Source organism: Thioclava sp. JM3, from assembly GCF_002213185.1.
Taxonomy (GTDB): domain Bacteria; phylum Pseudomonadota; class Alphaproteobacteria; order Rhodobacterales; family Rhodobacteraceae; genus Thioclava; species Thioclava nitratireducens.
Window position 1 is genome coordinate 110,986 of sequence record NZ_NBOB01000002.1, and the last position, 111,470, is coordinate 222,455.

The 111,470-nt window shown below is 65.4% G+C and carries 109 protein-coding genes (2 of these 109 only partly in view); 55 read left to right on the top strand and 54 right to left on the bottom strand.

The window, feature by feature from the left end; genetic code table 11:
• The 3 genes from B6V73_RS03875 to B6V73_RS03885 all read right to left on the bottom strand — a co-directional run.
• A protein-coding gene (locus B6V73_RS03875) for a cytochrome P450 (protein WP_143597864.1) crosses the window boundary here: on the bottom strand, positions 1–1,238 show its 5' portion. The gene continues 157 nt to the left of window position 1, outside the view; only the first 1,238 of its 1,395 coding nucleotides appear in the window; it begins with the start codon at positions 1,236–1,238; the stop codon falls past the left edge of the window.
• A complete protein-coding gene (locus B6V73_RS03880; protein ID WP_075776385.1) occupies positions 1,235–1,504 on the bottom strand; it encodes a hypothetical protein in 270 nt (89 codons plus the stop codon). The genes B6V73_RS03875 and B6V73_RS03880 overlap by 4 nt, the downstream gene beginning before the upstream one ends.
• Before the next feature lie 65 nt (positions 1,505–1,569).
• Positions 1,570–1,767 carry a hypothetical protein gene (locus tag B6V73_RS03885; RefSeq protein WP_075776384.1) on the bottom strand — a complete coding sequence of 66 codons (198 nt, stop codon included), beginning with the start codon at positions 1,765–1,767 and terminating at the stop codon, positions 1,570–1,572.
• A 69-nt stretch (positions 1,768–1,836) separates the two neighbouring features.
• On the opposite strand from B6V73_RS03885, the gene B6V73_RS03890 reads away from it, so the two are divergent.
• On the top strand, positions 1,837–2,334 hold the full coding sequence (locus B6V73_RS03890) for a BON domain-containing protein (protein WP_088724585.1): 498 nt from the start codon (positions 1,837–1,839) through the stop codon (positions 2,332–2,334).
• Positions 2,335–2,420: 86 nt separating this feature from the next.
• Here B6V73_RS03890 and B6V73_RS03895 read toward each other — a convergent pair whose 3' ends face one another.
• Positions 2,421–3,275: an SDR family oxidoreductase gene (locus tag B6V73_RS03895; RefSeq protein ID WP_075776382.1), complete on the bottom strand. Its 855-nt coding sequence runs from the start codon at positions 3,273–3,275 to the stop codon at positions 2,421–2,423.
• Between the two features lie 172 nt (positions 3,276–3,447).
• Here B6V73_RS03895 and B6V73_RS03900 point away from each other — a divergent pair, with 172 nt between their 5' ends.
• The 6 genes from B6V73_RS03900 to B6V73_RS03925 all read left to right on the top strand — a co-directional run bounded on the left by B6V73_RS03900 (position 3,448) and on the right by B6V73_RS03925 (position 9,893).
• Positions 3,448–5,217 carry a thiamine pyrophosphate-requiring protein gene (locus tag B6V73_RS03900; protein WP_075776381.1) on the top strand — a complete coding sequence of 590 codons (1,770 nt, stop codon included), beginning with the start codon at positions 3,448–3,450 and terminating at the stop codon, positions 5,215–5,217.
• Between the two features lies 1 nt (position 5,218).
• Positions 5,219–6,319 (top strand): enolase C-terminal domain-like protein, encoded by a 1,101-nt coding sequence (locus B6V73_RS03905; protein ID WP_088724586.1) that lies wholly within the window; start codon positions 5,219–5,221, stop codon positions 6,317–6,319.
• Positions 6,320–6,386: 67 nt separating this feature from the next.
• Entirely contained in the window at positions 6,387–7,373 is a 987-nt protein-coding gene (locus B6V73_RS03910; RefSeq protein ID WP_075776379.1) for a hypothetical protein, read from the top strand.
• Positions 7,370–7,993 carry a gluconate 2-dehydrogenase subunit 3 family protein gene (locus B6V73_RS03915; RefSeq protein WP_088724587.1) on the top strand — a complete coding sequence of 208 codons (624 nt, stop codon included), beginning with the start codon at positions 7,370–7,372 and terminating at the stop codon, positions 7,991–7,993. Before B6V73_RS03910 ends, B6V73_RS03915 begins: the two co-directional genes overlap by 4 nt.
• Positions 7,990–9,636 carry a GMC family oxidoreductase gene (locus B6V73_RS03920; protein WP_088724588.1) on the top strand — a complete coding sequence of 549 codons (1,647 nt, stop codon included), beginning with the start codon at positions 7,990–7,992 and terminating at the stop codon, positions 9,634–9,636. Before B6V73_RS03915 ends, B6V73_RS03920 begins: the two co-directional genes overlap by 4 nt.
• A gap of 74 nt (positions 9,637–9,710) precedes the next feature.
• Positions 9,711–9,893, top strand: a complete 183-nt coding sequence (locus B6V73_RS03925) for a hypothetical protein (RefSeq protein ID WP_088724589.1) — start codon at positions 9,711–9,713, stop codon at positions 9,891–9,893.
• A 31-nt stretch (positions 9,894–9,924) separates the two neighbouring features.
• Here the strand turns inward: B6V73_RS03925 and csgH are convergent, their stop codons facing one another.
• The 4 genes from csgH to B6V73_RS03945 form a co-directional block, all read right to left on the bottom strand.
• Entirely contained in the window at positions 9,925–10,290 is a 366-nt protein-coding gene (csgH, locus tag B6V73_RS03930) for a curli-like amyloid fiber formation chaperone CsgH (RefSeq protein WP_088724590.1), read from the bottom strand.
• Between the two features lie 182 nt (positions 10,291–10,472).
• A complete protein-coding gene (locus B6V73_RS20935; protein ID WP_088724591.1) occupies positions 10,473–10,709 on the bottom strand; it encodes a LysR family transcriptional regulator in 237 nt (78 codons plus the stop codon).
• Positions 10,706–12,055: an ATP-binding protein gene (locus B6V73_RS03940; RefSeq protein WP_088724592.1), complete on the bottom strand. Its 1,350-nt coding sequence runs from the start codon at positions 12,053–12,055 to the stop codon at positions 10,706–10,708. The genes B6V73_RS20935 and B6V73_RS03940 overlap by 4 nt, the downstream gene beginning before the upstream one ends.
• Entirely contained in the window at positions 12,052–12,711 is a 660-nt protein-coding gene (locus B6V73_RS03945) for a response regulator transcription factor (RefSeq protein WP_075776372.1), read from the bottom strand. Before B6V73_RS03945 ends, B6V73_RS03940 begins: the two co-directional genes overlap by 4 nt.
• Positions 12,712–12,855: 144 nt before the next feature.
• Between B6V73_RS03945 and B6V73_RS03950 the strand changes: the two genes are divergently transcribed.
• From B6V73_RS03950 to B6V73_RS03990, 9 genes are all read left to right on the top strand, one after another.
• A complete protein-coding gene (locus B6V73_RS03950) occupies positions 12,856–13,173 on the top strand; it encodes a PepSY domain-containing protein (RefSeq protein WP_088722029.1) in 318 nt (105 codons plus the stop codon).
• The gene (locus B6V73_RS03955) at positions 13,166–13,843 is read left to right on the top strand and encodes a cytochrome b/b6 domain-containing protein (RefSeq protein WP_088724593.1); all 678 of its coding nucleotides are present in this window, start codon (positions 13,166–13,168) and stop codon (positions 13,841–13,843) included. The genes B6V73_RS03950 and B6V73_RS03955 overlap by 8 nt, the downstream gene beginning before the upstream one ends.
• Positions 13,844–14,018: 175 nt before the next feature.
• Positions 14,019–14,420: a PepSY domain-containing protein gene (locus tag B6V73_RS03960; RefSeq protein ID WP_088724594.1), complete on the top strand. Its 402-nt coding sequence runs from the start codon at positions 14,019–14,021 to the stop codon at positions 14,418–14,420.
• 39 nt (positions 14,421–14,459) lie between these two features.
• On the top strand, positions 14,460–14,930 hold the full coding sequence (locus B6V73_RS03965) for a DUF2271 domain-containing protein (RefSeq protein ID WP_075776368.1): 471 nt from the start codon (positions 14,460–14,462) through the stop codon (positions 14,928–14,930).
• A gap of 11 nt (positions 14,931–14,941) precedes the next feature.
• The gene (locus B6V73_RS03970; RefSeq protein WP_088724595.1) at positions 14,942–17,149 is read left to right on the top strand and encodes a PepSY domain-containing protein; all 2,208 of its coding nucleotides are present in this window, start codon (positions 14,942–14,944) and stop codon (positions 17,147–17,149) included.
• Entirely contained in the window at positions 17,130–18,095 is a 966-nt protein-coding gene (locus B6V73_RS03975; protein WP_088724596.1) for an FAD:protein FMN transferase, read from the top strand. The genes B6V73_RS03970 and B6V73_RS03975 overlap by 20 nt, the downstream gene beginning before the upstream one ends.
• A 270-nt stretch (positions 18,096–18,365) precedes the next feature.
• A complete protein-coding gene (locus tag B6V73_RS03980) occupies positions 18,366–19,139 on the top strand; it encodes a carbon-nitrogen hydrolase family protein (protein WP_088724597.1) in 774 nt (257 codons plus the stop codon).
• Between the two features lie 122 nt (positions 19,140–19,261).
• The gene (locus B6V73_RS03985; RefSeq protein ID WP_088724598.1) at positions 19,262–19,930 is read left to right on the top strand and encodes a cupin domain-containing protein; all 669 of its coding nucleotides are present in this window, start codon (positions 19,262–19,264) and stop codon (positions 19,928–19,930) included.
• A 33-nt stretch (positions 19,931–19,963) separates the two neighbouring features.
• Positions 19,964–21,010 carry an FAD-dependent oxidoreductase gene (locus tag B6V73_RS03990; RefSeq protein WP_088724599.1) on the top strand — a complete coding sequence of 349 codons (1,047 nt, stop codon included), beginning with the start codon at positions 19,964–19,966 and terminating at the stop codon, positions 21,008–21,010.
• Positions 21,011–21,108: 98 nt separating this feature from the next.
• Here B6V73_RS03990 and B6V73_RS03995 read toward each other — a convergent pair whose 3' ends face one another.
• Positions 21,109–22,038 (bottom strand): NADP-dependent oxidoreductase, encoded by a 930-nt coding sequence (locus B6V73_RS03995; RefSeq protein WP_088724600.1) that lies wholly within the window; start codon positions 22,036–22,038, stop codon positions 21,109–21,111.
• 245 nt (positions 22,039–22,283) lie between these two features.
• On the opposite strand from B6V73_RS03995, the gene B6V73_RS04000 reads away from it, so the two are divergent.
• From B6V73_RS04000 to wrbA, 13 genes are all read left to right on the top strand, one after another.
• Complete coding sequence (locus tag B6V73_RS04000; RefSeq protein ID WP_077701132.1) at positions 22,284–23,075, top strand: nitrilase-related carbon-nitrogen hydrolase; 792 nt, start codon at positions 22,284–22,286, stop codon at positions 23,073–23,075.
• Positions 23,075–23,995, top strand: a complete 921-nt coding sequence (locus B6V73_RS04005; RefSeq protein ID WP_088719186.1) for a LysR family transcriptional regulator — start codon at positions 23,075–23,077, stop codon at positions 23,993–23,995. Before B6V73_RS04000 ends, B6V73_RS04005 begins: the two co-directional genes overlap by 1 nt.
• A gap of 95 nt (positions 23,996–24,090) precedes the next feature.
• On the top strand, positions 24,091–25,047 hold the full coding sequence (gene speB, locus B6V73_RS04010; RefSeq protein ID WP_088724601.1) for an agmatinase: 957 nt from the start codon (positions 24,091–24,093) through the stop codon (positions 25,045–25,047).
• A 29-nt stretch (positions 25,048–25,076) separates the two neighbouring features.
• Positions 25,077–26,141 (top strand): extracellular solute-binding protein, encoded by a 1,065-nt coding sequence (locus B6V73_RS04015; RefSeq protein WP_088719184.1) that lies wholly within the window; start codon positions 25,077–25,079, stop codon positions 26,139–26,141.
• Positions 26,142–26,215: 74 nt separating this feature from the next.
• Positions 26,216–27,256: an ABC transporter ATP-binding protein gene (locus tag B6V73_RS04020; RefSeq protein WP_075776358.1), complete on the top strand. Its 1,041-nt coding sequence runs from the start codon at positions 26,216–26,218 to the stop codon at positions 27,254–27,256.
• Entirely contained in the window at positions 27,253–28,107 is an 855-nt protein-coding gene (locus B6V73_RS04025) for an ABC transporter permease (protein WP_088719183.1), read from the top strand. The genes B6V73_RS04020 and B6V73_RS04025 overlap by 4 nt, the downstream gene beginning before the upstream one ends.
• Positions 28,104–28,904 (top strand): ABC transporter permease, encoded by an 801-nt coding sequence (locus tag B6V73_RS04030; RefSeq protein WP_075776356.1) that lies wholly within the window; start codon positions 28,104–28,106, stop codon positions 28,902–28,904. The genes B6V73_RS04025 and B6V73_RS04030 overlap by 4 nt, the downstream gene beginning before the upstream one ends.
• 118 nt (positions 28,905–29,022) lie before the next feature.
• The gene (locus tag B6V73_RS04035; protein ID WP_075776355.1) at positions 29,023–29,316 is read left to right on the top strand and encodes a ribbon-helix-helix domain-containing protein; all 294 of its coding nucleotides are present in this window, start codon (positions 29,023–29,025) and stop codon (positions 29,314–29,316) included.
• Positions 29,317–29,429: 113 nt separating this feature from the next.
• Positions 29,430–29,825, top strand: coding sequence for a VOC family protein (locus tag B6V73_RS04040; RefSeq protein ID WP_075776354.1), 396 nt, complete (start codon positions 29,430–29,432; stop codon positions 29,823–29,825).
• A gap of 36 nt (positions 29,826–29,861) precedes the next feature.
• Positions 29,862–30,386, top strand: coding sequence for a Twin-arginine translocation pathway signal (locus B6V73_RS04045; RefSeq protein ID WP_075776353.1), 525 nt, complete (start codon positions 29,862–29,864; stop codon positions 30,384–30,386).
• Between the two features lie 11 nt (positions 30,387–30,397).
• Positions 30,398–31,969 carry a GMC family oxidoreductase gene (locus B6V73_RS04050; RefSeq protein WP_088719180.1) on the top strand — a complete coding sequence of 524 codons (1,572 nt, stop codon included), beginning with the start codon at positions 30,398–30,400 and terminating at the stop codon, positions 31,967–31,969.
• A gap of 173 nt (positions 31,970–32,142) precedes the next feature.
• On the top strand, positions 32,143–33,051 hold the full coding sequence (locus tag B6V73_RS04055; protein WP_088724602.1) for a pirin family protein: 909 nt from the start codon (positions 32,143–32,145) through the stop codon (positions 33,049–33,051).
• Between the two features lie 44 nt (positions 33,052–33,095).
• Positions 33,096–33,689, top strand: a complete 594-nt coding sequence (wrbA, locus tag B6V73_RS04060; RefSeq protein WP_075776350.1) for an NAD(P)H:quinone oxidoreductase — start codon at positions 33,096–33,098, stop codon at positions 33,687–33,689.
• A gap of 312 nt (positions 33,690–34,001) precedes the next feature.
• Here wrbA and B6V73_RS20695 read toward each other — a convergent pair whose 3' ends face one another.
• The gene (locus tag B6V73_RS20695; protein WP_157771562.1) at positions 34,002–34,148 is read right to left on the bottom strand and encodes a hypothetical protein; all 147 of its coding nucleotides are present in this window, start codon (positions 34,146–34,148) and stop codon (positions 34,002–34,004) included.
• A 378-nt stretch (positions 34,149–34,526) separates the two neighbouring features.
• Between B6V73_RS20695 and B6V73_RS04065 the strand changes: the two genes are divergently transcribed.
• Positions 34,527–34,946, top strand: a complete 420-nt coding sequence (locus tag B6V73_RS04065) for a hypothetical protein (RefSeq protein ID WP_088719177.1) — start codon at positions 34,527–34,529, stop codon at positions 34,944–34,946.
• Positions 34,947–35,110: 164 nt separating this feature from the next.
• Here the strand turns inward: B6V73_RS04065 and B6V73_RS04070 are convergent, their stop codons facing one another.
• The 11 genes from B6V73_RS04070 to gndA all read right to left on the bottom strand — a co-directional run bounded on the left by B6V73_RS04070 (position 35,111) and on the right by gndA (position 43,796).
• Positions 35,111–35,914, bottom strand: coding sequence for a F0F1 ATP synthase subunit gamma (locus tag B6V73_RS04070; protein WP_168174862.1), 804 nt, complete (start codon positions 35,912–35,914; stop codon positions 35,111–35,113).
• Positions 35,911–37,413: a F0F1 ATP synthase subunit alpha gene (locus tag B6V73_RS04075; protein ID WP_088724604.1), complete on the bottom strand. Its 1,503-nt coding sequence runs from the start codon at positions 37,411–37,413 to the stop codon at positions 35,911–35,913. Before B6V73_RS04075 ends, B6V73_RS04070 begins: the two co-directional genes overlap by 4 nt.
• Positions 37,400–38,134: an ATP synthase F0 subunit B gene (locus tag B6V73_RS04080; protein WP_088724605.1), complete on the bottom strand. Its 735-nt coding sequence runs from the start codon at positions 38,132–38,134 to the stop codon at positions 37,400–37,402. Before B6V73_RS04080 ends, B6V73_RS04075 begins: the two co-directional genes overlap by 14 nt.
• A 2-nt stretch (positions 38,135–38,136) precedes the next feature.
• Positions 38,137–38,382 carry a F0F1 ATP synthase subunit C gene (locus tag B6V73_RS04085; protein WP_075776345.1) on the bottom strand — a complete coding sequence of 82 codons (246 nt, stop codon included), beginning with the start codon at positions 38,380–38,382 and terminating at the stop codon, positions 38,137–38,139.
• A 2-nt stretch (positions 38,383–38,384) separates the two neighbouring features.
• Entirely contained in the window at positions 38,385–39,071 is a 687-nt protein-coding gene (locus B6V73_RS04090) for a F0F1 ATP synthase subunit A (protein ID WP_088724606.1), read from the bottom strand.
• The gene (locus B6V73_RS04095; RefSeq protein WP_088724607.1) at positions 39,068–39,340 is read right to left on the bottom strand and encodes a hypothetical protein; all 273 of its coding nucleotides are present in this window, start codon (positions 39,338–39,340) and stop codon (positions 39,068–39,070) included. Before B6V73_RS04095 ends, B6V73_RS04090 begins: the two co-directional genes overlap by 4 nt.
• On the bottom strand, positions 39,337–39,633 hold the full coding sequence (locus B6V73_RS04100) for an AtpZ/AtpI family protein (RefSeq protein ID WP_075776342.1): 297 nt from the start codon (positions 39,631–39,633) through the stop codon (positions 39,337–39,339). The genes B6V73_RS04095 and B6V73_RS04100 overlap by 4 nt, the downstream gene beginning before the upstream one ends.
• Positions 39,630–40,040: a F0F1 ATP synthase subunit epsilon gene (locus B6V73_RS04105; RefSeq protein WP_088724608.1), complete on the bottom strand. Its 411-nt coding sequence runs from the start codon at positions 40,038–40,040 to the stop codon at positions 39,630–39,632. The genes B6V73_RS04100 and B6V73_RS04105 overlap by 4 nt, the downstream gene beginning before the upstream one ends.
• On the bottom strand, positions 40,037–41,428 hold the full coding sequence (gene atpD, locus B6V73_RS04110) for a F0F1 ATP synthase subunit beta (protein ID WP_088724609.1): 1,392 nt from the start codon (positions 41,426–41,428) through the stop codon (positions 40,037–40,039). The genes B6V73_RS04105 and atpD overlap by 4 nt, the downstream gene beginning before the upstream one ends.
• Positions 41,425–42,177, bottom strand: a complete 753-nt coding sequence (locus B6V73_RS04115; RefSeq protein WP_088722010.1) for an SDR family NAD(P)-dependent oxidoreductase — start codon at positions 42,175–42,177, stop codon at positions 41,425–41,427. Before B6V73_RS04115 ends, atpD begins: the two co-directional genes overlap by 4 nt.
• A gap of 209 nt (positions 42,178–42,386) precedes the next feature.
• A complete protein-coding gene (gene gndA, locus B6V73_RS04120) occupies positions 42,387–43,796 on the bottom strand; it encodes an NADP-dependent phosphogluconate dehydrogenase (RefSeq protein ID WP_088724610.1) in 1,410 nt (469 codons plus the stop codon).
• A gap of 278 nt (positions 43,797–44,074) precedes the next feature.
• Between gndA and efeU the strand changes: the two genes are divergently transcribed.
• From efeU to B6V73_RS04135, 3 genes are read left to right on the top strand one after another with little or no spacing between them, the layout of a single operon-like run.
• Entirely contained in the window at positions 44,075–45,619 is a 1,545-nt protein-coding gene (efeU, locus tag B6V73_RS04125) for an iron uptake transporter permease EfeU (RefSeq protein WP_088724611.1), read from the top strand.
• Between the two features lie 38 nt (positions 45,620–45,657).
• A complete protein-coding gene (gene efeO / locus B6V73_RS04130; RefSeq protein WP_206185561.1) occupies positions 45,658–46,857 on the top strand; it encodes an iron uptake system protein EfeO in 1,200 nt (399 codons plus the stop codon).
• Between the two features lie 17 nt (positions 46,858–46,874).
• Positions 46,875–48,131 (top strand): Dyp-type peroxidase, encoded by a 1,257-nt coding sequence (locus B6V73_RS04135; protein WP_088724766.1) that lies wholly within the window; start codon positions 46,875–46,877, stop codon positions 48,129–48,131.
• A 150-nt stretch (positions 48,132–48,281) separates the two neighbouring features.
• Here B6V73_RS04135 and B6V73_RS04140 read toward each other — a convergent pair whose 3' ends face one another.
• From B6V73_RS04140 to glgX, 4 genes are all read right to left on the bottom strand, one after another.
• Positions 48,282–49,394: a sugar phosphate nucleotidyltransferase gene (locus B6V73_RS04140; protein WP_168174863.1), complete on the bottom strand. Its 1,113-nt coding sequence runs from the start codon at positions 49,392–49,394 to the stop codon at positions 48,282–48,284.
• Positions 49,395–49,614: 220 nt separating this feature from the next.
• Entirely contained in the window at positions 49,615–51,891 is a 2,277-nt protein-coding gene (gene treY / locus B6V73_RS04145; protein ID WP_088724613.1) for a malto-oligosyltrehalose synthase, read from the bottom strand.
• Positions 51,891–53,618 carry a malto-oligosyltrehalose trehalohydrolase gene (treZ, locus tag B6V73_RS04150; RefSeq protein ID WP_240504093.1) on the bottom strand — a complete coding sequence of 576 codons (1,728 nt, stop codon included), beginning with the start codon at positions 53,616–53,618 and terminating at the stop codon, positions 51,891–51,893. The genes treY and treZ overlap by 1 nt, the downstream gene beginning before the upstream one ends.
• Positions 53,615–55,690 (bottom strand): glycogen debranching protein GlgX, encoded by a 2,076-nt coding sequence (gene glgX / locus B6V73_RS04155; protein WP_240504094.1) that lies wholly within the window; start codon positions 55,688–55,690, stop codon positions 53,615–53,617. Before glgX ends, treZ begins: the two co-directional genes overlap by 4 nt.
• A 232-nt stretch (positions 55,691–55,922) precedes the next feature.
• Here glgX and B6V73_RS04160 point away from each other — a divergent pair, with 232 nt between their 5' ends.
• Positions 55,923–57,437 (top strand): catalase, encoded by a 1,515-nt coding sequence (locus tag B6V73_RS04160; RefSeq protein WP_088722005.1) that lies wholly within the window; start codon positions 55,923–55,925, stop codon positions 57,435–57,437.
• Between the two features lie 80 nt (positions 57,438–57,517).
• Here the strand turns inward: B6V73_RS04160 and B6V73_RS04165 are convergent, their stop codons facing one another.
• Positions 57,518–57,985, bottom strand: coding sequence for a nucleoside deaminase (locus B6V73_RS04165; protein ID WP_088724614.1), 468 nt, complete (start codon positions 57,983–57,985; stop codon positions 57,518–57,520).
• Positions 57,986–58,512: 527 nt separating this feature from the next.
• Between B6V73_RS04165 and B6V73_RS04170 the strand changes: the two genes are divergently transcribed.
• From B6V73_RS04170 to B6V73_RS04180, 3 genes are all read left to right on the top strand, one after another.
• Complete coding sequence (locus B6V73_RS04170; protein WP_075776331.1) at positions 58,513–59,052, top strand: DUF882 domain-containing protein; 540 nt, start codon at positions 58,513–58,515, stop codon at positions 59,050–59,052.
• Between the two features lie 238 nt (positions 59,053–59,290).
• Positions 59,291–59,764 (top strand): (2Fe-2S)-binding protein, encoded by a 474-nt coding sequence (locus tag B6V73_RS04175; protein WP_088724615.1) that lies wholly within the window; start codon positions 59,291–59,293, stop codon positions 59,762–59,764.
• Positions 59,761–62,025 carry a molybdopterin cofactor-binding domain-containing protein gene (locus tag B6V73_RS04180; protein ID WP_088724616.1) on the top strand — a complete coding sequence of 755 codons (2,265 nt, stop codon included), beginning with the start codon at positions 59,761–59,763 and terminating at the stop codon, positions 62,023–62,025. Before B6V73_RS04175 ends, B6V73_RS04180 begins: the two co-directional genes overlap by 4 nt.
• A 51-nt stretch (positions 62,026–62,076) precedes the next feature.
• On the opposite strand, the gene B6V73_RS04185 is transcribed toward B6V73_RS04180, so the two are convergent.
• Positions 62,077–62,508, bottom strand: coding sequence for a MarR family transcriptional regulator (locus B6V73_RS04185; RefSeq protein WP_075776328.1), 432 nt, complete (start codon positions 62,506–62,508; stop codon positions 62,077–62,079).
• Between the two features lie 109 nt (positions 62,509–62,617).
• Between B6V73_RS04185 and B6V73_RS04190 the strand changes: the two genes are divergently transcribed.
• Positions 62,618–64,501, top strand: coding sequence for an FAD-dependent monooxygenase (locus B6V73_RS04190; RefSeq protein WP_088724617.1), 1,884 nt, complete (start codon positions 62,618–62,620; stop codon positions 64,499–64,501).
• Between the two features lie 7 nt (positions 64,502–64,508).
• Here the strand turns inward: B6V73_RS04190 and B6V73_RS04195 are convergent, their stop codons facing one another.
• A complete protein-coding gene (locus B6V73_RS04195; RefSeq protein ID WP_088724618.1) occupies positions 64,509–65,369 on the bottom strand; it encodes an NAD(P)-dependent oxidoreductase in 861 nt (286 codons plus the stop codon).
• 367 nt (positions 65,370–65,736) lie between these two features.
• On the opposite strand from B6V73_RS04195, the gene B6V73_RS04200 reads away from it, so the two are divergent.
• Complete coding sequence (locus B6V73_RS04200) at positions 65,737–66,654, top strand: Ku protein (RefSeq protein ID WP_075776325.1); 918 nt, start codon at positions 65,737–65,739, stop codon at positions 66,652–66,654.
• A complete protein-coding gene (gene ligD, locus B6V73_RS04205; RefSeq protein ID WP_088724619.1) occupies positions 66,654–69,062 on the top strand; it encodes a DNA ligase D in 2,409 nt (802 codons plus the stop codon). Before B6V73_RS04200 ends, ligD begins: the two co-directional genes overlap by 1 nt.
• Positions 69,063–69,071: 9 nt before the next feature.
• Here the strand turns inward: ligD and B6V73_RS04210 are convergent, their stop codons facing one another.
• Complete coding sequence (locus B6V73_RS04210; RefSeq protein ID WP_346426024.1) at positions 69,072–70,409, bottom strand: ATP-binding protein; 1,338 nt, start codon at positions 70,407–70,409, stop codon at positions 69,072–69,074.
• A complete protein-coding gene (locus B6V73_RS04215) occupies positions 70,382–71,077 on the bottom strand; it encodes a response regulator transcription factor (RefSeq protein ID WP_075776322.1) in 696 nt (231 codons plus the stop codon). Before B6V73_RS04215 ends, B6V73_RS04210 begins: the two co-directional genes overlap by 28 nt.
• Positions 71,078–71,150: 73 nt before the next feature.
• Between B6V73_RS04215 and dsbD the strand changes: the two genes are divergently transcribed.
• Genes dsbD through B6V73_RS04230 form a run of 3 tightly spaced genes read left to right on the top strand, consistent with a single transcriptional unit; the run spans position 71,151 to position 74,448 of the window.
• Complete coding sequence (gene dsbD / locus B6V73_RS04220) at positions 71,151–73,088, top strand: protein-disulfide reductase DsbD (RefSeq protein ID WP_240504095.1); 1,938 nt, start codon at positions 71,151–71,153, stop codon at positions 73,086–73,088.
• The gene (locus tag B6V73_RS04225; protein ID WP_088724621.1) at positions 73,085–73,837 is read left to right on the top strand and encodes a L,D-transpeptidase; all 753 of its coding nucleotides are present in this window, start codon (positions 73,085–73,087) and stop codon (positions 73,835–73,837) included. The genes dsbD and B6V73_RS04225 overlap by 4 nt, the downstream gene beginning before the upstream one ends.
• The gene (locus B6V73_RS04230; protein WP_088724622.1) at positions 73,834–74,448 is read left to right on the top strand and encodes a DsbA family protein; all 615 of its coding nucleotides are present in this window, start codon (positions 73,834–73,836) and stop codon (positions 74,446–74,448) included. Before B6V73_RS04225 ends, B6V73_RS04230 begins: the two co-directional genes overlap by 4 nt.
• Before the next feature lie 97 nt (positions 74,449–74,545).
• Here B6V73_RS04230 and B6V73_RS04235 read toward each other — a convergent pair whose 3' ends face one another.
• From B6V73_RS04235 to B6V73_RS04245, 3 genes are all read right to left on the bottom strand, one after another.
• The gene (locus tag B6V73_RS04235; protein ID WP_088719154.1) at positions 74,546–75,121 is read right to left on the bottom strand and encodes a YSC84-related protein; all 576 of its coding nucleotides are present in this window, start codon (positions 75,119–75,121) and stop codon (positions 74,546–74,548) included.
• Positions 75,122–75,279: 158 nt separating this feature from the next.
• Positions 75,280–76,326 (bottom strand): glycosyltransferase family 4 protein, encoded by a 1,047-nt coding sequence (locus tag B6V73_RS04240; RefSeq protein WP_088724623.1) that lies wholly within the window; start codon positions 76,324–76,326, stop codon positions 75,280–75,282.
• A 227-nt stretch (positions 76,327–76,553) separates the two neighbouring features.
• The gene (locus B6V73_RS04245; RefSeq protein ID WP_075776316.1) at positions 76,554–77,576 is read right to left on the bottom strand and encodes a LacI family DNA-binding transcriptional regulator; all 1,023 of its coding nucleotides are present in this window, start codon (positions 77,574–77,576) and stop codon (positions 76,554–76,556) included.
• A 107-nt stretch (positions 77,577–77,683) separates the two neighbouring features.
• Between B6V73_RS04245 and B6V73_RS04250 the strand changes: the two genes are divergently transcribed.
• From B6V73_RS04250 to B6V73_RS04265, 4 genes are all read left to right on the top strand, one after another.
• A complete protein-coding gene (locus B6V73_RS04250) occupies positions 77,684–78,220 on the top strand; it encodes a gluconokinase (protein ID WP_075776315.1) in 537 nt (178 codons plus the stop codon).
• A 24-nt stretch (positions 78,221–78,244) separates the two neighbouring features.
• A complete protein-coding gene (locus B6V73_RS04255) occupies positions 78,245–79,264 on the top strand; it encodes a TRAP transporter substrate-binding protein (RefSeq protein ID WP_075776314.1) in 1,020 nt (339 codons plus the stop codon).
• A gap of 76 nt (positions 79,265–79,340) precedes the next feature.
• Complete coding sequence (locus tag B6V73_RS04260) at positions 79,341–79,952, top strand: TRAP transporter small permease (protein ID WP_088724624.1); 612 nt, start codon at positions 79,341–79,343, stop codon at positions 79,950–79,952.
• Positions 79,949–81,274 (top strand): TRAP transporter large permease subunit, encoded by a 1,326-nt coding sequence (locus tag B6V73_RS04265; RefSeq protein WP_088724625.1) that lies wholly within the window; start codon positions 79,949–79,951, stop codon positions 81,272–81,274. The genes B6V73_RS04260 and B6V73_RS04265 overlap by 4 nt, the downstream gene beginning before the upstream one ends.
• A gap of 75 nt (positions 81,275–81,349) precedes the next feature.
• On the opposite strand, the gene B6V73_RS04270 is transcribed toward B6V73_RS04265, so the two are convergent.
• Positions 81,350–82,354, bottom strand: a complete 1,005-nt coding sequence (locus B6V73_RS04270) for an LLM class flavin-dependent oxidoreductase (protein WP_088724626.1) — start codon at positions 82,352–82,354, stop codon at positions 81,350–81,352.
• Between the two features lie 151 nt (positions 82,355–82,505).
• Here B6V73_RS04270 and B6V73_RS04275 point away from each other — a divergent pair, with 151 nt between their 5' ends.
• Both B6V73_RS04275 and B6V73_RS04280 read left to right on the top strand, forming a co-directional pair.
• On the top strand, positions 82,506–83,309 hold the full coding sequence (locus B6V73_RS04275; protein WP_088724627.1) for a crotonase/enoyl-CoA hydratase family protein: 804 nt from the start codon (positions 82,506–82,508) through the stop codon (positions 83,307–83,309).
• 59 nt (positions 83,310–83,368) lie between these two features.
• Complete coding sequence (locus B6V73_RS04280) at positions 83,369–83,878, top strand: winged helix DNA-binding protein (RefSeq protein ID WP_088719151.1); 510 nt, start codon at positions 83,369–83,371, stop codon at positions 83,876–83,878.
• 19 nt (positions 83,879–83,897) lie between these two features.
• Here the strand turns inward: B6V73_RS04280 and B6V73_RS04285 are convergent, their stop codons facing one another.
• The 3 genes from B6V73_RS04285 to B6V73_RS04295 all read right to left on the bottom strand — a co-directional run bounded on the left by B6V73_RS04285 (position 83,898) and on the right by B6V73_RS04295 (position 86,705).
• Positions 83,898–85,199 carry a TRAP transporter large permease subunit gene (locus B6V73_RS04285; RefSeq protein WP_075776309.1) on the bottom strand — a complete coding sequence of 434 codons (1,302 nt, stop codon included), beginning with the start codon at positions 85,197–85,199 and terminating at the stop codon, positions 83,898–83,900.
• 3 nt (positions 85,200–85,202) lie between these two features.
• Positions 85,203–85,727 carry a TRAP transporter small permease gene (locus B6V73_RS04290; protein ID WP_088724628.1) on the bottom strand — a complete coding sequence of 175 codons (525 nt, stop codon included), beginning with the start codon at positions 85,725–85,727 and terminating at the stop codon, positions 85,203–85,205.
• An 84-nt stretch (positions 85,728–85,811) separates the two neighbouring features.
• A complete protein-coding gene (locus B6V73_RS04295; protein WP_088724629.1) occupies positions 85,812–86,705 on the bottom strand; it encodes a TRAP transporter substrate-binding protein in 894 nt (297 codons plus the stop codon).
• Between the two features lie 207 nt (positions 86,706–86,912).
• On the opposite strand from B6V73_RS04295, the gene B6V73_RS04300 reads away from it, so the two are divergent.
• Genes B6V73_RS04300 through B6V73_RS04310 form a run of 3 tightly spaced genes read left to right on the top strand, consistent with a single transcriptional unit; the run spans position 86,913 to position 89,465 of the window.
• Positions 86,913–87,683 (top strand): allophanate hydrolase subunit 1, encoded by a 771-nt coding sequence (locus B6V73_RS04300; RefSeq protein ID WP_088724630.1) that lies wholly within the window; start codon positions 86,913–86,915, stop codon positions 87,681–87,683.
• Positions 87,680–88,711, top strand: coding sequence for a biotin-dependent carboxyltransferase family protein (locus B6V73_RS04305; RefSeq protein WP_088724631.1), 1,032 nt, complete (start codon positions 87,680–87,682; stop codon positions 88,709–88,711). The genes B6V73_RS04300 and B6V73_RS04305 overlap by 4 nt, the downstream gene beginning before the upstream one ends.
• On the top strand, positions 88,704–89,465 hold the full coding sequence (locus tag B6V73_RS04310) for a 5-oxoprolinase subunit PxpA (RefSeq protein ID WP_088724632.1): 762 nt from the start codon (positions 88,704–88,706) through the stop codon (positions 89,463–89,465). Before B6V73_RS04305 ends, B6V73_RS04310 begins: the two co-directional genes overlap by 8 nt.
• A gap of 5 nt (positions 89,466–89,470) precedes the next feature.
• On the opposite strand, the gene B6V73_RS04315 is transcribed toward B6V73_RS04310, so the two are convergent.
• The 6 genes from B6V73_RS04315 to B6V73_RS04340 form a co-directional block, all read right to left on the bottom strand.
• Positions 89,471–89,782: a cytochrome C oxidase subunit IV family protein gene (locus B6V73_RS04315; protein WP_075776304.1), complete on the bottom strand. Its 312-nt coding sequence runs from the start codon at positions 89,780–89,782 to the stop codon at positions 89,471–89,473.
• Complete coding sequence (locus tag B6V73_RS04320; protein ID WP_075776303.1) at positions 89,779–90,399, bottom strand: cytochrome c oxidase subunit 3; 621 nt, start codon at positions 90,397–90,399, stop codon at positions 89,779–89,781. Before B6V73_RS04320 ends, B6V73_RS04315 begins: the two co-directional genes overlap by 4 nt.
• Positions 90,396–92,516, bottom strand: a complete 2,121-nt coding sequence (locus tag B6V73_RS04325) for a cbb3-type cytochrome c oxidase subunit I (protein ID WP_088724633.1) — start codon at positions 92,514–92,516, stop codon at positions 90,396–90,398. The genes B6V73_RS04320 and B6V73_RS04325 overlap by 4 nt, the downstream gene beginning before the upstream one ends.
• Entirely contained in the window at positions 92,513–93,373 is an 861-nt protein-coding gene (locus B6V73_RS04330) for a cytochrome ubiquinol oxidase subunit II (RefSeq protein WP_143597866.1), read from the bottom strand. Before B6V73_RS04330 ends, B6V73_RS04325 begins: the two co-directional genes overlap by 4 nt.
• A 197-nt stretch (positions 93,374–93,570) precedes the next feature.
• Complete coding sequence (locus tag B6V73_RS04335) at positions 93,571–94,380, bottom strand: hypothetical protein (protein WP_077701143.1); 810 nt, start codon at positions 94,378–94,380, stop codon at positions 93,571–93,573.
• Positions 94,381–94,413: 33 nt separating this feature from the next.
• Positions 94,414–95,469, bottom strand: coding sequence for an AI-2E family transporter (locus B6V73_RS04340; protein ID WP_088721982.1), 1,056 nt, complete (start codon positions 95,467–95,469; stop codon positions 94,414–94,416).
• A 343-nt stretch (positions 95,470–95,812) separates the two neighbouring features.
• On the opposite strand from B6V73_RS04340, the gene B6V73_RS04345 reads away from it, so the two are divergent.
• Together B6V73_RS04345 and B6V73_RS04350 are read left to right on the top strand one after the other, a co-directional pair.
• On the top strand, positions 95,813–97,264 hold the full coding sequence (locus tag B6V73_RS04345; RefSeq protein WP_088724634.1) for a trehalose-6-phosphate synthase: 1,452 nt from the start codon (positions 95,813–95,815) through the stop codon (positions 97,262–97,264).
• A 1-nt stretch (position 97,265) separates the two neighbouring features.
• On the top strand, positions 97,266–97,772 hold the full coding sequence (locus B6V73_RS04350; protein ID WP_088724635.1) for a hypothetical protein: 507 nt from the start codon (positions 97,266–97,268) through the stop codon (positions 97,770–97,772).
• Between the two features lie 141 nt (positions 97,773–97,913).
• Here B6V73_RS04350 and B6V73_RS04355 read toward each other — a convergent pair whose 3' ends face one another.
• The 11 genes from B6V73_RS04355 to B6V73_RS04405 form a co-directional block, all read right to left on the bottom strand.
• Positions 97,914–98,402 carry a fasciclin domain-containing protein gene (locus B6V73_RS04355; protein ID WP_075776298.1) on the bottom strand — a complete coding sequence of 163 codons (489 nt, stop codon included), beginning with the start codon at positions 98,400–98,402 and terminating at the stop codon, positions 97,914–97,916.
• 143 nt (positions 98,403–98,545) lie between these two features.
• Positions 98,546–99,541 carry a DNA topoisomerase IB gene (locus B6V73_RS04360; protein WP_088724636.1) on the bottom strand — a complete coding sequence of 332 codons (996 nt, stop codon included), beginning with the start codon at positions 99,539–99,541 and terminating at the stop codon, positions 98,546–98,548.
• Between the two features lie 47 nt (positions 99,542–99,588).
• Positions 99,589–100,161 (bottom strand): NTP transferase domain-containing protein, encoded by a 573-nt coding sequence (locus B6V73_RS04365; protein ID WP_088724637.1) that lies wholly within the window; start codon positions 100,159–100,161, stop codon positions 99,589–99,591.
• Between the two features lie 3 nt (positions 100,162–100,164).
• Positions 100,165–101,082, bottom strand: a complete 918-nt coding sequence (locus tag B6V73_RS04370) for an XdhC family protein (protein ID WP_088719139.1) — start codon at positions 101,080–101,082, stop codon at positions 100,165–100,167.
• Entirely contained in the window at positions 101,072–103,267 is a 2,196-nt protein-coding gene (locus tag B6V73_RS04375) for a xanthine dehydrogenase family protein molybdopterin-binding subunit (protein ID WP_088719138.1), read from the bottom strand. The genes B6V73_RS04370 and B6V73_RS04375 overlap by 11 nt, the downstream gene beginning before the upstream one ends.
• Positions 103,264–104,286: a xanthine dehydrogenase family protein subunit M gene (locus B6V73_RS04380; RefSeq protein WP_088724638.1), complete on the bottom strand. Its 1,023-nt coding sequence runs from the start codon at positions 104,284–104,286 to the stop codon at positions 103,264–103,266. The genes B6V73_RS04375 and B6V73_RS04380 overlap by 4 nt, the downstream gene beginning before the upstream one ends.
• Entirely contained in the window at positions 104,283–104,795 is a 513-nt protein-coding gene (locus B6V73_RS04385) for a 2Fe-2S iron-sulfur cluster-binding protein (protein ID WP_088724639.1), read from the bottom strand. The genes B6V73_RS04380 and B6V73_RS04385 overlap by 4 nt, the downstream gene beginning before the upstream one ends.
• Before the next feature lie 207 nt (positions 104,796–105,002).
• Positions 105,003–107,327: a pyrroloquinoline quinone-dependent dehydrogenase gene (locus tag B6V73_RS04390; RefSeq protein WP_088719136.1), complete on the bottom strand. Its 2,325-nt coding sequence runs from the start codon at positions 107,325–107,327 to the stop codon at positions 105,003–105,005.
• Positions 107,324–107,695, bottom strand: coding sequence for a hypothetical protein (locus tag B6V73_RS04395; protein WP_075776291.1), 372 nt, complete (start codon positions 107,693–107,695; stop codon positions 107,324–107,326). Before B6V73_RS04395 ends, B6V73_RS04390 begins: the two co-directional genes overlap by 4 nt.
• Before the next feature lie 225 nt (positions 107,696–107,920).
• Positions 107,921–108,940, bottom strand: a complete 1,020-nt coding sequence (locus B6V73_RS04400; RefSeq protein WP_088724640.1) for an aldo/keto reductase — start codon at positions 108,938–108,940, stop codon at positions 107,921–107,923.
• Positions 108,941–109,083: 143 nt separating this feature from the next.
• A complete protein-coding gene (locus B6V73_RS04405) occupies positions 109,084–110,526 on the bottom strand; it encodes an MFS transporter (protein WP_075776289.1) in 1,443 nt (480 codons plus the stop codon).
• Positions 110,527–110,947: 421 nt separating this feature from the next.
• On the opposite strand from B6V73_RS04405, the gene B6V73_RS04410 reads away from it, so the two are divergent.
• A protein-coding gene (locus B6V73_RS04410; RefSeq protein WP_341865727.1) for a peptide ABC transporter substrate-binding protein crosses the window boundary here: on the top strand, positions 110,948–111,470 show its 5' end (the start). Its footprint extends 1,097 nt past the window's final position; only the first 523 of its 1,620 coding nucleotides appear in the window; the start codon lies at positions 110,948–110,950; its stop codon lies beyond the right edge, outside the window.

The window sequence follows — 111,470 nt, forward strand, 5'->3', positions numbered from 1 at the left end:
GTGAGCCATTCGCCCGGGCAGCGATGATTTTGCAGATAGTCGCCGCCGCCCTGCGGCACGAGCCCCTCGGGTTGGATGTCACGGCCCAGATGGCGTTCGGCGCGGAAGCGTTCCGCGTCCTCCCAAATGTCAGGGTCGTGGTTGGTGCCGTAGAGATCGAGGACCAGCCAATCGCCGGGTTCGAACCGGGCGCCGTGCCAGTCGAACGCCTCGCGCACGCGCCCGCCGATCGCCGGGAAGAACGGGTAGAGCCTGCGCACCTCCTCGGCGATCGCGCGGCAGGTCGGCTCGTCGTCTTCCGCAACGGCCGGGATGGCTGCGCGGTGGGAGTGCAGAGCGTGGGCGGCGAACACGACATAGCGCCCGACCGCCACGATCGGACGCAGTATGTTAAGGAGTTCCTTCACGGCCACGTCTTCGCTCATCCGGCTGCCGTCCAGATCGGTGTGGAAGGCGAGCTTGGCCAAGGTGCTTCCGGCAGGTCCGTCCGCTTCGCGCGTCTGCGAAATCAGGCTGCGCGCCCAACGCTCGCACCGCGCCCGGAGCCAGCGTGCCTGTAGATAGGCAGGCCCGAGCGTGCCGGCCGCGGCGAACATCGTGCTGAGTTCACGCGCGCGCCTGGCAACGTCGTGTTGTGCCGGGTCGATGCCGCACCAGCGCAGCGCCGTTCGCGTCATGATGCCGTCGACGGCATCAGAGAAGTCGATCTCGCAGCCTTGCCAACTGCGGGCCGCAGCCTGCCATTCCTCTGCGAAAATCCGGCGGGCCGCGCGCAGTCGGTCGCGGTCCATGAGGTCCAGAAACATCTGCTTGCGGATGTGATGCGCTTCGTCGTCGAGGCTTTGCACGCTGCCCTTGCCTTGAAGAAGCGGCGCCACGGTGGGCGGCATCGCACCGCGACGCGTCATCCGTCCCGGCTCATAGAAACTGCGTACCGCGTCGCGTCCGCGCAGGAAGGTCACGGGGCGCAGCATCAGCCGGGTTCGGAACGCATCGCTCCCAAGCTGATCGCAACGGCGGGAAATGAACGAATAGCCCTCGCTGAGGAAGGCCCGGGTGCTGTCGATCCCCGAGAGATGGGGAATGGATTGGGAATTCTGCATTTGCCTTGCCTCGCTATGGGCCTGATTGGTTGCTGGTGCTAGGGGCACGACGCCGATGCGGGCTGCGCCAAGCCCGCCGCAGGTGGCATCACGGGCGTCTGCCGTCGTCGTCTGCGCTTCGGCCGGACGGATCACCCATTGCCGCGGCGGTGGCGCCGCGCGAGCGTCGCGATCTGCTGGAACTCCTCGGCAATGCTTAGCGGAAGCGCGTCGGTCGCGTCCGGGTCCGCGCCGGGATCTTCCTGACCGTCATGCATCACTTCGCGTTCGCCGATCCACGCCATGACGGTCTCGCGCGACTCTGCGGGCAGTTCCGACACCAACCGTGCCAGAACGCGGCGTTGCGCGATCAAACGAGCCTCCAGCGTGACCAATGTTTCTTCGAGATAGGTGTTTGGCATCTGGTCGCTCTCTTCGCGGGGTCCCGGCGGGTTGGCGCCGGGACCCCGATTTTGGGTGATTGAAGTCAATAATTCGCGGGCGGATCGCTTGCCGGGAAACTTTCATCCATTTCCTCGTCGACCCGGTCCCAGTTCCGAGGTGGGTTTCGCATCTGCGAGGGACCTGCGGGACGGACGCCCTGTGCCGAGGTGCCGCGCCGTTGGTTGATGAGATACCCCAAGGCACCGAGGGCTGAGGCTGCAAAGAGCAGTCTGGTCAACATGGTAGGCCTCCTTTGGTCAAAGTGAGACCCCCGCGTGGGACCCGTGCAGTGCTCCGCGCGAGGGTCGTCATGCTTACCCGAAAAACGAACCCTGCCAGCCTTTGTTCCATGGCGCGAACCATCGTGAATCTGGCGGAACAAACCGTGCGCGGCTGGCGTGCGCGCAGGAACAAGCGGGATGCTCACTCGTTGATCCGTTCCATAGCCATGGAGGAGATCATGACCGAGAATGGCGATGAAAAAGACGTCCATGTGGTGCGCTCTGACCTTGCGGCGCCGAGCCGACCGGACGGGTATCACGGCGTCGAGCAACCGATCATGCCCGACTTGCCGGAGCAACCCGCGGAGATCCTCCCCGACGACGAACTGGCGTCCGCCGTGCGGAGCGCGCTCGAAGGCGACGGACGGATCGACATGAGCCATGTCCTGATCGCCGCGGAAGAAGGGGTGGTGACGCTCGAAGGCAAGATCGGGCTGGAATTCCAGCGCACGCTCGCAGAAGCGCTTGCACAGGAAGTGCGTGGTGTTCTGCTGGTCCGCAATCAGCTCGGCGTAGGGCCCGCGTGACGTGCTCGGACGCCTGACCGCCGAAAAGTCGAGCGAACGAAAATTCGCGCGGGCCGCAGCTTCTGCTGGCGGCCCGCGTCTTTAAATCAGATCATCGGCATGCCGCCGGTGACGGCCACCGTCGCGCCTGACGTGTAGCTCGAGCGCGGATCGGCAAGCATCACGTAGGCGGAGGCCAGCTCCGCCGGTTGCGCGGGGCGGCCCATGGGCTTGTCCTCGCCGAAATGCGCGACCGAGTCCTCAGGCAGCGTCGAGGGGATCAGTGGTGTCCAGACCGGCCCCGGTGCGACGCAATTCACGCGGATACCGCGCTCTGCCACCATCTGTGCCAGCCCGGTGGTGAAGTTCTGGATCGCACCCTTCGTCGCCGCGTAAGCCAGCAGACCGGGATTGGGTTTGTCCGAGTTGATCGAGGCCGTGTTGATGATCGCGCCGTTCTTCTCCATCACCGGGAGCGCCGCCTTGCACAGGTAGAACATCGAATGAATGTTGGTGCGGAAGGTCGTTTCCCATTCTTCATCGGAGATGTCCTCGATCTCGTCGAAATGCATCTGGTGCGCCGCGTTGTTGACGAGAATGTCGAGACGCCCGAAGGCTTCATGCGTATCACGCACCAATGCGCGACAGTGATCGGCGTCCTGAATGTCGCCGGGCATCACATACGCGCGGCGGCCTGCCTCCTCGACAAGCCGGCGCGTTTCCTCGGCCTCGTCATGCTCTTCGAGATAGGAAATCATCACGTCGGCCCCTTCGCGCGCATAGGCCAGGGCCACGGCGCGACCGATGCCGCTGTCTGCGCCCGTCACAAGGGCGGCCATCCCGTCGAGCCTGCCCGACCCGACATAGCTCTGCTCGCCATGATCGGGGCGCGGGTCCATCTTCTCCGTCGAACCGGGAACGGATTGCGGTTGCTTGGGGAAGGGAGGTTTGGGGTAATTCATTGCCGGGCTCCTTTCTGGATGGGTCTGAACGCACCAACCGGATGCGCGCTGCTATGTTCCTGTGTTTCTTCATGGGGCGCCGCGGCCCTCTCCTCACAGGCTCTTGTGGGAACATCGGCAAGACGCATCCGTTTCCCTAATCCATTCATCACATCTGACAGTGGAGGCAGACATGTCCGACACCGTTGCCGATTTCATTCTTTCTCGCCTCAAGCAGTGGGGCATTACCCGTATCTATGGCTTCCCGGGAGACGGGATCAGCGGGCTCGTCGCAGCGCTTGGACGCGATGACGAGATCGAATTCGTTCAGGCACGCCACGAGGAAAGCGCCGCGTTCATGGCGGCGGCGCATGCGAAATGGACCGGCGAGGTGGGCTGTTGTCTCGCGACCTCCGGCCCCGGCGCGATCCACCTGCTCAACGGTCTCTACGACGCCAAGCTGGACCACCAGCCGGTGCTTGCGATCGTCGGCCAGCAGGGGCGCAACGCGCTTGGCGGCAATTACCAGCAGGAGGTCGACCTGCAATCGCTCTTCAAGGATGTGGCGAGCGAATATGTCCACACGATGATGGCACCGGGACAGGCGCGCCACCTGATCGACAGGGCGCTCCGGATCGCGCAGGCGCGGCGCAGCGTGACCTGCGTGATCGCCCCCAATGACGTGCAGGAGGCTCAGGCGGTCGAAGCGCCGCCCCACGCCCATGGCACCGTCCACAGCGGCGTCGGCTATCAGGCGCCGCGCCTGCTGCCGGCAGACAAGGACCTCGCCGCCGCGGCGGATATCCTGAACGCGGGCGAGAAGGTCGGCATCCTCGTCGGCGCGGGCGCGATCGGCGCAGAGACGCAGATCACCCAGCTTGCCGAAACCCTTGGCGCAGGCGTCGCCAAGGCACTTCTGGGCAAGGCCGCGCTGCCGGACGATCTGCCCTTCGTGACCGGCTCGATCGGGCTTCTGGGCACGCAGGCCTCCGACTGGATGATGCGCGAATGCGACACGCTTCTGATGATCGGCTCGCGCTTCCCATATTCGGAATTCCTGCCCGAGGAAGGGCAGGCCAAGGCGGTGCAGATCGACCTCGACCCGACGATGGTGTCGATGCGCTACCCGATGGACGTGAACCTCGTTGGCGATGCAGCCGACACGGTGGAGGCCCTGTTGCCGCGCCTCAAGCCCAAGACCGACCGGTCGTGGCGTGAGAAGATCGAGAAGAAGACCGCCGAATGGTGGGACGGTGTCGAAAAGCGCGCCAAGGAGAGCGCCGACCCCGTCAATCCCGAACGGCTGTTCTGGGAGGCGTCGTCGCGGCTGCCCGACAACGCGATCCTGTCGGCGGACTCCGGCAGCTCGGCCAACTGGCTGGCGCGTGCGATCAAGATCCGCCGCGGCATGAAGGCCTCGCTTTCGGGGACGCTGGCGACGATGTGCCCGGGCGTGCCCTACGCTGTGGCGGCGAAGTTCTGCTATCCGGACCGCGCGGCTGTGGCCTTCGTGGGTGACGGCGCGATGCAGATGCTGGGCATCACCGACCTGATCACCGTCTCGAAATACTGGCGCGACTGGGCAGACCCGCGGCTGGTGATCTGTGTGCTGGCCAACCAGGACCTCAACCAAGTGACCTGGGAGCTGCGCGCGATGGCCGACAGCCCGCGTGTCGACAAGACGCAGGACGTGCCCGATATCGACATGGCCGCCTATGCGGAGCTGTTGGGCCTCAAAGGGCTGCGGATCGACCGCACCGAGGAGATCGGTCCGGCCTGGGAAGCCGCCTTCGCCGCGGATCGCCCAACCGTGATCCACGCCACCGTCGATCCCGACGTGCCGACGCTGCCGCCCCATATCACGATGGAGCAGGCGAAATCCTTCATGAGCGCGCTCGTCCATGGAGACTCCGAGGCCGGCGGCATCGTGAAGCAGGCGTTCAAGCGCGTCACGGACCGCTGAGATGACCCTCGGCTCCGATCCGCTGATCGAGGCGGTCGACGTCTCCGTCCTGACGATCCCGACCGATGCGCCGGAATCCGACGGGACGCTGGAATGGAGCGAGACCTCGATGGTTCTCGTCTCCATCTCCGCTGGGGGCGAGACCGGCCTTGGCTACAGTTACACGACCCCCGCGACGGCGGGGATCGTGCGCGATACTCTCTTTCCACAAGTGAAAGGGCGCAATGCGCTCGACATCGCGAAGCTCTGGCTGGCGATGGTGCATGCCACGCGCAACATCGGGCGCGATGGTCCCGTCGCGATGGCGATAGCGGCGGTGGACACGGCGCTTTGGGACCTAAAAGGGAAGCTGCTGGGCCAGCCCGTCGCCGCCCTTCTGGGCCGCGCGCGCGACGCGATTCCGGCCTATGGCTCGGGCGGTTTCACCTCCTATGACGACCGGCAGCTGCGCGACCAACTCGAGGGTTGGGCCGCCGAAGGCTTCTCTATGGTGAAGATCAAGGTCGGGCGCGAACCCGATCGCGATCCGCACCGGCTGAAACAGGCGCGCAACGCCATCGGTTCCGACTGTCGGCTGTTCATGGATGCGAATGGTGCCCAGAACCGCAAGGAGGCGCTGGCGTTGGCCGAGCGTGCCCGCGAATTCGGCGTCGAATGGCACGAGGAGCCCGTCTCCTCGGACGATCTCGAAGGGCTGCGCCTGTGCCGCGACCGGGCCCCGGCGGGGATGAATGTCACGGCGGGGGAGTACGGTTTCAATATCGGCTATTTCCGCCACATGCTCGAAGCGGGGGCGGTGGATGTGCTGCAGGCGGATGCCACGCGCTGCGCGGGCATCACCGGCTTCATGGGCGTGGCCGCGCTGAGCGCTGCGCATCAGGTGCCGCTCTCTGCCCATTGCGCTCCCGCGCTGCATCTGCACGCCTGCCTCGCCGCGCTGCCCGCGATCCATCTCGAATGGTTTCACGACCATGTCCGGATCGAGGGGATGCTGTTCGACGGCGCGCCCGAGCCGGAGAAGGGCCAGCTTCGCGACAATGGCGAACCGGGGCTGGGGCTGCGGCTGCGTCCGCGTGAAGCCGAGCGGTTCCGACAGGCCTGAGCGCAGTTCCCGGCGCATCGTCTGACGCCGGGACGAAAGGTTTCGGCAGTAGCAAAGGGAATTCGCAATGACCCATGACAGGATATACGAAGCATTCCGACGCCGCACCCGTCGGCCCGTCGGCGGCATCGGGCTGGGCGCCATCGTCGCAGGCGTGGGCCTCGGTTTCGTCGCCGCCGGGCTGGCCGCGCGCCGCCCGCGTTCCGGCAACCCGGTGAAGCGGTCGCGCAACAAGCGCGAGGCGCTGCGGCTCGGTCGGGACGGGGCCGCGATCATGGGCGCAAGCGTCCTTTTCGACAGCGCGCTGGAACATCTGCGCGGCGATTTCCGCCGCGACGAGATGTATGTCGCCCCGCTGACTGGAGCGACCGCGATGGCAGCCGCCCTGGCGGAGCCGCGGCGCAGCAAGCGCGGCCGGGCGCTCGAGGCGACGCATCTCACCTCCGTCGGGATCGGGATGGCCGGGATGGGGTTCCACCTGCGCAACATCAGTCGCCGGCCCGGCGGGATTTCGTGGAACAACCTGTTCTACGCCGCGCCGCTCGGTGCACCGGGGGCGCTGATCATGAGCGGTCTGTTCGGCATGGTCACCCACCGGATGGCCCAGACTCGCGGCTACGAGCATCTGCACGGGCGCGAACTCGCCTGCCTCACCGCGCTCGCGCTGGTGGCGGAGTCGGGCGAAGTTGCGCTGCTGCATTTCCGCGGCGCGTTCCATGACAAGGCGATGTATCTGCCGGTCACGCTGCCGCCGCTCGCCGCCGCCGGGCTGATGGCGCAGGCGATCTATCCGCATAGGCGCTTCCGGCGCCCGCTTACCCTGCTGCTGCGCGCGGTCGAGGGGCTTGGCTATGTCGGCACAGGCTTTCACGCCTACGGCGTCGCACGCAACTCGGCGGGCTGGCGCAACTGGCGACAGACGACGCTGGCGGGCCCGCCGATGCCCGCGCCAATCAGCTTCGCGGGGCTCGGCAAGACCGGGCGTGCCGCACTCGATCTGCTCGCGGTGGAACAGGATCAGCCGCACCAGACAAAGGAAAGGGCAGCGATATGAGCGAACCGTTTCGTACCCCGTATCCGGGCTATGACGTGCTCGATAAATGGGACAGCCCGTCCTTCGACGATCAGACCCGCGAGGTTCTGCGCGCGCGACGTGATCCGCCGCCGCGCCGCTTCCTCGACCCGGACCAGTTCGCGCTTCTGGAGGCGCTCTGCGCGGTCGTGATCCCGCAGCGCCGCCCCGAGCCCGTGCCCATCGCGCCCTTCATCGACGCGGCGCTGCACGAGGATCGCGGCACCGGCACCCGGTTCGCCACGATGCCGCCCGAGCGCGAGGCATGGCCCCGCGGCATGACGGCGATTGATGCCGAGGCACGCGCGACGTTCGACGGGCTCGGATTTCGCGAGCTCGACCGGCCCGAGCAGGAGCGCCTGCTGCGCGCCATCGATCGCGGCGAATGTCGCGCGCCCGAGACATGGCAGGACATGCCACCGCAGAAATTCTTCCGCGCGCTTTTGCTCAAGCAGATCGTGGAAATCTATTACAGCGCCCCCGCCGGGATGAGCGAGATCGGCTATGGCGGCCCCGCCGCGCCACGCGGCTATGTGCGCCTCAAGGCCGGCCAGATCGACCCGTGGGAGGCGCCCTTCGGAAAATGGGAGGACCAGGCATGACCCAAGACGCGTCTCGCAGCGATCGCCCCCGCGCGGTGAATGGCCACGCCCCGGACGTATTCAAGCGCGAAGGGCAGGTGCCGATGCGCGAATACCCTAAGAACGCGCCGGTCGATTTCGTAATCGTCGGTGCGGGCTGCGGCGGTTCGGTTCTCGCAGCCAAGCTCGCCGAAGCCGGAATGTCGGTGGTGCTGTTCGATGCCGGTCCATTCTTCCAGCCAAAGCGCGACTTCGCATCCGATGAGCGCGAGCAGGACAAGCTCTATTGGCTCGATCCGCGTATCTCCGACGGCGACGATCCGATCGAACTCGGGGCGAACAACTCCGGCCGCGCGGTGGGTGGCTCCTCGGTGCATTTCCAGATGGTGTCGCTCCGCTTCCGTCCGGAATGGTTCAAGTCCCGCTCGAAACTTGGTTACGGCCGCGACTGGCCCGTCGATTGGCGCGAGATGTGGCGCTACTACGACGAGGTGGAGGACGCGCTGAAGATTTCGGGGCCGATCCGCTACCCGTGGGGGCCCGATCGCGGGCGCTACCCCTATCGCGAGCATCAGGTGAACGAGGCCGGTCTGGTTCTGGCGCGCGGGGCCGAGGCGCTTGGCGTCGATTGGGCGCCGACGCCGCTCTGCACCGTCTCCGCGCCACGCGGGAAGTCTCCGCCCTGCGCCTATCGCGGCATGTGCAAGATCGGCTGTTCGGTGAATGCCAAGCAGAGCATGCTGATTACCTATGTCCCCCGCGCGATCAAGGCGGGGGCGGAGGTGCGCGACCTCGCCATGGTTGGCCGCATCGAAACGGGCCCGGACGGGCGCGCCAGTGGCGTCTCCTACCATCGCGACGGGGAATGGCATTTCCAGAAGGCCGCGAACGTGGTGGTGGCCGGCTACTCCATCGAGACGCCGCGGCTGTTGCTGAACTCAGCCAACGCACAGCATCCGCAGGGCTTGGGCAATTCCAACGGCATGGTCGGGCGTAACCTCATGGTGCATGCGAACGACGCTGTCTGGGGCGAGTTCGACGAGGAGATCCGCTGGTACAAGGGCCCGCCCTCGATGGCGACCTGCGAGCACTGGAACTATGCCGATGACGACCCGAGCAAGGATTTCGACGGTGGCTATTCCTTCATGAGCCAAGGCCCGCTGCCCGGCGATTTTGCGGGCACGCTCGTCTCCTCGTCGGGGCTGTTCGGCGACGATCTGCTGAGCAAGATGGGCCGCTACAACCGGATGGCGGGGCTGAAGATGGTGGGAGAGTCGATGCCGTCACCGGACAACCGCGTGACGCTGGCCGACGAGACCGATGCGCTTGGCCTTCCCCGGGCCAAGGTGACCCATTCCTTCTGCGACAATGACAAGCGGCTGCAGGAACATGCACGGGGGTTCATGTCCCGGATGATGCGCGCCGCGGGCGGTCACAACCTGTTCGAAACCCAGAGCACAGCGCATCTGATGGGCGGTTGCCCGATGGGCGACGATCCCGAGACCTCGGTCACCAACGACATGGGCCGCAGCTGGGATGTCGACAATCTGTGGATCTGTGACGGCTCGCTGATGCCCACCGGCGGCGGCGTGAACCCGGCGATGACGATCCTCGCCAATGCCGCGCGGATCGCCGACCGGATCATCGATGCGCGCTTCCATTGAAGACGAAGGGTGGCGCCCCGCACGCGGGCGGGGCGCTGCGAGTTCATAGAAATTACCCGATTTGAGAGGACGCCATGAAGATCAAGGTCGAATATGCGGACGGTCTGAGGGCCGACAAGAACGTCGACCGGTTGCCGAAGGTCGATGACCGCTTCGAGGACGGCCTCGTGGAGAACATCACGGAGTACACCCCCTTGCGAGAAGGCTATGCGGCTTACGTCCGGCTCAAGAAACCTCCCGGAGAACGCTCCGAATAGGTGCGTGTTCGGCGGCTGATCCGCTGCAGGGTCACTCGCCGGATTTCACCGCCGTATCTTCGAACACCCGCCCTTCGTCATCGGTGACGCGCAGGTGAACGGTGAGGTCCGCATTCGCTTCCAACGAGATCTTCGCTGTGGAAAGCGGGCCGGTCGCGTCTCCATCGGATACAGGAACAGAGCCGGCTTGCCGGTTGACGGATCGCCCGTTCGGGCCGCTTTTCATCACCTCGAGGATATATTTACCCGAATGGCCGGGCTCCAGCCGGGAGAAGGTCTCAATCGTGACAAGTCCATTGTCTTTCGAGAGTGAAATCCATGCGCGCCCGGCCCCGTCGGCCAGAGCCTGAAACGGTGCGACAAGTAGAAAGGCGAGGAGATAGGCCTTCAGTTTCATGATGAGCTCCTGTGATCACGGGGCGCGCCGGCCGGTTGAGGTCTCCAGAGTAAAACGAACGTAGTGCCGGCCAAGAACAGCAGCTGGGACCGCACGTCTCTGGCGATCACGTCGCTGGTGCCTTTCTCAGATGATGCAAGACCCTGACATATCGAGAATATCACGTCTGATCGGAGCTGGCTTTACCCCGGACGGTTTATTTCCGTCCCCGCTCGGCCATTCGAATGATCGCGCTCGCTGACGGGAGAGGGCGACGCGCCCAGTTCCTCGGCTACCTTCAAGATGCCGCCCAGCCGGGCGACGGCCACGAAGTGTTTCATCGCCTTGAGGTTGATGTCTTTCAGCGTTTCTTGCGCCTTCGCTAAACGACGATGCCATGCGGCGGTCGTTTGCCCATCCCTGCGGCGTGTGACCGTCACGACGGCTTAACCTCCGTCCCATTCAGAGGGAGCTGCACCCTGACCTCGAGACCCGCGTCGCGACCGCTCGGCGGCGAGGTCAGAGTGAGGGGGCTTTCGATGCGCTCCGCGATCACTGAGACGATGGCGAGGCCCAACCCGCTGCCGTCATTCGTGCTGCCCGCTCGCTCGAACCGCGCAGTCAGGCGCGCCAGCGTCTCCTTGGGGATGACGGGCCCGCCATTCGTCACTGTGAACACGCCCTCCTCGGTCAGCCGTACCGTGACGGGGTCGTCCTGCGCACCGTGCTTCAGGGCGTTCTCGATGAGGTTCCGGCACAGGATGCCGAAGGCGTCGGGATCGAGATCCGAGAGCACGGGCGTCTCCGGTAACTCCAGCGCAATACGCCCGGGATCGAGGCTGCGCGCGAGGTCTTCGACAATCAGGCGGGCGGTCATGCGCAGGTCCGAACTGCGCTCCAGCCGCAACGGCCCGCCTTCCGCCCGGGCGAGCTGCAGCAGTCGTTCCGAGAGCCGCGTTAGACGTTTGAGCGTCGCTTCGATATCGGCGGCGCGTGCCTTTGCGGCTGGATCGGTGGTTTCCGCGCTCAGCCGCTGGGTCTGCGCGATGGCACCAGCAAGCGGTGTGCGCAGTTCATGGGCCGCATTCGAGGCGAAGCTTCGCTCGGCCTCGATCCCCTCGCGCAATCGTCCCAGAAGATTGTTGAGCGTCGCTGCGACCGGGGCGATCTCGGCCTGCAGGTCGTCAGTCGGAATGGGCGTAAGGTCGCGGGCGTTGCGCGCCTCGAGGCTGGTCCGGAACCGCCGCAACGGCCCCAGATTGGTCCGCACCGCGAGAACGACAGCCGCGAAAGCGAGCGGGATCACGATCAGCAAAGGCAGGCCGAGGCCGAGCTCGATCTCGCGGGCGACCTGCGCGCGATGCGCGAGCGGCTCCGCGACGGTGATCCGTACCGTGTCCTGAAGCGCGGCATCGCTGTACAGCCGGTGGGTGGCCGTCTGGCTGAAGCCCCGTCCCTCATACGCAGGGAACACGGAAGGATCGGCGGCGTGGGATTGGAGCAGGATACGCCCCTCCGCGTCCCGCACGATATAGGTGAAGAATTCCTCGTGATTGCGAAGCTGCGCAAGGCGCTGTGTCACATTCGTGCTGTCACGGTTCACGATATCCATGACCGCGAGGGGCAGAATCCGCTGCGCCGTTTCCTGAAGCGTGGAATCGAAGACCTCGCTCATCTCCTTGCGCACGATCAGCGCGGTGACCGTCGCTGCGGCGATCCACATCAACGCCAGCACGACCCCGAGCGAAAGTCCCAGACGGGCCTGAAGGCTTCGGGGCAGCCTCATGCCTTGCCCAGCCTGTAGCCGAGGCCGCGTTCTGTCTCGATCACATGGGCGCCGAGTTTCTTGCGCAGGCGGCTGACATGGACCTCGATCGTGTTGCTCTCCACTTCCGCATCGAAGGCGTAGAGCTTCTCTTCTAGCTGGGCTTTCGACAGCAACTGGCCGGGTCGCGAGAGGAACGCTTCGAACAGGGCCCATTCGCGCGCGGTCAGCTGCACGGGCTTGCCGTCGCGCCTGATGCTGCGCGCGGCGAGGTCGATCTCGAGCCCGGCATGGCTCACGATCGGGTTCGGATTGCCGCTGTAGCGCCGCGCCACCGACCCGATGCGCGCCGAGAGCTCCGCGAGATCGAAGGGCTTCACGAGATAGTCGTCGGCGCCCGCGTTAAGCCCCTCGATCCGGTCCGAGACCTGATCGAGCGCGGTCATGATGATAACCGGCGTCACATCGCCCCGGCTGCGCAGCGCCTTCAGAAAGCCGATGCCCCGACCGTCGGGAAGCATGAGGTCCAGCAGGACGAGATCGTAGCCGGTGCTGCGGACCGACGCGCCCGCTTCGTCGAGTCGCGTGACCCAGTCCACGGAGTGACCGTCGCTTGCGATCTGGTCGCGCACCGCGTTGCCCAGAATAGTGTCGTCCTCGATCAGCAGGATGCGCATCTTCGTTCCATCTCTTGTCCGTTGACCCCTCTTCACGCGCCCGGCTGACACCAAGCTGACGCTGCGCGGGATGCGGCTTCAGGTTCCCGTCAGATTGATTGCCCATGAAAGGTGCGGAATTGGCCGTGAACAGGAGTTTGGCCCATGAAGAAGACCATGACAATTCTCGCCTTTCTCGCGACGTTCCCGGCCGGGGCGGCCCTGGCCGATGACGATTGTTTCGCGCCGATGGCGGATTGGCAGCCCCGCGACGCCGTGGTCCAGCTCGCCGAGCAGAACGGCTGGACAGTGCGCCGCATCAAGATCGACGACGGCTGCTACGAGATCGACGGCACTGACGTGCAGGGCCGCCGGGTCGAGGTGAAGCTTCATCCGGCGACGCTCCAGGTTCTCGAGATCGAATATGAAAACGGCGAAGACGGTCGGTCCCGCCAAGATCGTGAAGGAGACAACCATGAGTGACGCAGCATTTCGCGACGCAACGCGTCCGAACGGCGAGGCCGGGGGACGCGTGCGGGTCTGGGATCCGCTGGTGCGGATCTTCCACTGGGCTCTTGTCGCCACCTTCGTGATTGCTTGGTTCACCGCCGACGAAGTGCAGCCGGTGCATGAGGTCGCAGGCTACACTGTCGCCGGGCTGGTCGCGTTCCGACTGATCTGGGGGATCGTGGGCGGGCGCTATGCCCGGTTCACCCAGTTCCTCAGAGGGCCGGGGCAGACGCTCTCCTATCTTGGCGATATGCTGCGCGGCAAGGAGCGTCGCTATCTCGGTCACAACCCTGCGGGGGCGTTGATGATCGTGGCGTTGCTGATCTCGCTGTCGGGAACCGCCTTCACCGGCTGGCTGATGGGGGAGCCCACACGCATTGCGATGCTGCCCGCGCTGCCGCAGATCGTGACCCCGGCGCTGGCCGACGAGGAGGGCGAATACGGCGAATATGGCGAGGGCGCGGAGGGCGGCGGTAACGAGGCGCTCGAGGAGTTGCACGAGGTTCTCGCCAATCTGGTCCTGCTGCTCGTGGCGTTGCATGTCGCCGGTGTCGTCCTCGCGTCTTTCCGGCATCGCGAGAACCTCGCGCGGTCGATGCTCACCGGCGACAAGCGTGCGCCTGGCCCCGGCGATATCGCCTGACCGCTTCCGATTTCGTCGCCAAGGCCGTTTCGTTCCGCGGCCTCACTCGGCCCCGCCCTCACACGGCGGGGCCTTTTTCCTGACGCCAAGCTGAAGCGGAAACCGTCCGCCTGTCAGGATGCCCTCAGGTCCGCTGCCCAGATTGTCGGTAGCAGATGAAAAAGGAGACACTGCCATGCGAAAGATACTGACCGCACTTCCCCTCATCGCCCTGCTGCCCGCAGGGATGGCCTTGGCCGACGACGACTACAGAAAGTCTTCGCGCGGCGAAGGAATGTCCCGTGATGCGGTGATGCAGATGGCGCGCGAAAACGGCTGGGCCGTCGAGGAAATCGAGACGGAAGACGGCCGATACAAGATCGAGGGCCGCGACCGCGACGGGCGCAAAATAGACACCAAGCTCGATCCGGCGACGCTGCGCCTCATCAGGTCGGAACATGAGGACGATGACGAAGAAGACGACGACGATGACGATTACGGCGCATCGGCGCGCAACCCGGCCCCCGCGGGCACGGTCGCCCCGCCGAAAAACGGTCTCTTCGGCAACGGCGCGCCGCCAAAGGTTCAGGTGAACTGAGCCGACATCGCATTCCTCCCCCAAAAAAGGATTCCCGTAATGAAGTCTCTTCTAGCAACTTTGGCGCTGAGCACGGCGCTGACCGTTCCCGCCCTCGCGTCGGCGCAGCCCGTCACGCTCAAGACCACGCTGAACAATTACGGCGGCGACGGCGCTTATCTCGCGCTCTATGTCACCGACCCGTCGGGCGCCTATGCGGGCAGCCTCTGGATGGCGGGTGGCAAGTCCAAATATTACGAGCATCTCCGCGACTGGTATCGCGCGACCGCGGGCGACCCGGCGCAGATCAACGGCATCACCGGCGCCAGCGTCGGTGCGGGCCGGACGCTCGAGATAACGCTCGATCTCGCGGATGCGCTCTTCGACGCGGGCTACACGCTCCATGTCGACGCCGCGGTGGAGGATATGCGCGACAGCCCAAACGAGATCGCCGTGCCGCTGACCACGGACGGCGCGGGCAAGCCGGTCTCGGGCCGTCGCTACGTGGCCGATTTCACCTACGACATGTGAGGTGGCAGGCCATGATCCGCGCGTTTCATCGCTGGCCGGGGCTGATTGCCCTGGCGCTTGTCACGGTGCTGGCGCTTAGCGGCGCGGTGCTCGCGGTCTTTCCGGTTACGGAGCGGATCGCGGCGCCGCAGGCCGGCGCAGAGCTAAGCGTTGCGACCCTCGCCGAGCGCATCCAGACTGTCTATCCGGGGCTCGAGCAGATCCGGCGTGCACCGTCGGGGCGGATCACCGCCTATTGGTTCGAGTCCGGACAGCCCGGTGCCGCCGTAATCGATCCCATGACGGGTCGCGGCGTCGCCTCGGCTGATCCGAATGGCTTTCAGCGTTGGCTGACCAACCTGCACCGCTCCCTCTTTCTCGGCGATCCCGGCCGTGTCGCGAGCGCGCTGGGCGCCGTCGCGATGCTTGTGCTCTCGGTCTCCGGAGCGATGCTCGCCGCGCGGCGTGTCGGCGGTTGGCGGAACTGGTTCTCCCGTTTGCGCGGGCCGCTCGCCGGGCGGCTCCATGTGGAGATCGCCCGCGTCGCGGTGATAGGTCTGATCTTCTCCTCCGTCACCTCTTTGTGGATGACGGCCTCGACCTTCGCGCTGATCCCGGATGGCGGGCCGTCGCTGGGCGTGCCCGCCGAGGTGAGCGGCCAAACGGGCGCGTCGATTGCCGATCTCGGCTTGCTCGGCACCACGCCCGTCTCGGAACTGCGCAGCCTGAGCTTCCCCTATGACGGCGATGCCACCGATGTGTTCACGCTCAAGACCGATCGCGGCACCGGCTATCTCGATCAGGGCACCGGCACCGTGCTCGCCTGGGCGGATCTGACCGCATGGCAACGCGTCTCGGAAACCATCTACACCCTGCATACGGGGCAGGGCGCTGCGCTGCTTGGTGCGGTGCTGGGTCTCATGGCGCTGGGCGTGCCGGCGATGGGTCTGACCGGCGTGTCGATCTGGCTCGTGGGGCGTCGCGGACGCCCGCGTGTCCGGGCCAACCAGCCGGCCGGGCGCGCGGAGACGATCCTTCTCGTCGGTAGCGAAAGCGGCAGCACATGGGGGTTTGCGACGACCCTGCACGCGGCGCTTCGTGCAGCGGGCCAGAGTGTTCACATCGCGCCGATGTCGTCCTTCGCCCCCGAGCGTTACGCCCGGGCCGATCGGATCATCGTGCTCGCGGCAACCTATGGCGACGGGGCGGAGCCCAGTTCCGCGAAAGGGTTCCTGGCGAAACTCGAAGCCCATTCCGATGCGCTGGATATCCCGATTGCCGTGCTCGGCTTCGGGGACCGGAGTTTCCCTGCCTATTGCGCCTATGCCCAGACGGTTGCCGACACCGTGGACGCGAAGAGGTGGCCGGTTCTTCTGCCCTATGACACGATCGACCGTCAGTCGCCGCAGGCCTTCGCGCGCTGGGGGCAGGCGCTGGGCGCGGTGCTCGGGATCGCGCTCGATCTGCATCACCAACCGACGCCGCCCGTCACGACCGAACTCACGCTCCAGTCGCGGCGCGATTACGGGGCGGACGTGCAGGCGCCGACGTCGATCCTGCGCTTCTCGCTGCCGCGCGCTACGTTCTGGCAGAGGCTGACGGGTACGGGTTTCACGCGGTTCGCCGCGGGAGACCTGATCGGGATCCTGCCCGAAGGGGCGCCGACACCGCGCTTTTATTCGCTCGCGTCGTCGCGTCGCGACGGGTTTCTGGAGATCGTGGTCAGGAAGCATCCCGGCGGCCTGTGTTCGAGCCAACTGACGGCGCTCGAGCCGGGCGAGCGCGTTCGCGCATTCATCCGGCGCAATCCCGCCTTCCGACCGGACCGCTCGCATACGCCGCTGATCCTGATCGGCGCGGGCACGGGGATCGGCCCCCTTGTGGGCTTCGTGCGTGAGAACGAGCAACGTCGCCCGATCCACCTGTTCTTCGGGATGCGCGATCCGCAAAGCGATTTCCTCTATGCGCAGGAGATCGGGGGTTGGAAGGACGAGGGCCGCCTGTCGCGGCTCGTGACCTCGGTCTCGCGCGGCCAGCGCCCGCGCTATGTGCAGGATGCGATGCGCGCCGATGGCCCCGAATTGGTTCGGCTCGTGCAGAGCGGCGCGCGGATCATGGTGTGCGGCGGGAGAGACATGGCGGCGGGGGTCGCCGATGCCCTTCACGATATCCTCGCGGCCTCTGGGCTGAGTGCGACCAAACTGAAAACGGAGGGACGCTATGTCGAAGACATCTTCTGATCTCGTGCGCCACGCCCTGCACGGCCCGACCATGGGCACCCGCTGGACCGCCCTGTTTTTCGCACCGCCCGGGCGCGATCCCTCGCCGATCCGGGCCGCGCTTCAGGCGGCGGTTGCGGAGGTGGACACCCAGATGTCCACGTGGAAACCCGACAGCGACCTGATGCGGCTCAATGCGGCTCCGGAAGGCGAATGGGTGAAGGTGCCCGGTCGCTTGGCCGAAGTGCTCCACCTCGGGCTGGAGATCGGCAAAGCCTCTGGGGGCGCGTTCGATGTCGGGCTCGGCGATGCGGTCACGGCGTGGGGCTTCGGGCCCGACGAAGCGTCGCCCGACGCGATCCGCGCCGCGATGAGCGTGCCGCGGCAGCCTGCATATGAATGGCTCGAGATCGACCATGGCAGGGTGCGCAAGCACGGCCCCGCGGCGCTGGACCTGAACGGGATCGCGAAAGGTTACGGCGTGGATCGCCTCGCCGAGACGCTGGCCGCGCAGGGGATCGAGGCTGGTCTTGTCGGGATCGACGGCGAAATGCGGGCCGAGGGGCTCAGGCCAGATGGCAGCGCGTGGACGATCGCGGTCGAGAGCCCCGATCCGCTTCGCCGCATGCCGCATTCGATCCTCGCGCTCGAGAATGCATCGGTCGCAACGTCGGGCGATTACCGTCACTGGATCGATCTCGGCGTGCGCAGGCTCTCGCATACGATGGATCGTTCGCGTGGCGCACCGTTGCTGGCATCGCCTGCCTCCGTGACGGTGGTCGCGCGCAGTTGCGCCGAAGCTGATGGCTGGGCCACCGCGCTGATGGTGCTCGGTCCGGGCAAGGGGCTGGAGGTTGCGAAGGCGCGCGGTCTCGACGCCCTTTTCCTTATGCATGAGGACGACGGTAGCGTGCAAAGCCGTGGCACAGGCGAACTCTTTCCCCAGAGTGTGGCGGCCACGGTATAGGCTACGTCGGTTCGCCGCGGATCCGACCGACGGCGCCGGGAGATGCCGCTGCAGGCGCGCTCCGACATGTCCTCGCCCCTTATCGGGATGGGCGTAACGGTGGAGGAAAACGATATCCCGACCTGATCGTTGATGCATCGCGCGATCCCTGTGCCGCGAGTAATCCGATCCGCCTTGACGCGGAAAGGGGCGCGCAGTTTGCAGGTCGCGCTCTGATTGCCGGGCTGCGGCGCAAGCGATAACCCTTGTCTGTCGAAAATGGAGACGAACATGAAAATCGCGCTTGTCCAACCGCGGCCGCTTTCCTCTGATCAGAGGCAAATATTTGCGATCATCGAGGAATGGGTGAGCGGTGTGGCGTCGCTCGGAGCCGATCTTGTCGTGCTGCCCGAGCTGATACTGCCCGGCTACAACCGCCCCGACGAACACCGCGAGCAAGCGCAACCGCTCGACGGAGAGTGGTGCGCAGCGATGCGCGACATCGCGCGGAAACACGGGTGCGCGATCTGTTATGGCTGGGCCGAACGGCTGGGCGATCAGGTGTTCAACGCGGTGTCCGTGCTTGACAAGACAGGCGCAAGGGTCGCGCATTATCGCAAGACTCAGCTCTTCGGCGAGATGGAGCGTGCGAGCTTCGACTTCGGTACGGAGGCGCCACCCGTATTCGAGCTCAATGGCGTCCGGACCGGTCTGCTGATTTGCTATGACATCGAGTTCCCGGAACATGCGCGTGCTCTGGCGCGTGCCAAAGCCGAATTGATCCTCGTGCCCACGGCGAATCCGGTTGGCTACGATCACGTTCCCGATCTGCTCGTGCGGGCGCGGGCGAACGAAAACGCGGTCGTGGTCGTCTACGCGAATTACGCGGGACCTGATCGAGAGATCGACTTTGGCGGCAAGTCGGTGATCGCGGGCCCCGACGGGCAGGCCGTGGCGCAGGCCGGAAGAGGGCCGACGACGTTGATTGCGGACCTGCCGAAGACTGCCGATTATCCGGCCGAGGCGATCTCGGTTCAGTTCGACGATTTGCGCCGCGTGGAGTAGTCGGCGGCCTTCGCGCCTTCGCGATTTGAAATTCGGCCATCCGAGCATAGCTCCCGACTACGCACCGCATCGGTGCCGAGCGACAGTCCACCTCGGGTTGGGGCAAATATTTCGGAGGACATATGGAAATCAACGCGGAGTTTTCGGAGCGCGTGCTCGTTCATTCCGACACGCTCGATTGGCATGGCTCGCCGTCGGCTGGCGTGGAGCGGCGGATGCTCGACCGGATCGGCGACGAGGTGGCAAGGGCGACGAGCATCGTTCGCTTCGCCCCGGGGCATAGTTTCTCGGCGCATACGCATGGCGGGGGCGAGGAATACCTCGTGCTGGAAGGGGTGTTCCAGGACGAGAGCGGCGATTATCCGGCGGGAACTTACGTGCGCAATCCGCCGCAGACCCGGCATCGTCCGGGCTCGGAGGGCGGCTGCACGATCTTCGTGAAGCTCTGGCAATTCGACCCCGACGACCGCGACCAGTTCCACAAGGACATGCGGACCGATTTGGTCCACACCGAAGAGGGTATTGAGTGCTCCGAGCTTCACCGCGATGCACGTGAGGTCGTTCGCTATTTCCGGCTGGCGCCGAATGCGGGCCTGTCGCTCGATGATCCGGGCGGGATGGAACTGCTCGTGCTTGGCGGGACGCTGACCGAGAGCGGCGACGAGCTGCGCAAGGGGTCGTGGTTGCGCCTGCCTATCGGACACACGCTGCAGGTTCAGGCGGGGCAGGACGGCGCGGAGTTCTGGATCAAGACAGGGCATCTGCGCTTTGTCGCGGCACCGGACCAGTGACGGATAACCATTTCTCCAAATGACGGGACTTCAATGAAGACGCAGGTCGCGATCGTCGGCGGTGGGCTGGCAGGTTTGGCGCTTGCGCGGCATCTGCACGCACGCGGGATTTCTTTCGAGCTGTTCGAGGCACGGCCCCGCTTCGGCGGGCGGATCAAGGCGCTTGAGATCGGCGCCGGGAGGGTCGATCTCGGCCCGTCGTGGTTCTGGCCCGGCCAGCCACGTATCGCTGCGCTCACCGAGGCGCTGAAGCTGCGAAAGTTCGAGCAGTACGCGCGCGGCGCGGTGTCGCTGGAAGATGCGAACGGCCATGTCCACCGCAACATGGGGTTTGCCAGCATGGCGGGGTCGTGGCGTCTCGAAGGCGGAATGGTCGCGCTGACGAACGCGTTGGCCGCTGAGCTTCCGGCCGCGCGGCTTCATCCCGGTGCGCGGGTCGTGGCGCTTGGGACTGGGCCCTCGGTCACGCTTGCGGATGGCCGCGTCTGCTGGGCCGAGCATGTCGTGCTTGCCGTGCCGCCGCGCGTCGCGGCGCAAATCTCTTTTGCGCCGCCGCTGAGCGACGTGCAGATGCAGGCGCTCCGCGCGACCCCGACGTGGATGGCGGGACACGCAAAGTTCGTCGCGGTGTACGAGCGTCCGTTCTGGCGCGAAGCCGGGCTCTCAGGCGATGCGATGAGCCAGCGCGGGCCGCTGGCGGAAATCCACGATGCCTCCGGGGCGGAAGGATGTCCGGCTGCGCTCTTCGGATTTCTGGGCGTCCCCGCGCGGGCGCGGATCGGGCAGGGAGAGACGATCGAAGCGATGGCGCTTGCGCAATTGGCGCGTATCTTCGGTCCCGAAGCCGCCAACCCGCTGACCTATGCGCTGGAGGACTGGGCCATGGCCCCCGAAACCGCGACGGAAGCCGATTTCGAGCCGCTCCGGTTTCACCCCGATTACGGCCTGCCGCGGGTTCTTCGGGGCCTCCACGACGGACATGTGCATCTCTCCTCATCCGAGACCGCGCCCGAGATGGGCGGCTACATGGAAGGCGCATTGGCTGCGGCCGAACGCGTGGCGCGCGAACTGGGTATTTGAGCCGAACCCGCTGTCGGAAAAGCCGATCCTAGACGACATTGCCGGTCGGGATACGCACCCCGACCGGCAAGCCACTTTCAGTCCTTCCGCAAGCGGTCTCAGGTCTGGTCGATGGTCACCACGATCTTGCCTACGGCGTGCCCGTCCTTGAGCTGCTCATAAGCCTCACGCGTCTCGCTCATCGGGTAGACGCGGTCGATCACGGGACGAACGGCCCCGTCTTCCAGCAGCTTGGCCAGATCGGACAGCATCGCGCCATCGGGCTCCATCAGGAACCATTCGAACTCGACGCCGTGTTTGGAGGCCAGATCGTCCGTGTCCTGCCCCTTGATCGAGACGAGCTTGCCGCCCTTCTTGAGAACCTTGAACGAGCGGTTCAGCGTCTCGCCGCCCAGCAGGTCAAAGACGATGTCGTAATCCGAAAGCTCTTCGTCGAAGGCCTGACTGTGATAGTCGATCACGATATCCGCCCCGAGCTCGCGGACCAGATCAGCGTTGCGCGGGCTACAGGTGGTGGCGACATGGGCCCCGAAATGCTTCGCGATCTGGATCGCCAAGGTGCCGACCCCGCCCGATCCGGCATGGATCAGAACCTTGTCGCCCGACTTCAGCTTGGCTTTCGACATCAGCGCCTGCCACGCGGTCAGTCCGGCGAGCGGAATGGAAGCCGCTTCCTCGTGGCTCAGCTTCGCGGGCTTGAGCGCGATCTCATCGGTCTTGAGGCGAGCGACCTGCGCGATCGCGCCGGCGTCCTCCTGGTTGGGGCGCGCGAACACCGCGTCTCCCACTTTGAAATCCGTAACACCCGGGCCGACCTCGATGATCTCACCCGAAACGTCGTATCCCATGACATGCGGGAACTCGAGCGGGACGTTTTCCTTCATCGCGCCCGATTGCAGAATGTAGTCGATGGGGTTCACGCTGGCCGCGTGGACGGCGATCAGGACGGAGCCTTCCTTCAGCTGGGGCGGGGCGATGTCGTCGATTTCGATCGCCGTGTCGTAGTCCCGGATGATGGCGGCTTTCATGGGCGTATCTCCTGTTTGAATGGGATGGGAAACCGGCTTGCGCGTGGGTCGCGGTTCAAGAGGCCTTTAGGTCAATCTGACGGTAGAACTCGAACGCGGCGCTGAAGGTCCATGGACACCGAAGATGTGAAGCGCCGACGGTTGGCGGCGCGCCGATGCGCCATCCACAGCTCCGGACTTGCAGCCGTTTTCCGGAGCGGTGAAACTGGCGCAGAAAAATTTCGTAGAGCGAGAGCAGGGCAGCGATGAGTGACAAGGCGCAAGACGGGCTGGGCGTGGCGCTCTGGCAGGGACAGACGGTCGCGGGGGATCGCGACGCCGCGCTCGGTCAGATCGCTCGCGCCTCGCGCGCGGCGGGGCAGGCGGGGGCGGCGGTGATCGTCTTTCCCGAACTGTTCCTGACCGGGTATGAGCGCGACGACCTCAACGAGCTTGCGCTGAGCGTCGAGGATATGGCGGACCGGCTCGCGCCGCTTGCACGCGAGGCTGGCTGCGCGATCTGCGTCGGATACCCCGAGCGCGCCGCGGACGGGCTTCGCAATTCGGCGATCTGCGTCTCGTCGACGGGCGAGGTGCTGGGCAATCATCGCAAGATCCAGCTTTACGGCCCCGCAGAGGCCGAGCGCTTCGTGCCGGGATCGCGCTACACGCTGTTCGACCTGGCGGGCAAGCGCACGGCGATCCTGATCTGCTACGATGTCGAATTCGCCCCGCATGTCGCGGCGCTGCGTGACAAAGGGGTCGAATTGATCCTCGCGCCGACCGCCGCGATGCGCCCGTTCGAGCATGTGGGTGATCATGTCGTGCCCGCGATGGCGGCCAATCACGGGCTGGCCATCGCCTATGCCAATCTCTGCGGTAGCGAGGCCGATCTGGAGTATTTCGGCCTTTCGGTCATCATGGGCCCCGACGGCAAGACACTCGCCCGCGCCGGGAGCGATCCTGCGATGCTCCTTGCCACCCTGAAGCGGCAGTACGATCCCGCGCTCGTCTCGACGCAGGCGCAGGACTTCCGCCACGTCGACGAGACGGCCTGATGCAGCTTGCGGGAACAGACCTGCGTCTTCTGCGCGTCTTCGACGCGGTCGTCCGCCATCGCGGTTTCGCCGCCGCCCAGGCCGAGCTCAATGTCAGCCAGTCGACGATCTCGACGCAGATCACGGCGCTGGAAGAACGGCTTGGCGTGACGCTTTGCCGGCGGGGACGAGCGGGGTTCCGGCTTACCCAGAAGGGCGAGATCGTGCATGCGGCGGTGGTCAAGCTGATCGCCGCGACGGAAGAGTTCGTCACCGAAACCGCCGCCCTGCGTGGCACGCTCTCGGGCACGCTACGGATCGGGCTCGTGGACCATGTCGTGACCGATCCGAACTTCCGGCTGCCCGAAGCGATCGCTGCGTTGGAGCGTCGCGCGCGTTCGGTCCGGTTCGAGCTTGCGCAAGGCTCGCCACAGGAGTTTCAGACCCGGGTGCTCGACGGATCGCTGCATCTCGCGATCGGGTCCTTCCCGCACAAGGTGGCCGGGCTCAATTACCGAAAGCTCTATGACGAGGAGAACTTCCTCTATTGTGCGCCGGGTCACCCGCTCTGGTCAGTGCCCGATACGGCGCTGACCCCTGAATTTGTCAGTTCGATGCGCGCGGTCGGGCGCAGCTACTGGCGGGATGATCACTGGAACAATCGCGATTTTCCGCAGACGACCGCGATGGCGCAGGGGCTCGAGCAGCAACTGGTGATGATCCTCTCGGGCGCCTTCATCGGCTACATGCCGGACCACTCCGCGCGGCGCTGGGTCGAGGCGGGCCGCCTGCGGGCCATCCTGCCGCAGCGTTTCCTTTACCGCTGTCCCTTCGAGGCGATCACGCGCCCCGATGCGGAGGCCTCGCCGCTTGCTCAGGCCATGCGCTCGGAGCTTGAAGCGGTCTACGCAGGAGATGCTGAAAAAAGCGTCACCGTCTGATCTATGCTTCGAATTTCGTCGAAGTGAATTTCGACACAACTATATTTTTCAGTCCATCGTCGCGACGCATGCTTCCGCGAATTACGGAGATTGCGATGACCGAACACCGATACAATCAGCCTCTGAGCGGAAACGCGATGCCGCGCACCGGCGGGCCCGCGACGATGATGCGACTGCCCTCCGCACCGACGGCGGAAGGGCTCGACGCGTGTTTCATTGGCATTCCGATGGATATCGGTACGTCGAACCGCCCGGGCACACGTCTCGGCCCGCGCCAGATCCGCGACGAAAGCCGGATGATCCGGCCTTACAACATGGCCACGGGCGCGGCCCCGTTCGAGCATCTGCAGGTGGCCGATATCGGCGACGTGCCGATCAACCTGTATGACCTGAAGAAGTCGGTGGAGATCATCGCGGAGCATTACCGCGGCATCCTCGCGCAGGATGCGATCCCGCTCACGCTGGGCGGCGACCACACGCTCACCTGGCCGATCCTGCGTGCGATCAAGGAGAAACACGGGCCGGTCGCGCTGATCCATGTCGATGCGCATTCCGACACCAACGCGGATATGTTCGGAGAGACAGCCGCCCATGGCTGCCCGTTCCGCCGCGCCTGGGAAGAGGACTGCCTGATCAACGACAAGGTCTTCCAGATCGGTCTGCGCGGTACCGGTTACGGCGCCGACGATTTCGACTGGGGCCGCGAGCGCGGCTGGACCTGCATCCAGGCCGAAGAGTGCTGGCACAAATCGCTCGCGCCGCTGATGGCGGATATCTGTGCGCAAATCGGTGACGCGCCGGTCTATCTGTCCTACGATATCGACAGCCTCGATCCGGCCTTCGCGCCCGGCACGGGCACGGTCGAGGTTGGCGGGCTGACGACGATGCAGGGACTCGAGATCATTCGCGGGACGGCGGGGCTCAACCTCGTGGGCTGCGATCTGGTCGAGGTCTCGCCGCCTTACGACATGGCAGGCAACACGGCGGTGATCGCCGCGAACTTCCTCTACGAAATGCTCTGCGCGCTGCCCGGCGTGCCGCAAGGGCGTTAAGACAAGCCGGACAACAGGGAGAATATCCAATGAAAAGACGTGAGTTTCTGGTAAGTGCCGCGCTTGGAACGGCCGCGCTTGCGGCTCCGACCGTGCTGCGCGCGGCCTCTTCGACGCTGAAGGTCGGCACCTATGGCGGCTACTTCAAGGACAGCTTCGACAAGTTCATCTACCCCGATTTCACGGCCGCCACGGGTATCGAGGTCGAAAGCATCGCGGAGCCCACGGGCGAGGCGTGGCTGGTGCAGCTGTCGCAGGCGGCGCGCGCAAATCAGGCCCCGGCGGACGTGTCGATGATCGCGCAGCTGCCGCGTATCAAAGGCGAGCGCTCGGGCCTCTGGGCCAAGCTCGACGCGGACAAGATGAGCAACATCTCCGCGCTCCCCGATCACTTCGTGCATCGCTATGAGGATGGCAGCGTCTACGGAACCGGCGCAGTCAGCTGGTATATCACGCTGGTGACCAATACCGACGCCTATGCCGATGCGCCCGCCTCGTGGAAGGCGCTGTGGGATCCGGCGAACAAGGACAAGCTCGGTCTGATGTCGCTTGCGACGAACTCGTTCCTGCTCGAGATTACCGCGACCACCTATTTCGGCGGCACCGACATCCTCAAGACCGAGGAAGGCATCCTCAAGGTCATGGACAAGCTCGCCGAGGTGAAGCCGAATGTGCGCCTGTGGTATCGCGACGAGGGCCAATTCCAGCAGGCGCTGGAGACCGGCGAAATCCCGATGGGCGAGTATTACCACGACGTTACCTCGCTGGCCGCGTCGCAGGGCAAGCCCGTGCGTTCGACCTTCCCGGATGAGGGCGCGGTGCTCGATTCCGGCTCGTGGGTGGTGTCGAAGGCGTCGAGCGCGCTCGATCAGTCGCAGATCTTCATCGACTACATGGCCCAGCCGGAAATTCAGGCGAAGCTGTCGCGCAATGTCGGCACCGCGCCGACCGTGCCGCGCGAGAAGACCGACCTGACCGACGAGGAATTCGCGGCCGTGTCCTCGGACAAGCAGCCGATCCTGCCGCTCTACGATATCTATGTGGACCGCGGTGACTGGATCAATCAGAAGTGGTCGGAAATGATCACCGGCTGATTTGGCTACCAACTTGCGCCGTGGCGTCTGCATGTCGCCACGGCGTCTATTTGCTTTGAGGAAACAGGACAGCGATGACCAATCTGCGCATCGAGCGGCTAAGCAAGAAATTCGGGTCGTTCACCGCCCTCGATGATGTTTCGCTCGAGATACCGACGGGTAAATTCGTCTGCCTTCTGGGGCCCTCGGGCTGCGGCAAGACCACGCTTCTGCGGGTGGTCGCCGGGCTCGAGACGCCGACCAAGGGCCGAGTGGTCGTCGATGGCGATGACCAGACGAAGGTCCCCACCCACCGCCGCGACATGGGCATGGTGTTCCAGTCGCTGGCGCTTTTCCCGCATCTCGACGTGGCGGGAAACATCACCTATCCGCTCGCGATCCGCGGCGCAGACCGCGCCAAGCGAGACGCGAAGGCCGATGAACTGCTGAAACTGGTGCGCCTGCCCGGCATGGGCGCGCGGCGGATCGACCAGCTCTCGGGCGGCCAGCGTCAGCGTGTCGCGATTGCGCGTGGTCTCGCCATCGACCCGAAGGTCTTCCTGCTCGACGAGCCGCTCTCGGCGCTCGACGCGGGCCTGCGCGAGCATATGCAGATCGAGCTGCGCCAGATCCAGCAAAGCCTGGGCGTGACTACGATCGTCGTCACCCACGACCAGAAAGAGGCGCTCACCATGGCCGATCTGGTCATCGTGATGAAGGACGGCGTGATCCAGCAGGCGGGCGCGCCGATGGAGATCTACCGCAACCCGGCGAATGCTTTCGTGGCGGGCTTCATCGGCACGACGAACCTGCTGCCCTGCACCGTCCGCGACGGCGCGATCGAGGTGCTGGGCGCGCGGTTGCCGATTGCCGAGGGCGACAGGATCGCTCTCGAGCAAGGCGAGGCGCAGCTTTCGATCCGGCCCGAGCATGTCGCCATCGAGCCCGCGGGCGCTGGCGGCATCGAGGCGGAAGTGACCTTCCTGCGCGATCTCGGCGAAAGCCGCCATGTGCTGCTGGATGCGCAAGGCCAAGAGATCACTGCACAGCTCTCCCCCGAGACGCAGGCGAGCTATCGCCCCGGCGACCGGGTCAGCCTCAGCTTCCGCCCGGGCGAGCGTGTGGTGGTGACATGAGCCAGAATACCGAGATGCGTGCGACACCGGGTTGGGTCGGTCTTTGGCCGGCGCTGATGCTGGCGGTCTTCTTCCTTGTGCCTTTCGGGATCATGGTCGCCGTGTCGGTCTCGCAACGCGATCCGGCCGGCGCCTTCATCCCGGGCTTCGAGCTTACCCATTACGCGCGGTTCATGACCGCCTTCTTCGCCAAGGTGATGGGCGTCTCGGTTGGCGTGTCGCTGGCGGCGGCCGCGATATGCGTCGTGCTGGCCTTTCCGTTCACCGTGTTCCTCGCCTCAATGAGCCATCGAGCGCAGACCGTCGCGCTCGTGGTGCTGCTCTCGGTGCTGTCGCTCTCGGAGGTCATCATCGGCTTCTCGCTCTCGACACTGCTGTCGAAGACGGCGGGGATTTCGAACCTGTTCTACTGGCTCGGGATGATCGATGCGCCGCGCGCCTATACGCCGTCGCTCTTCGCGCTGATCACCGGGCTTTGCTATATCGGCTTTCCCTTCGCGGTGCTGGTGCTCTACCCGCCGGTCTCCCGGCTCGATCCCGAGATCGTCGAGGCCGCCCGCGTCATGGGGGCCTCCGCCTCGCGCGCCTTCTTCGGGGTGATCGTGCCCAACCTGCGCGGAGCGATCGTGGGCGCCTTCATCCTCGTCTTCGTCTTCACGCTGGGCTCCTATCTTCTGCCGCAGCTCTTGGGTCGCTCCGAGGACTGGACGCTCTCGGTCCACATCACCGATCAGGCGATCTACCAGACGAACCTGCCGTTCGCCGCGGCGATGTCGATCTTCCTGATGCTGGTGGCGCTGGCCCTCGTGGGCCTCGCCTCGCTCGCGGGACGGCAAAGGAGCGCATCATGACAAGCTGGTTGAAACGCGCCTATGTGATCGTGATCCTGCTCTTGCTGCTTGCGCCGCTGGTCGTCGTGACCGGCGTGTCGCTGAACGGGCCGCAGACCCTGCGCTTCCCCCCGGTGGAGCCGTCGCTGCGCTGGTATGGCACGCTGTTTCAGGACAGCGCGTGGCTGGTGCCGCTGGGCCATTCGCTGCTGATCGCGGCTTGCGCCTCTGCGCTCTCGGTCTCGGTCGCGCTGCCGCTCGCGCTGTTCGCGTGGGAGCGCAACGGCATCGCGGCGCGGCTGCTGACCGGGCTGGGGCTCGCGCCCTTCACGCTGCCGCCGGTGATCTCCGCTCTGGGCTTCATGGTGTTCTGGATGACGGTCGGCGGGTACGGGCAGATCTGGGCCACGATCGTCTCGCATGCCGTTTTCCTCGTGACGCTGCCGCTGGTGACGATCTCGCTCGGGTTGAAGGGCATCGACCGCGCGCTGCTGGAGGCCGCCCGCGTGATGGGGGCAGGGCGCTGGACAGTGCTGCGCACGGTGATCGGTCCGCTGGTGCTGCCCTTCATCGTGTCGGGCTATGCCTTCGCCTTCGTGCTCAGCCTCAACGAATACATCATTGCCTACATGGTCGCAGGCTTCACCGTCGAGACGATCCCGATCAAGATCTTCAACGCCCTGCGCTACGGCTACACGCCGATCCTCGGGGTGGTGTCGGTGCTTTTCGTTCTGCTTGCAGCGGTCGTCTTCGGGCTGATCGGCAAGTTCGGCGATCTGCCGCGTTTGATGGGGTCTGAGCGGGGATCGAGCGAATAGGCGGACCTCTCCGTCCGCTCTCACAACACGATTGACCCGCTCCGGATTGCCCATATTCTTGAGTCTCGGGTGAATCTTGGTTCGCCCCGGCAATCGGATCCGAGGGAGGAGAGACGATATGTGCCATGTATTCGCCGGTCAGGATCCGGAGCGTTATTCCAGCGAGACTCGCAGGCTTCGGCTCAACGGGCAAAGCACGAGCATCCGGCTCGAGAACGCCTTCTGGGATATTCTCGACGAGATCGCGGCGCGGGACGGGGTATCCACGCCGACCTTCATCTCGACGCTGCATGCCGAAGTGCTCGAACTGCGCGGGGAGCCGTCGAACTTCACGTCGCTCCTGCGCTGTGCCTGCCTGAAATTTATGGAGATCTCGGCCGATCGCGCACCGCTCGCCGTCGCTGCAGAGTAGCGCAAGCCTGACGTCAAACATTCTTGAGGGGTAGTATAGACCTACTACCCGCCCCACCTTCGCCCGCTGCTACGCTCTCAGGACAACTGACAGCACTACAGCGGGAGCAACCGGTGGCAAAATCCATTCATTCCATGATCCGTGTCCTCGACGAGGACCGCTCGGTCGCGTTTTACGACAAGGCTTTCGGCCTCAAGGTCGCCGACCGTCTCGACTTTCCGGAATTCACGCTCGTCTATCTGAGCAATCCCGAAAGCGATTTCGAATTGGAACTCACCGTCAACAAGGGCCGGACCGAGCCCTATGACCTCGGCGATGGCTACGGCCATTTCGCGGTCGCGGTCGATGATCTCGAAGCCGAACACAAGCGCTTCGAGGCGGAGGGCCTCGCTCCCCGCAAACTCGTGGAATTCGCGCCGGCAGGGGAGGTCGTCGCGAAGTTCTTTTTCGTGGCCGATCCGGACGGATACCAGATCGAGGTGCTCGCGCGCGAAGGCCGCTTCAAGTGAGATTTTCCTAAGGGAGACATCAGGGAGGAGACGACAATGACGACCAAGGCAAGCTCGAAAGGGCTGACCAGACGGCAGCTGCTGGCGCGGGCGACCGCGGCAGGGGCGAGCTTCGTCGTGGGGTCGGGGTTCATGGCGGCGCGCAATGCTGCCTGGGCCACCGAGCTCTCGGCGCTCAAGCCCACGACCTTCGCGACGCTGGTGCAGATGGCGCGCGATATCTATCCGCACGACAGGGTCGACGACCAGTATTATGTCATCGCGGTGAAAGGCTATGACAGCCCAGATGCGGCCGACGAGATCGAAGCCGGCATCGCCGCGCTCGATGCGGCGGCGCGCGGCAAAGGCTTCGCGAATTACCTTGAAACCGGCTGGGAGAAGGATCGCGTCATGATCCTGCGGGGCATGGAGGAGAGCCCCTTCTTCCAGAAGATTCGGGGTGGTCTGGTGACCGGCCTCTACAACCAGAAAGCGGTCTGGCCGATCTTCGGCTACGAGGGCGAGTCCTATTCCAAGGGCGGCTACATCAACCGCGGTTTTGACGACATCGACTGGCTGTAAGGGAGGCAGACATGGTTGCGAAATTTGATCTGAGCGACGACAGCGTCGTTGTCATCATCGGCACTGGCGCTGGCGGCGGTGTGCTGGCCAACGAGTTGGCGCAGAAGGGCGTCAAGGTCGTGGCGCTCGAGGCGGGCGGTCGCTATCTGCCCGAAGATTACATCAATGACGAATGGGAAAGCTTCGGCCAGCTCGCCTGGACCGAGCCGCGCACCACGAGCGGCGACTGGCGCGTGGCCAAGGATTTCTCGGGTCTGCCCGCATGGATCGTGAAAGCGGTCGGCGGCACCTCGATCCACTGGGCCGGGGCGAGCCTTCGCTTTCAGGACCATGAGTTCAAGACGAAGACCCATTACGGCAATGTCGACGGGGCAAACCTGCTCGACTGGCCGATCGATCCGGCGGAGCTTGCGCCCTATTACGACAAGGCCGAGGCGAAGCTGGGTGTGACCCGCACCGGCGATCGTCCGGGCTTGCCGGGCAACAACAACTTCAAGGTGCTGGAGAAAGGCGCGAAGTCGCTTGGCTACCAAGAGGTCAATACAGGCCATATGGCGATCAACTCGATCGACTACGACGACCGGATGTCGTGCCAGCAGACGGGCTTCTGTTTCCAGGGCTGCAAATGGGGCGCCAAGTGGTCCTCTGCCTATACCGACATCCCGCGCGGCGAGGCGACCGGCAATCTGGAGGTCCGCGATCACTGTCATGTCGCGCGTATCCTGCATGACGACAAGGGCCGCGCGTCGGGCGTCGAGTATTTCGACAAGGACGGCAACCTGCAGATGCAGAAGGCCAAGATCGTCTGCGTCGCGGGCAACTCGATCGAGAGCCCGCGCGTGCTGCTGAACTCGCATTCGACGATGTTCCCCGACGGGCTTGCGAACTCCTCGGGGCAGGTGGGGCGCAACTACATGCGGCACACCACGGGCTCGGTCTACGGCATCTTCGACAAGCCGGTGAAGATGTGGCGCGGCACGACGATGGCGGGCATCGTCCGCGACGAGGCGCGTCACGATCCCTCGCGCGGTTTCGTCGGCGGGTACGAGCTGGAGACGCTCAGCCTCGGTCTGCCCTTCATGGCGGCCTTCCTCGATCCGGGCGGCTGGGGGCGCGAGTTCACGACTGCGCTCGACAGCTACGAGAACATGGCGGGGATGTGGATCGTGGGCGAAGACATGCCGCAGGAGACCAACCGCATCACGCTCAACCACTCGGTCGAGGACGCCTACGGGCTGCCGGTCGCGAATGTGAATTACACCGATCACCCGAACGATCGGGCGATGCGCGATCACGCCTATGCCCGTGGCAAGGCGATCTACGAAGCGGTTGGGGCGACCCGGACGCTGCCGACGCCGCCCTATCCCTCGACACATAACCTCGGCACCAACCGGATGTCCGAGAACCCGCGCGACGGTGTGGTGAACAAACACGGCCAGACCCATGACGTGCCCAACCTGTTCATCTCGGACGGCTCCCAATTCACGACCGGCGCCGCCGAAAACCCCACGCTGACCATCGTGGCGCTCGCGATCCGGCAGGCTGACTTCATCGCCGGGGAGATGTCGAAGGGAAACATCTGATCCCGAGCGGATCAGCTAAGGCAAAAGACGACCGGGCTGCTCAAGGGTGGCCCGGTTCTCTTTGCGGAACCTTTGCAGGTCTGCGCGCTTGCGCACAGGACATGCGGGACCTTCGCTAATTTCATTTTCCTGGAGAAGCCCCAAACTCTGATCAACGACATTTGGAGGCTTCCATGACCTTTCGACCCGTCTCGGCCACCAGTCAGGCGCAACCCGCGCTCGAAGGCGCCGGTGTTCATCTGCACCGCGTATTCGGCTTCGGGGATCCGTCGCTGACCGACCCGTTCCTGATGATGGACGATTTCCGCAACGACGATCCGCGGCTCTATTCCAAGGGCTTCCCGTGGCACCCGCATCGCGGCATCGAAACCATCACCTATGTGCTCGACGGCCAGGTGGAGCATGCGGATTCGCTCGGCAATCGCGGGCTTCTCGGCGCAGGCAGCGTGCAGTGGATGACCGCAGGCTCCGGTATCGTCCATCAGGAAATGCCTTCGGGCAATGCCAAGGGGCAGATGCACGGCTTCCAGCTTTGGGCCAACCTTCCCTCGGCGCTCAAGATGACGGCGCCGCGCTATCAGGATATCACGTCCAGCGATATCCCGATCGAAGGCGATGACGACGGCACGACTGTGAAGGTCATCATCGGTTCGTTCTGGGGCAAGACCGGTCCCGTCGACGGGATCGCCGCAAATCCGATGCTGCTTGACGTGTCGATTCCCGCGGGACGCCGCAAGGTACTGCCGGTCGATACGCGCTCCAATGCGCTCGCCTATGTCTTCGCGGGCTCCGGAACCTTCCGTGATGCCAGCGATCCGGTCGGCATCAAGGTCGAGAAGGAATATCGCGGGCAGGAGCTGAATATCCGCGACATGACCGGCAACCGCACGCTTGTCCGTTTCGGAGCAGGCGACGAAATCACGGTGCAGGCCGGGAACGAAGGCCTCCGTTTCCTGTTGATGACGGGGCGTCCGATTCAGGAGCCCGTCGCATGGCACGGCCCGATCGTCATGAACACGCAGGATGAACTGCGCCAGGCGCTCACCGAACTCAACAACGGCACCTTCATAAAACACGGCTGAGGGCGCCGTTGCCCCTCAGACCCTTCCCAACACAGGAGATAGAAATGGCACAACCGAAGATCGCAATCGTCTTTTATTCCACCTATGGCACCAACCACGCCGTCGCGCTGGCCGCAGCAGAAGCCGCCGAGGCCGCCGGGGCCGAGGTGCGCCTGCGCCGCATTCCCGAAACGGCCCCGAAAGCCGTCGTCGAAGGTCAGGACGCCTGGAAAAACCAGCTGGAGAAGATGAGCGACATTCCGGAAGTGACCCCTGACGATATGGAATGGGCCGATGGCTATTTCTTCTCCGGGCCGACCCGCTACGGCGTCTCCGCAAGCCAGATGCGCGCCTTCATCGACACGCTGGGCGGCCTCTGGGGCGCGGGCAAGCTCGCCAACAAGACCTTCACCGCGACCACCAGCGCGCAGAACGCCCATGGCGGGCAAGAGGCGACGATCCTTGGTCTCTACACCACGGCCATGCACTGGGGCTGCATCATCGTCGCGCCCGGCTATACCGACGAAGCGATCTTCAACGCGGGCGGCAACCCCTACGGCTTCTCGACTAACGCCGGCGGTGTCGACGAGGCCGGTAAGGCCGCGATTGCCCATCAGGCCAAGCGCCTGGTCGAGATGACGGCGAAGCTCGTCGGCTGATCTTTCCCGAGATTGAGAAAGCGCCTCCGCCCTTTCTGGGCGGGGGCGCACCTGTTTTTACATCGGTCCGGTGCCGGTTCCTTCCTCGAGGCGGACGAAGCCCCTTTCGGTCGTCTGCTGAGCGGCAGCAAGTCGCTACAGGCCCATATGAGCGAACGCGCGAGCGGCGCGGGAGCGCGCCCGATGTTCTCTTTGCCGGCAATGATGCGCCGCGTCAGTGGCGGGCCGGCTCCCGCCTCGCTCTCGGCTCTTATTCAAGCTTGTTCAAGAGAGGGAGCGAGGCATGGGCGCGGCGAAAAAGCCGCCGCGAGCTCACATCGGGTTTTCGATATTCGCCTTCATGTTCGGAACGTCGGGATAGGTCGCCGTGCCCTGAGTCTGGTTGCAGGCAGCCAGGATTCCCAGGGCGCAGCTTGCGACCAGAGCGAGCACGGCTTTTTTCTTCATCGGGCTTTGCATGTCGGGTTCCTCTCGAAAATTTCAAATGAACTAGGTCGCTCGGGTGAACGACCCGGTTCAACTATTTGGGGCGCACCGTGGGGCGCGGCAATGTTTTTGTTGTGGCCGATGTGCTTAGCGGCACTGGCGAGACGACCCGCAAGGCAGCTCTGCCGCTCCGTATGCGCGGGCGATGGCCGCAGCGATATTTCGCAAGCGGCCGATCCCGCCGATGGACTCGCCGCCGCTGTCCCGATAGGTGACGTAACGTGAAAACTAACTTTGACATAGTTGCCCAAATCAAGTCACAACATCGCCGCGCTTGCATGTGATCCAGCCCCCGTCGGCGAGCCGCAACGGCCCATTCGGGGCTACTCGCGACCAACGGAGGTAATGATTATGAATGTTGAACACGTGTCGCTCGAATTGCTTGTTAAGGTTGGCGAGCGCGGTGTTGCGGAAATCGGAAAATTCTCTCTTCGGTTCCTCGGCGGTGCTCCCGATTATGCGTCGACCGACTCGATCGACCTGACAGGGCTGGCGACACTGGCGCAGCCGGAAAAAGTATTCACCTCGACCCTGCGCGCCGAGTTGCTCGATCAGCGCGCGACCTTCGACCCCCAGAAATTCTCGGTGTCAGTCAACGTGAGCTCGCTCGCCACTTCCGATCCCTATATCGAGATCGAACGTCGCTGGCGCATCGCCCTCGTCACCTTCCTCGAGGGCTACATCATGCAATCCCAGCCGATGCTGTCGTCGCTCAAGGTCCGCGGCGGCTATGCAGAGCAGCTCGCTCTGTCCGACGCGCGGCTGCACTGACCGGCCAGCTCTTCAAATTGCTTGCCCCCGCGCCGATGTCCCGAGACCACTCGGGCGCGCGGGCGATCGCGAAATCTAAGACCTTTTCCTGCAACCCGCGGTCTCGGCCGAAGCCGTTTTCCGCCGTGGCGATGCTTGCGCGGTGGGTTTGACGACGTTTCAGCTCAGCTGGACGTGACCCCGGCCGAAAGCTCCAGAATTTCCGTCGTGACCGCTTCCTGCCGCGAAATCCGTGCGGTTTGTTCCAGCGCGTCGAGCTTGCGCTCGGTCGTCCCCTGGGCGGAGGCCATTGCGAGCATCCGGGCGGTGTTCTCCGCCGCCGTGGCATGCAGCGCGACGCGGCACAGTTCCGCATGCAGCATCTCGGCGAAAAGCGCGGCGCAAAGCTGCTCCGGCGGCAGCGTCAGCAGGGGCGGCTGGCTCGGCGGTGCGCTCGGCTGGGCCGGACGGGGGAAGATGCGGCGACGGCAGGCCTTCCAGCTGCCGTCTTCCGTCTGGGCGTGAAACGCGTCGATCGGCGCCCGGCCCGCAAGCTGAAGCAATGTCTCGGCCAGCCGGTCCGCGAAGGGCGGGATTGCCGGGCCGTGGGAGGGCAGGGGGAACTGCGCAAGCGCGCTCAGCCCTTGTTCCGCCGCCAGCGCTGCGCCGCGCGTCCCGATCACGACGAGGCCGCCGGGCGGCGTCCCCAACGCGCTCAGTAGCCGGGCGTTGAACGAGCCCGCGAAACCCTGCTCCGCCAGAAACAGAACGGTGAGCGGCGGCGCTTCGGGTTTGGGCGGCTCGGGGGCGAGCGAGAGCACCCGGTCCAGCGCGCGGCTCACCGTCGCCGCGTGCAGGTCGACCGAGGCAAGCTGTCCCTGCGTCTGGCGCACGCGCGCGCCCGCGATGGCGCGCATCGCCCGGATCACCGAGGCCAGCGTGCGGACACTGCCGATACGCGCTTCGATTTCGGCAAGCTGCTCGCTCATTTCGAAGGCTCCGGCAGAAGCCCCTTCACGCATTGCAGCATCTGGTCATGCAGACCTTCGCTAAGCTTGGCGGAGAAATCGGCCCCAGACAGACTCGCCGCATCGAGCGCGCCGGGAAGCGCGTCGCGCAACGCGTCGATCTGCGCGGGCTCCAACCCGTCGAGAAGCCCCGCCTGCACCGCCAGAACCAGCGCGACCTCATCGGCGAGGCGCAGCGGCGCGTGCTGGACCTGAGCCAGCACCGCGCGCACCGCCCGACCGCGCGCAAGCTGCGCCCTCACCCGCGTGTCCGGCATGCCCCCGAAACGCGTGAAGATTTCCAGTTCGAGAAACTGGGCGTAATCGAGCCGCATCGACTCCGCCGCGTCGCGCAGGCTGTGCGCCTGCGTCTTGCCGCCGACCCGGCTGACCGAGGTGCCGACATCCACCGCGGGTTTCTGTCCGCGGTTGAACAGCTTCGTATCCAGCACGATCTGCCCGTCGGTGATAGAGATCAGGTTGGTCGGGATGAAGGCTGCGAGGTTGCCGGCATCGGTTTCGGCCACAGGCAAGGCGGTCAGCGTGCCGCTGCCCAGTTTGTCCGAGAGTCGCGCGGCACGTTCCAGAAGGCGGGCGTGCAGGTAGAAGACATCGCCCGGATAGGCCTCACGCCCCGGCGTCTGGCGGGTCAGCAGCGCAAGCTCGCGATGCGAGGCGGCGTGGCGCGTGAGGTCGTCGAGCACGATCAGCGCGTGGCCGCCGGTGTCACGCAGCTCTTCGGCCATCGTCATGCCTGCGAAGGGGGCGAGCCATTGCATCCCCGGCGGCGTCGACGGCCCGGCGACCACGACAATGGTGCGCGCCAGCGCCCCGTTGCGCCGAAGCGTCTCGATCACGCGCTCCACCGAGGAGGTCTTCTGACCGATCGCGACATAGACCGAGGTCACGTCGCCGTCCTTCTGGTTCAGGATCGTGTCGAGCGCGAGCGTCGTCTTGCCGGTCGCGCGGTCGCCCACGATCAGCTCGCGTTGCCCCCGGCCAAGCGCGAAGAGGGCATCCACGACCAGCGTGCCGGTCTGCATCGGCTCGACCACTGCCGCGCGGTCGATGATCGCGGGGGCGGGGCGTTCGACCGGGTGCTTTGCACTGGCCGCGATCGGGCCGAGCCCGTCGAGGGGCCGCCCGAGCGGGTCGACGATCCGGCCCAACAGTTCCGGCCCTACCGGAACCCGCATCACGTCGCCCGTGCCGGTCACCGCATCGCCTTGTGCGACCCCCGCGATGTCGTCCAGCAGCACCGCCGCGAGGGTGTCTTCGTCGAGCACATGCACGAAGCCCGATTGTCCGCCCTCGAAGACCAGCCGCTCGCCGGCGCGGGCTTCGGGCAGGCCCGACACCATCGCGACGCCATCGGACACGCGTTCCACCCGGCCACTGCGGCGCACCACGGGGCCCAGAGGCGCGCGCTCGATGGCTTTGACGCTGCGGTCCAACCACTCGTCCGGATCATTGGGTGTCATTGGCCACCTCCTTGCGCATCCGGGCGAGATCGGCGGCCCATGAACTTTCAAGGTGCAGATGTTCAGTCTCCAGCGCGAGGCCGCAGATCAACGCCGCATCCGTCTTGATCGCGGGGCCAATCTCTTTGCCAAGGGTCTGGCCAACGCGGCGGGCGAACGCTTCGCCGTAACCCGCTTCCACCGCCTCGCTGATACGTAGCATGAGCTTTTCCGAGCCGAGCGCGGCGCGATCCTCGGTGTCGAGGGCGGCGACCTGCGCCAGAAGGTCCGTCGCGTAGGCTTCGAGCAGCGCGGGCCGCGACAGGCGCGCACCGATCCGCTCGGCCATGCGCTGCGCCAAATCGGCTGCGCGTGCTGCATATCGCTTCTCGGCTTCCTCCGCACGGGCAGCGCGCTCGGCCTCGGCGGTGCGGGCCATGTCGGCAGCCTCTGCGCGGGCGTGATCCAGAAGCGCCTTGCGCGCGGCTTCGGCCTCGGTCTGGGCCTGCGCCAGCATCTCGGACTTGCGCGTGCCGACCTGATCAAGCGCCGCCTCGGCCTGCGCCTTGGCCTCATCGGCCTTGCGCGCGGCCTCGCTCGCGTCGCTCAATTGCTTGTCGGCCTCGGCCTGACGCGCCTGGATGGCAATCACGATCGGGCGCCAAAGTACCCGGCTCAGAAGCCAGATCAGTACCGCCGCATTGAGCGTCTGCAGCCCGAGCGTCCACCAGTCAAGTGTCATGGTCAGCCGATGAACGGGTTGGCGAACAGCAGGAGAAGCGCAATCACGAGGCAGTAGATCGCCGTCGTCTCGATCATCGCGAGCCCGACGAAGAGCGTGCGCGAGATCGCGTTCGCGGCCTCGGGCTGGCGGGCGATCGCATCCATTGCAGCCGCGACCGAGCGCCCTTCGCCAAGCGCGGGGCCGAGCGCCCCGAAGGCCACCGCCGCCGCGGCCGAGATGATGCTCGCCACTTCAACATATTCCATGATCAGTCCTTTCCGGAGTCTCGGGAGGGTTGGGATTCCGCCACTGCCGCCGCGATGAACACCATGGCGAGGACGGTAAAGATGTAGGCCTGGACGAGCCCTGTCAGCAGGTCGAGCGCCATGAACGGGATCGGCACGAACAACCCCGCGAGCGAGAGCACGATGCCGATGATGAAGACCCCGCTCATGATATTCCCGAACAGGCGGATCAGCAGCGAGAAGCTGCGCGTCAGCGTCTCGACGAGATTTAGGGGGATCATCAGCGGCGTCGGCATTGCGAAACTGCGCAGGTAGCCCCCGACGCCGCCCGCGCGGATACCGTAGACAATCACAGCGACGAAAACGAGCAGCGCCAGCGCCGCATCGGTTTCCAGATTGGCGGTCGGGGGTTCCACGCCGGGGACCAGCGAGGACCAGTTCGCGATCAGGATGAACAGGAACAGCCCGCCGAGGAAGGTGCGGTAGCGGTCGGGGGAGACGCTCATCGTCTCTCGGATCTGGGTGTCGAGCACGGTCACCAACAGCTCCAGCGCCGCTTGCCGGCGTCCGGGGTGCAGGCTCAGGTTTCGGGTCAGCGCGTAGCAGCCGACCACGATCATCGCCATCATCACCCATGTCGTGACAACGGGTTGCGTGATCGGCACGGGGCCGATCCAGAACACCACGGCGGTCTCGAGCGGCGAGTTCATGCGGACCTCGCGCGTCGCAGAGTGAGCGCCCGCCCAATGCCGATCCCGAGCGCCGCCGCAAGCAGTGGCACGGCGCCCAAGAGCGCGCAGCCGACAAGAGACGTGATCGTCAGCCCGAAGCGCAATACGGTCAGCGCGATCGCCTTCAGCGCCTTGCTTTCGAGCAGCATCGCATCAGTTCCCGCCCGCAGCAGCGCGAAATGCACGAGCCCCACGCCGATACCGAGGATCAGGGCGCCTGCGCCAAGAAGAAGCTCCACCCCGCTCATTGCTGTTGCACCCAGCGCCAGCCGAGCCAGCACCCCACGACAAGCCCCACCATCATCAGCGCGGCGGTCCAGAAGATGCCCGACTGGGCGCTGCGGTCGATCCATCGTCCCCCGGCGGCTCCGGCGAGCATCGGTAGCACGACGATCCATCCGAGCACACCGATCTGGCCCAAGCGGCGGCCCAGCGGGATTTCTCCCTCCCGTCGCGCCTTCTCGGTCCGGGCGGCGTGGCGGCGCGCAGCGCTTTCCATCGGCTCCTCCGTCTTGTCCGGGTCTTCCGGCGGGTGGGTCATGTCCAGTGCTCCCGCGTTCGCGCGCCGTCTAGGCTCGCCACCAGCTGTCGGATTGCGAGCAGATGCAGCCGGGTGGCATCGGCCTGCTCGGTCTTCGCCGCATCATCCTCGGCCTGAAAGCGTTTCAGGATCGTGTCGCCCAGCTCCGGCAGGTCGCCGGTCACTGCGGCGCGGGTCGAGACCGAGACGTCGCTGCCATTCTCGACCATAAGTACGCCGCCCTTCACCGCGCAATAGTGTCGCTTGCCCTCGGCCTCCCAGGAGATGACCGAGATGCTGAGGCAGGTGAGAAACTCGGCATGGCCGGGCAGGATGCCGAAGCCGCCGCTCGCATCCTCGGCGCGGATCGCGGTGACGTCCTTGGCATCGACGACGATCTCGAGCGGTGTGGCGATGGTGAGCCTCATGCCGCGGCCTCCTCTCGTTGGCGGGCCTCGTCGATCCCGCCGATCATGTAGAGCGACTGATCGGACCACTCGTCCGCCTCGCCCGAAAGGATCGCGCGGCATCCCTCCAGCGTGTCGGCCAGCGGCACCGAGCGCCCGGTCTGGCCGGTAAACGCCTCGGTCACGACGAAGGGCTGGGTGAGGAAGCGTTGCAGCTTGCGCGCGCGGCGCACGGCCAGCCGGTCCGACGCGCCCAGCTCCTCGACGCCGAGCAGCGCGATGATGTCCTGCAATTCGCGGAACCGCGCCAGCAGCGCCCGCGCTTCGCCCGCCAGCTGGAAATGCTCCGCCCCGACGATCTCGGGGTCGAGCAGTTGCGACGACGATGCAAGCGGGTCGATCGCGGGGTAAATCCCCTCCGAGGCCAACTGACGCGACAGCACGATGGAGCTGTCCATATGCCCCGAAATCGCGGTCACGGCCGGGTCGGTGAAATCATCCGCCGGCACGTAGACCGCCTGAATGGCGGTGACCGAGGCTCCGGCGGCGGAGGCGATGCGCTCCTCTAGTTCGGCGACCTCGGAGGCGAGGGTAGGCTGGTAGCCCACGCGCGAGGGCAGGCGACCCAGAAGGCCGGAAACCTCGCTGCCCGCCTGCACGAAGCGGAAGACGTTATCCATCATCAGAAGGACATTGCGGTGATCGCGGTCGCGGAAATCCTCGGCGATGGAGACAGCGGTCAGCGGCACCCGCCAGCGCGCGCCGGGCGGCTCGTTCATCTGGCCATAGACCAGCGCTGTGCGGGCCAGTACGCCGGAGTCGGTCATGTCGGCGAGCATCTCGTGACCCTCGCGCGAGCGTTCGCCGACGCCCGCGAAGATCGCGATGCCCTGATATTTTTCGACCATCGTGTTGATGAGCTCCATCACCAGCACCGTCTTGCCCACGCCAGCGCCGCCGAACATCGCGGCCTTGCCGCCGCGTGCCAGCGGTAGCATCAGGTCGATCACCTTGATGCCGGTCTCGAAGGCGGTCACCGCGCCGCTGCCAGACAGGCGCGGCGGCGAGCCGTGGATCGGGCGGCGGGGCGTTTCCTTGGGCAGGGGATCGCCGCCGTCGCGCATCGCCCCGGTCACATCCATCAGCCGCCCCAGAACCGCCTCGCCCACCGGCACTTCGAGCGGCTTGCCCGTGGCGTGCAGCTTTCGCCCGCGCGACAGGCCGAGCGTCGATTGCAGCGCGATGGCGCGCACCCGATGCGCGTCGAGATGGCCATGGACCTCGAAGCTGCCCTCCGGATCGCCATCGCTCGTCGTGAGGATCGAATAGATCGGCGGCAGCGGGCCATCGAAGCTCGCATCGATGACCGGCCCGCGCACCGCGATGATCCGTCCCTCGGCCACGCTCATCGCGAGGTATATCCCCCATCGACGAGGTGGTAGCTGCCATTCACGAAGCTCGCGGCGTCCGATAGCAGGAAACAGGTCAGCGCCGAGACCTCTTCAGGCGTGCCGAGTCGCCCCGCCGGATGCAGGGCGACCAGAGAGTCCTTTACCTCAGGTGCCAGACCCGACAGAAGCGGCGTCTCGATGAAAGCGGGGCCGACCGCATTGACGCGGATGCCCTGCGCCGCGTGATCGAGCGCCGCCGCCCGCGTCAGGCCGAGCAGAGCATGTTTCGCCGCGACATAAGCGCAGGCGCTGGGGAACGCGACCGAGCCGAGGATCGAGGACATGTTCACGATGGTCCCGCCGCCCGATTTCAGCATCGCCGCGATCTCGTAGCGCATCCCGTAGAACACCCCGTTGAGATTGACGTCGATCACGTGTTTCCAGCTGTCGAGCGGATATTCCCCGAGCGGCGCCTGCACGCCCCCGATGCCGGCGTTGTTCACCGCGAGATCCAGCTTGCCGAACGCCTTGACGGCTTTGGCGACCATCGCTTCGACAGCATCGGCAGAGGTGACGTCGACCGCCATCGGCTCGGCCGTGCCGCTCGCCTTGCGGATCTCCTCGGTCACGGACTTGGCCGCATCCGCATTCTGATCGGCAAGCAAGACCGAAGCGCCGCGCGCCGCCAACTCCTTGGCGATCGCCGCGCCGATCCCAGATCCCGCGCCCGTAACGATAGCTGATTTACCTTCGAAATCCCGTGTCATGGCAGTCCCGGCCTCCGTTGTGAATGCGACGAGGGTAACGGGCTCGAGGCTTCGGGACTTTGATGGGGATCAACTGCCGTGGGCGCAGTCTGGATGCGCACGTCTTCGTGACTGCAGGGCGGGTCGCGGCGTCCGGAGGTTCGCCAAATGCATACCGCCCGCGGCTCTCACGAGGCGCGGGCGGACTTCTTCAAGCCTTCAGTCTGCGCTTACATGGCCCAGGGGCCGTGGAAGTCGCCACCCTCGCGATCGGTGCGCTCGAACCCGTGCGCACCGAAGAAATCGCGCTGGCCCTGAATCATGTTCGCGGTGCCGCGCGCGGTACGCATCGTGTCGAAATAGCTCAGCGCCATCGACAGGGCCGGAACTGCGAGCCCGTGGGCTGCGGCGATGCTGACGACCTTGCGCAGCGCGCCGTGATGGGTCTTCAGCAGGTCCGCGAAATAGGGCGCGTACATCAGGTTGCGATCGGGCGACTCGCTGAGCGCGCTCGCCATGTCGTCGAGCATCGCCGAGCGGATGATGCAGCCGTCACGCCAGACCAAGGCGATATCGGGCAGCGGCAGATCCCAGTCGAAGGGCGCATTGGCCGATCGCAGCAGCTCGAACCCCTGCGCGTAGCACAGGATTTTGCCCGCGATCAGGGCGTTCTCCAGATCGTCGGCACTCAGCGCGCCTTCAGGCAGCGCCTCGGGGGCGGCGCCGAACATCTCCTCGCCCTGCTGGCGCGCCACGAGGCGCGACGACAGGTTGCGCGCCATCACTGCCGCTTCGATCACCGGCACCGGGGCGGCGAGATGCTGCGCCTCGATCACGGTCCAGCGGCCAGTGCCCTTCTGGCCCGCGCGGTCGAGGATGATGTCGAGCATCGGCTTGCCGCTCTCGGGATCGGTGGCGCGTGCGACCTTTCCGGAAATCTCGATCAGGTAGGATTTGAGCGCGCCTTCGTCCCATTTTGCGAAGATCTCGCCGCAGGCCTGCGAGTCGAGGCCCATCCCGTCGCGCATCACGCCGTAGGTCTCGGCGATCATCTGCATGTCGGCATATTCGATGCCGTTATGCACGGCCTTCACGAAATGGCCCGAGCCGCCCTTGCCCATGAAACCGGCGCAGGGCGTGCCGTCGAACTTGGCCGCGATCGCATTGAGGATCGGGGCGACGCGGTCCCAGTCCTGCTGCTCGCCGCCGCCCATGATCGCAGGCCCGTGGCGCGCGCCTTCTTCACCGCCCGAGACCCCGATTCCGAGGAATCGCGGGCCGGCCTTCGCGGCTTCGGCGGCGCGGCGCTCGGTGTCGTGGAAATTCGCGTTGCCCGCGTCGATGATCAGGTCGTCCGCGTCGAGATAGGCGCGCAGCGCCTCGATCTGCTGGTCGACCGGTTCGCCCGCGGGCACCATCAGGATGATCGCGCGGGGTTTCGCGATCGATTTCACCAGCTCTTCGAGGCTCTCGCAGGGCGTGATTTTCGACGCCAGCTCGCCCGCGTTTTCATGGAAAGTCTTGGTGACGCTGGTCGTGCGGTTGAACACCGCGATGTCGAACCCTTTTTCCGCGATGTTGAGGGCGAGCATTCCGCCCATGGTGCCAAGGCCGATCAGCCCGATTTGCGATTGTGCCAAAATACGGCCTCCGAATTTGTTGCATGCGGGCCGCCGTCGGCCCGGGGTGTCGCCTCGCTCGCTACGCCGTATCGCCAAATTGCGCGGCGCTGCGAGGGCGACCTGCACGAATTGCCCCAAGATGACGGAAGTTGCAAATCGCCTGATCGCTGCGAGCGCGAAGAAACGCCGTGCCGGGTACCCGATAAAATTACTCGGGTTAGGGGGTTGCGCCCGTCAGTCAACGCAGCTAACGAATACCCAAGCAAATTACTCGGGAATCGACGAGGAACGTCTCCATGCTCGCAACATTCATCATCGGCCTGCGCGAAGGGCTCGAGGCGGCGCTGATCGTCGGCATCATCGCGGCCTTTTTGCGCGCCCGGGGCGAGCGTCTGCACGAGATGTGGCTGGGCGTTGCTGCCGCGGTGGCGCTGTCGGTCGGCGTGGGGGCCGGTCTGGCGCTGATCGAGGCCGCGCTGCCGCAAAGCGCGCAGGAAAAGCTGGAATGCGTGATCGCCGCCGTCGCGGTCGTCTTCGTGACGCTGATGGTGCTGTGGATGACGCGCCACGCGGCGGGGCTGAAGGGCCAGATCGAGCGGGACGCCGACGCGGCGTTGGGGCAGGGGAGCCGGATCGCCCTGGCCGCGATGGCCTTCCTCGCCGTGCTGCGCGAAGGCTTTGAGACCGCGGTGTTCCTGCTCGCCACGATTTCGGGCGCGCAGACCGGACATTGGGCGGGCCTCGGCGCGGCGCTTGGCCTCGCAGCCTCGGTCGCGCTCGGCTGGGCGATCGCGCAGGGCGGGATGCGGCTCAATCTGGGGCGTTTCTTCCGCTGGACCGGCGTGTTCCTGATCCTCGTTGCGGCCGGGCTGGTGCTGCAGACGCTGCGCTCGGCCCATGAGGCGGGCTGGTTGCTGGCGGGGCAGCAGCGCATTGCCGATCTGAGCTGGCTCGTGGCCCCCGGCACAGTGCGCTCGGCGCTGATCACGGGTGTGCTGGGCATTCCCGCCGATCCGCGCCTGATCGAGCTGCTGGGCTGGATCGCCTATCTGGTCCCGGTCGCGGCGCTGACCTATTGGCCGCGTGCGCTGCGCCCCGATCCCCGCACGGCGCAATGGCTGCGCGGCTCTCTCGCGGTCGCCTTCGCGGCATTGGCCGTCGGTATCGCGGCGCTTTGGCCGCAGCCGCAGGTGACGCTGCCCGATCATGCGCCGCGTGTGCTTGAAGGAGATGTCGACACCTCCGCCGGACCCGATCTGCGTCTGCAGGGACACATGCTCGAAATAGGTGCGACCCGCGTCGATCTGACGGGCGCCGAAGCGACGCCGGAACGGCACCTGGGTCTCCCGTCCCTGCATCGCCAAGTGCAGAGCCAGACCGAGATCGCGGGCGCCCCCGGCGAGATCGATCTCGCCACGCTTGCGCAGCTCGCGGGTGGGCGGCTGCCGGTGGGCGTCAGCCCCGCGCGCAACCCCGGGCCTTTCGTGGCCGAGTGGACGCGGCTGGAGCAAGTGACCGTCTGGACAGCGGGCGATGCGCTTCTCGATGCGCAGGGCCATAGCGCGGTGACGCTACGCCTGTCGGGCGGCGGATTGACTACGCCGCGCACGCTGCGCGTCGATTCAGCGCCCAGCGGTTCGGCCACCGGCGCCTGGGTCATGGCCCCTGCCGCCACGCAAGAGGCCGCGGATGCGCTGCGTGCGCTGCGCCGCGCCCGCATCGAGCATCAGTTCTGGGCCCGAGAGTTGCCCGTGATCCTCTTCCTCATCGCGCTTGCGCTGGCGGCCTCCGCGCTCGCCCGTGCGCGCCCCGCACCGTTTTTCCCCGCCAGGTCCCTCTGACCAAGCCAACTCCGCAGAGCAAATACAGGAGCCTGACAATGAACATGTCGCCCCGCGCGCGCCGCCGCGCCATTCCACTTCTCGCCGCAACCGCGCTCTTCGCGCAGCCCGCACTGGCCGATGCGCCCACGAATAACGGGGCCGCGCAGGTCGCGATCACGCTGACTGGCGAGAATGGCGGTGCCTGCGTTCTCGATCACGACAGCGCGGAGGCAGGGCCGATCACCTTCACGGTGACCAATGAATCCGCCCCCGCGATTTCCGAGCTGGAGCTGCTGTCGGACAGCCGTATCCTCGGCGAGAAAGAGAACCTCGCTCCCGGTCTGCCCGCGTCGAGCTTCACCGTCACGCTCGACGGTGGCGACTATCGTATCTATTGCCCGGGCGCTGCCGAAGACACCGTCGCCTTCACCGTGACCGGCGAAAGCAAGCAGCGCGCGCAAAGCGCGATCGGCGATCTGCTGGACGAAGGCACCGCAGGCTACGCGAACTACGTCGAAGGCATGGTCGGCGCGATGGTGACCGCAAGCGAACGGCTCGCTGCGAAAGTGGACGAAGGCGACGTGGAGGGCGCGAAGGCGGCCTATGCGCAGGCCCGTCCGTTCTACGAGCGGATCGAGCCTGACGTCGAAGGCTTCGTCCTTCCCGGCACCGACCCGACCGATAACTCGGGCAACCTCGATTACCTGATCGACATGCGCGCCTCGAACCTCGACCCGGCGGTCGGCTGGCACGGCTTCCACGCGGTTGAGCGCGACCTGTTCGAGAAAGGCGAAATCACCGAAGAGACCAAGGCCTATGCGGCGGAACTGGTGAAGAACGTCAAGATGCTCGCCGATCTGTCCGGCGGGATCGAGTATCGCCCCGAGGATCTCGCGAACGGCGCGGCGGCCCTTCTGGAAGAAGTGCAAAGCGGCAAGATCAGCGGTGAGGAAGAGGCCTACAGCCACATCGACCTCGTTGACTTCGCGGCGAATATCGAAGGCGCGCATCAGGCGTTCGCCTTCCTCGAGCCGGGGCTGAAGCGGATCGACCCGGACGTCGCCGAGACCATCGCGCAGCGCTTCGCGGATGTGCAGACGATGCTCGAAGACTACCGCGATCCCGACGCTCTGGGTGGCTACAAGATCTACGATGCCGAGCTGCGCAAATCGGACGCGGTGAAGCTGAGCCGCGCGATCCAGATGCTGCAGGAGCCGCTGTCGCGGATCGCCGAAAAAGTCGCCACGGCAAGCTGAAGACGAAGGAGGCCATGATGCGCGGGCAAGACGATAAACCGGCAGGACTGTCACGGCGTGGGCTGTTTCTGGGCGCGGCAGCGCTTGGCGGCACCTTCGCCACGGCGGGAAATGGGGCAGAGACCGGCAAGGTCGCGCCCGACGCCATGCCCGACCCGGACCAGAGGCGCTACGCCTTTTACGGGACCGGGCCGCAGGCCGGGATCGCCACGCCGCCGCAGCAGCATCTGATGGCCATGGCTTTCGACCTGACCGGGACCGATCCGCGCGCGCTGCAAGTGCTGCTCGCGCGCTGGTCGGCCTCGATCGGGCTGATGATGGAAGGGCAGCCGGTCGGCCCGGTCGAGCCCGACCGCGCCGCGGCGACCGCGCTCGAGACCGGCGAGGCGCTCGGTCTCGGCCCGGCGGGGCTGACGGTCACGGTGGGTCTAGGCCTGCGCGTGTTCTCGCCCGAGATGGGGCTGGCGGCGAAGGCTCCGCCGCATCTGCGGCCGCTCGCCGATCTGCCCTCGGACGCCCTGCGCCCCGAGATCAGTGGCGGCGACCTCTCGCTGCAGGCCTGCGCCGACGATCCGCAGGTCGCCTATCACGCGGTGCGCATTCTCGCGCGGATCGCGAAACGCACTGGCGCCGCGACCGTGCGCTGGACACAACTCGGCTTCGGGCGCGCCTCGGCCGGGGCAGGGCAGGAGACGCCGCGCAATCTCTTTGGCTATCGCGACGGCACCCGCAACATCACCACGCCCGAGCAACTCGCGCAGCATGTCTGGGCCAATGACGGGCCCGAATGGCAGCATGGCGGCACCTATCAGGTGATGCGCCGGATCGAGATGCATATCGAGAACTGGGACAACGCGCAGGTCAGCCACCAGAACGATGTCTTCGGGCGGCACAAGCTTACAGGCGCGCCGCTGACTGGCACGGATGAATTTGACACGCCTGACTTCAAGGCGAAGAACGCGCAAGGCGAGCCGGTAATCCCGACGCACGCGCATATCCGGCTCGCGGCGCATGAGACCAATGAAGGCATCCGCATCCTGCGGCGCGGCTACAACTTCACCGGCGGTCTGAACGCGGTCGGGCGGCTCGATGCGGGGCTGTTCTTCATCAGTTACCAGAAGGATCCTGCGCATTTCGAGGCGTTGCAACGGCGGCTCGGCGCGTCGGATCTGCTGAACGAATACATTTCCCACACCGGATCGGGGCTGTTCTGGGTTCCGCCCGCAGCACCGAAAGGCTCCTATATCGGCGCGCCGCTTTTCGCTGCGGTCTAAGCCCCCGGAGCGGATCCGGCGGTGACTCCTTTGCGCGCCGTCGCTGCGGCGGTGTGCAGTTGGGTCTGTATCGGGGTCTCCGCCCAACCCGGATTGCCCGAGCGGATCGCGTCGGCCCATTCCGAAAATCCGTTCGGTCGTTATCTGCGCCTAGTGCAGCCGCGCGATCGAGCGGTCGACCATTGCCTGCGTGATCAGGTTGGTGTCGCCGCTGCGTCGGAACCAGCGCATGTTGCTGCGTCCGATCCCTTCAACGATCGTTCCCGCCGGCAGCGAGACATCGGGCGCCAGCAGCGTATCGGTCAAGTGGCAGTCAGGCGACACCGATCCTTTCGCCGTCAGCGCAGAGCGCCGACCGACCCCGATGACGCCCGGAGGCACATCGAGATGCAGGCAGCTCAGCGGCGGACTGCCGCGCGTCGTGGTTCCCTGCGGTGCCGCGAAATCGAGAAGCGCGGAGCGATAATCGTCGAGCGTGTCGATATCTCGCCAATAGGCTTCGCGGCCGTTGTCGCCGCGTGGCAGGCGGTAGGCTTGCAGGGCCTTCTCGCGCAGTGCGATTTCCAGCAGGTCGGCCCCGATCGAAATGTCGAAACGTCCCAGCGCCAGTTTCGGCAATTCCTCGCGGAGCCACGCGGTCTTGAACAGGTAAATGCCGGTGGCGACTAGGCTTCGCCCTGAACTGCCGTCGATCTCGGCAGGCGAACTCGGGCGGTGGGTGAGCGCGCTGACATGGCCATCCTGCGCGACCTCAAGCACCGAGTGATGCTCCGCGTCCGAAGACGCGAGGGTCGCGGCGACGAGCGTCGCGGGCGCATCGCTCAGGCGGTGGCGCTGGATGAACGGATGCAGATCGATGTCGCAAATCTGATCGGCAGGCATCACCAGAATGTCGTTAACGCCTTCGCGCTCCAGCAGGTTCAGATTGGCGAGAAGCGCATGGGCCGTGCCGCGATAGCCGCCGCGCGAAAGCCGCGTCGCGTCGCGGATCAGCAGCCCGTCGGGGAAGCTGTCCGCCCATCGGGCGTGCAGGTGCCGGATCAACGGCGCGGGCCGGTACTGGGTGGCGATGATGGCGCGCGTGAACCCTGCGGCGTGCAACGAGGCAAGGGTGAAATCCACCAGTCGCAGGCCGCCAGCGCCAAAGGGCAGGGCAGGCTTGCACATGTTCTCGGTCAGCTCGTAGAGACGCTTCCCGCGCCCGCCGGCCAAGACCACTGGAAGACAACCGTTCAATAAATTGGGCCGTTTTCGAGTCAGCATCAGAGCTCCTCCCCGTGACGCTGCGACATTCAAAAGTTTAACGCTTTTCATGAATAAAAGCCACAAATCGGGGCCGCGGTTCCCGGTTTTCCGCCGGTTCGCGGTAAGATTTTCGCGCAAGTTTTTTTACTATTTCGAGTGGTGCCCGATAACCCTTTGAGTCTAGGGGGAGGTCTCGCGCGATGTGTCAAAAGCCGGTCGGATCGATCTCGACGGTCGGTCAGCCGGGTGGCGGAAAGCGGAGGGTCCCAGAGGCGTCCGCAGCGCTCGAATCGGAAATCTCGAACAGCACGCCGTCACGAAGGTCGGTGAGGTCGCGGCAGAATCGGAGCGTGATCTCGCGCCCGTCCGAGCGACGGGTGAGCGTGAAGACCCCATTGCGCTCCGAGGCTTCGGCTGCGCCCGAGCGGAACACCTCCGCCGCCGCTCTGCGTAAACTCAGCAGCTGGCGGGTGGCCTCTGACTTGCTCCGCTCGAAAGGCGTCAGCGTCTCCGGCAGGGCGAAGGGACGGCGGTTGTCGGGGTCGGTCAATTCGTAGAGCGCCCGCTCCCCGCGCTGATAGATGTCGGGCATGCCCGGAAGCATCATCTTGAGCGCCAGTTGCAGCAGCGACAAGCGTTTCCCTGTCGCGATCAGGCGCGCAAGTTCTGCTGGGGGCTGCGCCTCCCACGCCGCGCAAATCCGGCGGGCGGCGTCCAAGGCGGTTTCTTCGGCCTCGATGTCGGGGAAGGACCAGCGCGTGATCTCTCCGCCTTCGCGCAGGGCCTTTCGGAGGTGCTCTGTCAGGCGTTCGGACAGCTTCGGCCCGTGGGCGGGGTCGTCCCAGATTCCCGAGAGGCTCTGCGTGGCGTACCAGACGAAGCCGGGGGCTGCAGGTGCGGCCACCTGCATCGCGGCATCGAACAAAGCGGCGAAAGTCTCGGGACGATGCGAGATCGCCGCGACGCGCATCCGCGTATCCTCGCCCCGTTTCGTGTCATGGCTGGAGGTGAGTGTCAGGCCGCCGGAGCGTTGTCCCTGCGCACTCGCAAACCAGTCATTGAGCCCTTCGGCGTCCAGAACCGGCATATCCGGCTCCGCGCCCACTTCGTTCGCGGCGAGGTAGCGCGTGTGCCGGAAAAAGGCGGTGTCCTCCTGCGCCTTCGCCACCACCGCACCCGTGACCTGCTGGAAGCGTATGCGAAACTTGCGGCTCGCCATATCCGTGCCGCCCAACAGAAGCCCCGCGAGCAGATCGAGCGCCTCGCGCTGCGGCAGAGTCTCCGCGGCCGCTGCCACGGTCCTTTCGATCACCGCGCGATCCTCGGGCGAGGCGGGCGGCGCGGTGATATAGGTCCGATAGCGTGGGAAGTGGATCAGCAACGCCAGCATCGCGTCGCGCAGCGTCTCGGCGTCGGGCGGGTCGAGGAGGTCCACCGCGAGCGCCGCCTGCGCGAGGTCGATCAGCTGGTGCAGTTCGGCGGCGAGGTCCTCGGGGATCACCTGCGCGCGGGCTTCCCGGCACAGCGTCTCGTAATCGTCGCAGCCACCGGTGCGATCGCGCCAAAGCGTGTCGAGCCGTTCGAACCCATCGGGCGTGGTGAGCACGCGGCAGATCTGGCGCCCCGCCTCGTAACCCGTGGTGCCATCGGTCTGCCATTCGGCGGGCATCGCCTCGTCGCCGGTCAGGATTTTCTCCACCCAGATCGGCACTGCGTCGCCCACAGTCCGGCGCAGCCGTTCGAGATAGGTGACGGGATCGGCGAGCCCGTCGATATGGTCGATCCGCAGCCCGTGGGCGAGCCCCTCGCGCACCAGCCGCGCCGGCAATTCGGTCATCGCGTCGAAGACGGCGGGGTCTTCGACGCGCATCCCGATCAGACCGGTGACATTGAAGAAGCGCCTATGCGAGAGCGCGCCGCGTTCGCGCGTCCAGTCGCGCAGCTGCCAATGCTGGTGCGTCAGCACGGAGGCCACGTCGCCCAGCGTTGCCGTCCCGGGGGCGAGCGGGAGCCATCCGCCCTCCCATTCCACCGCGCCGCCGTGATCCTCGGTCAGCCGCAGCTTGCCTGCCGCCAGCATGTCGTCGAGCGGCTCGGGCAGGAACGGCAGGATCAGCTTCTGGGACCAGTCGATCGCGAAGTATTCAGCATATGCGCTGTCGGGGCCGTGGCGCATCGCATCGCGTATCCACGGATTGTCGAGCGAGAGTGCCGTGTGGTTCGGCACCAGGTCGAGCACGACGCCCAGCCCCCGCGCCTGCGCAGCCTCCGACAGGTCGCGAAACCCTGCCTCGCCGCCGAGGACCGGGTCGATCTCCTGCGGGTTGGCGACGTCGTAGCCGTGGGTTGAGCCTTCCGTCGCGGTGAAGATCGGCGAGAGGTAGAGGTGGCTCACGCCCAGGTCTGCGAGATAGGGCAGAAAGGTTTTCGCCGTCGCGAAATCTATGCCGTTTCGCAGCTGCAGCCGGTAGGTGGCGATCATCGGATGAGTGGCGGCGGGCTCCTCGGACGGCATCAATCAATCCTCACATCAATGGCGAAGGCGTCCCGACGCGGGTCGCCCATGGAAAACAGCGCGGTGTCCCGGCGCGCGGCGTTGGATGCGGGCGCGCCGAGGCTAACCAGAATGTCGAGCGTCCCGGCGCCGAATGGCCAGCGCGCATGGAAGGCTTTCAGTCCGTGGCGCGTGACCTCGCCGGGCCCGCGCTTGCCACTGCGCAGAAGCGGCAGCAGATGCCTCCGGCGCAGGCTCAGAAGTTCGCGCGTCAGCCGCAACCACTCCCGCGTGCGCCGCCTGGTGTCACCGTAAGGGTAGCACAGGCGCGGCGTGTCAGGAGAGGCGGGGTCGATCATCGCGCTCGTGTCATAGCCGAGGCCTTGCAGCTCTTTCGTTCGGCCTTCGCGCAGCGCGGCGACGGCGTGTTTCGGCGGGTCTGCGAAGAAGGGGAAGGGCGCTGTGGAGCCGACCTCCTCGCCCATGAACAGCATCGGCGTGAAGGGCATCAGCAGTAACAGCGCATGGGTCACCGCACCCGCCTCGTCGCCGATCAGGCTCAGGAGGCGTTCGCCTTTGGGGCGGTTGCCTGCCTGGTCATGGGTGAGGTTGGCATTCACGAATGCGGACCAAGGCAGATGAGCAGCGGGCGCGCCACGAGCTTTCGTCCCGTCGGCCCGCGTCTGACCTTCCTCGACCTGGCCCAGCGTCATTGCGCGTGCCAGATCACCGGACGGGTCAGCGGCATGGGCCTTGTAGTAGCCCTGCGTCTCGCCGGTCAGCGCGACATGCAGCGCATTGTGCCAATCGTCGTTCCATTGCGCATCGTAACCGGCCTCGCGCAGATCGGGGAGGTTGCGCTCGTCCTCGAGGATCAGGTGGATCGGGCGTTCGCGCTCCTTCGCGCGGATCGTTTGCAGAAGCTCAATCAGGAAATGCGGCTCGGACGGGTCACGGATCGCATGGACTGCATCGAGCCGCAGCCCGTCGAGGCGGTATTCGTCGATCCATCCCGTCGCCGTGTCGCGCAGCAGCGCGCGCAGTTCGGGCCGGGTGAAGTCGATCGCATCTCCCCAAGGCGTAGCTTCCCCTCCGAAGGCTTCGGGCGCGTAAGAATGGAGGTAATTTCCGAACGGGCCGAAGTGGTTCAGCACCAAGTCGAGTATTACCACGATCCCGTTGCTTTGGGCTGCGCGTATGAACGCCCGCATCTCATCGGGCGAGCCATAGGCGGGATGCGGGGCGCGCAGGAGCACCCCGTCATAGCCCCAGCCATACGCGCCGTGGAAGTGCGAGACCGGCATGATCTCGATGCCCGTGATGCCGAGGTCGGCCAGTTCGGGCAGGCGTTCCGCAGCGGCGGCAAAGGTACCTTCGGGAGTGAAGGTGCCGATATGAATTTCGAGGATCACCGCCTCGTCCCATGGGCGCCCGTGCCACGGGGCGCCCCAGTCGTAGGCCTCCGGGTCGTGGGTCAGCGAGGGGCCGTGAACATCGCCTTGCTGGAGACGCGCGGCGGGGTCGGGGTAGTCGGTGCCGTCGAGGCGGAACGTGTAGGATAGGCCGTCGCGCGCCGGGATCGAGGCCTGCCAGCCGCCGTTTCCGACCGGTGCCATGTCATGCGCGGTCCCGTCCAGCATCAGTTCTGCGCGCTCTGCCGCAGGGGCCCAGATGGCGAAGTCCCACGACCCGCCCGTTCCGGGATGCGCGCCCCAGCGCAGGGGCAGGGGATCGCTCGCCTCTCTCACGAAGTCGCCTCGTCGGGCGATGCCTCCTCGGCGCGACAGAACGCGTGCAGCGATTGCCAAGGCAGATTCATTTTCTCCTCCCCAGCTTCGTCGCAGCGCGGATTGTCCCGCGTCGTGTCGAGGATATGGTGCCAGCCTTTGCCGGGCAGCGTGAACTCGCAGGCGTCGCCCGCATTGGCGACGATCAGCAACTCCGGATAGCCCTCCAGCCGGTGCCGCAGCCCCACGCAGCACAGACCGCCATCCTGCCAGTCGTCGTCCTTCATCTGACGCCCGGAGGGATGCCACCAGTCGCTGACCGGGGTCGCGACGTTGGGAGCGAAGGCGGGCGGGGCGAGGTGATAGCGCCAGTCCTGCCGGAACCCGATCATCGCGCTGACGCTGTCGCGCAGATCGACCCGCGCGCCCTCCCAGTCGATCCAGGTCGTCTCGTTATCCTGACAATAGGCGTTGTTATTGCCGTTCTGGCTCTGGCCCATCTCGTCGCCCGCGAGGATCATCGGTACGCCGTGGCTGACCATCAGCGTACCCAGCATCGCGCGTGCTCGGCGCAGGCGGGCGGCGTCGATCTCGGGGTCGTCGGTCGGGCCTTCGACGCCCATATTGTCGGACAGGTTGTGGTCGTGGCCGTCGCGATTGTCCTCGCCATTGGCTTCGTTGTGCTTCTGGTTGTAGCTCAGCGTATCCCAGAGCGTGAACCCGTCATGGGCGGCGAGGAAATTGATCGACGAGGTGGCGGGCCGGTGCGTGTGGTCGAACTGCACGGGCGAGCCCATCAGCCGGTCGGCAAGCTTCGGTACCATGCCGGGGTCGCGCCGCCAGAAGGCGCGGGTGTCGTCTCGGAACTTGTCGTTCCATTCGCGGAAGGGCCAAGGGAAGCCGCCCACCTGATAGCCGCCTTCGCCCACGTCCCATGGCTCGGCGATCAGCTTCACGCCAGAGAGTACCGGGTCCTGTCGGATCGCGTTGAAGAACGCTCCTTCACGTTCGAAGCCGTCCGGCTCGCGCCCCAAGGTGGACGCAAGATCGAAGCGGAAGCCGTCGACATGCACCGCCTCAACCCAGTAGCGCAGGCTGTCCATGACGAGGCGAAGCACCATCGGATGGGCCACGTTGAGCGTGTTGCCGGTGCCGGTGGTATCGAAGCCGTGGCGGCGGTTTTCCGGCGAGAGGAGGTAGTAGCTGCGGTTGTCGATGCCCTTGAAGCTGAGCGTCGGGCCAAGCTCGTTGCCCTCGGCGGTGTGGTTATAGACGACGTCAAGGATCACCTCGATCCCGGCCTCGTGGAAGCGCTTTACCGCGGCGCGTACCTCGTGCACGTCTTCGCCCGGCAGATAGCTGCGATTGGGGGCGAAGAAACCGATGGAATTGTAGCCCCAGTAATTCGACAGGCCGTTCTCGACCAGATGTCGGTCCTGCACGATGGCGTGGATCGGCAGCAGCTCGATCGTCGTCACGCCGAGCTTCAGCAGGTGGTCGATGATCGGCGGCGAGGCCAACGCCCGGAATGTCCCGCGATCGGCCTGCACGACACCCGGATGGCGCATCGTCATACCTTTCACATGAGCCTCGTAGATCACGGTCTCCGACCACGGGCGATGGAGCACCTGATCCTGATCCCAGTCGAATTGCGGATCGGCCACTATCGCCTTCGGCATGAAGGGCGCGGAATCGCGTGTGTCCTGTTCGAGGTCAGAGTCTCCGACGGGATAGCCAAAGAGCGCGTCGTCCCATTTCAGATAGCCGCGCATCGCCATCGCGTAGGGATCGAGCAGCAGCTTGTTGGGATTGAAGCGAAGGCCGTCCTCGGGGGCAAACGGCCCATGCACGCGGTAGCCATAGGCGAGGCCTTCCTGCGCGCCGGGCAGATGCCCGAACCAGATCCCGCCCTCCTGCTGCGGCATTTCCAGCCGCGTCAATTCCTCTTTGCCCTCGTCGTCGAAAAGGCAGAGCTCCACCTTCTCGGCCTCTCCGGAAAAAATCGCGAAATTCACGCCGTCTCCCGTGACGCGCGCGCCAAGAGTATCGGGTCGCCCCGCAAACGGATCGAAACGCAGCGAACTCGGGGTCATTGAGGGCTCCATATGCGGAAGAAACGGCGACGCGCCAACGGGACCAATGCGCCGCAACGTAATCGGTTCCTGAGCGTGACACGCAAAAACCGGAGGCGATCGAGCTGGCGATCGTGCCCAGCCGGGCTGCGTCATATGCCGTAGCCGTGAATTCTGTCGGGAAAACTTCAAGGAACTCCGCCATACCCCCCGCGTTTCGGAACCATTATTCTCCAATAGCAGAGGTTCCGACATGACGAACGACAAGCGCGGACGCCCCGCCACCACAGACGGGGGCGCCCCCGTCCAAAGTCTCGAACATTCGCTCACGGTCGGTTCCGACGGTCCGATCGTTCTGAACGATCACTACCTCATCGAACAGATGGCGAATTTTAACCGCGAACGTATTCCGGAGCGTCAGCCGCACGCCAAGGGCTCGGGCGCGTTCGGTTATTTCGAGGTCACGGGCGATGTCTCGAAATACACCAAGGCGAAAGTGTTTCAGCCGGGTGCGAAGACCGACATCGTCGCGCGCTTTTCCACCGTGGCCGGCGAGCGCGGCAGCCCCGACACATGGCGCGACCCGCGCGGCTTCTCGGTGAAGATGTATACCGAGGACGGCAATTTCGACATGGTGGGCAACAACACCCCGATCTTCTTCGTGCGCGACCCGCTGAAGTTCCAGAGCTTCATCCGAAGCCAGAAGCGCCGCGCAGATAACGGGTTGCGCGACCACGACATGCAGTGGGATTTCTGGACCCTCTCGCCCGAAAGCGCGCATCAGGTGACCTATCTGATGGGCGATCGCGGCATCCCGCGCACCTGGCGAGAGATGAACGGCTATTCGAGCCACACCTATTCGCTCGTCAACGAAGCCGGCGAGATGTTCTGGGTGAAGTTCCACTTCAAGACCGACCAAGGCGACGGCAACGCCCATTTCACGCAGGACGAAGCCGATCAGATGGCTGGCGCCGATAGCGACTTTCACCGCCGCGACCTGTTCAACGCGATCGCCGAAGGCAACCATCCGAGCTGGACGCTGTATTTCCAGATCATGCCCTTCGAGGATGCCAAGACCTATCGCATCAACCCGTTCGATCTGACCAAGATCTGGCCGCACGAAGACTACCCGCTGATCGAGGTCGGCAAGATGGTTCTCGACCGCAATCCCACCGATTTCCACACCGAGATCGAGCAGGCGGCCTTCGAGCCCAACAACATGGTGCCCGGCGTCGGTCTCTCGCCCGACAAGATGCTTCTGGCGCGCGGCTTCTCCTATGCCGATGCGCATCGCGCGCGGCTCGGGGTGAACTACAAGCAGATCCCGGTGAACAAGCCGCAAAGCGAGGTCAACGCCTATACCAAGGACGGCGAGATGCGGGTGAACAAGTCGGAAGACCCGGTCTATTTCCCGAATTCCTACGGCGGTCCGGAGGCGCATCCGCAGCAGGCCGAGGCCGGCCTCTGGTATGCCGATGGCGAGATGGTGCGCGAGGCCTACAGACAGCGCGAGGATGACGACGACTGGAGTCAGGCGGGCGCGTTGGTGCGCGAGGTGATGGATGACGCGGCGCGCGAGCGTTTCGTGACCAACGTCACCGGACACCTCTGCGATGGCGTCAGCGAGAAGGTGCTGCAGCGGGCGTTTGAGTACTGGCGTAACGTCGATGGTGACATTGGCGCTCGGATCGAGAAAGCGGTCCGCGACAAGCTGGGCGGTGAATCGAAAGCGCCGGGCATGGCCTCGGCCAAGAGCATCAGCGGCTGAGCCGGTCGTCTACGAGAACGGGAAAAGGCGGGGGGTCGGCCCCGCCTTTTTGCTGTCACGCTCACTGTCTGCAGCAGGCATCATTCCTCGCCGTCGGCATAGAGCGCGACGATGTCTTCTTCCAGCACGCCGCCGATCGCCTCGAAAGCCCCGCCCGCAGTGCGGAATTCCGACAGTGTCAGGTCGGGGAAGACGAAATATTTTCCGGCGACGTTTTCCTTCTGCGCGCCGAAAATGATCCGCGTGATCCCGGCGAAGCGCGCTGCCGAGAGGCACATTTCGCAGGGCTGCAGGGTGGTGAGCAACACGCAGCCATCGAGCGACGGGTCGTTCTGCGCGCGTGTCGCCTTCGCAATCGCGACGATCTCGGCATGGCGGGTCGGATCGCAGTCGAGATGCACCTCGTTCTCGCCTTCGGCGATGATCTCCCCGTCGCGCAGGATCGCGGCGGCGATCCCCGCCTTGCCCGGTTCTTGTGCGGCTTCTTTGGCCTTGGCGATCAAACGGGCCATCGCCTCGCGTTCGGTCGGGGTCGGTTGCTCGGGCATGGGTCAATCCTTTCGGCGGTCTGAGAATGAGAGGCGGGCAGGGATGGCGCGCAGGGACGAACGCCCCCAGCTGCGCGCTGTTCCCCGCGCGCGAGTGCGACCAATCCCACACGCATGCCGATTTTTTCCGGAACCCATGTCGACATTCGGCGTTAGGCAGGACTTACAGGTGACCGAAAGGCGCACCGCGAAGCTGCTGCGTCTTCGTGGGGTCCAAGTCTCCACGGGGCGAATCGGGTGGAGCTTTCAGGCGCGGTGACGTGTCCGGAAGCGGAAATCCGGCCTCTCCCCCGTGTGAGGCTGCCCTCGCGCTCCCTCTCACCGTCGTGACCTGCAAGGGCTGAGCGGGTTTCAAGAGATCACAACCGTTCAGATGACCTTGAGGCAAAGGCATCTGTCGGCAAGTCGTCGCTGACAACTCGGCATTTGGCTGCCGGTTCCATCGATGGAACCCGGGCCCGCCCTTTTGTTCCGTCCCGAAATTTCGAATTTGCGCCCTTCGACACGAATTTGAAGGGACATCTATCATGGCAAAGGCAACGGGTCTGGCTCGACGCGAGTTTCTCCTGGGCGCGGCGGGCGTACTTGCAACCCCCTACATCGTCACCCCGGCACAGGCAGCAGGTCAGACGGACGAGCGTCGCCTGAGCTTCCACAACCCCCATACCAACGAGAATTTCGACGCGGTCTATTTCTCGAAGGGGCAATATGACGAGCAGGCGATGCGCGAGTTTTATCGGATCGCCCGCGACTGGCGTCAGGAGAAGGAGGTGAAGATCGACAACCGCACGATCAACATCGCCTACAACATGCAAAAGCTCCTCGAGCAGAGCACGCCGCTGATGCTCGTGTCGGGCTATCGCACGCCCAAGACGAACCGGCTGGTGCATGGCGCGACGCACAGCTTCCACATGCGCGGCGAGGCGCTCGACATCACGCACCCGCATGTCTCGACCAGCATGCTGCACAAGGTGGCCCTGCGTATCCGTGGCGGCGGTGTCGGCTACTATCCGAGCGAGCATTTCGTGCATGTCGATTGCGGACCCGTCCGCACCTGGCGCGGCTGAGCGCAAGCGCCACGCGCGTCTCGAACGGCATCGGCGCGGTGCGCTGTGTCCCTGCCTTCACGGAACCGGAACGAGGGCAGGGCGTCGCGCCGCGCTGACGCCTCGACACCCGAGACGGTTCCCTCTTCTCGCGAAGTTTTCACGAAAATTTAGTGCCTCTCGCCGTGTGCGCCCTACGTGAAGGTCGGCCAACAAGCGCCGCGCGGGCGCTCACCGATAAAACGGCGAGGAGGAACTCATGAAATTGAAGATCAACGGCAAGTCCGTCGACGTGCAGTCCGGCCCGGATACCCCGCTCCTATGGGTGATCCGCGATGAGCTGGGCATGACCGGCACGAAATTCGGCTGCGGGATCGCGCAATGCGGCGCCTGTTCGGTGCTGCTCGACGGGACCGTGCAGCGCAGCTGCGTGCTGCCGGTCAGCGCGGTGGGCGACAGTGAAGTCACCACCATCGAAGATATCGAGAACGACCCCGTCGGCAAGCGTGTGGTCGAGGCGTGGGTCGACAAGGAAGTGCCGCAATGCGGCTATTGCCAATCGGGTCAGGTGATGGCGGCGACCTCGCTGCTGAAGTCGAACGACAAGCCCACCGAAGATGACATCACGGCAGCTATGACCAACCTGTGCCGCTGCGGCACCTACAACGCGATCAACGATACGATCGCCTCGATTGCCGGTACCGATGCAGCGAAAGCGGGGGATGCGCAATGAACGACCACGATCCCAAGATTTCCGATCCCGGCTACCCGACCGGCGCGCCCGAGAACGTCTCGCGTCGCCGCTTCCTGCTGGCTTCGGCCGGTATCACCGCGGGCTCGCTCGTGTTGGGCTTCGGCCTGAGCGTCGCGCCCAACAAGGCTGCGGCTGCCGCGCAGGAGATGCCGCCCGGCGCCAACGTCCCGGCCTTCCTCGAGCTGCGCAAGGACGGCAAGGTCCGTCTGCTGAGCCCGTTCAACGAAGGCGGGCAGGGTGTCTTCACCGCGATGGCACAGATCGTGGGCGAGGAAATGGACGTCGCCCCCGACAGCTTCATCGTCGAGAACGCACCTGCAGGCAGCGATTACCTCGTGGTCTACGGCAAGATGAGGATCACCGGCGGCTCGATGTCGGTGCGTACCAGCTACGACACGATGCGCAAGCTGGGCGCGGCTGCCCGGCAGATGATGCTGGAAGCAGCGGCGAAGAAGCTCGACGCGCCGGTGTCCGAACTGTCGACCGAGCCAGGCAAGGTGGTCCACAAGGGCTCCGGCAAGTCGGTGGGCTACGGCGAGCTGGCGGGCGATGCGCTCGACCAGGAAGTGCCCAGCCCGGAGTCCGTGACGCTGAAAGACCCGAAAGACTTCAAGTGGATCGGCGAGCCCGTGAAGCGCGTCGACGTCTACGAGAAATCGACCGGCAAGGCGATGTATGCGATGGATGCCAAGGTCGACGGCATGCTCCACGCAGCCGTCCAGCACGCACCGCGTCTGGGGCTGAAACCCGGCGATATCAGCAACCTCGACGAGGTGAAGGGCATGGCCGGCGTCATGTCGGTGCATAAGCTCGATGGCGCGGTGGCTGTCGTGGCCGAGCGCTTCTGGGACGCGAAAACGGCGGTCGAAGCCGCCAAGGTCGACTGGCAGGAGCCGAGCGAGGAGGAGAAGTCCAAAATCCGCTACATGCCCGCCGATTTCTCGACCGAGGAGTTCGCCAAGCAACTGGCCAACACCAAGGGCGACGGCACCGAGGCCGAGAGCGAAGGCGACATCAAGTCGGGCTTCGACGGGGCAGCGAAGACGGTCGATGCGACCTACCAGAGCCAGTATCTGCACCACGCCCAGATCGAACCAGCCTCGACGCTGGCGCGGTTCAACGAGGATGGCACGCTCGACATCTGGCTGCCCAACCAGGCGCCCGAGCAGTTCCAGACCCAGATCGCCGATGCGGCGGGGATCAAGCCCGAGCAGGTGAAGGTCAACTCGCCGATGCTGGGTGGTTTCTTCGGGCGGCACTTCCTGTACCCGTCGGCCAACCCCTTCCCGCAGGCGGTCCAGCTTGCGAAGGAGGTCGGCAAGCCGATCAAGGTGATCTGGACGCGCGAGCAGGAATTCCTGCGCGACCCGCTGCGCCCGATGGCGGCGGTGCGTTTCCGTGGCGCGCTGGATAAGAACGGCATGCCGGTGGCGCTGGAGGCGATCTCCGCCTGCGAAGGTCCGACCGAGGCGCTGAACGGTCACAACCCCGACAAGGTCGATGCGATGGCCGTCGAGGGGCTGACCGGCAAGAGCTACGCGATCCCGAACCGCCGCATTGCGCAGAACTATGTCGAGAACCCGACCTCGCTTGCCTATTGGCGCTCGGTCGGCCATTCGATGAACGACTTCTTCTACGAAGCCTTCCTCGACGAGATGGCGGATGCGGGCGGGCAGGACCCCTATGAGCTGCGTATGAAGCTGCTCGAAGGAAACGAGCGTCTGACAAATCTGCTCAAAGCGGTCGGCGATCTGTCGGGCGGCTGGAAGCGTGGTCCCTTCGATGCCGAGGATGGCACCCGCCGCGCCCGCGGTGTCGCGATGGCCTCGCCCTTCGGCAGCGAGGCTGCGGCGATTGCCGAAGTCTCGATCCAGGACGGCAAGATCGTGGTGCATGACGTCTGGGACGTGCTCGACCCGGGCAGCATCGTGAATCCGTCGATCATCAAGGCGCAGATCATGGGGGCTGCGACCCTAGGCACCTCGGAGGCGTTGATCGAAGAGGTCGTCTACAAGGATGGCAAGCCGACGGCGCGCAACTTCGACTACTACCCGATCCTCGGGGGTGCGCGGGCGCCGCGCATCCATGCGAAGGTGATCGAGAGTGGCGCGAAGATGGGGGGCGTGGGCGAGCCGCCGCTGCCCGCCGTGCCGCCGGCGATCGCGAACGCGGTCTCGGTGCTGATCGGGCAGCGCGTGCGTTCGATGCCGATGGACAAGCTCGACCTGAAGAAGGGCTGAGCCCGTCCGGACGGAAAGATTTGGGGGAGGCGGCGCGATCCGCCTCCCTTTTCAGTCCTGCGGGGCGACCGCCTTGCGGGCGAGCACGATGAACTGCGCGGCCTCTTCCTCGCTCAACCCTTCCAGGATTTCCGCCTGCAGCCGGGTCACCACTGGCCGCGCGCCGTCCAGTGCAGTTGTGCCCTCGGGCGTCAGATGCAAGCTGCGCGCGCGCCGATCCGTCTCGCTGACGGTCCGCTCGACGAGCCCCTTTTGCACCAGCCGTTTCACCACGTCCCCGATCGTCGCGCGGTCATAGGCAATGCGCGCCGCCAGCTGCGCCTGATCCATCCCCGGTTCGCGCGACAGGGCATCGAGCGCAGCGAATTGCACAGAGGTCAGCTCCAGCGGGGCGTCCTTGATCCGTTTCTGAAACACCGCCGTCGAGCGTTGGTTCAGCCGCCGGATAAGGTGGCCGGGCATGGTCTCGAATTCGTTCGGCATAAGCTGCGCTCCGGTTCTTCCGCGATTTATGTAAGTGTACTTACTATATTGACGCGGCGCCAGTCCTTCCGCTAATGGTAAGTATGCATATCAATTGGGAGGGCGAGCTATGCAGTTTCATCTGAACGGGTTCAACCCCGGCGATCCGGCCATCGCGCCGCGTCATCCGCAGGCGGGTGAGAAGCTCGACACGGTCGACGTTCTGATTGTCGGCTGCGGCCCGGCAGGGCTGACGCTTGCGGCGCAGCTTGCAGCCTTCCCCGAGATTTCCGTGCGCATCACCGAGCGCAAACCCGGCCCGCTCGAAGTCGGGCAGGCGGATGGCATCGCCTGCCGCTCGGTCGAGATGTTCGAGGCTTTCGGCTTCGCCGAAAAGGTGATGAAAGAGGGCTATTGGGTGAACGAGGTCGCCTTCTGGCGGCCCGGCGCGCAAGGCGACGGGCTGCAACGGGCCGACCGGATTCAGGACGTGGCCGACGATCTCTCCGAGATGCCGCATGTCATCCTCAATCAGGCGCGGGTCCATGATTTCTACCTCGAGACGATGCGCAACGGCCCGCGCCGCCTGACCCCCGATTACGACCGCGCGCTGACCATGCTCACCCGCACCGACGATCCCGATTATCCGCTCGTCGCTACATTCGACTGCCTCGATGCGCCGGGCGGGACCGAGACGATCCGCGCGCGCTATGTCGTCGGCTGCGACGGCGCGCGCAGCACGGTGCGCAAATCCATCGGGCACGAATTGCACGGCGAATCCGCGCGCCAGCTTTGGGGCGTGATGGATGTGCTGCCGGTCACCGATTTCCCCGATATCCGGCTCAAGGCGGCGATCCAGTCATCCACCGAGGGCAGCGTACTGATCATCCCGCGCGAAGGCGGCTATCTGGTGCGGCTCTATATCGAGCTCGACGCGCTGCATGGCGACGAGCGTGCCGCAGATCGCAATGTCAGTGCCGAGATGCTGATCGAAAAGGCGCAGGCCATCCTCGCTCCCTATACGTTGGAAGTGAAGGAGGTCGCATGGTGGTCGGCCTATGAGATCGGCCAGCGTGTCTGCGACGGGTTCGACGATAGCGACAGAGACGGCGACGGCGCGCCCGAGCCGCGCATCTTCATCGCGGGCGACGCCTGTCACACCCACAGCCCGAAGGCCGGGCAGGGGATGAATGTCTCGATGGCCGATACGTTCAACCTCGGCTGGAAACTGGCAGCCGTGCTGCGCGGGCAGGCGCGGCCAGGCCTTCTCCGGACCTATTCGGAGGAGCGGCAGGCCAAGGCGCAGGAGCTCGTCGATTTCGACCGCGACATGGCGCGGCTGTTCAGCGCGAAGCCGCAGACCAAGGACGATGAGGCGCAGTTTCAGGCCTATTTCCAGAAGCACGGGCGCTATACCGCAGGGGTCGAGACGCAATACGCGTCGGGGCTTCTGATCGGCGACACAGCGCATCAGGCACTCGCTGCCGGGCAGGTCGTGGGCAAGCGGTTCCACTCTGCGCCGGTGGTGCGCTTGGCGGATGCGAAGCCGATGCAGCTGGGCCATGCATTCAAGGCGGATGGACGCTGGCGGCTTCTGGCATTCGCGCCGGAAGGCGACAGTGGCGAGACAGGCGGGGCGATCGCACAGCTATGCGACCGGCTCGACGGGCCGGAGGGGCTGCTTCACCGCTTCACGCCGGAGGGCGCGGATATCGACAGCGTCATCGACCTTCGCGCAGTCTTCCAGACGCCCCACCGCGAGATGCTGATCGAGGCGCTGCCCGCGCTCCTTCGGCCCAAGAAGGGGCGCTACGGGCTGGTCGATTACGAGAAGGTCTTCTGCCCCGCCGTCACCGGCCCCGACATCTTCGATCTGCGCGGCATCGACCGGGTGCAGGGCGCCTTGCTGGTGCTGCGCCCCGATCAATATGTCGCGCAGGTTCTGCCGCTCGATGCGGTGGACGCGGTCGCGGATTTCTTCGACCGCATCCTGATCCCGCAATCGGCTGGCTGAGGGCGCGTCAGTCGCGGTTCACCTGCACGACGCCGGTCATGTTCTCATCGCCATGGCCGGCCTCGCTCGCCCGCGCGAAGAGACGTTTGGCGGCTTCGGTCATCGGCATCCGCGCTTCTCCGCCCTCGGCGATGGCATAGCGGAAATCCTTCGAGATCAGGTCGACCGGGAATTGCGGGGTGAAATCCGAGCGCTGCATCGTGCCGGTGATATAGGGCGCGTTCGGTGTCCAGATCGGGGTGGAGGAGAGCGCCTCCAGCGCAAGATCGATATCCATGCCGCCGCGCTCCAGCATCGGAATGATCTCCGCCCAGGCCGCGACCTGAACGCCCAGCATGGCGTTCGTCGCGAGCTTCATTCGCGCGCCCATGCCCCACGTGCCGACATGATGCTGTGCCTTGGCGAGCGGCTCGAGCACGTCATTCACACGCTTGGCGGTCTCAGCCTCACCGCCGAGGAAATAGACCAGCGCGCCGTTCTCGGCCTGTGGCAGCGTGCCCGATACCGGCGCTTCCAGAAAGGTCAGCCCTCGCTCGCGGGCGAAATTGCCCAGCTCTGCCGCACCTTCGGGCGTAATGGTCGAGCTTTCGATTGCGACGGAACTTTCCGGAAGACCTGCGAAAGCGCCCGTTTCCGGGTCGCACCAGACCTCGCGCGAGACATCGGTGTCGCGCAGCATCGAGATCGTGAACTCGGCGGCTGCGGCGGCATCGCGCGGGGTTTCCGCGCCGGTGGCTCCGGCCTCGATCAGCGGGTCGCAGCGCTCCGGCGTCCGGTTCCAGACGACAAGATCGTGGCCCGCATCCAGAAGGGTTCGCGCCATCCGCGAGCCCATCGCTCCCATGCCAAGAAATGCGATTTTCGCCATGCTCTGCTCCTGTTCGTGATGCTGTTGCTGACCGAATGCGAGGCGCCTTCGCGAGGTTCCGCGAGCGGCAGGCACATGCTGGTGACCGCAAGGGGGCCAAAGGCGCTTCCATCGGTATGGAGATAAATCCGACAGGGGGGCGAACGCTCGTTATCCGGCCTTTGTTCCATGACCGATTGCCCCGGCGGCCACCGTGCCGCTCGCCGGTTCTCCGATTTCTCGTGTGCCGGCTTTGATAAGGGTAAAAATGGAGGCGACGCTCGACATTGCGCGGGTCTATGCGGAAGATGCATCAAGCGCCCGAGCCCGGCGCGGAACCCCGCGCGGCAGCGGGCGTTCTCCCAAGGTCAAGCCAAAGGAGCCGCTCATGGCCTCACGCGCGATCTGGAAAGGCCAGCTCAGACTGTCGCTGGTCAGCATCCCCGTCGAAATTCACTCCGCGACCAAATCCGGCGCGCGACTGTCGTTCCGGCAAATCCATGGGCCTTCGGGCAAGCGTGTCCATTATGAGAAGACCGTCCCCGGCATCGGGCCCATCGACGCCGACGAGATTCTCAAGGGCTACGAGCTCGGCGACGATGAATATCTGCTGCTGGAACCCGAAGAGATCGACGCGATCAAGCTGGAAACAAAGAAGACGCTTGAGCTTGTGCAATTCGTCGACGCGTCCGAAATCCCGCCGCTTTATTACGACCGGCCCTATTACGTCGTGCCGACCGACGATCTGGCGCAGGATGCCTACCGGGTGGTGCGCGATGCGCTGCGGCAATCGAAGAAGGTGGGGCTTGGCCAACTGGTGATGCGCGGCAAGGAATATCTCTGCGCGCTGCGGCCCTGCGGCGACGGCATCCTGCTGGAGACGCTTCATTATGCCGACGAGATCCGCGAAGCCGACCCGCTGTTCTCCGACATCGAGGACGAACCTGCGGACAAAGAGCTTCTGGAGGTCGCCACTCAGTTGATCGACCGCAAGACCGACAGCTTCGACGCCTCCGCCTTCACCGATCACTACGACGCGGCTTTGCGCGATCTGATCGACCGCAAACGCAAGTCGAAGAAGACGCCCCGCGCCAAGGCGGGCGAGGATGACAGCAGCAGAGGCGGCGATAACGTGGTTGACCTGATGTCGGCGCTGCAGGACAGCCTCAAGGCCGATGGCAGCGACAAATCCGGGGGCAAATCGACGGGTCGCAAATCGTCATCGAAAACCTCCGGCGCGAAGTCATCCGGGTCGAAATCCAGCAAATCCTCCGGCGCGAAGTCCTCAACCAAGAAGTCGGCGTGATGGGAAGCCTCGATCGTTATCTCGAGATGCGCGACTTCGCGCAGACGCCAGAGCCCGATGGCGGCACCGCCTCGGGCCATCTCGCGCCGCGCTATTCGATCCAGAAACACGACGCGACGCGCACCCATTTCGATCTGCGCCTCGAATGGGAGGGCGTGCTGCTGTCCTGGGCGATCACCAAGGGACCGTCTTTCGATCCGGGTGAAAAGCGGCTCGCGGTGCGGACCGAGGATCACCCGCTCGACTATCTCACCTTCGAGGGGACGATCCCGAAGGACAACTATGGCGCGGGCACGGTGATGCTGTGGGATCTGGGGCATTGGCAGCCGCTGATCCCGGTCGGCAAGGCGCTCAAGAAAGGGCATCTGCACCTGCGCCTGCATGGCGCGAGACTGACAGGCGAGTGGCACCTGATCCGCATGAAAACCGAAGGCAAGCGCGAGAACTGGCTGCTGACGAAGGCGGAGGACGCGGCCAGCGGCGCGCGCGATCCGGTTGCGCGCTATCGCCGCTCCGTTATCAGCCAGCGCACGATGCGCGAGATCGCCGCCGACAAGCCGCCCGTCGAGACGCAAGGCGGCAAACGCCCTGGCTTCTGCAAGCCGCAGCTGGCGACCCTGTCGGACAAGATGGTCGCGGGGGAGGGGTGGTGGCACGAGCTGAAATTCGACGGCTACCGGGCACTGATCGCGCTTGGAGACGGCGGCCCGCGCGTCTTCACACGCAACGGCAAGGATTGGACGGATCGCTTCGAAGGCCTGCTGCCCGCCTTGGCTGAGACCGATTGCGACAGCGCCCTGATCGACGGCGAGATCGTCGCAGGCGCAGGTCTCGACGGGTTCTCGGAATTGCAAAAGGCGATCACGGCAGGCGGGCCGTTCCGCTTCTACGGATTCGATATCCTTTCGCGCGACGGCGAGGACCTGCGCAAGGCGCCGCTCTCCGAACGCCGCGAGGTGCTGGAGGAGGTGATGAAGCCGCTCCCCGCGCTGGGGCCTGCGCAGCTCTCCCCGGTGATCTCCAAAGACCCCGAGGGTGCCTTCGACACGATCTGCAAAGCGGGCGGCGAGGGGCTGATCGCAAAGCGCATCGACGCACCATATCGCGGGACCCGCTCCAAATCGTGGATGAAGGTCAAATGCGAGCGCCGCGACGAGTTCGTCATTCTCGGCTGGCAGGAAAGCGACAAGCGTGGCCGGCCCTTCGCCTCGCTCGCGCTGGGGACCGCCGAGGGCGACGGCTGGCGCTATGTCGGCAAGGTCGGCACCGGCTTCGACGAGGATCAGGCGGAGGCGTTGGCCAAGGCGATGAAACCGCTCGCCCGCAAGACCGCGCCCGCCGATGTCGAGGCATCGGAGGCCAAGGGTATGCACTGGATCACGCCCGAACTGGTCGCCGAGATTCGCTATGCGGAGCGCACCGGGGGCGACCGGTTGCGGCATGCGGTCTTCCTCGGGCTGCGCGAGGACAAGCCCGCGCGTACGGTACGGCTGGATAACGACGCACCCTCCGAGGAGCGCCCGAACGTCGCGGGGATCGGGATTTCCTCGCCCGAGCGGGTGGTATTCGAGGGCGCAGGTTATACCAAGCTCGATGTCGCGCGTTATTACGAGGCGATGGCCGATCGCATCCTGCCGCATCTTGCCGAGCATCCGGTGTCGCTGCTCCGGCTGCCCGAAGGTCTGGGCGGCGAGCGCTTCTTCCAGAAACACGCAGGCCGGGGCTTTCCCGACGGGATCGAGAATGTCGAGATCACCGAGAGTGACGGCAAGACCGCGCAGTACATGATGATCCGCACAGCGGAGGGTCTGGTCGCGGCCGCGCAGATGGGCACGATCGAGTTCCACATCTGGGGCAGCCGCGTCGATCGGCTGGAGCGGCCCGACCGGCTGGTCTTCGACCTCGACCCCGACGAGGGATTGGATTTCGCCGGGGTCAAAGATGCGGCCTTCGAGATCCGCGATCTGCTGGCCGAGTTGGACATGCCGAGCTGGCCGCTCTTGTCCGGCGGCAAGGGTATCCACGTGACGGTGCCGCTCCGGCGCAGCGCCGGATGGGATACGGTCAGGCTTTTTGCGCGGGTCTTCTCGCATCTTCTCGTCGCGCGGTCGCCCAAACGCTATACCGCCGAAATGTCGAAGTCGAAGCGGAAGGGGCGGATTTTCGTCGACTGGCTGCGCAACGGCGAGGGAGCGACAGCGATCGCGCCCTATTCGCTGCGCGCACGGCCCGGTGCGCCGGTCGCGATGCCGGTCTCGTGGGACGAGCTGAAGAAAGTCCGCAAGGCCAACGCCTTCGATCTGGGCGCGGCGCTGGAGCGTGATGCAGAGATCGCGTTTCCCGATGCTGTCTCGATTAGCCAGGGTCGGGTCGACAAGCTCAAGGACATGCTCGACGCCTCGGAGTGACTGCCTCCCTCACGCGGTGGGCAGGTCGACCAGCGTGTGATGCCCGTCGTCGCGCATCTCGTAACGCAGCGTGGCCCCCAGACGCGCCAACGCATCGCGCGCGATCGCGAGGCCTAGGCCAGAGCCATTCGCATCGGCACCCTTGCCCTTGACGAATTTCTGTCCCGCCTGCTGCGCGATCTCTGGCGGCAGGCCGGGCCCGCCATCATGGATGTCGATCAAAAGCGCGTCGTCGGACCCGGTCAAACGCGCCTTGATCGCTGCTCCGTCCGGGCTCGCCTGCACCGCGTTCTCGATCAGGTTGCGCAGGGCGAGGGACAGAAGCAGCGGATCGCTGCCGACGCTCGGGGCGTCCAGAGCGCTCTCGAGTTCCAGTGTCACCCCCCGCAGCGTCGCAAGCCCCGCCAGATCGCCCAGCACCTGCCGCAGCAGCCCGGTCAGCTCGACCGGGGTCGCCCGCGTCTCGCGGCTATCCACCTGCGCCAGATCGAGAAGTTGCCGCACCATCCGGTCGGTCCGGTCGACGGAGGTCGAGATTGCGGCAAGGGCGTGTTCCCGGGTGTCGGTATCGGGCGCATGGCGCGCGATATGGGCCTGTGTTTTCAGCCCGGCGAGCGGCGTTTTCATCTCATGCGCGGCGTAGGCGATGAACTCGCGCTCGCGCCCGCGCGCGGCGGCCAGTCGTGCCAGAAGGTCGTCGAGGGCTCCGGCGAGCGGGCGGATCTCGCGCGGTTGCTGGGCAGTGCCGGGCAACGCGCGCAGATCCTCGCTGGGCCGCGCGTCCAGATCGCGGGCGAAGCGGTCTAGCGGTGCCAACCCGCGCGAGATCGCAAGCCAGATCAATCCCCACATCACCGGCAGGATCACCACTGCGGGCCACAGGAACCCTTCGATCACGTCGCGCACCAGCCGGTTGCGCATCGCGAGACTGTCGCCCACCGTGACCTGCCCGCCGAGATCGGGGTCGATGATTGTGTAGACCCGCAGCGCCTTGCCGTCGCGCGTCACATCGCGAAAGCCCGTTGCATCGGCGGGCACCAGCTGCGCGCTCGGCGCCCCGTTCGAGCGTCCGACGAGCCCTTGGGTGAAAGACCAGATCTGGCAAAATTGCTGATGCTCGTAGCTCTCGTCATGCGAGAGGGTGATCTGCGCCGGATCGTCACGGTTCAGCGCGATCTGGTTTTTCGAGACCAGAGACGAGACCATGCGCGCCGCCTCGACCAGACGCGCGTCGAGCACGCGCGTCACCTCGGCGCGGGTGGAATTCTCGATCCAGAGCACCGCCGAAAGCCAGACGGCCAGCGTCGCGCCGGTGAGGATCAGGAAGAGGCGGAGGCGGAGCGAGATGGCGAGGTCTCCTCTGGGCGCAGCCGGTAGCCGATGCCGCGCAGCGTTTCGATGAAATCGCGCCCGAGCTTCGCGCGCAGATGGTGGATATGAACTTCGACGGCGTTGCTCTCGACCTCTTCGTCCCAGCCGTAGAGCCGGTCTTCGAGATCCGATTTCGCAAGCACCCGTCCGGGGCGTTCCGCCAGCGCCTGCAACACTGCGAATTCGCGGCGCGAGAGTTTCAGCGGTTGGCCGTTGAAGGCCGCGCTACGGGTGCCGGGGTCGAGCTCCAGCCCGGCATGGGCGATCTGTGCTGCCGCTCGCCCGTCCGACCGGCGCGACAGGGCGCGCAGCCTAGCGGCCAGCTCGTCCAGGTCAAAAGGCTTGCCGAGATAGTCATCAGCGCCTGCGTCCAACCCCGCGACCCGGTCCTCGACCTGATCGCGCGCGGTCAGAAGCAACACCGGCAGCCCGGCGCGGCCTGCGCGCAATTCGCGCAGCAGTTCGAGCCCGGAGCCATCGGGCAGCATCAGGTCCAGCACGAGCGCGCGGTACTCCGCCCCTGCGAGTGCTGCGCGCGCGTCCTCGAGGCAGGAGACGACATCGGCTGTGAACCCGGCCATGCCGAGCCCCACCCGCAGGCCATCCGCCAATATGCTGTCATCTTCGACGACGAGTATGCGCATCTTTTCTCCTTCGCGGCGGATACAGCGCACGAATCTTAAGACTGACTTAAGCTTCGCCCGCGATCCGGCCAACATGAACGCAAAGGCTCTTTCCCGTCTATCGCTGCGCGCCCTCTGGGGCGTGTTTCTGATCTCGCTGCTGTTGCCCGGCCTCGCTGCGGCGCAAAGCTTCGATCTTCTGAAGCCCAAGGGGGGCAGCGGTCCGCTGTCGCCCGAAGCGGCGTTTCAGGTCGAGACCGAGTGGCAGGATGACGGGACGCTCGCCGTCTCGTTTGACATCGCGCCGGGCTATTACCTCTATCGCGAGCATCTGACGGTGAGCGCCGAGGACGGCGATACGCCGGTGATCGAGACGCAGCCGGGCGAGATGAAGGACGATCCGAATTTCGGCACGGTCGAGGTCTGGCATGATCACACCGAGGCTGTGGTGAGCGGCATCACCGGCCCCTTCACGCTGCACTGGCAGGGCTGCGAAGAAAAGGGGCTTTGCTACCCGCCGCAAAGCCGCGAGATCGTGCCGCCGGATGGGGCCGCGACTGCGTCTGCATCCGGCGCGGCGCAGTCGAACCAAGCCGCCGGGGTGCCCGATTATGCGCGGAGCGACGCGCCTGCCTCGTCTTCCGCGCCTGCGGCGTCCTCCGAGGCCGAAAGCCCTTCACCGGCTGCATCCAATTCCGAAGAAAGCGGGAGCGAGCTGAGCCTCTCTTCCGATGACGGGCTCGTCGCAGGGATAGCGGCGAAAGGCGGCTGGGCGCTGGTGGTGGCCTCGTTCTTCGGCTTCGGTCTGCTTCTGGCCTTCACCCCTTGCGTTCTGCCAATGGTGCCGATCGTGGCCGGGATGCTCGGAGCGCAAGGAAAAGACCTGACGCCTGCGCGCGGGCTCGCATTGACCGGAACCTATGTGCTGGCGATGGCGGTGGCCTTCGGGCTTCTGGGCATCGTGGCAGCGTGGTCTGGGCAGAACCTGCAATTCCTGATGCAGGCCCCTCCGACGGTGATCGCGCTGGCGCTGCTGTTTGCCGTCCTCGCGCTGTCCTCCTTCGGGTTGTTCGAGCTGCGCCTGCCGCAGGCGCTGACCAACAAGGTGAGCTCCGTGCAGGGGCGGCGCGGCACGCTTGCGGGGGCGGCGATCCTCGGCTTCACGTCGACGCTGATCGTCGGACCTTGCGTGACGGCCCCGCTGGCCGGGGCCTTCCTCTATATCGCGCAGACGGGTGACGCCGGGCTCGGGGCCTCGGCGCTGTTTGCGCTGGGGTTGGGACAGGGCGTGTTGCTGATGGCCGTGGGGCTCTTCGGTTCGGCGATCCTGCCGCGCATGGGCGAATGGATGGTCGGCGTGAACCGCGCCTTCGGCTTCGTCTTCCTGGGCGTGGCGATCTGGCTGCTGAGCCGCGTCGTCACGGGTCCCGCGATCCTCGCGCTCTGGGCGCTGCTGCTGATCGGTGCGGGCGTGGCCCTGGGCGGTCGCGACCGGTTCGGACCGGAAAGCTCGGGCTTGCGCCGCACCGGGGGCGCGCTTGGCGTCGCGGCACTGCTGGCCGGTGCCATCGAAGGCATCGGTGCGGCAAGCGGGGCCAGCGATCCACTGCGGCCGCTTGCTCCCTTCGCAGCGAGCCAGACCGTCGCGGCTGCCTCGTCGGGCGTGCTGACGGAGGATGACTTCACCCATGTCGAGACGCCCGAAGCGCTCGACGCCGCACTGGCCGCTGCGAAGGGCGCGCCGGTGATGCTGATCACCACCGCCGAATGGTGCACCGAATGCGCGACCATCGCGCGCGAGGTGATCCCCGACCCGCGGGTGCAGGCCGCACTGCGCGACGTCACGCCCATCGCGGTCGATGTAACCAAAACCGGCGCGCCGCAGCAGGCGCTTCTGAAACGGTTGGGCGTGATCGGCCCGCCGACGCTGATCTTCCTCAACCCAGATCACACGGAGGCGCAGGGCACCCGCCTGATCGGGGATGTCACCGCGCCGAAACTCACGACCTCGCTTTCGGAGATCGCTCAATGACCCTCACCCGCCTCGTCCCTTTTGCCCTGATCGCACTCGCGGCCTGTGCACCCGAACCGCCTGCCTCTAACCCACAGCCCGCGCCGCAAGCGCCGCAGCTCAGCGCACGCGTAAAAGCGATCTACAGCGCGATGGAGGACGACGGGCGCACGATCCCCGCGGTGAAGCCCGAGTATCTGAGCGAGGAGAAAGCGCGGCAGGAAGTCGATTACTGGACCGACGAGCCGCCCGGCACCATCGTGGTCGACCCTTGGGCGCGCAAGCTCTACCTCGTGCAGAAGAATAACCGCGCGCTACGCTACACCGTCGCGGTGGGCGAGGACGGGCGCGGCTTTTCCGGCAAGGGACGCATCCCATATCAGCGGGACTGGCCAAGCTGGACGCCGACGCAGAGCATGATCAAGGAGGATCCCGAACTTTACGGACCGGTCAAGGATGGGCTCGAAGGCGGGTTGGACAATCCCTTGGGCGCGCGGGCGCTTTATATCCACCGCGGGAACAAGGATACGCTCTACCGCATTCATGGAACGATGGATAACAGTTCCATCGGCAAGGCGACCTCGGCGGGCTGCATACGGCTGTTCAATCAGGACATCATCGACCTCGCCGACCGCGTCCGCTCTGGCACGCATGTCGTCGTGCTGACCCGTGCCGAGAGCGGCAAGGGCACGGTGCCGCCGGGCCAGCCGCTGCCGCCCGTTCCCTACTCACCCGAAGATTTCCCCCAGACCACAGGAGACAATACATGATCGATCGCCGGAATTTTCTCACCCTTGCCGGCGTCGCCGCGGGCTCCACGCTGATCCTGCCGACGGCGAGCCTTGCCGAGGTCGACATCTCGCCGGACGCGGTGTTCCACGATCCGGTCGCGCCCGCGATTGGCAACCCGGATGGCGATATCACGCTGGTCGAGTATTTTGACTACCAGTGTCCCTACTGCAAATCGAACCACCCGGTGGTCGAGAAGGTGACCCGCGAAGACGGCAATCTGCGCGTCGTGATGAAGGACTGGCCGATCTTCGGCGCGCCCTCCGTCTATGCCTCGCAGCTGGTGCTCGGCGCGCAGAGCATGGGCAAATACAAGGAAGGGCTCGAGGCACTGATGGCGACGGAAGGAAAGCTGTCGAACGATCTGATCGACAAGACACTCTCCGGCGCCGGCGTCGATCCGGACAAGGCGATGGCGGGCTACAAGGCCAACCGCAAGGAGATCGACGCGCTGCTGTCGCGTAACGATGCGCAGGCAGTCGCGATCGGGCTGCGCGGCACGCCCGCCTATATCGTCGGGCGCGACGTCTATCCCGGCGCGGTCGATGCCGACACGCTGCGCAAGGCGATCAGCGACGCGCGCAAGGCCTGAGCCGCGCTCTCTACTATGGCAAAAAGGCCCCGGGGAGGATCATTCCCCGGGGCCTTTCTCATCGTGGGCCTTCCCTCGGCGGAAAGGGCACCGGCGATTAGCTGTTGTCGCCGTCTTTCCAGATGCGCAGGGTGCTGATCTTCGCGCCGCCGTTCAGACCCGAGCTGTCGAAGACATAGACGCGCGGATTGCCGGAGGACGCGTTCGCGGTGGCATTGGCGTTTACCACGGTGATGCCTGCGCCGGCGCCGACATGCCATTCGCCGCCGCTCTGCACTTGCTTGACGGACTCTTTGGTCGGGAAGACGTAGATCTGGCTGGCCTGCTTGGCGCCGATCTGGAGACCGACCGAGGCTTTGCCGATGTCATAATAGCCTTGGATCTTGCCGTTCTGGACCATGGCACCCGAGCCACCCGAGCCGCCGACGCCGAGGTCGATCGTGGTCACTTCGGGGAAGACGAGGACGGCAGCGGAGTCGGTGGCGACTTTCTTGCAGGAATCCTCGAGGCTGGCGCATTGCTTAAGCGCTGCGGCGACCTGCTGGTCCAGGTCGGGGCGCGGCTGGACGCCCTTCGCGTGGTCGATCGTGGATGCGGGCGTGGCGGCCATCGCCATCGTGCCCATGAGCGATGCGGCAATACCAGCGGTCAGGGTGCGAATCTTGGATTGCATGAGATGCCTCCTTTTCAAATTACGGGAATGAAACGAGCCCGCACGGCCCACGTTCCTTTTCGGATCACTCACGTAATTCAGAAAAACGTGTCGGAACCGGAAGCGGACACGCTGAATTCGCGCGCGCGTAGCGAGGCGGCGCGGGAGGCTGAGTGCGGTCACGCCATGAGGCTGTCCAGCACGGCCCCCATGATCGCCGACGTGTCGCGCCAGTCGGGCAGAGCCGTTCCCGCAGTTGCCGATGCCGCACCCATCCGGGCGCGCAGTTCGGCATCTCCGAGAAGCTGTCGTAGCGCCTCGGCGACGTCGAGGTGGGCATCCACCGGAACGAGAAAACCTGCGTCTGGCGGCACCGTGTCGGGCACGGCGCCGGTGCGACAGGTCACGATGGGCAGCCCGTGCAGCATGGCCTCGCCGAAGACCATCCCGTAGCCCTCGTAGCGGGTCGCCAGCGCGAAGATCGCGGCGTCGCGATAGGCCGCGTCGAGCGCGTCGCGTTCCATCCGTCCGGCAAGCTGTACCCGCGCAGCCAGTCCGAGCCGATCGATCTGCTGGGCGAGCGCGTCCGCCACGTCGGGATCGTGCGCGCCGCCCACGATCTGTGCGCGCCAGTCCAGGTCTCCGATCTCCGCCAAGGCGTCGATCAGGACGTCATGGCCCTTGCGCGCGGCCAACAGCCCGACCGACAGGATCAAGGGCGGGCTCGGTTTCGCGCTCTCCAGCGCCGGAGGACGGTCGAAGCCGGGCAGGGCGATGGAAATCTTCTCCGGAGCGACACCGAACTCCTTTTGCAGGATCGTGCTGGTATGCGGGCTCGGCACCACGACATGCGCGGCGCGGCGCAGGTTCTCTCTCTCGCGCCTCAGCAGATGACGCGCGCGGTCTTCGGCGAGGCCGGTCTCGAGGCCCAGCGGATGGTGCAGCATCGCCACCACGGGCGCCGCCATGTCATCGAGTACCTGCGTATCGATCGAGCCGAATACCAGCCCGTCTAGGATCACCGGAACACTTCCGGGGATGGCGGTCAGCTGCGCGCGCGCGGCCTTGGTTTCCTCGGGTGTCGGATCGGGAAAACCGGGCGGCAGTTCGAGATGCTCGACGTTGCGGCCCTCCGCCCGCAGCGCCTCGAGCAACTTACGCTCGTAGATGAACCCGCCGGATAGCTGGGCGATGTCTCCCGGAATGGCGAAAACGGCTGGCGTCATTTGATCTCTCTCCCGATTCTGTTTGGCGCGCTGCTCGGCCCCGTCGCGGCGCGGCGCGTTCGGTCCCCTCGTCAGCCAGATAGGCCGCGACCCGCGCGAGGGCGAGGAGAACGGCCGAATGCCACAACAGTGCGTCATCCGGTGGCGAGCCAGTCAGAGCGAGCAGCCTGCCGATCCCGCACCCCGTTGCACCTCGCGTTTCCTCGCGTCTCGCGGCGGGCTTACGCTCAGTGCCCCCGCGTGGAGCGACGCTGCACGATCTGGTAGCCGAGGTCGACGATCTTCTCCTGTGCCGCGGTACCAGAGAGGGAGTCGAGGATCAGTTGCACGGCACCTTCGCCCATTTCGCGCCGGAACGTGCGCACGGAGGAAATCGACGGCTCGGCGGCTGCCATCATCTCCATGTCGTTGAAGCCGCAGATACCGAGATCGTCGGGGATGCGCAGGTTGCGGCGCTGCGCTTCGAACATCGCGCCGAGGGCGAGGTCGTCGTTGATGCAGAAAATCGCGTCGGTCTCGGGAGCAATATCCATAAGCTGTGCGAGCAAGTGGCTGCCCAGCGTCACCGAGGAGGCGCGGGTGGTCGTCTGGATACGCTTGCCTTCCTCGACGCCCTGCGCGCGCAACTCGTCGCGGAAGCCGTGGAGACGGCGCTGCGTGCGCGGGTCCATCCGCGCGCCGAGGAAACCGGGACGGCGATAGCCCTGCGCGAACAGGTGCGCGGTGGCGGCGCGGGCGGCGTCGTAATGCGAAAAGCCGATCATCCGGTCATAGGGGGCATCGCCGGTCTCCATGATCTGCACCACCGGGCAGCCCGCCTCGCGCAACAGCGCCTGCGCGGCCTCGGTCTGGTCGATCCCGGTCACGATCAGTCCCGCCGGGCGCTGCCGCAGGAAGACCCGGATCAGGTTCTCTTCCGACAGCGGCGCATAGCGCGAATAGCCGAGCTGGACTGAGTGATGCGTGCCTTCGACCGCGGAATAGATACCGTCCATCACATCGGCAAAGACGTTGTTCGACACCGAGGGCAGGATCACCCCGATGATGTCCGAGCGGGTCGAGGCGAGGGCGCGGGCCGCGGGGTCGGGAAGGTATCCGAGCGATTCGATGGCGGCGGCGATCTTGTCGCGCACGGCCTGCGAAACGACCTCGGGATTGCGCAGGGTACGCGAAACCGTGGCAACGCTTACACCGACATGATCGGCGACGTCGCGCATCGTAACTGATTTTGTTTCCTTGTTTTTATTCATTGATCCTCCCTGCGAGCGCGCCCCTGCTCAAAAGTGCGATTGACGAATGTAACCGCTTACATTACCCCTCAGTGCCCAAGAAACACCTGTGAACCCGGTAAGGCAAGATGGCAAACAGCAGCAGCGCGAACGCGACACCGGTCCTAGTGATGGGCGTCTGCGGCACCGGCAAGACGACGGTGGCGCGGCTCGTGGCGCAGGCCGTGGGTGGCGTGTTCCTCGATGCTGACGATTTCCATCCGCCCGAGAATGTCGCGCACATGGCCGCCGGTCTGCCGCTCAACGACGAGATGCGCTGGGACTGGCTGGACCTCGTGGCGAAGGGCGTGATCGAGGCGGGGCGCGACGGCAAGACGGTCGCCTTCGCCTGTTCGGCGCTCAAGCGGTCCTATCGGGATCGCCTGCGCCAGAGTCTCGGCGTGATTCATCTCGCGCATCTCACCGGGCCGCACGACCTGATCGCAGCGCGAATGGCCGCGCGCGAAAATCACTACATGCCGATTGCGCTGCTCGACAGCCAATTGGCCGATCTGGAATTGCCGGGGCCCGACGAGGCCCCGCAGACCTGCGATATCCGCGAAGCGCCCGAGGCGCTTTGTTCGCAGATATTGAACGCCTGGGGCCTCACGGCCTCGCAAGTTTGATTTCGTCTATTAAGGGAGGACACCATGACGAAACCGATCCGTAAAATCGCCCTCGCGAGCGTCGCCGTTCTGGCGCTGGCCAGCGCTGCGAATGCCGAAACCCACAAGTACAAGTTCCAGAGCTCGGACCCGGCAGGCAATCCGAACTTCGAACTCCAGCAGAACTGGGCGAAGAACCTCGCCGAGCGCACCGACAACCAGATCCAGGTGGAGATGATGCCCGTGGGCTCCGTCGTCGAGCATAACGAGACGCTGGACGCGACCGGCGCCGGCATCATCGACGGCATCGTGACCGACATCTCCTACTTCGCGGGCAAGGACCCGGCCTTCTCGCTGCTGGGCAACCCGGTCGGCGCATGGTCGAGCACCGATCAGCTGCTGGACTTCATGAACAATGGCGGTGGCCAGAAGCTCGCGAACGACCTGTTCGAGCCCTATGACGTTCATTACATCGGCTCGACCACCACCGGTCTTGAAGCGCTCGTGTCGAAAGTGCCGCTCGACGGCGTGGCTGACCTGAAGGGCCTGAAGATGCGCGCGCCGGAAGGTCTCGTGCAGGACGTCTTCGCGGCGGCGGGTGCTGCTCCGGTGAACCTGCCGGGGTCCGAAGTCTACACCGCGCTCGACAAGGGCGTGATCGACGCGGCTGACTACACCGTGTTCTCGACCAACCAGGCGCAGGGCCTCAACGACATCGCGCCGAACCCGGTCTATCCGGGCTTCCACTCGATGCCGCTCGTCGGCGTCGCGATGAACAAGAAAGAGTGGGATGCGCTCTCGCCCGATCTGCAGAAAGCCTTCGAAGAGTCGGTTAAGGAATTCGCGGACAAGGAAGTCAGCGATCTCGCGGCTGCCGACAAGAAGGCCGTGGCCAAGGCCGAAGCAGGCGGCAAGATCCACGTCCACGACTGGTCGGATGAAGAGCGCGCCAAGTTCCGCCGCATCGCGATCACCCAGTGGGAAAAGGTCGCCAAGAAGTCGGAGAAGGCGCAGCACGTCTATGACGTCCTGACCGACTATCTGAAGAAGAACAACCTTCTCTGATCTGATACACTAACGGTGCGGGGCTGCCATTGCGGCCCCGCATTTTTCCAGTTTCCTGACAGCAGCGGTTTTTGCAATGTCACAACCCGACAAGACCGGGGTGGATCACCCCGCACATGATCCGCACACGCCGGAACCGGTGCAGAGCGAGGACGAAGCGGCGACCATCGCCGAAGCGGGCATCCTCGGCCGCGCGATCAACGCCGTGGGGATCGTTTTCGCGATCGGTATCATCGCCTCTGCGCTGATCCTGCTAAACGAGGTCGTGCTGCGCTACGGCTTCAACAGCCCGACGATCTGGGCGCATGAGACCACGATCTTCCTCTGCGCGATGGCTTTCGTCTATGGCGGGCTCTACTGCGTTGTGCGCAACAGCCATATCCGCGTCGTGCTGATCTACGATCTGGTGAGCGGCCGGGCGAAGCGCATCCTCGACGCGATCATCTCGCTGATCTGTCTCTTCGCGGCGGGCTTCTTCGCCTGGGCCGCCTACGGCATGGTCATCAAGGCGACGATGCGCCCCGGCGGCGGCGTCCACTTCGAGACCTCCGGCAGCGCCTGGGATCCGCCGTTCCCGGCTTACCTGAAGATTTTCCTCCTCGTGGTGCTCGGCCTGATGGTGGTGCAATTCGTGATCATGGCGGTGAACTACCTGCGGGCTGCCTTCGCATCGGAGGCAGGTAAATGATCGAGCATCTGCTGAGTTTCGACCTCTCCGCTCTGGGGATCGGCTACGGGACGGTCCTGCTGTTCGCGCTGCTGATCGGCCTGCTGCTGACCGGCATGCCGCTGGCTTTCGTGACCCTGCTGGTGGCGCTGATCTTCGCGCTCGGTTGGTTCGGCCCGATGGCGGTGCCGCTGATCACCAGCCGCGTCTATTCCTTCGTATCGAGTTTCGTCTTCGTCTCGGTGCCGATGTTCGTGATGATGGCGGCGCTTCTGGACCGATCGGGCATCGCGCGCGATCTGTTCGAGGCGATGAAGCTCGTCGGTGGCCGGATGCGCGGCGCGGTGGCGATCCAGACGATCTTCGTCTCGGTCATCCTCGCGGCGATGTCGGGCATCATCGGCGGCGAGATCGTGTTGCTGGGTCTGCTGGCCCTGCCGCAGATGATCCGCCAGGGCTATGACCGCAAGCTCGCCATCGGCGTGATCTGTGCGGGCGGCTCGCTGGGCACCATGGTGCCGCCGTCGATCGTGCTGATCATCTACGGCCTGACCGCAAACGTCTCCATCGGCGATCTGTTCACCTCTGCCTTCATCCCGGGCTTCATGCTCGCGGCCTTCTACGTGATCTTCGTGATCATCCGGGTGAAGCTGAACCCCGATCTGGCGCCTGCGCCGGAGCCCGACGACCGTCCGTGGTCGGAAAAGATCAAACTGCTGAAGGGCCTGATCCTGCCGGTTCTGGTTATCGGTTTCGTGCTGGGCTCGATCTATGGCGGCATCGCCTCGGTGACCGAGGCCTCGGCGCTTGGTGTGGCGGGCGTGATGCTCTCGACCATCATCCGGGGCGAGCTGACGCTCTCGATGCTCAAAGGGGCCGCGCTGCAGACGCTCGCGACCTGCGGGATGATCGTCTGGATCGGTATCGGTGCTTCGGCTTTGGTCGGCGTGTTCAACCTGATGGGCGGGATCGACTTCGTCTCGGCGCTGCTGAAGGGCGTGTCGGATACCCCGATCATCGTGATCCTCACGATGATGGCGATCCTGTTCTTCCTCGGCATGTTCCTCGACTGGGTCGGGATCGCGCTGCTGACGATGCCGATCTTCGTGCCGATCGTGAAAGACCTTGGCTACGACCCGGTCTGGTTCGGCGTCGTGTTCGCGATGAACATGCAGGTGAGCTTCCTGTCGCCGCCCTTCGGGCCAGCTGCTTTCTACCTGAAGTCGGTCGCGCCGAAGGACGTTTCTCTGGGCGAGATCTTCCGCTCGCTGCTCCCCTTCATCGCGATCCAGATCTTCGCGGTGGGGCTACTGGTGGCCTTCCCGGCGATCACCGGGCACTGAGGCCAACCGGATTGAAACGAAAAGAGGCGGGCTTCCGGGCCCGCCTCTTTGCATGTCTGAGTGTCGCGCCGTGCCTCAGGCCGCGGCAGGTTGCTCGCGAAACTCGCTCAGCACCTCGGCGGCGATCTTGAAGGACTTCTGACGCGCCTCCGCGTCGTGGATCATCCCGGTCACCATCAGCTCGTCGGGCTCGTATTGCGCGATCAGACGCGCCAGATCGTCCCGTACCTTGTCCTTGGAACCCGTGGCCGAGCAGGACAGCGCGCGCTGCACCTGAACCATCATCTGCGGCGGCACCTCGGACAGATCCTCGGTCGGGCGCGGCAGCTTGCCCGGCATACCCGAGCGCAGCCGCGCGAAGGCCAGCACCTGAGACGAGCGCAGATATTGCGCCTCCTCATCGGTGTCGGCGGCGAAGACCCCGGCGGCCATCATCGCATAGGGCTTGTCGAGATGGACCGAGGGACGGAAGCTCCTGCGATAGATGTCGAGCGCATCGCCCAGCATGTCGGGCGCGAAATGCGACGCGAAGGCGTAGGGCAGGCCGAGGTAGGCGGCAAGCTGCGCGCCGTAGAGGCTCGAGCCGAGGATCCAGATCGGCACATGCGTGCCTGCGCCCGGAATGGCGCGCACCCGGAAATTCTCTGCCTCGTCGCTGAAATAGGCGAGCAGCTCCTGTACGTCTGCGGGGAACGTGTCCTCGGGCGACATGTTGCGGCGCAGGGCGCGGGCGGTGCCGCCATCGGTGCCGGGCGCGCGCCCCAGCCCGAGGTCGATCCGGTCGGGATAGAGCGTGGCGAGCGTGCCGAACTGCTCGGCGATCACCAGCGGCGCGTGGTTGGGCAGCATGATGCCGCCCGCGCCGACGCGCATCCTCTTGGTCACCGAGGCGACATGGCCGATCAGCACCGAGGTCGCGGCGCTGGCGATGCCGGGCATGTTGTGATGCTCGGCCAGCCAGAAGCGGTGATAGCCCGCGTCTTCGGCCATCCGGGCCAGGTCGGCTGTTCCCGCCAGCGCATCGGCTGCGGTCTTGCCTTCGGGCAGGGGCGACAGATCGAGAAGTGAGAATTGCTGCATGGGGAACCTCCGTCGGGGCAGAGCTAGCGCGCCGCGCAGGGCTGTCCAACGCCGCGCGCGCCTGTTGATCTCCTACCTATGACCCCGCGTTCCGCTTTGCGAGGGGGCGGCGGGTCTGCATAGTGCGCAGACCCAAGCGAGGAGGATGGACATGGCCGACCCGGTGCAGATTTCGGTGAGCGCGGAGGGTGTCGCGGAGGTGACCCTCAATCGCCCGGAAAAGAAGAACGCCTGGACCTTGGAGATGTTCGACGTGCTGGCCGAGGCGGCGCAGAGCCTGTCGCAGCAAAAGGGCCTGCGCGCGGTGATCCTGAGCGGCGCGGGCGGCTGTTTCTCGGCCGGGCTCGACCTGAGTGTGATGCAAAGCTTCGCGGCCGATCTGGCGGGGGTGAAGGCGCAGATGGCCGAACCCGATGCGCAGGGCGCGAACCGATTTCAGCGCCCGGTGACGCGATGGGCGCAGCTGCCGGTTCCGGTGATCGCCGCGATCGAGGGCGTGGCCTTCGGGGCGGGGATGCAGCTCGCGCTCGGTGCGGATTTCCGGATCGCGGCGCCCGATGCGCGGCTGTCGATCATGGAGGCGAAATGGGGGCTGATCCCCGATATGGGCATCTCGCAGAGCCTGCCGAAACTGACCCGCGCGGATATCGCGAAAGAGCTGATGATGACGGGCCGGGTGCTGGAGGCCGGTGAGGCGCAGAAGCTCGGTTTGATCACGCGCGTGGCCGAGGCCCCGCTGCGGGCGGCGCGCGACATGGCCGCCGAATTCACCCTGCGCTCCCCCGAGGCGCTGGCGGCAAGCAAGGCGCTGGTGGAGCAGGCATGGACGATGCCGCCCGGCGACGGGTTGGCGCTGGAGGCCGAGTTGCAGGCCGAGATCATCGGCGGTCCCGCGCAGATGGAAATGGTGATGGCGAACCTGCAAAAGCGCGCGCCGAATTTCTCTCAAGGATAGAATGTCAGCGAAATGTCTATAAGGTGAGGGCGTAAACGCACGAAAGGAGAGTGCCGCTCATGCCCGCAGGAGAACGCCGCATAGTCTCATCCCGCCATCTGGCCGAAGGGCCGGGCTGGGAAGCCTCGGAATTCGAATACGGGATGATCATCGCCTACAACTCCTTCGCGCGATGGATGCAGCGCTGCATGGCGGCCTCGGGGATGGAGCTTTCGCCGCTCGAAATCCTCGTGCTGCACAACACCAATCACCGCGACCGCGAAAAGCGGCTCAACGACATCACGTTCCTGCTCAATATCGAGGACACGCATACGGTCAATTATGCGCTGCGCAAGCTGTTGAAGCTGGGGCTGCTGGATTCCGAGAAGCGCGGCAAGGAAGTGTTCTACCGCACCTCGGAAAGCGGGCGCGATCTGTGCGAACGCTATCGGAAAGTGCGCGAGGAATGCCTGCTCGAGCCGATCCAGAAAGGCGGTATGGCGGGCGAAGATCTACGTGAGATCGCCTCGGCCCTGCGTGTGCTCTCGGGCTATTACGATCAGGCGAGCCGCGCGGCCTCTTCGCTCTGAGGTCGCGCGGGTCGTTGGCTCAGTTGCCCATAAGCGAGGGCAGGTAGGTCACGATCCCCGGGACCAGCGTAATCAGCAGAACCGCCAGCAACAGCAGCCCGAAGAAAGGCAGCGCCGCGCGGGCGACCTTGAGGATGTTGTAGCCGGTCAGCCCCTGGATCACGAAGAGGTTGAAGCCCACGGGCGGGGTGATCTGGCTCATCTCGACGACCAGCACGAGGTAGATGCCGAACCACAGCGGGTCGATCCCGGCGGCTTCCACCATCGGCAGGATGATCGAGGTGGTCAGCACCACGACCGAGATCCCGTCGAGGAAGCAACCCAGCAGGATGAAGAACACGGTCAGCACTGCAAGCAGCGCGGTGGGCGACAGCCCGAAGGTGCCGATCCACGCGGCGAGGTTGCGCGGGATGCCGGTGAAGCCCATCGAAACCGACAGCACCGAGGCGCCGAGCAGGATGAAAGCGATCATCGCGCTGGTGCGGGTGGCCGAGAACAGCGCGTCCTTGAAGTCGCGCCAGCGGAAGCTGCCCGTCGCGACCGCGAGGATCACCGAAAAGACTACGCCCACGGCCGCCGCATCGGTGGGCGAGGCGACACCAGTATAGATCGAGCCGATCACGCCGCCGATCAGGATCACGATCGGGATCAGGCGGCGCGAGGCCCGCAGCTTCTCGCGCAGGTTCAGGGTGATGTCCTCGCGCGGGATCGACGCGGGATTCATCCACGCCCGGAGCGCGACATAGCCGCCGAACAGGCTGACCAGCATCAGCCCCGGCAGGATTCCCGCGATGAAGAGGCGCGCGATGGATTGCTCGGTCGCGACGCCATAGACGATCAGGATCACCGAGGGCGGGATCAGAAAACCCAGCGTGGCCGAGCCCGCCAGCGTGCCGAGGATCAGGCTCTCGGGATAGCCGCGGCGGGTGAGCTCGGGCACCGACATCCGCCCGATCGTGGCCGCCGTCGCCGCGGACGAGCCCGAAACGGCCGCGAAGATCGCACAGCCCAGCACGTTCACATGCAGCAAGCGGCCCGGTGCGCGGCCCAGCCACGGGGCGAGGCCGGAGAACATGTCCTCGGACAGCCGCGAGCGGAGCAGGATCTCCCCCATCAGAATGAAAAGCGGCAGCGCGGCGAGCGGCCAGCTATGGCTGTTGCCCCAAAGCGTCGTCGCCATGACGAGCCCGGTCGGCGCGCCGGAGAAGAAGCTGAGCCCCGCCAGCGCCACGATCAGCAGAGACAGCGCCACCCAGACGCCGCCTGCGAGCAGCACGAGAAGCAGGCCCAGAAGAATTGCGAAGGTCATCGGATCGGACATGGTTTACTCCGAAACATCATCGACGAGCACCGGGCGCTTGGCGCGGACGCTCTCGATCAGCGTATCGATGAAGGCGAGCGCCAGAAGGCCCAGCCCGACGACCATCGCACATTGCGGAATCCAGATCGGGATCGCGACGATGCCGGTGGACATATCGCCGTAATGCAGGCTCTCGAGGATCAGCGAGGTCGCGAACCACACAGCGTAGGCGCTGGCCGCGAAGCCAAGCGCGAGCGCTACGAGCTCGGCGACCCATTGGCCACGGGCGGGCAGGCGGGTCAGCACGAGATTGACGCGAATATGGCTGCCGTGGCGCAGTGTGTGTGCCAGCGCCATGAAGCTTGCCGTCGCGAGGAAATAGCCCGCGAAATCGGCATAGGAGGGGATCGTGTAGGAGAGAGCGGGCCCGCCCAGACGGGCGAGCACATTCAGCCCGACCTGGGCCGTGACCAGCAGGCAGATCGCGAGGATCGAGACGGCGGCGATCCCTCCGGACAGAAGATAGACCTGATCGAGCAGGCGACGCATGGTGGATACTCCGGGGGCTTGTGTGAGGAAGAGCATCGAAAAAGGCCCTCCCGCAGTGGCGGAAGGGCCCCGGATCGAGCGGGCTCAGTTGCCCTGATAGGCCTTGAGCACCTCAAGCGCGTCGGGGCTGGCCTTTTCTTTCCAGTTCGCGAGCATCTCGTCGCCGATCTTCTTCAGACCCTGCTCCAGCTCAGGGCTCGGATCGACGATCGCCATGCCGTTATCCTTCATCTCGGCGGTCTTTTCGGCGGCCTCTTTCTTCGACATCTCCCAACCGCGGGTCTGCGCGGTGGCGGCGGCATCCATCACGGCCTTCTGTTCGTCTTCGCTCAGACGGTCGAAGGCGCGCTTGTTCACCACGACGATGTTCTTGGGCAGCCAGGCGTCGATCTTGGTGTAGGTGTCGACGAAGTCCCACGCCTTGGAATTCGCGCCGGTCGAGGGCGAGGTGATCATCGCTTGCAGCTGGCCCGTCGAGAAGGCCTGCGGAATGTCGACCGCTTCGACCTGCACGGGCGCGGCCTTGGCGAGCGTCGCAAATTCTTCCAGCGCCGGGTTATAGGCGCGGAAGCGCAGCCCTGCGAGGTCGTCCACGGATTTGATCTCGCCATTGGTATAGAGCCCCTGCGCCGGCCACGGCACCGAGAACAGCGGCATCAGCCCTTGCTTGTCGAGAAGCTTGGTGATGACGGGCTTCTGCGCCTCCCAAAGCTTTTCGGCCTGATCGTAGCTGGTGGCGAGGAAAGGCTGGCTGTCGACGCCGAAAGCCAGATCTTCGTTCGAGAGCGTCGAGAGGAAGAACTCTCCGATCGGCACCTGACCCGAGCGCACTGCGTTCTTGATCTCGGAATGCGGGAAGAGCGAGCCCGCGGAATGCACCTTGATCTCCAGCTTGCCGCCGGTCGCTTTCGACACGTCCTCGGCGAAGTCGCGGATATTCACGGTGTGGAAGGTGGTGTCGCCATAGGGCGTCGGCATGTCCCAGGTCTGCGCCTGAACGGCTGTGCCCAGTCCCAGCGCAACCGCGAAGCTTGCAGCAAATCTGATCTTATCTCTCTCCTGTCGGGTCGCGGCGGAATTCGTGTCCGCCTCTTTTTCATAACGTTGACAAATTGTCTGTAAAATGAAATCAAAGTCAACGATAAGTTTCAAAATCGCGGTCTGAGCCAGTGGAGATGCCCTGACATGATGCTCGAAGAAGCATTGCGGCCCGGAACGGCCCAAGCGCATAGCCCGCAGATTTTGCCGGCTGGCGGAGACGGGCTGCTCGTGCGGTTCGCGCTGGTCGCGGAGCCGCGAGCGATAGCGGCGGCGCAGAGCTTTCATCAGCGCGTGACGGAGAGCGATCTGGCCGGTTTGCGCGAGGTCGTCCCCAGCCTCGTGTCGGTTCTCCTGCGTTTCGATCCGGAGGCGGTAACGCGGGCCGAGATGGCCGAGCGGCTGGAGACCCTGCTGTCCGAGGCCGATTGGCTAAGTGCGGCGCCGCATCCCGCGCAGCGCGTCTGGCATTTGCCCGTGGCGTTCGGCGGCGAACACGGTCCCGATCTGGAAGAGGCGGCGAAGCTTGCGGGGCTTTCTCCGCAAGCGGCCATCGACGAGATCACGGCGACCCAGCTGAGCGTCCTCGCCATCGGCTTCGCGCCCGGCCAACCCTATCTCGGTCTGCTGCCCGAGCATTGGAATCTCGCGCGCCGCTCCGAGCTGAACCCGCGCGTTCCGAAAGGGGCGCTCTGCGTGGCGGTGCGCCAATTGGTGCTGTTCGCGAATGCCTCGCCCACTGGCTGGCATCAGATCGCGCGGACGGCCTTCGATGTGTTCCGCCCCGACCAAACCGACCCCGTGCCGCTGCATGCGGGCGACGAGGTTCGCCTCGCGCCGGTCTCCGGCACCGAGATGGACGCGCTTTTGAAGGTGGGCGATCCGATGGGCGGCGCGCGCTGCGAGGTGCGGTCATGAGCGGCGGATCGCTGATCCTGCGGAGCGTCGGGCCAAGCGTGAGCGTGCAGGACATGGGCCGCCCCGGTCGCATGGCGCAAGGCATCTCGCGCGGTGGCGCGGTCGATCCGCTCGCATTGGTCGAGGCGTCGGCGCTTCTGGGGTCGCGCAAACCGCTTCCCGCGTTGGAAATGGCGGTGAGCGGCGGGCGGTTCGAGGTTACGGCTCCGACGCGGATCGCCCTGACCGGCGCGCCGATGCAGGCGGAGCTTGACGGACGCCCCCTGCGCTGGGGCGCGAGCCACAAGATCGAACCGGGCGAGGTGCTGTCGATCGGTGCCGCGCGCGCGGGCATGTTCGGCTATCTCACCTTCGCGGGTGGGATTGAGACGCCCGAAGTCCTGGGCAGCCGCTCGGCGCATCTCGCCGCCGGGATCGGATCGGCGCTGGAAGCAGGCGCGCGCCTGCCGCTTGGCACGGACCCCGAGCCCGACGCGACCGCGATGGTTCTCACACAGGACGACCGTTTCTCGGGGGGCACGTTGCGGATCATCCCGGGACCGCAGACGGGCCTGTTCGACGAGGCCACTTTCGTGCGGCTCACCACGACCGAATTCACCCGCGCGCGGCAGGGCAACCGTCAGGGCGTGGCGCTCGAGAGCGATGCGCCTGCGCTGACCTCGGACAAGGCCAAGGGGCTCGCCTCGGACGTGATCTTCGAGGGCGATATTCAGATGACGGGCGCGGGCACGCCCTATGTGCTGCTCGCCGAATGCCAGACCATCGGCGGCTACCCTCGGATCGGTACCGTGCTGCCCTGCGATCTGCCGCGCATCGCCCAAGCCGCGCCGGGGACGAAACTGCGGTTCAAAGCGGTGACGCTGGACGAGGCCGACGCCTTGGCCCTGCGCTGGGAGGCGCAGCTTCAGGCACAGCGGGCCAAGCTGCGCCCGTTGATCCGCGATCCGCACGACATTCATGACCTGCTCAGCTACCAATTGATCAGCGGCGTGACGGCAGGGCGCGAATTGGAGGAAGAAAATGGCTAAGATCGACCTGAACGCCGATATCGGAGAAAGCTTCGGCCCGTGGATCATGGGCAACGACGCCGCGCTGATGGAGGTCATTACCTCCGCCAATGTCGCCTGCGGTTTCCACGCGGGCGATCCGGATGTGATGGCGCAGACGATGCGCGCAGCTGTGGCCAACGATGTCGGTATCGGCGCGCATCCGGGCTTTGCGGATCTGCAGGGCTTCGGCCGTCGGCGGATCAAGCTCAGCGCCGAGGAGCTGACGAATCTGGTCACTTATCAACTGGGCGCCGCGCAGGCGATGGCCCGCGCGGCGGGTGGCGCGGTGCGGCATTTCAAGCTGCACGGGGCGCTGTCGAACATGGCCTCGGAGGATATCGAGATCGCGCGGGCCTGCTATTCCGCCGCCCTGAAAGTGCAGCCCGACATCATCCTCGTCGTTCTGCCGCAGACCCCGATGGAGCAGGTTGTGCGCGAGTTGGAGGCCAATTGGGCGGGCGAGATTTTCGCCGATCGCGCCTACGAGGACGACGCTTCGCTGATGGCGCGATCGAAGCCCGGTGCGGTGCTGCATGACGCCGGAGAGGTCGGCGCGCGGATCGAGGAGATGCTGCGCAAAGGCGCGATCGTGACCGCCTCGGGCAAGGAAATCCCCTGCAAGGTCGACACGGTCTGCCTGCACGGCGACGGGGCAGAGGCGCTGGCGATGGCGCGGGCACTGCGCGGGCACCTGACCGAGGCTGGCTTCGAAATCTGCCGCTTCGGGGCCTGATCGGCTCAGATCATCCGCGCGTGCAGGTTCCACAGCAGCCACAGCGTCCCGCCGCCCATCAGCAGCAAGATCAGCGTGGTGAACAGGATCAGATGCAGGTCTTCCTGCTTCTGCCCCTTCAGGCGAATATGCAGGAAGAAGCGGAAATGGACCACGATCTGCACGATCGCGGCCACGGCGGTTGTCCACCAGATCGCCACTTTCGGCAGCAGATCCCACGCCACCAGTGCGAAGATCGGCAGGGTCAGCGCCAGCGCGAGCGCATAGCCGATCAGGTAGCTGCGGGCCTCTTGGCGTCTTTCGTCATGTTCGCTCATGCCAGCCCCCCGATATAGACGATGGAGAAAATTCCGATCCAGACGATGTCGAGGAAGTGCCAGAGCACGGCGAGGCGCACCATCGACAGCTTTACCCGGTCGTCCAGACCGTAAACGAGCATCTGCCCCAGGATCGCGACTGCCCAGAGGCAGGAGAACGTGACGTGCAGCCCATGCAGCGGCACCAGCGCGAAGAAGGACGACAGGAATCCGCTGCGCTGAGGTGTGCCGCCTTCCGAGAACATCTTCAGGAAGTCGTGGATCTCGAAGCCCACGAAGGTCAGCGCGAGCGCCATCGCGATCAGCAACCACAGCACCATCTTCACCGGGCGCGGCTCGTGCTTGAGTGCGAGATGAGAAAAGCCAATCGCGACCGATGACGTCAGCAGCAGCATCGTCTCGATGAAGATCGACTTCAGCTCGAACAGTTCCTGCGGGCCGGGGCCGCCATTCGTGTTGGGCCGCATCACCACATAGGTCGCCATCAGCAGGCCGAACAGGATCGCATCGGACATCATGAAGACCCAGAAGCCGAAGACTTCGGTTTCGGCTTGGTCGTCGGCGCTCTGGTGCTTGGAACCGAGGTTGAGGCCGGGATGACGGGTGGTCTGGCTCATCGCGTGGCCTCCTGCGACATCGGTATGGCGTGGCCGCGGTTGTCGCGGGTGTATTCGGACGTGCGGGGCACGCGCGGCGTGCGGGCGGCCAGTTCGCGGAAGGCGCGCCATTCCTTGCGGACTTCCTCGGCAGGGACGCGCTTCTCGGTGTCGCGCCGGAAGCCCTGAGCGATGATCACCAGCGGCACCAGTGCCGCAAGCGGCAGAACCGCCCACCACATGTACCATGTCAGCGTGAAGGCCAGCGCCGTGCCGAGCGCCCCGATCACTGGGCCGAACGCGGCGTTCTTCGGCAGCCAGATATCTTCGAACCCGTCCTCGGGCGGGCCGAGATCATGACCCGAGGCTTTCAGCGTCGCAAAGGCGTCGCGGCCCTCGACACGGGGCAGGGCGGGGAAGTTCCATTCCGGCGCGGGGGCGGGGATGCCCCATTCGAGCGAGCGCCCGTCCCAGGGATCGCCTACCGGCACGGCCAGCCGCTTGCGATCGCGCACCGAAACCCAGAGTTGCACGATCAGCGCGAGGAAACCGGCGAGGATCAGGACCGCGCCGCCCAACGCGATGATCGTCCATGGCAGCCACTGTCCGGAGAAATAGCCCGACATCCGCCGCGGCATTCCCATCAGCCCCAGTACGTAGAGCGGGAAGAACGCCCCCATGAAGCCGAGTATCCAGCACCACGCTGCGCGGTAGCCCCATTTCTCGTCGAGCCGGAACCCGAAGGCCTTGGGAAACCACATCGTGTAGCCTGCGATCATTCCGTAAAGCAGTCCGGGGATCAGCATGTTGTGGAAATGCGCCACGAGGAACAGCGTGTTGTGGACCTGGTAGTCGACCGACGGGTTCGCCAGAATGATGCCCGACAGCCCGCCGACGGTGAACAGGAACAGGAAGGCGATGGCGTAAAGCATCGGCACCGAGATGCGCACCCGCCCGCGAAACATCGTCAGCATCCAGTCGTAGATCTTGACCCCTGTGGGCACCCCGATCGTCATCGTGGCAATGCCGAAGGCGGCATTCAGATTGGCGCTCTGGCCCATCGTGAAGAAATGGTGGACCCAAACGGTGAAGCTCAGCACCGCGATTGCCATCGTCGCGATCACCAGCGCGGTGTAGCCGTAGAGCGTCTTGCCCGAGAAGGTCGAGAATACCTCCGACCAGACGCCGAACGCGGGCAGGATGAGGATATAGACCTCCGGATGGCCGAACAGCCAGAACAGGTTGGCGTAGTTCATCATGTTGCCGCCACCCCCATTGGTAAAGAAGTGGAAGCCCATGTAGCGATCCAGCGCGAGCAGCGCCGTCGCGATGGTCAGCGGCGGCATCGCGAAGATCATCAGGATCGAGGTGCAGAGCGACGTCCAGGTGAACAGCGGCATCCGCATAAGCTTCATGCCGGGGCAGCGCTTCTTGTAGATCGTCACGGCGAAATTCAGCCCCGTGAAAGTCGACCCGATCGACGACAGCGTCACCGCCCAGATCCAGTAATCCGGCCCCGCGCCGGGGTTGTAGGCGGCTTCCGTATAGGGCGGGTAACCGGACCAGCCGCCGGTCGAGAAGGGCTCCAGCACCAGCGAGATCATCAGGATCAGGCCGCCCGCGATCGTCAGCATCAGCGAGACCGAGTTCAGCACCGGGAAGGCCACATCGCGCGCGCCGATCTGCAACGGCATCACGAAATTGATCATGCCGGTCAGGAAGGGCATCGCCATGAAGAAAATCATGATCGTGCCATGGGTGGTGAAGAGCTGCGCGAAATGGTCGGGCATCACGATCCCACCGCCGTCATGGCCCACCACCTGCTGGCTGCGCATCACGAAGGCTTCGGCCAGCGCTCGCGCCAGCATCACGAAGGAGAAGACGATATACATGATGCCGATCTTCTTGTGATCGACCGAAGTCAGCCACTCGCTCCAGAGCGGTCGCCACCATCCTTTCACCGTGATCAAGATAACCACGACGACGAAGCCCAGCACCGCCATGCCCGCAGCGGCAGTGCCAGTGATGCCGGAGAGCAACTCGGTCCTGCCATCGGCGCGCACGATATCGGTGACCGGCAGCGCGTCCAGCGTCAGGCGTCCGAAGGGGAAACCCCAGATGCTGCTCCATGTGTTCATTGTTGCGTCTCCTTCAGGCCGGCGATCTCGTCGAACATTCCGCTCGGCGCGGTCGAGAACAGGATCGGCTGCTCGGTAGGCTGGTCGAGCGCGCGGGCCAGTTCGACCTTGTTGCTTTTTTCCTCCAGCGCTGCGCGTGCCTTGTCGTCGAGAGGCAGGCCGCGCGCCTTCGCCGCCTTCACCCAGCGTGCGAATACCTCGTCGTTCATGGCGCTCGCCTTGAAATTCTGCGTGTAGAACCCTTCGCCGTTAAACTGCGTGTTGCGGCCCTCGAAGGTGCCGGGGCCGTCGGCGGCCAGATGCAGCTTCGTCTGCATCCCCTTCATCGCGTAGATCTGGCTGCCCAGCCGCGGGATCATGAAGCTCTGCATCACCGTGTCGGAGGTCAGATGCAGCTCGAGCGGGCGCGAGGCAGGGAAGGCCAGCTCGCCCACGCTCGCCACGCCTTCTTCGGGATAGAGGAACAGCCATTTCCAGTCATAGGCGACCACATCGACGACCAGCGGCTTGCCCGCCTTGCCCGCCACCGGGTTGTAAGGATCGAGGGTGTGGGTCCGCTGCCACAGATAAACGGCAAGCATCAGCACGACCAGGATCGGCACGCCCCAGGCCAGAATTTCGAACACCGTGGCGAACGACCAGTCGGGGCGGTATTCGCCCTTCGAGCGTCCGTAGCGGTAGCGCCGGATCAACCACGGGGTCGCCGCGAAAACCGGGATCACGACGATCGCCATGAGGATCAGGATGATCTTCAGATGAGTAACCTGAGCGGAGGCGATCGGCCCGGCCGGGTCGAGAAAACTCTCTGCTCGCGCCTCTCCCGCGCCGGTCCAGCCCCAGCCCATCCAGAGGGCCACGACCGCTCCGGATAGGAGGGGGGCTCTGCGGATCGAGGCGGCAAGGGACATGGCAAACTCGCGTGCACAAGGGGGTGTGCGGAAACGGTAGACCGACCTCCTCGTCGGACAAGTTCGGCTGCCCAACACGTTTTTTTCACGGAACCATGCGGGCCGCTCAACGTTATGCGCGTTTCTTGGTGCTGCGAGGCTGTGTGTCATTGGCTGCGCCTCATCTCGTTCGGGCACAGGTCGTGGCGCATCGCCCAGTCGAGAAGCGCGCCGTCGAACCGCTCGGGTGCGACCTCCTCCAGCCCGGGAATTTCATGCAAGATGATCCGGAGCGCGCGGCGCTGTGTCTCTGTCAGACGTGCGTCTCTCCAGAGGCGGTAGATCCCGCGCGGCAGTCTCCGCTGCGGCCGCGCGGTGCTGTAGAAAAGAGCGAAGGGAATGGATTTCACCTGTGCGACGTAGCTGGAAAATTGCGGCAGGAACTGCCCGGTGAACTCGTCGGAGCCCGGGGGAAATACCTCAGCCAGCGCCATCACCGCGCGGCCCTGCGCTGCCGCCTGCGTGGTGGAGAAGACAAAGCTCACCGCCAGCGTAAGCACCAGCATTCCCGTCACCCCGGTGATGACCGAGATCAGCGACCAGCCGGTGCCCGCGGGGTTGGCGTAGCCGCCGCCCAGCGTCGAAAGAAGGTGCCCGGCGTAGGAGAGGCTGTCGGCGAAGCTCGCCGCAGGCAGGCCCTTTGTCGTTTCGAGCGATCGGCTCGCTGCGAAGAAGATCAGGCTCCAGCCAAAGGCGACCGCAGCGATCCAGACCGCGCCCAGCCACGCCATCGTCACCGGTCCGCAAATCCGATGCGCGATCCGCGTGTGACCAATCGTGCGCATCCGCGCGAAGCCGAACCGCGCGACGGCACGCGAGAGCGCCCCGGACTGTCCTGCGCCCAACGCGCACAGAAGGATGTCCCAAAGTGAAATCGCGACGAGGGCGGCGCCGAGGAGGATGAGGAAAGTGGTCAACGAAAGCTCCGGAAGGATGGAAAGGAAAGGTGGTCAGGCGGTCTCGGGCCTGACGAGCGGCAGGTAATGGCGCCGCGTCATCAGCATCAGGACCGCGAGCAGAGGCGTCGCGAGCGCGAGCCCGAGAATGCCGAAGAAGCTGCCCATCAGCAGTTGGAACGCGATCACCAGCGCCGGCGGCAGCGACATCGCCCTCTCCTGGATCTGCGGTGTGACGACATTGCTCTCGAGCGCCTGAACGCCGAGATAGAGCAGCACGACCCAAAGCATCGTGATCGGACTCACCGTCAGACCCATCGCCATGGCGGGGATCGCTGACAGGACCGGGCCGATATTGGGAATGAAGGTCAGAAGCCCTGCGAGGATCGCGAGGATCGCGGCCAGCGGCACGTTCAGCGCCCAAAGGCCGATGAAGGTCAGCACGCCGATCACCGTCATCGAAATCATCTGCGCGAAGAGCCAGCCAGACAGGGCCGCCCAGCCGGTCGCGAAACTCGCGACGATCCAGTCGCGGTCAGAGGCCGGAAAGAGCGCGGCGATCCCGCGCCGATACAGCTGCGGCTCCACCGCGCCGTATACACCGATGAAGGTTATCAGCAACGCGTTCCCGAGCATGCCAATCGACACCATCACGGTCGTCGCGGCTCCTTCGCCGGACGGCGCCATCGCGCCCAGATCGATCGAGCGCGTGAAGGAATGCAGCCAGCCATGCGAGTCGATGAATTGCTGTGCCTGCTTTCGTGCCTCGGGCAGGGCGCTCAGCAACTGGTCGAGCTGGTCTGACAGCCCCTGCGCCGCATATACGAAGAACAGCACCCCAAGCCCGATCAGCAGCAGCGCGTAGATCAGGAGCCCCCAGCCTTCGCCAATACGCAGCCTGCGCGCGATCGCGTTCCCGCCCATGCGCAGAAAAACCGCGATGAGCAGCCCTGCGAAGATCAGCAGCAGGATATGGGGAGCGATCAGGACCAGCAGAAGGAAAATCGCGATCGGCAGCCAGAAGGCGATCCGCTCGCGCGTGACCCATGCGCGCAGCCCCCGCGGCGCCGGACGCGCGTCTTCTGTGCGGGGTTGAGCCGGGTGTGACATGTCGCTCTCCGTGGCAGGTTTCGCTTGTTGAAAAGCCAACCAGTCGCCTCCGTCGAGGTTCCGTGCGCGCGACACTGCGGAAGTGAATTGTCATCCCGCTTTGGCGTCCCCTCGTACGCGCGCGAAGCAAGCTGTTTTTCCCGGACTTCTCGGAACAAGATGAAAAGATATGAAAAAATGTACCCGAACAAAAAGTTCGGAATGTCTTATGTTAATCGCCTAAACTTTTTTGCCGACGCTCCGCCATCGGGCGGAACTGCGCGCTTCAAGGGGGCGTTGAGCGGACGAATATTTCAGACGTGACAGCCGTCACCATTCGTTCAATCCGGAGGTTTTTTCAGTCATGCCCGCCCGTCTCATCGTCGTGTCCAACCGCATTCCCTCCGAGGCGACGCCCTCGGGTGGGCTCGTGGTGGCGCTCCACGAGGCGCTGCGCGAAAAGGGCGGCATCTGGATCGGCGCGCATCCCGAGATCGGGTCCGAAGAGCCCGCACTCATCGATATGGGGGGCACCCAATACGACAAGCTCGCCTTCCGTCTGACCGAGGAAGACCGCGAGGCCTATTACCTCGGCTTCGCCAATTCCGTGCTCTGGCCGATCGCGCATCACCGCACCGATCTGGTCGAGATCAATCGCAGCTTCGACGAGGGCTACCTCCGGGTGAACCGCCGTATCGCGCAGCAGATGGCCGAGGTGATTTCGCCCGAAGATCACATCTGGATTCACGACTACCATTTCTTCCCGTTGGCCGAGGAGCTGCGCAGCCTCGGCGTAACCAATCGCATCGGCTTTTTCCTTCACATCCCTTTCCCCAACATCACCGATCTCGACGTGTTGCCCGATCCGCCCGCCTTCGCGCGCTGGCTGGCGCATTACGATCTCGTCGGGTTGCAGACGCGTGCCGACGTGGCGCGCTGTCTCGAGATGTTCCGCGCCGATCCGAGGGCAGAAATGTTGCCCGACGGCGCGATCAAATTCGGCGCGCAGGAGGTATCCGTCCGGTCCTTTCCGATCGGTATCTCGGCTGAGAGCTTCGCCCGGGCGGCGCAGGACTGCGCGCCGCCGCCCGCGCACGAATTGTTCGGCGATGCCTATGTCATCGGCGTCGACCGGCTCGACTACTCCAAGGGGCTGCCGCAACGCTTCCGCGCGTTCGAACGCTACCTCGAGAGCTACGACACGGGGCCGCGCGCCTCGCTGGTGCAGATCGCCCCGCCGTCGCGCGAAAGCGTGCGGGCCTATCAGGAGATCACCGCCGATCTGCAGCAGATCGCGGGGCAGGTGAACGGACGCTTCGGCGAGGTCCATTGGGCGCCGATCCGTTTCCTGCACCGCCCCGTGCCGCGCGACGAGATCGCGGGGTTGCTGCGCGGCGCACGGGCCGCGCTCGTCACGCCGCTTGCGGACGGGATGAACCTCGTGGCGAAGGAATATGTCGCGGCACAGGACCCGGAAGATCCGGGCGTGTTGGTGCTGTCGCGCTTCGCGGGCGCCGCAGAGGACATGACCGAGGCCCTGCTGGTCAACCCGCATGACGTCGACGAGACGGCGGCCGCGATCCGCCGGGCGCTCACGATGCCGCTCGAGGAGCGTCAGGCGCGCCATACCGCCTGCCTGAAGGTAGTCGAGGCGACCGATACGCGGATCTGGGCGCGCAGCTTCCTCAATCGGCTCGCCGCCTGCACACCCGCGTTGCGCATTACCGGGCGCGCCGCCGAATGGCTTCGGGACGAAGAAGAGGGCCGGGAATTCGACCCGGGCGCGCACCGCTCTATTTCAAAGGAGGAGGTCTGATATGACCATGATGTCACGAAATCTGGAGACGACCGCGTCGGAGGAGGGCGCGCTCGTCCTGATGCTTCATCCCGGGAATTGCGATCTCGAGTGCCACGGCGCGTTCATCGAGGCACTGAAGGATGACCGCTCTCACATCGTTTGCCTGTCGCAAGAAGGCGGTGGGCGCGGGGCGCTGATCGCCCAGCTCGGCGCTTGTGGCGCGACGCCGATCTGCGCATCCTTCCTGACCTATAAAGACGAGGCGCTCTCCGATCCGGAAGAGCATGGCTCGATCGCGCATGTGCTGTCCTACATCATGCAGGCGCATGGTTTGACGCGCATCTTCGTGCCCAAGCACGATGGCGATCACGCGTGCCATGCCGCAATCGACGCAATCGCACAGAACCTGTCGCGTATCACCGGAGCGCCGGTCATTCACGCCGACGATCTGCCCGCGGAAAGCGACCTGGTCGCCGGTGGCGGCGATCCTGGCGGGAGCGGCTCGATCCTGAGCGCACATGCCTGAACGGGTTCTCTCCGGGGCCGAGCGCTCGGCCAAAGAACAAGCCGCTCGCGCATGAAGCTGCGCGAACGGCCCGGGATCGGCTTGTCGAAAAGCGGACCCTCGACAGGCCTCCCTAATGCTCGGGGCTTTTCCTGAAGCCCGTCACTTGGGCATGATCACCTTGTCGATTACGTGGATCACGCCGTTGCTGGCTTCGACATCCGCCTGCGTGACGCTGGCGTCGTCGACCATGACCGCGGGGTCGGTCTTGATCGTGACTTCCGAGCCCTGCACCGTCGCGGCCATCATCCCGTCGCTCAGATCGCCGGACATTACCTTTCCGGGCACGACGTGATAAGTCAGGATCGAGGTCAGCTTGTCCTTGTTCTCGGGTTTGAGTAGGTCATCGACGGTGCCTTCGGGCAACGCGGCGAAGGCCTCGTCCGTGGGCGCGAAGACGGTGAAGGGGCCATCGCCCTTGAGCGTGTCGACGAGACCCGCAGCCTGCACGGCGGCCACGAGCGTCTCGAAGCTGCCTGCGTTCACGGCGGTGTCGACGATATCCATTCCGCCATGATTGTCGGCATGGGCGGGGGCGGAAACGAGCGCCGTTCCGGCGAGGACAGCGGCCATGAAGGTTCTTCTCAGCATTCTCTTTCTCCCTTGGTTGGATCGTTGGCAGATCCGATGTTGGATCATGTGAGAGATACGGGAGATGCGCGGCATCGGATCACGCGCGGCTCGCAATTTTGCGCGTATTCGTGATATCGCGTGATCGCGGGCGTTCGAAGCGGTCAGCCGTCGAGAAGATGGAGCAACTGCACCTCGGCGCGGCGCAGCCCGTCCACCGCCGGAGCGTCCTGAGCGAGGCTGGCGAGCGCCTCCGGCTCGGCCTCGCTCAGTGCAATTACCTCGGGGTGGATATAGGAATTGCGCGCGATCGCCGGCGTGTTGTGAAGGCGCGCGGCGGCAGCTTCCGCCATCGCCTTGATCGTCACGCGCCCGTCATCCGCCTGCCGCATCGCTGCCTCGAGCGCCGCCGCCGATCCGTTCCAGGTCCGGAAGGTCTTCGCCGTCAGCCCTTCGGCCCCGGTGCGATCAGTGAGGAAGGCGTTCACCTCCTCGGAGCGCACGGAGTGGGGCTCCCCCGCCTCGTCCAGCCACGTGATCAGCTCGGCGCCCGGCAAATCGTCGAGCCGCGTCAGGGCGCGTTCCAGCGTCTTGTCGCGGAGCTCGCTTTCGACCTGCGCGCCACCCTTGCCGGTGAAGGAGAAATGCAGCGTGTCCCCGTCGAGCGTCATATGCGCCCCACGCAATGTCGTCGCGCCGAAACTGCGGTTCTCGCGGGCGTAATCGGCATTGCCGACGCGGATCGCGGTCCGGTCGAGCAGCGCCAGAACCGCGGCCAGCGCGAAGGCCCGGTCGCCCGGATCATGGCCACGCAGGTCGTTCAGGATCGCGCGACGCAGGCGTGGCAGCACGGTGCCGAATTTCGCGAGCCGGTCGAATTTGCGCTGCGCGCGAAACTCGGTCCAGTCAGGGTGGTAGCGGTATTGCTTGCGCGCCCGCGCGTCGCGCCCCGTCGCCTGCAGATGCCCGTTCGGACGTGGTGAAATCCAGACGTCCTCGTAGGCGGGCGGCACCGCCAGTGCCTCGATCCGCCTACGCTCGGCACCGCGCGCGATGGTCGTGCCATCCGGGGCGGTATAGGTGAACCCGCGCCCGCAGCGCCGGCGCGTGATGCCTGGTCGGTCATCGGGATAATAGACGAGATCGGGCAGATCTTTCATGGGGCGAGAACGCCGGGGGGCTCGGCGCAGTTCCCCGTGTGTCGCGCCTATCGCGGGGCTTCTCGCAAGTCATCGGGGCGGTCGATATCGTGCAGCGTTCCGGGCGGCAGCGAAATCCGTCGCAGGTCGGGGGCGCGGCGCAGCAACGCCCCGGCGCCGCGGTCGCCTGTCAGCCGCAAAGCCGCGCCGAACAGCCTGCGCGGGATCAGCGCGGGCGGTGCGAGGCGGCCCTCGGAGGTGGCCATCCCCGGATGCGGCCCGGGTGTCGCGAGAAGCTGGCGCAGATGCGCCCGCGAGACATTGGGCATATCGCCAAGGACGATCAGGAGATGGCTGGCCCCGCTGGCGTGCGCGGCGCGGATCGCGCGATGCAAGCTCGCGCTCTGGGCGCGGCCCGGTCCGATGCAGAGAAGGTCGAGGCCCGCGCCGCGGAGCTCCTTCGGAAGCTGGGGGCCGCGGGTGATCCCGGCACGTCGGGGCAGGCCAAGGCCCCGCAGCGTCTTCGCGGCACGCAGCACGAGCGCGGCCTCTCCGCCGGAACGCGCGGCCAGCTTGTCACGGGCACCGAAGCGCCGCGACGCGCCCGCCGCAAGAACCACGCCCATGATCTTGCGCGCCAAGCTTCAGACCCGCGCGAGTTGCAGCACTTCGGCCAGCACGGAGACCGCCAACAGCCGCGGCTCGCGCGCCTGTTCGATGAGGCCCACCGGACCGCGCAGCCGAGAGATCGCGGCTTCCGAGAGCCCTTTGCGGCGCAGCGCCACCGCGCGCTGACGTGCCGTTCGGCGGCTTCCCTGCGCGCCGATGAAGAACGCGTCGCTTTCCAGAAGCTGCGCGAGGATCGGGATTTCCCGGTCGTGATCGTGGAAGAACAACAGCGCCGCCATGCGTGGATCGGGCGCGATCTCGCCAAGAGGGTTGCTGCGCCGGAATTCGTGGCTCGTCACGCCGGGCAGGGTCACCGGTTCGGGCATGACGAGATCGGCCTGATAGCCCGCGCCCGCCGCGAGCTGGGCAAAAGTCTCGGCTTCGATCCCGGTGCCGAAGACCACGAAACGCGGCTCGGGCACGAGATGCAGGCTCAGATCGGTCTCGGGCTGCGGCGCGAGCGTCAGAACGCCCTGCGCGCCCGAGAGGTGTAGCGAAAACGGCATGCGGGCAGCGATCGCCTTGGCCATCCGCTCTTGAGCGGAGACCGGCGGGGCAGGGATCACGGCGATGTCGAGCGCGCCGCCGCAGGGCAGCACGAGGTCGATGAAGGGCGAGCCTTCGCCGTAGCGCAAGTGCCGCGGGCAGCCGTCCTGTGCGACCTTTTTCAGATGCAGCTCAATATCGGCATCGATGCAGCCCGCCGAGAGATGGCCCCGGATGTCGCCGCGATCGTCGAGGCTCATAGCGGCACCGAGGGGGCGGTAACCCGCCCCCTCGATCCGCGTCAGAATGGCCAGCGCCGCCAACCGTCCCGGCGCGGGCAGCGGTATCTCCGCCATGCCGAGCCGGGTTTCAGTATGTGCGCGCGCGCGGAGCGGACTACCGTCCATCAGCAAACCCCTCGAGAACCTTGTCCGGCGTGGCCGGATAGTGATGCAGCCGAATGCCCGTCGCGTTGTGGATCGCGTTGATCACCGCGGCGCCGGAGCCCGAGATCCCGAGCTCGCCGACGCCCTTCGACTGGATCGGGTTGGCCTCGTCGTCGCGTTCGGGCAGGAAGACCACTTCGATGTCGCGCGGAATATCCGCATGCGAGGCGACATGGTAATTGGCCAGATCCCGGGTGACAATATGGCCGGTGCGCGGATCGTGACCAAGCTCTTCGAGCAATGCCGCGCCCACGCCCCAGACCATGCCACCGACGGCCTGGCTGCGCGCGGTCTTCTCGTTCAGCACGCGACCGATCCCGAGAACGCCGAGCATCCGACGCACCCGCACCTCGCCCGACACCTCGTTCACGGCGACTTCAACGAAATGCGCGCCATACCCTGCCGAGAAGTGGGTCTCGGCGGTTTTGCCGCCCTCGATCCTGCCTTCGGCGCTGATCGGATCGCTGAGCAGATCGACCAGCTTCGCGCTCTTGCCGTCGCCGGAGACCTCGCCGTTGCCGAGCTTCAGATCCTCGATCCGGCAGCCGAGCTTGTCGGCAAGCTGTTCGCGGATCTTGCGCGCGGCGAGGAAGACTGAAGACCCAGACGACGACGCCCCGAAGGAGCCGCCCGAGCCCGACGCGCCCGGCAGGTCGCTATCGGCCAGATGCACGGAGACCTTATCGATCGGCAGGCCCAGCATCTCGCCCGCGATCTGGCCGAGGATGGCGTAGCTACCGGTACCGATATCGGTCATGTCGGTTTCGACCAACGCACCGTCCGCGCTGAGCGTGACGCGCGCCGCAGAAGGCACAAGGAAGTTCGACCGCCCGGCGCCCGCAACGCCCATGCCGATCAGCCATTCGCCTTCGCGGCGCGTCCCTGTCTTGGGGCGCTGGTCCCAGCCGAAGCGCTTCGCGCCTTCGCGCAGGCTTTCCTCCAGCGCGCGGGCCGAATAGGCCTGACCGGTTTCGGGATGCTTTTCGGGTATGTTGCGCAGCCGCAGTTCCACCGGGCAGATACCCAGCTTCTCCGCGAGTTCGTCCATCGCAGTCTCCATTGCGAAGGTGCCGACCGCTTCACCGGGTGCGCGGACCGAGCCCGAGGGCGTGCGGTGATTGCGAGAGATATGCTGACGCATCACCCGGTTGGGCGCGGCATACATGAAGCGGCTCGCGGCATTCACCGGTTCGGAGAAGGCTTCCTCTTCGAGATTGGAGACTCGATCCTCGTGACCGATCCCGGTCAGCTTGCCGCTCTCGTCGGCGGCGAGACGAAGACGCTGCCAGGTCTCGGTGCGGCGCAGCACGGCGTCGAAAACGGTCTGACGGCTCAGCACGATCCGCACCGGGCGTTCGAGCTCGCGCGAGGCCAGCGCCGCCGCGATATGTTCCGAGGAAATGCCCAGCTTGGAGCCGAACCCGCCGCCCACATAGGGCGCGAGGATATGCACCTTGTCCGACTCGACGCCAATCGCATCGGCCAGCTCCTCCTTGTTGAATCGCACCATCTGCAGCGACCCATGTAGAACAAGGCGACCGTCCTTCCACTCGGCGATACCGGCATGCGGCTCCATCGCCGCCGAGACGTGACCAGCGGTGGTGTATTCGATATCCACCGACTGCGCGGCCTTCTCCATCGCGGCGTCGAGGTCGCCCTGGATGCTTTCGCGGCCCTCGTTCAGTTCGAGATCCACCCCGGCCGGGTCGACCGGTGCGCCGGGGTTCTGTTCGTAGCTGATCTTGATCCGTGCGGCGGCATCGCGCGCGGTCTCGAAGCTTTCCGCGACCACGAGGCCGATCGGCTGGCCGTGATAATCGATGCGGTCTCCGGGCTGCACGGGCGACGCACCCGCCATGCCCTGCGCCGGGTTGCGAACGAATTTCGGCCCGTGGAACAGCCCGACATATCCGGGCAGTTTCTTCGCTTCGCTCTCGTCGAAGCCGGTGACCTTGCCGCGCGTGATCGTCGCGCGCAGCATCACGCCGTGGACCATGCCTTCAAGCGCGAATTCGGCGGCATAGGGCGCGGTGCCGGTGACTTTCAGCTTGCCCTCGGGACGATCGAGCGGGGCGCCGACCAGACCCTGATTGGTTTCGTCCAGCAGCCGTGGCTGCGCTTCATCCATCGTGAACGTGTCGCTCATGCCAGCGCCTCCACCTTGTCCGTTCCGGTCGAGGCCGGGGCCATGCCCGTCGCCTCGCGCATCACCGCGACCAATGCGCGGCGGGTCATCTCGCGTTTGAAATCGTTGCCCTCGTCGATGACAGCGTCGGCCAGCAGCACGTCGGCGGCCCTGCCGAACAACTCCTCCGAGGGGGGCTCGCCTTCGAGCATCGCGTTGACTTGCGCATCCGCCCAGGGGCGCGCGCCGATGCCGCCGAAAGCGAGCGAGGCGGTCTTGATCGTCTCGCCGTCCATTTCGACCACGGCGGCGACCGAGACGAGCGCGAATGCGTAAGAGGCGCGGTCGCGGATCTTGCGATAGCTCTGCGTCGCGTTCGACTGCGGGGCAGGGAGGATCACTGCGGTGATGATCTCGCCCGGCTCGAGGCAGGTCTCGATCTCCGGGGTTTCGCCGGGCAGCTGATAAAGCTCGTCCAGCGCCACGGTGCGGGTCGCTCCATCGGTGCCACGGATTTCCACCTGCGCATCGAGCGCGCGCATCGCCACCGCCATATCGGAGGGGTGGGCTGCGCGACAGGCGGCCGAGGTGCCCAGGATCGCGAGCATGCGGCTGACACCGCCCTTGGCGGCACAGCCCGCGCCGGGGTTGCGCTTGTTACAGGCCATTGCCGGGTCGTAGAAATAGGGGCAGCGCGTGCGTTGCAGCAGGTTGCCGCCCGTGGTCGCCTTGTTGCGAATCTGTCCCGAAGCGCCGGCGAGCAGCGCGCGCGACAGCACCGGATAGGCGCGGCGCACCTGCGGATCGGCCGCAAGGTCGGCATTGCGCACCAACGTGCCGATCTTCAGCCCGCCCTCATGCGGCTCGATCTTGTCCAGCCCGTCGATATGGTTGATGTCGATAACCGTCTCGGGGGTCATCACCTGCAGCTTCATCAGGTCCAGCAGGTTGGTGCCTCCGGCGATGAACTGCGCGCCGTCACCCGCCTTGGAGGCCGCGTCATCGAGTGCGTTGGCGCGGAGATAATCGAAAGGTCTCATTGTTTCTCCTCCGCTTCGGCGACACGCGAGATGGCCTCGCGGATGAAGGGATAGGCCGAACAGCGGCAGAGATTGCCGCTCATTCGCTCGGCGATTTCGGCATCGGTCAGTTCCGACGTGCCGGTGAGGCTGTCGCTGACATGGCTGGGCGCGCCTTCCCTGGCCTCGGCCAGCATGCCCGTCGCCGACATGATCTGCCCCGGCGTGCAATAGCCGCACTGGTAGCCGTCGCAGGAAACGAATTCCTGCTGCAGCGGGTTGAGGTTCTCGGGCGTGCCGAGCCCTTCGATCGTCGTGATCTCGGAGCCTTCATGCATCACTGCGAGGCTCAGGCAGGAATTCACCCGGCGGCCATCGACGAGCACCGTACAGGCGCCGCACTGGCCATGATCGCAGCCCTTCTTCGAGCCGGTGAGTTGTAGATGATCGCGCAGCGCGTCGAGCAGCGTCACGCGCGGATCGAGGTCTAGCGCGCGCGCCTCGCCATTGACGTGAAATGAAACCTTCATGGGGTCCCCCTTGTCCGGAATTCGGGCTTGGCGCAGCCATCTGGGGAGGCAGGCGCTCAAACCGGCTGAATGTGGAACACCGCGCGCGCGGCACAGGTTCCTGAGATAAAGCCCTCACGTTGCGGTGAGGGCTTTGCGGACGCGGTTCGCGTCTTGGGCGGGGGCGAGGTCCGTGCCGCGCCGCCCGCCCAGTGTTTTGCGCCGCGATCAGTTCTGCGGCAGCGCGTAGACGGCCACCAGATCACCCACGGCGGGCTTCAGGATCGAGTTGCCGCCCGAGATGAAGGCCACGTATTCGCGCCCCTTGTACTCGTAGATCGCCGGGTTCGCGACGACCGGGGCCGACAACTGCGAGGACCACAGTTCCTTGCCGGTCTGGATGTCGTAGGCGCGCGCCTTGGCATCCATCGTCGCGCCGATGAAGATCAGCCCCGACTTGGTCACCGCCGGACCGCCGATCGTGGGCGAGCCCATGCTCTCGGGCATGAAGAACCCGTATTTCTGCGAGCTGCCCAGCGGCTTGCGCCACTTGACGTCGCCGGTGTGCATGTCGATCGCGACCAGCTCGCCGAAGGGCGGTTTCCAGCACGGCATCCCGAGCCAGTTCAGCGCGTTGCCGAGGCTCATGCCGTAGGGCGCGCCTTTCTGCGGGTAGAAGCCCGCTTCGTTGCCCGAGCCGCTGGCGTTCTTCTCGTAGTTCTGGCGCTCCCACAGTTTGATGTACTGCACGATATGCGAGGTGTTCACGACTGCGATCTGAGCGTTCGGATCGAAGGCCACGCCGCCCCACTGCACGCCGCCCGCACTGTCGGGATAGGCCAGCGTGCCTTCGCCGGTGGTGGTCGGGGGTGTGTACATCCCCTTGTAGGTGAGGTTGTCGAACAGCTTCGAGCAGGCGCCGCCGGAAACTAGATCGGCGATCCCCCAGACCTCCGGCTTTTTCGACTGGTCGAGAAGCGGCGCCGGTTTGGTCGGGAAGGGCTGGGTCTTCGCATAGACCTCACCTTTCACCGTGCCGTCGCCTTGAGGGACGGGACGTTCCTCGATCGGCCAGACATCTTCGCCGGTCTCGCGGTTCACGACGAACAGGAAGCCCATCTTGGTGCCCTGCATCAGCGCCGGGATTTCCTTGCCGTCGACGGTGATGTCCATCAGCGTCGGCGCGGAGTTGATGTCATAGTCCCAGATGTCGTGGTGGACCCATTGGCGCGACCAGACGACCTTGCCGGTATCGAGATCGAGCGCGGTGGTCGAGGTTGCGTAGGGGATTTGCTGCGTTCGGTTGCCGCCCCAATAGTTCGGCGAGGGCGAGGCCACCGGGAGGTACACCATGTTCAGACCCGGATCGACGGACATCGCGGTCCAGACATTCGCGGTGCCGGTCTTGCGGCGGATGTTCTCGGGCAGGGTCTCGAAGGACCATTGCAGCTTGCCGGTCTGCGCATCGACTGAGAAGACCGCACCGGGAGGAGCTTCGGCCCATTCCCAGTCCTGACCGGCCCAGCCGAGGATCAGGTGATTGCCCGCAACCGTCGGCGGCTGCAGAACCGAAAGCGGGAAGCGGTCATTGACCGTGTTCCACTGGTTCACGTCCAGCACGCCGTCCTTGCCGAAATCGGGGCAGGGCTTGCCGGTATCGGCGTCGAGCGCGAAGAGCCGCGCGTCCATCGTGCCGATATAGACGATTTTCTGACAGACCTTGCCCGCGACCGGGTTCTCGGCCTGCCAATAGGCGACGCCGCGGTTCTTCAGCGCGGGCTGGGTCAGAGCCTCCAGCTTGGATTTCGTGTCGAAGGCCCATTTCTGCTCGCCCGTGGCCGGGTCGAGCGCCAGCACGCGGTAGAAGGGCGTGCCGATATAGAGCGTATCATTGGCGAAGATCGGCGTGGCCGACCAAACGGTCGCGGGCTTGTCGCCCGAGCCATCTGAGACGTCGCCGGTATGGACCTGCCAGACCTTTTCCAGATCGCCCACGTTGTCGGGATTGATCTGGGTCAGCGGCGAATATTTCTGTGCGGAGAGCTGGCCGTGGAAGCTGTTCCAGACGGGCTTCTCGGGCACCAGCGGTTTGCCGTTGCGCTCGCGCGTGCCGCTGGCGAGCATCGGCTGGGCGACGCTATCCGCCACCGGTTTGGCCTGATCCGCGCTGGCCTCGGGGCCGGAAGGCGTGGACTCGTTGGCGGCAGGGTCGTTGGTCTGCTGGTTCTGATTGGTTTGGGTGTCGGATTGGGTGCCCGTGGAACCCGTCTCCGTGGAACCGCTGTCTGCGGTAGCGCCCGTATCGGTGTTCGTGCCGGCGTCGGTGCTCGAGTTCGTACCGGCGCCCGTGCCGGACGTGTCCGATTGCGTGGCTGCATCCGTGGTTGCCGTATCCGTGCCCGACGTGGTGCCGGTATCGGTCGTGCCGCTGTCGGCTGCGGGTTGGGTCGTCGTATCTGTTGCGGTGCTGTCGGTCGCGGTCGTGTCCTGCGCGTACCCGGCGGCCGCAAAGAAGGCGAGGGCGAAGGCGAGCGAGACGGTCTTGCGGTTCATGCGTAAGCTCCTTTCGAACGCGCGCCCCGGCTCGAGGCGATGTCGTAAATGAGGCCGATCAGCACGACGCCCATCGCCGCGATCAGCCACCATTCATGCAGGAAATAGCCAGCTGCAGCGGTGCCGATCAGGCCGAGCGCCACGAGGACGCGCAATGTCGTGCGGATTCCGCCCGGCTCTGTCATCTGGATCGCGATCCCTGCGAGAGCGATCAAAACGGAGGAGGCGATCACCAGCCCTGCGCCGAACGTGCCGGTTACGCCGGTCATGGGGGTGACGTAATTCCAGATCGCGATGGCGGCGCCGACGAGCGCCCCCAAAACAGTTAGGATGCTGCGTGGCCGTGACGCTGAGCGGGAATGTGCCAACGGAACTCTCCTTGGTAGGTGCTTTATCGCCCAACGCGCGGTGTGTCTTTTGAGGTCCATGAAAATTGAACTGATTTGAGCCCCGGGCGCAGGAACGCGCTTGGCACGGGGGCCTCTGCCGCTTTGGTGGCCAGCATGCTAGAGGATGCAGCAGCACGAAAAAGCGGGCGGAGCGATTTCGTCGCCCCGCCCGCCGCGGTGTCGTGAGAGATGTGCGCCCCTATTTCAGCGCTGACGGTATTCGCCCTGACGCTCCAGCATCCAGCCGGGATATTCCGCGGGCAAGGCGCTGAGCTTGTCGAGGCTCTCCAACTCGTCCGCGTCGAGCCTGATCTTCGTCGCGACGATGTTGTCGGTCAGTTGGTCCTCGCGCTTCGCACCGACGATGACGCTGGTGACTACTTCCTGATGCAGAAGCCATGCCAGCGCGATCTGCGCCACGCTCGCATCGCGCTTCTCCGCCATCGGACGCATCGCGTCGATCAGGTCGAAAGCGCGGTCCTTTTCGACCGGCGGGAAGTCGAAATTGGCGCGGCGCCCGTCGGAGCCCTTGCCGTCGCGGTCGTATTTGCCGGACAGCAGACCGCCTGCGAGCGGGCTCCAGACCATCAGGCCCATGCCGGTGTCGCGCAGCATTGGCACCACTTCGCGTTCCAGATCGCGCCCGGCGATCGTGTAATAGGCTTGCAGCGACAGGATCGGGGCGAGCTTGCGGGCCTCGGCGATGCCGATCGCCTTCATTACCTGCCATGCGGCCCAGTTCGATAGGCCGATATAGCGGATATGGCCGTGCTGAACGAGCGTAGTCAGCGCCTCCAGCGTTTCCGAGATCGGCGTCATCGGGTCGAAGCCGTGGATCTGATAGAGGTCGATATGGTCGAGCTGCAGCCGCTCCAGGCTCTGCTTGCACTGCTCCATGATGTGATAGCGCGATGCACCGCGCTGGTTGATGCCTTCGCCCATCGGGCCGAGCACCTTGGTCGCGATGACGACCTCGTCGCGGGCGATACCGAGATTGCGCAGGCTCTGGCCGAGGATGCGCTCGCTCTCGCCACCGGCATAGACATTCGCGGTGTCGATGAAGTTGATGCCTGCGTCGATCGCGGTCTTCACCAGCCCGTCGGCGTCATCCTGCCGCAGCTGGCCGATCTGGCCCCACATGCCCTCCGACCCGCCGAAGGTCATCGTGCCGAGGCAAAGTTCCGAGACGAGGAGGCCGCTGGGGCCGAGAGGTCTGTAACGCATGGATCGCTCCTTTCGCATCTGTCGGGGGCCCGGTTCGGACGGCCCCTCTGGTCCGGGTAGATGGGGCGCGCCGCGCTCGCGGCGAGCGTCGCAGGGTAGGGCTGGCGCGCACGATCGTGTCATCGCGCGAGAGGGCGGAGGCGTCAGTCCTTGGCGCGCTCCAGCTTCATCGGCGTGAACCACGGTGTGAGGATCACCCCCGTCGCTACAACGAGCGCGTAGCCGATCGCCGACATCATCGCGCTGCGATAGGCCTCGTGATCGCCCTGATCCGCGCCGCCCAACATGCCGAAAAAAATCCCGCCCATGATCGCGATCCCGAAGGAGATTCCGACCTGACGGAGCGCCTGCACCGCACCCGAGGCCGAGCCGCTGTCATTGCTGTCCGCCGACGAGAGCGCGACCTGGAACAGCGGCGACACCGTGTTGCCCATGCCGAAGCCGCCAAGGAAGAACCAAGGTGCCATTCGCCACCAGCTGATCGCGTCGCCCATCGACCAGATCGCCCATAGCTGGCCCGCAAAGCCCGTCGCGAGCAGCATGCCGCCTCCGGTCACGCGCCAGCGTATCCAGCGGTCGCCGAACCAGCCGGTCGTGGCCGAAGCAAGCAGGACGCCGACCGGGAAGGGCGTCGTCGTCAGGCCCGATTGCAGCGGGGTGAGCCCGTAGCCCGCCTGCAGGTAGAGGGCGATGGTGAAGAAATAGCTCGGTACCGCAGTGAATAGCGCCGCGTTCAGAAGGCTGCCCGACAGGAACGAGCCGGAACGCAGCAGGCGCATCGGCAGAAGCTGCGGGGCTTTGCGCTCTTCCTGATGACGTTGCCAGCGGATGAAGATCCAGCCAAGTACCGGGGCCGCGAGCATCATCGGATACATCCATCCCTGCCAGCCGATCGACGGCGCCTCGACCAACGGGAACAGCAGCGCCAGCATCGCCACGGCGGCGATCGCGATGCCCACCTTGTCGATGCCCAGCTTGCGGTTGCCCTGTCCCTTGGGCACCAGCATCAGCGCGGCGATGAAGGTGGCGATGCCGAGGGGAATGTTCACGAGGAAGATCGGACGCCAGCCGAGCCCGTAGATATCGGCGGTGAGCAGGAACCCACCCATGATCGGCCCTGCCACCGAGGCCAGCCCGGCGGTCAGCGCGAACAGGCCGAAGGCAGCGCCGCGCTGCTCCGGCGGGAACAAGCGCGGCACCAGCGCCAGCGTCTGCGGCGTCATGATCGCGGCACCGACGCCCTGCGCGATGCGTGCGGTGACCAGCGTGCCGATCCCCGGGGCGATGCCGCATATCAGCGAGGCGGTAGTGAACAGCGCGATGCCCGAGACGAACAGCTTGCGCCGTCCCAGCAAGTCGCCCATCCGTCCCGCCGGCAGCAACAGGATCGCGAAGGAGAAGGTATAGCCCGCGACGATCCACTCGATCAGGTTCGGCGGGGCCGACAACTCTTCCTTCATCGACGGCAGGGCGACGTTGACGATCGTGATGTCGATCAGGTTCATGAAGTTCGCCAGCAGCAACACGGCTGCGGCGGCCCAGCGGCGGGTGGGCGAAAGCGGGGATGCTTGTTCGGGTTCGGCCATTCGGAGTCCGTTCTGTCGCGGCTGTAACGCCAAGGGTAGCTAGCGGAGGGGCGAAGCTGGTCAATAGTGGGTCTTTCGGAGGGGTCACGCAGGACAACTTTCGAGTGTGTCAAAATACATACGCACAGGGGCGCGCGAGTGGATGCATCGCGGGCGCAGGGATTCGAAGGGGAACGGCGCGGGGAGGCTTGGGTGCGGGCAACGGGGCTTGGCGTTCGTTGCGAAAAAAAAGGGCCTCGCGCAAGTTTCAAAAAGATTTCCCGGAGGCCCGCGAAATGCGCTCTCACATGGGTGTGAGCACCGTTACGTCAGACTTGCGCCATGCCGCGATCATGCCCTTGATGCCCTATCAACGAAAAAACGGGGCCCCGCGCTCGCCTTAACGTTGCGCGCGACCGGACCCCGGAAATGGAGGTATCCCTTGAAGTCGATTGCCGCGATCTCCGCTTTTGCCCTGATGTTGGGCAGCGCCGCACCCGTTCTCGCCCAGTCGAGCAAAGTGCCCGAAGGCACCAAGCTCGCCGCTGACCAGACCTTTACCTACTGGTTGCAGGACGATCTGAAGACGCTCGATCCCGATCTGAGCACCTCGAAAGACGGTAACGACGTTCTTCAGCAGATGTTCGAAGGTCTCTACCAGCAAGACGATCACGGCAATCTCGTGCCTGCGCTCGCCAAGAGCTACGAGGTCTCCGACGACAAGAAGACCTACACCTTCCACCTGCGCGACGAGAAATGGTCGAACGGCGATCCCGTCACCGCGCAGGATTTCGTCTACGCATGGCGGCGCCTCGCCGATCCGGCGACCGCCTCGCAATACTCGTGGTATATCGAGCTGATGCAGGTGAAGAACGCCCATGACGTGATCGCGGGCGACAAGAAGCCGAGCGAACTTGGCGTGAAGGCGCTCGATGACCACACGCTGCAGGTCACGCTCGACAGCG

Excerpts from the sequence above, each read along its gene's own strand:
- B6V73_RS03880 (WP_075776385.1), bottom strand. The coding sequence starts at position 1,504 with ATGCCAAACACCTATCTCGAAGAAACATTGGTCACGCTGGAGGCTCGT.
- B6V73_RS03885 (WP_075776384.1), bottom strand. The coding sequence starts at position 1,767 with ATGTTGACCAGACTGCTCTTTGCAGCCTCAGCCCTCGGTGCCTTGGGG.
- B6V73_RS03890 (WP_088724585.1), top strand. The coding sequence starts at position 1,837 with ATGCTTACCCGAAAAACGAACCCTGCCAGCCTTTGTTCCATGGCGCGA.
- B6V73_RS03895 (WP_075776382.1), bottom strand. The coding sequence starts at position 3,275 with ATGAATTACCCCAAACCTCCCTTCCCCAAGCAACCGCAATCCGTTCCC.
- B6V73_RS03900 (WP_075776381.1), top strand. The coding sequence starts at position 3,448 with ATGTCCGACACCGTTGCCGATTTCATTCTTTCTCGCCTCAAGCAGTGG.
- B6V73_RS03905 (WP_088724586.1), top strand. The coding sequence starts at position 5,219 with ATGACCCTCGGCTCCGATCCGCTGATCGAGGCGGTCGACGTCTCCGTC.
- B6V73_RS03910 (WP_075776379.1), top strand. The coding sequence starts at position 6,387 with ATGACCCATGACAGGATATACGAAGCATTCCGACGCCGCACCCGTCGG.
- B6V73_RS03915 (WP_088724587.1), top strand. The coding sequence starts at position 7,370 with ATGAGCGAACCGTTTCGTACCCCGTATCCGGGCTATGACGTGCTCGAT.
- B6V73_RS03920 (WP_088724588.1), top strand. The coding sequence starts at position 7,990 with ATGACCCAAGACGCGTCTCGCAGCGATCGCCCCCGCGCGGTGAATGGC.
- B6V73_RS03925 (WP_088724589.1), top strand. The coding sequence starts at position 9,711 with ATGAAGATCAAGGTCGAATATGCGGACGGTCTGAGGGCCGACAAGAAC.
- csgH (WP_088724590.1), bottom strand. The coding sequence starts at position 10,290 with ATGAAACTGAAGGCCTATCTCCTCGCCTTTCTACTTGTCGCACCGTTT.
- B6V73_RS03940 (WP_088724592.1), bottom strand. The coding sequence starts at position 12,055 with ATGAGGCTGCCCCGAAGCCTTCAGGCCCGTCTGGGACTTTCGCTCGGG.
- B6V73_RS03945 (WP_075776372.1), bottom strand. The coding sequence starts at position 12,711 with ATGCGCATCCTGCTGATCGAGGACGACACTATTCTGGGCAACGCGGTG.
- B6V73_RS03950 (WP_088722029.1), top strand. The coding sequence starts at position 12,856 with ATGAAGAAGACCATGACAATTCTCGCCTTTCTCGCGACGTTCCCGGCC.
- B6V73_RS03955 (WP_088724593.1), top strand. The coding sequence starts at position 13,166 with ATGAGTGACGCAGCATTTCGCGACGCAACGCGTCCGAACGGCGAGGCC.
- B6V73_RS03960 (WP_088724594.1), top strand. The coding sequence starts at position 14,019 with ATGCGAAAGATACTGACCGCACTTCCCCTCATCGCCCTGCTGCCCGCA.
- B6V73_RS03965 (WP_075776368.1), top strand. The coding sequence starts at position 14,460 with ATGAAGTCTCTTCTAGCAACTTTGGCGCTGAGCACGGCGCTGACCGTT.
- B6V73_RS03970 (WP_088724595.1), top strand. The coding sequence starts at position 14,942 with ATGATCCGCGCGTTTCATCGCTGGCCGGGGCTGATTGCCCTGGCGCTT.
- B6V73_RS03975 (WP_088724596.1), top strand. The coding sequence starts at position 17,130 with ATGTCGAAGACATCTTCTGATCTCGTGCGCCACGCCCTGCACGGCCCG.
- B6V73_RS03980 (WP_088724597.1), top strand. The coding sequence starts at position 18,366 with ATGAAAATCGCGCTTGTCCAACCGCGGCCGCTTTCCTCTGATCAGAGG.
- B6V73_RS03985 (WP_088724598.1), top strand. The coding sequence starts at position 19,262 with ATGGAAATCAACGCGGAGTTTTCGGAGCGCGTGCTCGTTCATTCCGAC.
- B6V73_RS03990 (WP_088724599.1), top strand. The coding sequence starts at position 19,964 with ATGAAGACGCAGGTCGCGATCGTCGGCGGTGGGCTGGCAGGTTTGGCG.
- B6V73_RS03995 (WP_088724600.1), bottom strand. The coding sequence starts at position 22,038 with ATGAAAGCCGCCATCATCCGGGACTACGACACGGCGATCGAAATCGAC.
- B6V73_RS04000 (WP_077701132.1), top strand. The coding sequence starts at position 22,284 with ATGAGTGACAAGGCGCAAGACGGGCTGGGCGTGGCGCTCTGGCAGGGA.
- B6V73_RS04005 (WP_088719186.1), top strand. The coding sequence starts at position 23,075 with ATGCAGCTTGCGGGAACAGACCTGCGTCTTCTGCGCGTCTTCGACGCG.
- speB (WP_088724601.1), top strand. The coding sequence starts at position 24,091 with ATGACCGAACACCGATACAATCAGCCTCTGAGCGGAAACGCGATGCCG.
- B6V73_RS04015 (WP_088719184.1), top strand. The coding sequence starts at position 25,077 with ATGAAAAGACGTGAGTTTCTGGTAAGTGCCGCGCTTGGAACGGCCGCG.
- B6V73_RS04020 (WP_075776358.1), top strand. The coding sequence starts at position 26,216 with ATGACCAATCTGCGCATCGAGCGGCTAAGCAAGAAATTCGGGTCGTTC.
- B6V73_RS04025 (WP_088719183.1), top strand. The coding sequence starts at position 27,253 with ATGAGCCAGAATACCGAGATGCGTGCGACACCGGGTTGGGTCGGTCTT.
- B6V73_RS04030 (WP_075776356.1), top strand. The coding sequence starts at position 28,104 with ATGACAAGCTGGTTGAAACGCGCCTATGTGATCGTGATCCTGCTCTTG.
- B6V73_RS04035 (WP_075776355.1), top strand. The coding sequence starts at position 29,023 with ATGTGCCATGTATTCGCCGGTCAGGATCCGGAGCGTTATTCCAGCGAG.
- B6V73_RS04045 (WP_075776353.1), top strand. The coding sequence starts at position 29,862 with ATGACGACCAAGGCAAGCTCGAAAGGGCTGACCAGACGGCAGCTGCTG.
- B6V73_RS04050 (WP_088719180.1), top strand. The coding sequence starts at position 30,398 with ATGGTTGCGAAATTTGATCTGAGCGACGACAGCGTCGTTGTCATCATC.
- B6V73_RS04055 (WP_088724602.1), top strand. The coding sequence starts at position 32,143 with ATGACCTTTCGACCCGTCTCGGCCACCAGTCAGGCGCAACCCGCGCTC.
- wrbA (WP_075776350.1), top strand. The coding sequence starts at position 33,096 with ATGGCACAACCGAAGATCGCAATCGTCTTTTATTCCACCTATGGCACC.
- B6V73_RS20695 (WP_157771562.1), bottom strand. The coding sequence starts at position 34,148 with ATGCAAAGCCCGATGAAGAAAAAAGCCGTGCTCGCTCTGGTCGCAAGC.
- B6V73_RS04065 (WP_088719177.1), top strand. The coding sequence starts at position 34,527 with ATGAATGTTGAACACGTGTCGCTCGAATTGCTTGTTAAGGTTGGCGAG.
- B6V73_RS04070 (WP_168174862.1), bottom strand. The coding sequence starts at position 35,914 with ATGAGCGAGCAGCTTGCCGAAATCGAAGCGCGTATCGGCAGTGTCCGC.
- B6V73_RS04075 (WP_088724604.1), bottom strand. The coding sequence starts at position 37,413 with ATGACACCCAATGATCCGGACGAGTGGTTGGACCGCAGCGTCAAAGCC.
- B6V73_RS04080 (WP_088724605.1), bottom strand. The coding sequence starts at position 38,134 with ATGACACTTGACTGGTGGACGCTCGGGCTGCAGACGCTCAATGCGGCG.
- B6V73_RS04085 (WP_075776345.1), bottom strand. The coding sequence starts at position 38,382 with ATGGAATATGTTGAAGTGGCGAGCATCATCTCGGCCGCGGCGGCGGTG.
- B6V73_RS04090 (WP_088724606.1), bottom strand. The coding sequence starts at position 39,071 with ATGAACTCGCCGCTCGAGACCGCCGTGGTGTTCTGGATCGGCCCCGTG.
- B6V73_RS04095 (WP_088724607.1), bottom strand. The coding sequence starts at position 39,340 with ATGAGCGGGGTGGAGCTTCTTCTTGGCGCAGGCGCCCTGATCCTCGGT.
- B6V73_RS04100 (WP_075776342.1), bottom strand. The coding sequence starts at position 39,633 with ATGACCCACCCGCCGGAAGACCCGGACAAGACGGAGGAGCCGATGGAA.
- B6V73_RS04105 (WP_088724608.1), bottom strand. The coding sequence starts at position 40,040 with ATGAGGCTCACCATCGCCACACCGCTCGAGATCGTCGTCGATGCCAAG.
- atpD (WP_088724609.1), bottom strand. The coding sequence starts at position 41,428 with ATGAGCGTGGCCGAGGGACGGATCATCGCGGTGCGCGGGCCGGTCATC.
- B6V73_RS04115 (WP_088722010.1), bottom strand. The coding sequence starts at position 42,177 with ATGACACGGGATTTCGAAGGTAAATCAGCTATCGTTACGGGCGCGGGA.
- efeU (WP_088724611.1), top strand. The coding sequence starts at position 44,075 with ATGCTCGCAACATTCATCATCGGCCTGCGCGAAGGGCTCGAGGCGGCG.
- efeO (WP_206185561.1), top strand. The coding sequence starts at position 45,658 with ATGAACATGTCGCCCCGCGCGCGCCGCCGCGCCATTCCACTTCTCGCC.
- B6V73_RS04135 (WP_088724766.1), top strand. The coding sequence starts at position 46,875 with ATGCGCGGGCAAGACGATAAACCGGCAGGACTGTCACGGCGTGGGCTG.
- B6V73_RS04140 (WP_168174863.1), bottom strand. The coding sequence starts at position 49,394 with ATGCTGACTCGAAAACGGCCCAATTTATTGAACGGTTGTCTTCCAGTG.
- treY (WP_088724613.1), bottom strand. The coding sequence starts at position 51,891 with ATGCCGTCCGAGGAGCCCGCCGCCACTCATCCGATGATCGCCACCTAC.
- glgX (WP_240504094.1), bottom strand. The coding sequence starts at position 55,690 with ATGACCCCGAGTTCGCTGCGTTTCGATCCGTTTGCGGGGCGACCCGAT.
- B6V73_RS04160 (WP_088722005.1), top strand. The coding sequence starts at position 55,923 with ATGACGAACGACAAGCGCGGACGCCCCGCCACCACAGACGGGGGCGCC.
- B6V73_RS04165 (WP_088724614.1), bottom strand. The coding sequence starts at position 57,985 with ATGCCCGAGCAACCGACCCCGACCGAACGCGAGGCGATGGCCCGTTTG.
- B6V73_RS04170 (WP_075776331.1), top strand. The coding sequence starts at position 58,513 with ATGGCAAAGGCAACGGGTCTGGCTCGACGCGAGTTTCTCCTGGGCGCG.
- B6V73_RS04175 (WP_088724615.1), top strand. The coding sequence starts at position 59,291 with ATGAAATTGAAGATCAACGGCAAGTCCGTCGACGTGCAGTCCGGCCCG.
- B6V73_RS04180 (WP_088724616.1), top strand. The coding sequence starts at position 59,761 with ATGAACGACCACGATCCCAAGATTTCCGATCCCGGCTACCCGACCGGC.
- B6V73_RS04185 (WP_075776328.1), bottom strand. The coding sequence starts at position 62,508 with ATGCCGAACGAATTCGAGACCATGCCCGGCCACCTTATCCGGCGGCTG.
- B6V73_RS04190 (WP_088724617.1), top strand. The coding sequence starts at position 62,618 with ATGCAGTTTCATCTGAACGGGTTCAACCCCGGCGATCCGGCCATCGCG.
- B6V73_RS04195 (WP_088724618.1), bottom strand. The coding sequence starts at position 65,369 with ATGGCGAAAATCGCATTTCTTGGCATGGGAGCGATGGGCTCGCGGATG.
- B6V73_RS04200 (WP_075776325.1), top strand. The coding sequence starts at position 65,737 with ATGGCCTCACGCGCGATCTGGAAAGGCCAGCTCAGACTGTCGCTGGTC.
- ligD (WP_088724619.1), top strand. The coding sequence starts at position 66,654 with ATGGGAAGCCTCGATCGTTATCTCGAGATGCGCGACTTCGCGCAGACG.
- B6V73_RS04215 (WP_075776322.1), bottom strand. The coding sequence starts at position 71,077 with ATGCGCATACTCGTCGTCGAAGATGACAGCATATTGGCGGATGGCCTG.
- dsbD (WP_240504095.1), top strand. The coding sequence starts at position 71,151 with ATGAACGCAAAGGCTCTTTCCCGTCTATCGCTGCGCGCCCTCTGGGGC.
- B6V73_RS04225 (WP_088724621.1), top strand. The coding sequence starts at position 73,085 with ATGACCCTCACCCGCCTCGTCCCTTTTGCCCTGATCGCACTCGCGGCC.
- B6V73_RS04230 (WP_088724622.1), top strand. The coding sequence starts at position 73,834 with ATGATCGATCGCCGGAATTTTCTCACCCTTGCCGGCGTCGCCGCGGGC.
- B6V73_RS04235 (WP_088719154.1), bottom strand. The coding sequence starts at position 75,121 with ATGCAATCCAAGATTCGCACCCTGACCGCTGGTATTGCCGCATCGCTC.
- B6V73_RS04240 (WP_088724623.1), bottom strand. The coding sequence starts at position 76,326 with ATGACGCCAGCCGTTTTCGCCATTCCGGGAGACATCGCCCAGCTATCC.
- B6V73_RS04245 (WP_075776316.1), bottom strand. The coding sequence starts at position 77,576 with ATGAATAAAAACAAGGAAACAAAATCAGTTACGATGCGCGACGTCGCC.
- B6V73_RS04250 (WP_075776315.1), top strand. The coding sequence starts at position 77,684 with ATGGCAAACAGCAGCAGCGCGAACGCGACACCGGTCCTAGTGATGGGC.
- B6V73_RS04255 (WP_075776314.1), top strand. The coding sequence starts at position 78,245 with ATGACGAAACCGATCCGTAAAATCGCCCTCGCGAGCGTCGCCGTTCTG.
- B6V73_RS04260 (WP_088724624.1), top strand. The coding sequence starts at position 79,341 with ATGTCACAACCCGACAAGACCGGGGTGGATCACCCCGCACATGATCCG.
- B6V73_RS04265 (WP_088724625.1), top strand. The coding sequence starts at position 79,949 with ATGATCGAGCATCTGCTGAGTTTCGACCTCTCCGCTCTGGGGATCGGC.
- B6V73_RS04270 (WP_088724626.1), bottom strand. The coding sequence starts at position 82,354 with ATGCAGCAATTCTCACTTCTCGATCTGTCGCCCCTGCCCGAAGGCAAG.
- B6V73_RS04275 (WP_088724627.1), top strand. The coding sequence starts at position 82,506 with ATGGCCGACCCGGTGCAGATTTCGGTGAGCGCGGAGGGTGTCGCGGAG.
- B6V73_RS04280 (WP_088719151.1), top strand. The coding sequence starts at position 83,369 with ATGCCCGCAGGAGAACGCCGCATAGTCTCATCCCGCCATCTGGCCGAA.
- B6V73_RS04285 (WP_075776309.1), bottom strand. The coding sequence starts at position 85,199 with ATGTCCGATCCGATGACCTTCGCAATTCTTCTGGGCCTGCTTCTCGTG.
- B6V73_RS04290 (WP_088724628.1), bottom strand. The coding sequence starts at position 85,727 with ATGCGTCGCCTGCTCGATCAGGTCTATCTTCTGTCCGGAGGGATCGCC.
- B6V73_RS04295 (WP_088724629.1), bottom strand. The coding sequence starts at position 86,705 with ATGCCGACGCCCTATGGCGACACCACCTTCCACACCGTGAATATCCGC.
- B6V73_RS04300 (WP_088724630.1), top strand. The coding sequence starts at position 86,913 with ATGATGCTCGAAGAAGCATTGCGGCCCGGAACGGCCCAAGCGCATAGC.
- B6V73_RS04305 (WP_088724631.1), top strand. The coding sequence starts at position 87,680 with ATGAGCGGCGGATCGCTGATCCTGCGGAGCGTCGGGCCAAGCGTGAGC.
- B6V73_RS04310 (WP_088724632.1), top strand. The coding sequence starts at position 88,704 with ATGGCTAAGATCGACCTGAACGCCGATATCGGAGAAAGCTTCGGCCCG.
- B6V73_RS04315 (WP_075776304.1), bottom strand. The coding sequence starts at position 89,782 with ATGAGCGAACATGACGAAAGACGCCAAGAGGCCCGCAGCTACCTGATC.
- B6V73_RS04320 (WP_075776303.1), bottom strand. The coding sequence starts at position 90,399 with ATGAGCCAGACCACCCGTCATCCCGGCCTCAACCTCGGTTCCAAGCAC.
- B6V73_RS04325 (WP_088724633.1), bottom strand. The coding sequence starts at position 92,516 with ATGAACACATGGAGCAGCATCTGGGGTTTCCCCTTCGGACGCCTGACG.
- B6V73_RS04340 (WP_088721982.1), bottom strand. The coding sequence starts at position 95,469 with ATGTCACACCCGGCTCAACCCCGCACAGAAGACGCGCGTCCGGCGCCG.
- B6V73_RS04345 (WP_088724634.1), top strand. The coding sequence starts at position 95,813 with ATGCCCGCCCGTCTCATCGTCGTGTCCAACCGCATTCCCTCCGAGGCG.
- B6V73_RS04350 (WP_088724635.1), top strand. The coding sequence starts at position 97,266 with ATGACCATGATGTCACGAAATCTGGAGACGACCGCGTCGGAGGAGGGC.
- B6V73_RS04355 (WP_075776298.1), bottom strand. The coding sequence starts at position 98,402 with ATGCTGAGAAGAACCTTCATGGCCGCTGTCCTCGCCGGAACGGCGCTC.
- B6V73_RS04360 (WP_088724636.1), bottom strand. The coding sequence starts at position 99,541 with ATGAAAGATCTGCCCGATCTCGTCTATTATCCCGATGACCGACCAGGC.
- B6V73_RS04370 (WP_088719139.1), bottom strand. The coding sequence starts at position 101,082 with ATGGACGGTAGTCCGCTCCGCGCGCGCGCACATACTGAAACCCGGCTC.
- B6V73_RS04375 (WP_088719138.1), bottom strand. The coding sequence starts at position 103,267 with ATGAGCGACACGTTCACGATGGATGAAGCGCAGCCACGGCTGCTGGAC.
- B6V73_RS04380 (WP_088724638.1), bottom strand. The coding sequence starts at position 104,286 with ATGAGACCTTTCGATTATCTCCGCGCCAACGCACTCGATGACGCGGCC.
- B6V73_RS04385 (WP_088724639.1), bottom strand. The coding sequence starts at position 104,795 with ATGAAGGTTTCATTTCACGTCAATGGCGAGGCGCGCGCGCTAGACCTC.
- B6V73_RS04390 (WP_088719136.1), bottom strand. The coding sequence starts at position 107,327 with ATGAACCGCAAGACCGTCTCGCTCGCCTTCGCCCTCGCCTTCTTTGCG.
- B6V73_RS04400 (WP_088724640.1), bottom strand. The coding sequence starts at position 108,940 with ATGCGTTACAGACCTCTCGGCCCCAGCGGCCTCCTCGTCTCGGAACTT.
- B6V73_RS04405 (WP_075776289.1), bottom strand. The coding sequence starts at position 110,526 with ATGGCCGAACCCGAACAAGCATCCCCGCTTTCGCCCACCCGCCGCTGG.